Annotated in this window: 93 protein-coding genes and 3 pseudogenes (2 of these 96 running past the window's edge); 56 read left to right on the top strand and 40 right to left on the bottom strand. The window is 61.6% G+C overall.

The window, feature by feature from the left end; translation table 11 throughout:
• Both LMG28727_RS34740 and add read left to right on the top strand, forming a co-directional pair.
• Window positions 1-101, top strand: partial view of a LysR family transcriptional regulator gene (locus LMG28727_RS34740; protein WP_407945828.1) — the end only. It extends 769 nt beyond the left edge of the window; only the last 101 of its 870 coding nucleotides appear in the window; its start codon lies off the left edge, out of view; its stop codon occupies window positions 99-101.
• 147 nt (window positions 102-248) lie between these two features.
• Window positions 249-1,048: pseudogene (add, locus tag LMG28727_RS04645) on the top strand (adenosine deaminase); the annotation flags it as partial.
• Window positions 1,049-1,355: 307 nt separating this feature from the next.
• On the opposite strand, the gene LMG28727_RS04650 reads toward add, so the two are convergent.
• On the bottom strand, window positions 1,356-1,994 hold the full coding sequence (locus LMG28727_RS04650) for a glutathione S-transferase family protein (RefSeq protein WP_201641123.1): 639 nt from the start codon (window positions 1,992-1,994) through the stop codon (window positions 1,356-1,358).
• A gap of 1,178 nt (window positions 1,995-3,172) precedes the next feature.
• Window positions 3,173-4,348: an epoxide hydrolase family protein gene (locus tag LMG28727_RS04655; RefSeq protein WP_201641124.1), complete on the bottom strand. Its 1,176-nt coding sequence runs from the start codon at window positions 4,346-4,348 to the stop codon at window positions 3,173-3,175.
• 264 nt (window positions 4,349-4,612) lie between these two features.
• On the opposite strand from LMG28727_RS04655, the gene LMG28727_RS04660 reads away from it, so the two are divergent.
• The 4 genes and pseudogenes from LMG28727_RS04660 (at window position 4,613) to LMG28727_RS34745 (ending at window position 8,749) form a co-directional block, all read left to right on the top strand.
• Entirely contained in the window at window positions 4,613-6,190 is a 1,578-nt protein-coding gene (locus LMG28727_RS04660) for an MFS transporter (RefSeq protein ID WP_201641125.1), read from the top strand.
• Window positions 6,191-6,334: 144 nt separating this feature from the next.
• Window positions 6,335-6,760 (top strand): annotated as a pseudogene (locus LMG28727_RS04665) (L-histidine N(alpha)-methyltransferase); the annotation flags it as partial.
• 32 nt (window positions 6,761-6,792) lie between these two features.
• The gene (locus LMG28727_RS04670; protein ID WP_201641126.1) at window positions 6,793-7,698 is read left to right on the top strand and encodes a LysR family transcriptional regulator; all 906 of its coding nucleotides are present in this window, start codon (window positions 6,793-6,795) and stop codon (window positions 7,696-7,698) included.
• A 631-nt stretch (window positions 7,699-8,329) separates the two neighbouring features.
• Window positions 8,330-8,749: a DUF3331 domain-containing protein gene (locus tag LMG28727_RS34745; RefSeq protein ID WP_201641127.1), complete on the top strand. Its 420-nt coding sequence runs from the start codon at window positions 8,330-8,332 to the stop codon at window positions 8,747-8,749.
• Between the two features lie 832 nt (window positions 8,750-9,581).
• Here the strand turns inward: LMG28727_RS34745 and LMG28727_RS34015 are convergent.
• The 8 genes and pseudogenes from LMG28727_RS34015 to LMG28727_RS34500 all read right to left on the bottom strand — a co-directional run.
• Window positions 9,582-9,755, bottom strand: a pseudogene (locus LMG28727_RS34015) (porin); the annotation flags it as partial.
• A 59-nt stretch (window positions 9,756-9,814) separates the two neighbouring features.
• Entirely contained in the window at window positions 9,815-11,365 is a 1,551-nt protein-coding gene (locus tag LMG28727_RS04680; protein WP_201641128.1) for an efflux transporter outer membrane subunit, read from the bottom strand.
• A gap of 10 nt (window positions 11,366-11,375) precedes the next feature.
• Window positions 11,376-14,651 (bottom strand): efflux RND transporter permease subunit, encoded by a 3,276-nt coding sequence (locus LMG28727_RS04685; RefSeq protein ID WP_201641129.1) that lies wholly within the window; start codon window positions 14,649-14,651, stop codon window positions 11,376-11,378.
• Between the two features lie 17 nt (window positions 14,652-14,668).
• The gene (locus LMG28727_RS04690; protein ID WP_201641130.1) at window positions 14,669-15,844 is read right to left on the bottom strand and encodes an efflux RND transporter periplasmic adaptor subunit; all 1,176 of its coding nucleotides are present in this window, start codon (window positions 15,842-15,844) and stop codon (window positions 14,669-14,671) included.
• Window positions 15,845-16,035: 191 nt separating this feature from the next.
• A complete protein-coding gene (locus LMG28727_RS04695) occupies window positions 16,036-16,824 on the bottom strand; it encodes an alpha/beta hydrolase (RefSeq protein ID WP_201641131.1) in 789 nt (262 codons plus the stop codon).
• Between the two features lie 172 nt (window positions 16,825-16,996).
• The gene (locus LMG28727_RS04700) at window positions 16,997-18,025 is read right to left on the bottom strand and encodes a LysR family transcriptional regulator (RefSeq protein WP_201641132.1); all 1,029 of its coding nucleotides are present in this window, start codon (window positions 18,023-18,025) and stop codon (window positions 16,997-16,999) included.
• A gap of 51 nt (window positions 18,026-18,076) precedes the next feature.
• Complete coding sequence (locus LMG28727_RS04705) at window positions 18,077-18,763, bottom strand: gamma-glutamylcyclotransferase (RefSeq protein ID WP_201641367.1); 687 nt, start codon at window positions 18,761-18,763, stop codon at window positions 18,077-18,079.
• Window positions 18,764-18,933: 170 nt separating this feature from the next.
• Window positions 18,934-19,524, bottom strand: coding sequence for a DUF3331 domain-containing protein (locus LMG28727_RS34500; RefSeq protein WP_328810166.1), 591 nt, complete (start codon window positions 19,522-19,524; stop codon window positions 18,934-18,936).
• 668 nt (window positions 19,525-20,192) lie between these two features.
• Here LMG28727_RS34500 and LMG28727_RS04715 point away from each other — a divergent pair.
• Together LMG28727_RS04715 and LMG28727_RS04720 are read left to right on the top strand one after the other, a co-directional pair.
• Window positions 20,193-22,022, top strand: coding sequence for an ATP-binding protein (locus LMG28727_RS04715; protein WP_236591626.1), 1,830 nt, complete (start codon window positions 20,193-20,195; stop codon window positions 22,020-22,022).
• 148 nt (window positions 22,023-22,170) lie between these two features.
• Window positions 22,171-22,542 (top strand): response regulator transcription factor, encoded by a 372-nt coding sequence (locus LMG28727_RS04720; RefSeq protein ID WP_201641134.1) that lies wholly within the window; start codon window positions 22,171-22,173, stop codon window positions 22,540-22,542.
• 17 nt (window positions 22,543-22,559) lie between these two features.
• Here LMG28727_RS04720 and LMG28727_RS04725 read toward each other — a convergent pair whose 3' ends face one another.
• Window positions 22,560-23,267, bottom strand: coding sequence for a response regulator transcription factor (locus tag LMG28727_RS04725; protein ID WP_201641135.1), 708 nt, complete (start codon window positions 23,265-23,267; stop codon window positions 22,560-22,562).
• A 251-nt stretch (window positions 23,268-23,518) separates the two neighbouring features.
• Here LMG28727_RS04725 and LMG28727_RS04730 point away from each other — a divergent pair, with 251 nt between their 5' ends.
• From LMG28727_RS04730 to LMG28727_RS04755, 6 genes are all read left to right on the top strand, one after another.
• Complete coding sequence (locus LMG28727_RS04730) at window positions 23,519-24,550, top strand: helix-turn-helix domain-containing protein (RefSeq protein WP_201641136.1); 1,032 nt, start codon at window positions 23,519-23,521, stop codon at window positions 24,548-24,550.
• A 283-nt stretch (window positions 24,551-24,833) separates the two neighbouring features.
• Window positions 24,834-25,349: a gamma-glutamylcyclotransferase family protein gene (locus LMG28727_RS04735; protein WP_268960447.1), complete on the top strand. Its 516-nt coding sequence runs from the start codon at window positions 24,834-24,836 to the stop codon at window positions 25,347-25,349.
• 226 nt (window positions 25,350-25,575) lie between these two features.
• Window positions 25,576-26,430, top strand: coding sequence for a MurR/RpiR family transcriptional regulator (locus LMG28727_RS04740; RefSeq protein WP_201641138.1), 855 nt, complete (start codon window positions 25,576-25,578; stop codon window positions 26,428-26,430).
• 135 nt (window positions 26,431-26,565) lie between these two features.
• The gene (locus LMG28727_RS04745; RefSeq protein ID WP_201641139.1) at window positions 26,566-27,705 is read left to right on the top strand and encodes a C45 family autoproteolytic acyltransferase/hydolase; all 1,140 of its coding nucleotides are present in this window, start codon (window positions 26,566-26,568) and stop codon (window positions 27,703-27,705) included.
• 33 nt (window positions 27,706-27,738) lie between these two features.
• A complete protein-coding gene (locus tag LMG28727_RS04750) occupies window positions 27,739-29,067 on the top strand; it encodes an aspartate aminotransferase family protein (protein WP_201641140.1) in 1,329 nt (442 codons plus the stop codon).
• Between the two features lie 50 nt (window positions 29,068-29,117).
• On the top strand, window positions 29,118-29,672 hold the full coding sequence (locus LMG28727_RS04755; RefSeq protein ID WP_201641141.1) for a carboxymuconolactone decarboxylase family protein: 555 nt from the start codon (window positions 29,118-29,120) through the stop codon (window positions 29,670-29,672).
• A 279-nt stretch (window positions 29,673-29,951) separates the two neighbouring features.
• Here LMG28727_RS04755 and LMG28727_RS04760 read toward each other — a convergent pair whose 3' ends face one another.
• Window positions 29,952-30,260 (bottom strand): DUF4148 domain-containing protein, encoded by a 309-nt coding sequence (locus LMG28727_RS04760; RefSeq protein WP_201641142.1) that lies wholly within the window; start codon window positions 30,258-30,260, stop codon window positions 29,952-29,954.
• 353 nt (window positions 30,261-30,613) lie between these two features.
• Between LMG28727_RS04760 and LMG28727_RS04765 the strand changes: the two genes are divergently transcribed.
• Window positions 30,614-31,039 carry an OsmC family protein gene (locus LMG28727_RS04765; RefSeq protein WP_201641143.1) on the top strand — a complete coding sequence of 142 codons (426 nt, stop codon included), beginning with the start codon at window positions 30,614-30,616 and terminating at the stop codon, window positions 31,037-31,039.
• 145 nt (window positions 31,040-31,184) lie between these two features.
• Here the strand turns inward: LMG28727_RS04765 and LMG28727_RS04770 are convergent, their stop codons facing one another.
• The gene (locus tag LMG28727_RS04770; protein WP_201641144.1) at window positions 31,185-31,958 is read right to left on the bottom strand and encodes an IclR family transcriptional regulator domain-containing protein; all 774 of its coding nucleotides are present in this window, start codon (window positions 31,956-31,958) and stop codon (window positions 31,185-31,187) included.
• Window positions 31,959-32,103: 145 nt separating this feature from the next.
• Between LMG28727_RS04770 and LMG28727_RS04775 the strand changes: the two genes are divergently transcribed.
• The 5 genes from LMG28727_RS04775 (at window position 32,104) to LMG28727_RS04795 (ending at window position 37,763) form a co-directional block, all read left to right on the top strand.
• The gene (locus LMG28727_RS04775; RefSeq protein WP_201641369.1) at window positions 32,104-32,913 is read left to right on the top strand and encodes a shikimate dehydrogenase family protein; all 810 of its coding nucleotides are present in this window, start codon (window positions 32,104-32,106) and stop codon (window positions 32,911-32,913) included.
• A 123-nt stretch (window positions 32,914-33,036) separates the two neighbouring features.
• Window positions 33,037-34,446, top strand: a complete 1,410-nt coding sequence (locus tag LMG28727_RS04780) for an MFS transporter (protein ID WP_201641145.1) — start codon at window positions 33,037-33,039, stop codon at window positions 34,444-34,446.
• 339 nt (window positions 34,447-34,785) lie between these two features.
• Window positions 34,786-35,424: a TetR/AcrR family transcriptional regulator gene (locus LMG28727_RS04785; protein ID WP_201641146.1), complete on the top strand. Its 639-nt coding sequence runs from the start codon at window positions 34,786-34,788 to the stop codon at window positions 35,422-35,424.
• A gap of 30 nt (window positions 35,425-35,454) precedes the next feature.
• A complete protein-coding gene (locus LMG28727_RS04790) occupies window positions 35,455-37,011 on the top strand; it encodes an MFS transporter (protein WP_201641147.1) in 1,557 nt (518 codons plus the stop codon).
• Between the two features lie 479 nt (window positions 37,012-37,490).
• The gene (locus tag LMG28727_RS04795; protein ID WP_201641148.1) at window positions 37,491-37,763 is read left to right on the top strand and encodes a YodC family protein; all 273 of its coding nucleotides are present in this window, start codon (window positions 37,491-37,493) and stop codon (window positions 37,761-37,763) included.
• Between the two features lie 120 nt (window positions 37,764-37,883).
• Here the strand turns inward: LMG28727_RS04795 and LMG28727_RS04800 are convergent, their stop codons facing one another.
• Window positions 37,884-38,195, bottom strand: a complete 312-nt coding sequence (locus tag LMG28727_RS04800) for a superinfection immunity protein (protein WP_201641149.1) — start codon at window positions 38,193-38,195, stop codon at window positions 37,884-37,886.
• 235 nt (window positions 38,196-38,430) lie between these two features.
• Between LMG28727_RS04800 and LMG28727_RS04805 the strand changes: the two genes are divergently transcribed.
• On the top strand, window positions 38,431-39,894 hold the full coding sequence (locus LMG28727_RS04805; protein ID WP_201641150.1) for a M20 family metallopeptidase: 1,464 nt from the start codon (window positions 38,431-38,433) through the stop codon (window positions 39,892-39,894).
• Between the two features lie 56 nt (window positions 39,895-39,950).
• Window positions 39,951-41,054 (top strand): malate/lactate/ureidoglycolate dehydrogenase, encoded by a 1,104-nt coding sequence (locus LMG28727_RS04810; RefSeq protein WP_201641151.1) that lies wholly within the window; start codon window positions 39,951-39,953, stop codon window positions 41,052-41,054.
• A gap of 103 nt (window positions 41,055-41,157) precedes the next feature.
• Here the strand turns inward: LMG28727_RS04810 and pdeR are convergent, their stop codons facing one another.
• Complete coding sequence (pdeR, locus tag LMG28727_RS04815) at window positions 41,158-43,185, bottom strand: cyclic di-GMP phosphodiesterase (protein WP_201641152.1); 2,028 nt, start codon at window positions 43,183-43,185, stop codon at window positions 41,158-41,160.
• 247 nt (window positions 43,186-43,432) lie between these two features.
• Window positions 43,433-48,010 carry a DEAD/DEAH box helicase gene (locus LMG28727_RS04820; protein WP_407945825.1) on the bottom strand — a complete coding sequence of 1,526 codons (4,578 nt, stop codon included), beginning with the start codon at window positions 48,008-48,010 and terminating at the stop codon, window positions 43,433-43,435.
• A gap of 224 nt (window positions 48,011-48,234) precedes the next feature.
• On the opposite strand from LMG28727_RS04820, the gene LMG28727_RS04825 reads away from it, so the two are divergent.
• Window positions 48,235-49,284: an aldo/keto reductase gene (locus tag LMG28727_RS04825; protein WP_201641154.1), complete on the top strand. Its 1,050-nt coding sequence runs from the start codon at window positions 48,235-48,237 to the stop codon at window positions 49,282-49,284.
• A 219-nt stretch (window positions 49,285-49,503) separates the two neighbouring features.
• Here LMG28727_RS04825 and LMG28727_RS04830 read toward each other — a convergent pair whose 3' ends face one another.
• Window positions 49,504-49,869, bottom strand: a complete 366-nt coding sequence (locus LMG28727_RS04830) for a carboxymuconolactone decarboxylase family protein (protein WP_201641155.1) — start codon at window positions 49,867-49,869, stop codon at window positions 49,504-49,506.
• Window positions 49,870-49,986: 117 nt separating this feature from the next.
• On the opposite strand from LMG28727_RS04830, the gene LMG28727_RS04835 reads away from it, so the two are divergent.
• Entirely contained in the window at window positions 49,987-51,048 is a 1,062-nt protein-coding gene (locus tag LMG28727_RS04835) for an AraC family transcriptional regulator (RefSeq protein ID WP_201641156.1), read from the top strand.
• On the opposite strand, the gene LMG28727_RS04840 is transcribed toward LMG28727_RS04835, so the two are convergent.
• The 5 genes from LMG28727_RS04840 to LMG28727_RS04860 all read right to left on the bottom strand — a co-directional run bounded on the left by LMG28727_RS04840 (window position 51,045) and on the right by LMG28727_RS04860 (window position 55,757).
• Window positions 51,045-51,617 (bottom strand): FUSC family protein, encoded by a 573-nt coding sequence (locus tag LMG28727_RS04840; protein WP_201641157.1) that lies wholly within the window; start codon window positions 51,615-51,617, stop codon window positions 51,045-51,047. The two genes, LMG28727_RS04835 and LMG28727_RS04840, sit on opposite strands and share 4 nt — an antisense overlap.
• A 78-nt stretch (window positions 51,618-51,695) precedes the next feature.
• A complete protein-coding gene (locus LMG28727_RS04845) occupies window positions 51,696-53,018 on the bottom strand; it encodes a cation:proton antiporter (RefSeq protein ID WP_201641158.1) in 1,323 nt (440 codons plus the stop codon).
• Window positions 53,019-53,124: 106 nt separating this feature from the next.
• Complete coding sequence (locus LMG28727_RS04850; protein WP_201641159.1) at window positions 53,125-53,535, bottom strand: DUF3175 domain-containing protein; 411 nt, start codon at window positions 53,533-53,535, stop codon at window positions 53,125-53,127.
• A gap of 225 nt (window positions 53,536-53,760) precedes the next feature.
• Window positions 53,761-54,288 carry a PRC-barrel domain-containing protein gene (locus LMG28727_RS04855; protein ID WP_201641160.1) on the bottom strand — a complete coding sequence of 176 codons (528 nt, stop codon included), beginning with the start codon at window positions 54,286-54,288 and terminating at the stop codon, window positions 53,761-53,763.
• A gap of 179 nt (window positions 54,289-54,467) precedes the next feature.
• A complete protein-coding gene (locus tag LMG28727_RS04860; protein WP_201641161.1) occupies window positions 54,468-55,757 on the bottom strand; it encodes a DNA topoisomerase IB in 1,290 nt (429 codons plus the stop codon).
• A gap of 177 nt (window positions 55,758-55,934) precedes the next feature.
• Between LMG28727_RS04860 and LMG28727_RS04865 the strand changes: the two genes are divergently transcribed.
• The 5 genes from LMG28727_RS04865 (at window position 55,935) to LMG28727_RS04885 (ending at window position 58,638) form a co-directional block, all read left to right on the top strand.
• Window positions 55,935-56,276 (top strand): chemotaxis protein, encoded by a 342-nt coding sequence (locus tag LMG28727_RS04865; protein ID WP_201641162.1) that lies wholly within the window; start codon window positions 55,935-55,937, stop codon window positions 56,274-56,276.
• Between the two features lie 125 nt (window positions 56,277-56,401).
• Entirely contained in the window at window positions 56,402-56,953 is a 552-nt protein-coding gene (locus LMG28727_RS04870; protein ID WP_201641163.1) for a type 1 glutamine amidotransferase domain-containing protein, read from the top strand.
• A 93-nt stretch (window positions 56,954-57,046) separates the two neighbouring features.
• Complete coding sequence (locus tag LMG28727_RS04875) at window positions 57,047-57,610, top strand: DUF4142 domain-containing protein (RefSeq protein WP_201641164.1); 564 nt, start codon at window positions 57,047-57,049, stop codon at window positions 57,608-57,610.
• Window positions 57,607-57,954 carry a DUF1488 family protein gene (locus LMG28727_RS04880; RefSeq protein WP_201641165.1) on the top strand — a complete coding sequence of 116 codons (348 nt, stop codon included), beginning with the start codon at window positions 57,607-57,609 and terminating at the stop codon, window positions 57,952-57,954. The genes LMG28727_RS04875 and LMG28727_RS04880 overlap by 4 nt, the downstream gene beginning before the upstream one ends.
• 102 nt (window positions 57,955-58,056) lie before the next feature.
• Window positions 58,057-58,638 (top strand): hypothetical protein, encoded by a 582-nt coding sequence (locus LMG28727_RS04885; protein ID WP_201641166.1) that lies wholly within the window; start codon window positions 58,057-58,059, stop codon window positions 58,636-58,638.
• A 90-nt stretch (window positions 58,639-58,728) separates the two neighbouring features.
• Here LMG28727_RS04885 and LMG28727_RS04890 read toward each other — a convergent pair whose 3' ends face one another.
• On the bottom strand, window positions 58,729-58,980 hold the full coding sequence (locus LMG28727_RS04890; protein WP_201641167.1) for a hypothetical protein: 252 nt from the start codon (window positions 58,978-58,980) through the stop codon (window positions 58,729-58,731).
• Window positions 58,981-59,368: 388 nt separating this feature from the next.
• Here LMG28727_RS04890 and LMG28727_RS04895 point away from each other — a divergent pair, with 388 nt between their 5' ends.
• A complete protein-coding gene (locus tag LMG28727_RS04895; RefSeq protein ID WP_201641168.1) occupies window positions 59,369-59,821 on the top strand; it encodes a PA2169 family four-helix-bundle protein in 453 nt (150 codons plus the stop codon).
• Window positions 59,822-60,112: 291 nt separating this feature from the next.
• On the opposite strand, the gene LMG28727_RS04900 is transcribed toward LMG28727_RS04895, so the two are convergent.
• Complete coding sequence (locus LMG28727_RS04900; RefSeq protein WP_201641169.1) at window positions 60,113-60,451, bottom strand: BON domain-containing protein; 339 nt, start codon at window positions 60,449-60,451, stop codon at window positions 60,113-60,115.
• A 507-nt stretch (window positions 60,452-60,958) separates the two neighbouring features.
• Here LMG28727_RS04900 and LMG28727_RS04905 point away from each other — a divergent pair.
• The 8 genes from LMG28727_RS04905 to LMG28727_RS04940 all read left to right on the top strand — a co-directional run bounded on the left by LMG28727_RS04905 (window position 60,959) and on the right by LMG28727_RS04940 (window position 71,821).
• Entirely contained in the window at window positions 60,959-62,440 is a 1,482-nt protein-coding gene (locus LMG28727_RS04905) for an RNA polymerase factor sigma-54 (RefSeq protein ID WP_201641170.1), read from the top strand.
• A gap of 143 nt (window positions 62,441-62,583) precedes the next feature.
• A complete protein-coding gene (locus tag LMG28727_RS04910; protein ID WP_201641171.1) occupies window positions 62,584-63,786 on the top strand; it encodes a pyridoxal phosphate-dependent aminotransferase in 1,203 nt (400 codons plus the stop codon).
• A gap of 95 nt (window positions 63,787-63,881) precedes the next feature.
• The gene (locus LMG28727_RS04915; RefSeq protein ID WP_201641172.1) at window positions 63,882-64,628 is read left to right on the top strand and encodes a FadR/GntR family transcriptional regulator; all 747 of its coding nucleotides are present in this window, start codon (window positions 63,882-63,884) and stop codon (window positions 64,626-64,628) included.
• 423 nt (window positions 64,629-65,051) lie between these two features.
• On the top strand, window positions 65,052-65,795 hold the full coding sequence (locus LMG28727_RS04920; protein ID WP_201641173.1) for a (Fe-S)-binding protein: 744 nt from the start codon (window positions 65,052-65,054) through the stop codon (window positions 65,793-65,795).
• Window positions 65,792-67,183 (top strand): lactate utilization protein B, encoded by a 1,392-nt coding sequence (locus tag LMG28727_RS04925; protein WP_201641174.1) that lies wholly within the window; start codon window positions 65,792-65,794, stop codon window positions 67,181-67,183. Before LMG28727_RS04920 ends, LMG28727_RS04925 begins: the two co-directional genes overlap by 4 nt.
• Window positions 67,170-67,754, top strand: coding sequence for a LutC/YkgG family protein (locus LMG28727_RS04930; RefSeq protein WP_201641175.1), 585 nt, complete (start codon window positions 67,170-67,172; stop codon window positions 67,752-67,754). Before LMG28727_RS04925 ends, LMG28727_RS04930 begins: the two co-directional genes overlap by 14 nt.
• A 57-nt stretch (window positions 67,755-67,811) precedes the next feature.
• A complete protein-coding gene (locus tag LMG28727_RS04935) occupies window positions 67,812-69,548 on the top strand; it encodes a VRR-NUC domain-containing protein (protein WP_201641176.1) in 1,737 nt (578 codons plus the stop codon).
• The gene (locus LMG28727_RS04940) at window positions 69,545-71,821 is read left to right on the top strand and encodes an ATP-dependent DNA helicase (protein WP_201641177.1); all 2,277 of its coding nucleotides are present in this window, start codon (window positions 69,545-69,547) and stop codon (window positions 71,819-71,821) included. Before LMG28727_RS04935 ends, LMG28727_RS04940 begins: the two co-directional genes overlap by 4 nt.
• Window positions 71,822-71,852: 31 nt before the next feature.
• Here the strand turns inward: LMG28727_RS04940 and LMG28727_RS04945 are convergent, their stop codons facing one another.
• The gene (locus LMG28727_RS04945) at window positions 71,853-74,492 is read right to left on the bottom strand and encodes a mechanosensitive ion channel family protein (protein ID WP_201641178.1); all 2,640 of its coding nucleotides are present in this window, start codon (window positions 74,490-74,492) and stop codon (window positions 71,853-71,855) included.
• 225 nt (window positions 74,493-74,717) lie between these two features.
• Complete coding sequence (locus tag LMG28727_RS04950; RefSeq protein ID WP_201641179.1) at window positions 74,718-75,647, bottom strand: LysR substrate-binding domain-containing protein; 930 nt, start codon at window positions 75,645-75,647, stop codon at window positions 74,718-74,720.
• Window positions 75,648-75,819: 172 nt separating this feature from the next.
• On the opposite strand from LMG28727_RS04950, the gene LMG28727_RS04955 reads away from it, so the two are divergent.
• A complete protein-coding gene (locus LMG28727_RS04955) occupies window positions 75,820-76,008 on the top strand; it encodes a hypothetical protein (RefSeq protein ID WP_201641180.1) in 189 nt (62 codons plus the stop codon).
• 61 nt (window positions 76,009-76,069) lie between these two features.
• On the opposite strand, the gene LMG28727_RS04960 is transcribed toward LMG28727_RS04955, so the two are convergent.
• Entirely contained in the window at window positions 76,070-77,716 is a 1,647-nt protein-coding gene (locus tag LMG28727_RS04960) for an MFS transporter (protein WP_236591606.1), read from the bottom strand.
• A gap of 203 nt (window positions 77,717-77,919) precedes the next feature.
• Window positions 77,920-79,359, bottom strand: coding sequence for a sigma-54-dependent transcriptional regulator (locus LMG28727_RS04965; RefSeq protein ID WP_201641182.1), 1,440 nt, complete (start codon window positions 79,357-79,359; stop codon window positions 77,920-77,922).
• A 1,417-nt stretch (window positions 79,360-80,776) separates the two neighbouring features.
• Between LMG28727_RS04965 and LMG28727_RS04970 the strand changes: the two genes are divergently transcribed.
• The 3 genes from LMG28727_RS04970 (at window position 80,777) to LMG28727_RS04980 (ending at window position 84,058) form a co-directional block, all read left to right on the top strand.
• Window positions 80,777-81,124, top strand: a complete 348-nt coding sequence (locus LMG28727_RS04970) for a hypothetical protein (RefSeq protein WP_236591607.1) — start codon at window positions 80,777-80,779, stop codon at window positions 81,122-81,124.
• 71 nt (window positions 81,125-81,195) lie between these two features.
• Window positions 81,196-82,410: an AAA family ATPase gene (locus tag LMG28727_RS04975; protein WP_201641183.1), complete on the top strand. Its 1,215-nt coding sequence runs from the start codon at window positions 81,196-81,198 to the stop codon at window positions 82,408-82,410.
• A 205-nt stretch (window positions 82,411-82,615) separates the two neighbouring features.
• Window positions 82,616-84,058 (top strand): nicotinate phosphoribosyltransferase, encoded by a 1,443-nt coding sequence (locus LMG28727_RS04980; RefSeq protein WP_201641184.1) that lies wholly within the window; start codon window positions 82,616-82,618, stop codon window positions 84,056-84,058.
• 26 nt (window positions 84,059-84,084) lie between these two features.
• Here LMG28727_RS04980 and LMG28727_RS04985 read toward each other — a convergent pair whose 3' ends face one another.
• From LMG28727_RS04985 to LMG28727_RS04995, 3 genes are all read right to left on the bottom strand, one after another.
• Window positions 84,085-85,926, bottom strand: a complete 1,842-nt coding sequence (locus tag LMG28727_RS04985) for an ATP-binding cassette domain-containing protein (RefSeq protein WP_201641185.1) — start codon at window positions 85,924-85,926, stop codon at window positions 84,085-84,087.
• Window positions 85,927-85,938: 12 nt separating this feature from the next.
• On the bottom strand, window positions 85,939-86,829 hold the full coding sequence (locus LMG28727_RS04990; protein ID WP_201641186.1) for an extracellular solute-binding protein: 891 nt from the start codon (window positions 86,827-86,829) through the stop codon (window positions 85,939-85,941).
• Between the two features lie 114 nt (window positions 86,830-86,943).
• Complete coding sequence (locus tag LMG28727_RS04995; RefSeq protein ID WP_201641187.1) at window positions 86,944-87,870, bottom strand: NHL repeat-containing protein; 927 nt, start codon at window positions 87,868-87,870, stop codon at window positions 86,944-86,946.
• Window positions 87,871-88,080: 210 nt separating this feature from the next.
• Here LMG28727_RS04995 and LMG28727_RS05000 point away from each other — a divergent pair, with 210 nt between their 5' ends.
• The 3 genes from LMG28727_RS05000 to LMG28727_RS05010 all read left to right on the top strand — a co-directional run bounded on the left by LMG28727_RS05000 (window position 88,081) and on the right by LMG28727_RS05010 (window position 89,745).
• Window positions 88,081-88,569, top strand: a complete 489-nt coding sequence (locus LMG28727_RS05000) for a molybdopterin-dependent oxidoreductase (protein ID WP_201641188.1) — start codon at window positions 88,081-88,083, stop codon at window positions 88,567-88,569.
• A 158-nt stretch (window positions 88,570-88,727) separates the two neighbouring features.
• Window positions 88,728-89,294, top strand: coding sequence for a nitrogen fixation protein NifQ (locus LMG28727_RS05005; protein WP_201641371.1), 567 nt, complete (start codon window positions 88,728-88,730; stop codon window positions 89,292-89,294).
• 52 nt (window positions 89,295-89,346) lie between these two features.
• Window positions 89,347-89,745 (top strand): winged helix-turn-helix domain-containing protein, encoded by a 399-nt coding sequence (locus LMG28727_RS05010; RefSeq protein ID WP_236591608.1) that lies wholly within the window; start codon window positions 89,347-89,349, stop codon window positions 89,743-89,745.
• A 64-nt stretch (window positions 89,746-89,809) separates the two neighbouring features.
• Here LMG28727_RS05010 and LMG28727_RS05015 read toward each other — a convergent pair whose 3' ends face one another.
• The 3 genes from LMG28727_RS05015 to LMG28727_RS05025 form a co-directional block, all read right to left on the bottom strand.
• Complete coding sequence (locus LMG28727_RS05015) at window positions 89,810-91,168, bottom strand: DUF2325 domain-containing protein (RefSeq protein WP_201641189.1); 1,359 nt, start codon at window positions 91,166-91,168, stop codon at window positions 89,810-89,812.
• 117 nt (window positions 91,169-91,285) lie between these two features.
• Entirely contained in the window at window positions 91,286-91,948 is a 663-nt protein-coding gene (locus tag LMG28727_RS05020; RefSeq protein WP_201641190.1) for a hypothetical protein, read from the bottom strand.
• Window positions 91,949-92,125: 177 nt separating this feature from the next.
• Window positions 92,126-93,013: a LysR family transcriptional regulator gene (locus LMG28727_RS05025; RefSeq protein ID WP_201641191.1), complete on the bottom strand. Its 888-nt coding sequence runs from the start codon at window positions 93,011-93,013 to the stop codon at window positions 92,126-92,128.
• Window positions 93,014-93,122: 109 nt separating this feature from the next.
• Between LMG28727_RS05025 and LMG28727_RS05030 the strand changes: the two genes are divergently transcribed.
• From LMG28727_RS05030 to LMG28727_RS05040, 3 genes are all read left to right on the top strand, one after another.
• On the top strand, window positions 93,123-94,718 hold the full coding sequence (locus LMG28727_RS05030; protein ID WP_201641192.1) for an MFS transporter: 1,596 nt from the start codon (window positions 93,123-93,125) through the stop codon (window positions 94,716-94,718).
• A gap of 124 nt (window positions 94,719-94,842) precedes the next feature.
• Window positions 94,843-95,322: a nuclear transport factor 2 family protein gene (locus LMG28727_RS05035; RefSeq protein ID WP_201641193.1), complete on the top strand. Its 480-nt coding sequence runs from the start codon at window positions 94,843-94,845 to the stop codon at window positions 95,320-95,322.
• Window positions 95,323-95,412: 90 nt separating this feature from the next.
• Window positions 95,413-96,297, top strand: coding sequence for a 2OG-Fe(II) oxygenase (locus LMG28727_RS05040; protein ID WP_201641194.1), 885 nt, complete (start codon window positions 95,413-95,415; stop codon window positions 96,295-96,297).
• 39 nt (window positions 96,298-96,336) lie between these two features.
• Here LMG28727_RS05040 and LMG28727_RS05045 read toward each other — a convergent pair whose 3' ends face one another.
• The 3 genes from LMG28727_RS05045 to LMG28727_RS05055 form a co-directional block, all read right to left on the bottom strand.
• Window positions 96,337-97,011, bottom strand: a complete 675-nt coding sequence (locus tag LMG28727_RS05045; RefSeq protein WP_201641195.1) for a cation diffusion facilitator family transporter — start codon at window positions 97,009-97,011, stop codon at window positions 96,337-96,339.
• 373 nt (window positions 97,012-97,384) lie between these two features.
• Window positions 97,385-98,824 carry an MFS transporter gene (locus LMG28727_RS05050; protein ID WP_201641196.1) on the bottom strand — a complete coding sequence of 480 codons (1,440 nt, stop codon included), beginning with the start codon at window positions 98,822-98,824 and terminating at the stop codon, window positions 97,385-97,387.
• Between the two features lie 473 nt (window positions 98,825-99,297).
• Entirely contained in the window at window positions 99,298-100,179 is an 882-nt protein-coding gene (locus tag LMG28727_RS05055) for an isocitrate lyase/PEP mutase family protein (protein ID WP_201641197.1), read from the bottom strand.
• A 204-nt stretch (window positions 100,180-100,383) separates the two neighbouring features.
• Here LMG28727_RS05055 and prpR point away from each other — a divergent pair, with 204 nt between their 5' ends.
• The 4 genes from prpR to LMG28727_RS05075 all read left to right on the top strand — a co-directional run bounded on the left by prpR (window position 100,384) and on the right by LMG28727_RS05075 (window position 106,437).
• Entirely contained in the window at window positions 100,384-102,450 is a 2,067-nt protein-coding gene (prpR, locus tag LMG28727_RS05060) for a propionate catabolism operon regulatory protein PrpR (RefSeq protein WP_201641198.1), read from the top strand.
• 101 nt (window positions 102,451-102,551) lie between these two features.
• The gene (gene ahpC, locus LMG28727_RS05065; protein ID WP_201641199.1) at window positions 102,552-103,115 is read left to right on the top strand and encodes an alkyl hydroperoxide reductase subunit C; all 564 of its coding nucleotides are present in this window, start codon (window positions 102,552-102,554) and stop codon (window positions 103,113-103,115) included.
• Between the two features lie 158 nt (window positions 103,116-103,273).
• Window positions 103,274-104,863, top strand: coding sequence for an alkyl hydroperoxide reductase subunit F (gene ahpF / locus LMG28727_RS05070; RefSeq protein WP_201641200.1), 1,590 nt, complete (start codon window positions 103,274-103,276; stop codon window positions 104,861-104,863).
• Window positions 104,864-105,282: 419 nt separating this feature from the next.
• Entirely contained in the window at window positions 105,283-106,437 is a 1,155-nt protein-coding gene (locus LMG28727_RS05075; RefSeq protein WP_201641201.1) for an alkane 1-monooxygenase, read from the top strand.
• A 107-nt stretch (window positions 106,438-106,544) separates the two neighbouring features.
• Here LMG28727_RS05075 and LMG28727_RS05080 read toward each other — a convergent pair whose 3' ends face one another.
• Window positions 106,545-106,958 carry a DoxX family protein gene (locus LMG28727_RS05080; RefSeq protein WP_201641202.1) on the bottom strand — a complete coding sequence of 138 codons (414 nt, stop codon included), beginning with the start codon at window positions 106,956-106,958 and terminating at the stop codon, window positions 106,545-106,547.
• 97 nt (window positions 106,959-107,055) lie between these two features.
• Window positions 107,056-107,781 (bottom strand): pirin family protein, encoded by a 726-nt coding sequence (locus LMG28727_RS05085; protein ID WP_201641203.1) that lies wholly within the window; start codon window positions 107,779-107,781, stop codon window positions 107,056-107,058.
• Between the two features lie 133 nt (window positions 107,782-107,914).
• On the opposite strand from LMG28727_RS05085, the gene LMG28727_RS05090 reads away from it, so the two are divergent.
• The 3 genes from LMG28727_RS05090 (at window position 107,915) to katE (ending at window position 112,363) form a co-directional block, all read left to right on the top strand.
• Window positions 107,915-108,805 (top strand): LysR family transcriptional regulator, encoded by an 891-nt coding sequence (locus tag LMG28727_RS05090; RefSeq protein ID WP_201641204.1) that lies wholly within the window; start codon window positions 107,915-107,917, stop codon window positions 108,803-108,805.
• 378 nt (window positions 108,806-109,183) lie between these two features.
• A complete protein-coding gene (locus LMG28727_RS05095; protein WP_201641205.1) occupies window positions 109,184-110,080 on the top strand; it encodes a MipA/OmpV family protein in 897 nt (298 codons plus the stop codon).
• Between the two features lie 171 nt (window positions 110,081-110,251).
• Window positions 110,252-112,363 carry a catalase HPII gene (katE, locus tag LMG28727_RS05100; RefSeq protein WP_201641206.1) on the top strand — a complete coding sequence of 704 codons (2,112 nt, stop codon included), beginning with the start codon at window positions 110,252-110,254 and terminating at the stop codon, window positions 112,361-112,363.
• Window positions 112,364-112,481: 118 nt separating this feature from the next.
• Here the strand turns inward: katE and treA are convergent, their stop codons facing one another.
• Complete coding sequence (treA, locus tag LMG28727_RS05105; RefSeq protein ID WP_201641207.1) at window positions 112,482-114,293, bottom strand: alpha,alpha-trehalase TreA; 1,812 nt, start codon at window positions 114,291-114,293, stop codon at window positions 112,482-112,484.
• Window positions 114,294-114,589: 296 nt separating this feature from the next.
• On the opposite strand from treA, the gene LMG28727_RS05110 reads away from it, so the two are divergent.
• Window positions 114,590-115,343 carry the beginning of a response regulator gene (locus LMG28727_RS05110; protein WP_201641208.1) on the top strand. It continues 2,822 nt past the right edge of the window, so the window shows 754 of its 3,576 coding nt (coding positions 1-754); it begins with the start codon at window positions 114,590-114,592; its stop codon lies off the right edge, out of view.

Raw genomic sequence — 115,343 nt, forward strand, 5'->3', positions numbered from 1 at the left:
ACTCAGGATGTCTGGCTGACCTATCACAGTGCGGTGCGCGGGAGCGCGCGGGTGAAGGCAGTAACGGACTTCATCGTCGAACTCTTCGAAACGGAAGCTAGTGCGTGACCAATCAAGTCGATAGATGACTGCTCCAGATTTGAAACACGCTGGTTCATTTGTGCTGACGCTTCATCACGGCTTCTTGCGTTACTGTGAGTGCCATCGGGCGAGTTGGAGCCCATCACTCACTTTGCGGGAGAGGCACCTTGGTTGCATCATTGATACAGAAGGCCGTTGGCGCACCTAAAGCCGAACTACACATGCACATCGAAGGCTCATTACAGCCGGAAATGATATTCGCTTTGGCAAATCGCAACGGCCTTAGGTTACCGTTCGACTCCGTTGAGTCGCTTCGGGAAGCTTATGCTTTCGAGAATCTGCAATCGTTTCTGGACTTGTATCACGCCGGGACTCATGTGCTTGTGACAGAGGAAGATTTTTTCGATGTCACCGCTGCCTACGTCGAGCGAGCGATTGCCGATAATGTGTTCATGCCGAAATTTTCTTTGACCCGCAAACGCACCTTGCTCGAGGGGTAACTCTCGAAGTTATGATTGCGGGCATGGAGCGTGCACTGAGCGACGCGGAAGGTCGTGGATTCAGCAGCAGATTGCTGCTCTGTTTTGTGCGCCATCTGCATGAAGATGCTGCCCTCCAAACTCTCGAGAGCGCTTTGCCGTTCTTCGAACGATACTCACATCGCCTTGTTGGCATCGGACTCGATTCTACGGAGCTTGGAATCCCACCGTCAACGTTCGGTCGAGTTTTTGCTCGTGCCCGAAGCGAGGGCTTGCGATGCGTTGCTCACGCGGGAGAAGAGGGACCGCCCGAATACATTGTAGAAGCGCTTGATTCTTTGTGTGTCGAACGCATTGACCACGGTGTAACTAGCGTCAGGGATATGACTCTTGTGAAACGCCTCGTTGACCTCCGTGTTCCGCTGACTGTCTGCCCTCTCTCGAATTTGCGTCTGAAAGGCGTGGCAGACATGAAAGCGCATCCGCTACCGGAACATTGGCGCATCGGCGAGACCTGGACGCATAGAAGACAGCGAGACAGGCGGAGAAATCGCTGACGTGTCCGAATGCCACCGATGAAGTCTGTGCTCACATGGTCAAACCTGAGGTGAGCGCAGGCCCAGCATCATGCTGTCCGGGAATTTCTTTGCCGCGTGGGGAGTCTTCGGCAATACCTTATAGTCCTATCTGACCACGGCAGTGGTGTGTTGCGCCTGCCGACAAAAAACAAACTCCTCGCTGCGGAGCGAGGAGTTCATTGGTCAGAACCAGTCGGCTAATGCCGCCCGGCAGACGTTAAGCGGCCAGTTGTTCCTTGTGCAGCGCGACGAGTTCAGTCTCGTCCTTCAGAGCCTTTTGAACTGCCGGGCGGCCTTCTATACGGGCGATGAAGGCAGCCAGGTTCTTGAGGTGGTCCAGGTTGACGCCCGAACGCTCGTGCCACAGGGTTGCCCACACGTAAGCGTCAGCAACCGTGAATTGCTCGCCCGTGAGGTACGAACGGCCGTCGGACAATTGTTTGTCGAGCACGCCGTACGCCGTGAGCAATTTATTCGTATGGAATTCGATGCCTTCTGGGGTCATCAGCTTGCGCATCAGGGGGATATGCTTCTGCGCGATTTCGGTAGCGATGAAGGTCAGCAACTGGTCCATACGAGCCCGCTCAATCGTACCGTGCTTGGGAATCAGGTTCGCTTCCGGATGCTGGTCTGCGAGGTAGGACGTGATGGTGATGGTTTCGGTCAGGGCTTCCTTTTCGCCGTCCAGCAGCAGCGCCGGCACGTAGAGAAGCGAGTTGACATCGGAGAACCTCGTGCCGTCGGTGGTCGACTTGCCAAACACGTCGAAGTGGACCAGTTCCGGCGTCAGGCCGATTTCGTTAGCGATGGCCTGTGCTGCGAGGGAGCAGGTAGCCTGGGCGATGTAGAGTTTCATTTTGAGCGTCGTCCTACGTAGATGAATGACCGGTTTGGACCGGGTTTCAGGTGGTGCGCCGTGGTGCACCGTTGGGATGAAGTATGGTCAAAATGCGGCTTTCGATAAACAGCGGCTCAAGCGTCAGTCTGTCGAATCACGAGCGACAATCGGGGCGTCCAGTTCCATCCGCGAAAGCTGCGTAGCGACGGCCGCCAGTGAGCAGATGGCGAGCCCGACGCCGCAAAGCAGGAAACCCGCGGACCCAAGCGCAGCTGCAAATACGGCAGCGACAGTCATGCCTGCAAGGACGCCCACGCAGCCTGCACAGACGTGCAGCGCTGTCATGACGTCGGGTGTTTCCGGAGCAAGTGCATGCAATGTCGTCTGGGTAACGAGCATGCCGCTTGTATGCGCGGCACCTCAGCTCAAGACTGCTATCGCGGTTAGCGCGTCAGGGCCATGAGCGAACAGGTAAAGGGCCGCGTAGACGACCGCAAGAGCAATGGGGTGAAAGAGGGCAGTAAGAGCCGGTTGGTTGCGAAGGAGGTGCCCAGTGAGGAGGGCGCCCGCTATGCCCCCCAACACCGAAAAGGACCATCTGCAGCGTGGCAAAGGGAAAGTCGATTGCTGGCTGATCGTGAGAAAGTGCAGCGAGTTACTGAAGACGGAGAACATCGCGGCGTACTGCAGAGCTATCGCTGCCAGAGAGACGCATATGACACCCGTAAGCCGGACTCGGGACCCCTGCGGGGTTACTTCCGCATGAGTCGCGCTTCTGCGGCGATGGCGGAGCATTATCCATACGCCGATGGCCGCCGTGAAATAGGCAGCGACAACGAACCAGACCCGGGGGAGGAAACTTCGTCGAGAGCCAGGTCGCCATTGGCAGTCCGAGTACAAGACCAAACAATGCGCTTCTCGCTGCAAAGATTCGTTGCCATGGCGAACCACCCGGCCTGTCGTTCGCCGTAGCGCTGTAAGCGGCGCCTGCCAGAAACACGGGATGGAGAAGCGCGGGGTGAAGCGAGAGCGAGAAGCTTGGCGAGCCAAAGACTGTGCCGAATGCGGGGTTGATTGCACAAAGGCAACTGCAAGGTGCGTCGAGCGACGTGAAGAAAAAAACATGGCACCTGAGACTCCAGGTGCCATTGGTGCTCTAACGCTGGCTGGCAAATGCCGGCCAGACGCACGGTGAATCAGTTCGGCGTGGGCGCCAGAACATGGACTTCAGCTTGCGATTCGCGCACTTTGGAGAAAGCTGCCCGGACTTCCGCCGCGAAGATTTCCGGTTGTTCAAAGGCGGCAAAGTGGCCGCCCGTAGCCGCACGGTTCCAGTAGAACATATTGCTGAACGTGCGCTCGGCCCATTCCTTCGGTGGCGTGTAGATTTCGCCGGGGAACACGCTGACAGCAACCGGGATGTCGACGGCTACCGCAGCGAAGGTCAGACCAGGATGTTCCGCGTACATACGTGCAGAGGAAGCGCCGCTGTTCGTCAACCAGTACAACGTAATGTTGTCGAGCATCTGGTCGTAGGAGAACACGTCTTCCGGGACGCCCTTGCTATCGCTCCACGCGCCGAGCTTCTCGTAAATCCATGCTGCGAGGCCGACGGGCGAATCGGCCAGCGAATAGCCAATCGTTTGGGGCCGCGTCGTCTGGAGGTGGTGATAGTACGAACCATCATTCGCGAATCGCAGACATTGGTCGATTGCAATTTGTTCTTCCGGTGTCGGTACTTCCGGGAACTGGGCCGGAGCGACGAACGGCAAGTTGACGTGAATCGCGCGCAGCCCTTCAAGCTTGATGCGGCCCATCTCGGTAGTGATGACGCTGCCCCAATCGCCGCCTTGTGCGACATATTCGTTGTAGCCCAAGCCCTTCATGATGGTGTCCCACGCGCGCCCGATGCGATTGCGTTCCCATCCCTTTGCCGTCGGCTTGTCGCTAAAACCGTAACCGGGAATCGAGGGCAGCACGACATGGAACGCGTCTTCAGCTTTGCCGCCGTGCGCGGTGGGGTCGACGAGCAGGTCAATGACGTCGAGGAATTCGACGATGGAACCTGGCCAGCCGTGAGTCAGAACAACCGGCAGCGCATTCTCGTGCTTCGAGCGGATGTGCAGAAAGTGGATACCAAGCCCGTCGACTTCGGCCTTGAACTGGGGATAGCCGTTGATGCGAGCTTCGACGCGGCGCCAGTCGTACTGGGTGCGCCAGTATTCGACGAGTTTCTGAACTGGGTCCAGCTGCGCGCCTTGGGATTGGTCGTCCACGGTCTCGCGCTCAGGAAAGCGGGTGGCATCCAGACGCTTTTTCAGGTCATCAAGTTCGGCCTGCGGGATGTCAATACGAAACGGGGTGATGTGCATCTTTGTATCTGCCTGGTGAGAGTCGTGAAGGTAACGTCATCGTAGGCAATCGGATGATTTTGAAAAAGCCGTCTCGGGGAGACGCAGTGTCGCTTCGGGGGAGACAGTCCGGAGGACGTGATTGTCGCTTCAGGAGAGACGCTCTAACCACCGTTGCGGTGTTTATCTTCGCAACGGTGTTCTGCAGAATGACGCCGTTTGACGGGCTCATTGCGTATGAGTGCGTCGCTCCGCTTCGCAACCCATTACCCAAAAGGTCTGCCGATGAAAACCTCGATGTCGCAGGGACAAGACAGTAACAAACTGCTAATTCTTGCAGCCGTCTGTCTGTCCGCGCTAGTTTTGCCACTTGCCTTTTCAGGGGGCGCTGTCGCTACGCCGGCAATCGGGCGGGACTTGGGCGGCAGCCCCGCCATGCTGACCTGGGTCACCAACGCGTTCATGCTGAGCTTCGGCAGCCTGCTGATGGCCGCCGGTGCGCTGGCCGACCAGTTTGGCCGCAAGCGGCTCTTCGTCCTCGGTCTAGGCGGCTTCATCATTACATCGTTCGCCATGAGCTTTGCACCGTCGGTGCTGTGGCTCGATATTCTGCGTGGTGTCCAGGGCATCGCGGCTGCGGCGTCGCTCTCTAGCGGCGGCGCATCGCTTGCGCAGGAGTTTGATGGTCACGCCCGCACGCGGGCGTTCAGTATGCTTGGCACGAGTTTCGGCATCGGTCTTGCCTTTGGCCCGCTGATGGCCGGCGTCCTCATCGAGCACTTCGGCTGGCGTTCGATTTTTCAGGTTATCGCCGCCATCGGCATCATCGCATTCGTCTTCGGTGTGCCGCGTATGCGCGAGACGCGCGACTCAGGAGCAACAGGTCTCGACTATCCGGGTACTGTGACCTTCACGGCAACCCTCGCTCTCTTTACGTTCGGGGTGATTCAGGCGCCGGAAAGCGGTTGGGGTAGCCCGCTCGTCGTCACGCTTCTCGCAGCGTCGGCATTCTTTCTTGCCGCGTTCATTCTCGTCGAAATGCGCGTCAATCGTCCGATGCTGGAACTGAGCCTGTTCAGATACCCGCGCTTCGTCGGCGTGCAGATTCTGCCTGTCGGCACCTGCTACTGCTACATCGTGCTTATCGTGATGCTGCCGCTGCGCTTTATCGGCGCCGAAGGTCTGAGCGAAATCGACGCCGGCATGCTGATGATTGCGCTCTCCGCACCCATGCTCGTCGTGCCGATGCTGGTCGCTTCGTTCACGCGCTGGATGTCTGCTGGCGTGCTCTCGGGTATCGGTTTCCTGATTGCTGCCGCCGGTCTCTACTGGTTGAGCCTTGTCGACTTTAGTGGTCCGAAGGCTGAACTCATCATGCCGATGCTGGTGATAGGCATTGGTGCAGGTATGCCATGGGGTCTGATGGACGGCTTGTCGGTCAGCGTGGTGCCGAAGGAGCGGGCAGGTATGGCTTCGGGTATCTTCAGCACGACCCGCGTTGCAGGTGAAGGTATCGCTCTCGCAATCGCGACTGCAGTTCTTGGGGCGCTGGCGCATAGCAGTCTTTCCCAGCTCATTCCTGACAATGGCGGTGACATCTCCGCTCGTGTCGCAGAGGCCGCGCAACGAGTGACCGCCGGTGACATGGTGCATGCCGCATCGACTCTGCCGGAAGTCACCCGGCATGCGTTGTCGTCGAGCTACGCGGACGCATTCACGAGCCTTTTGCATGTGCTGATTGTTATCACGCTTCTGTCGGCGCTCGCGACGTTCGCGTTCCTGAGCAAGACGCCCGCACAGGATGACGAACAAGGTGCGAAATCTGACGAGAAGAGTGAGGTCAAAGAGGCCGTCGGCGCATAAGGTTTGAGTTTGCTCACTGCAGTGGGCTGCGCGGATGCGGCGGCCCCTTGGCGAAACAGCTGAGGCTGCTCCGGGTGAATTGGTCAGGACAGGCGAAGTGATGACTGACAGGCACACAACAAGTTTCTTTATTTCGGATGGCACATTTTGCATCAGGCCTACAAGGACAGCGAAGGGGTAACCGCGGCATTCAACGTCAATCTTCTTGTGCGTGCGAATACAGAGCCGCGGGCGGACTTTGACCTCGCCGGCTTCATGCATAAGGCGTTCTATAACGAGCCCATGCTGCGCATCGAGATGCACCTGGTGAGCCTGCGCCGGCAGACTGTCCGGGTCGCCGGATACGACTTCCGATTCGATGAAGGCGAGACCATCCACACGGAGAATTCGCAAAAGTTCACCATTAAGGGTTTCCAGAAGAGTGCGGCAGCCGCCGGGTTCAGGCCCGGTCCGGTCTGGACGAATGATGCGGGCCTGTTTAGCGTTCACTGGCTGGAAAGCCCGAGCGCCATGCCTGCGCCGCGGGACTGCACAGCGGCGCGCAGGCTGCAAGCGCCTGATACAGTCTGATTTTCCCACCTTGAGTAACCGGGGGCTAAGAGATGAGCGAGCGGGTAGATGCACCCATCAATGAGATAGCGGTGTTTGTGGCGGTTGCTCAAACCGGCAGCTTCACACGTGCAGCTGAAGAAATCGGTAGCAGCAAGTCCAATGTGGGTAAGGCGGTCCAGCGCCTTGAGGCCCGACTCGGCTCACAGCTGTTTCAGCGCACGACCCGCGCGGTCCGGCTGACCGAGGACGGCGAAACGTATCTCCTTGCGGCGCAGGAGGCCCTCGATGGTCTTCGAGAAGCGGAGCAGCAGCTCGCCTCGAGGCGCGCTGAGCCCGCTGGGCGGGTCAAGATTGACCTGCCAGCAGGCTTTGGACGACTGCTGCTGCCGAGCTTCATCCAGCTTCGGGAAAAGTATCCCAAGCTCACGGTGGAGATGGCCCTGACTGACCGGATGTCGGACCCGGTCGGCGAGGGGTGGGACGTTGTTGTTCGCATTGGCGCATTGCCGGACGACAGTGAATTTACCGTGCGCAAGCTCTGCGACCTGAGGCTAGGTCTGTACGCATCGCCTGAGTATCTCGCGCGCCGGGGAGACGTAAAGACGCTCACAGAGCTGACTGACCACGACGCTATAGTTTTCCGTGGCCCAACGGGTCGGCTACGTTCGTGGACAGTGAGAGAAAACGATACGGCGCGGGAAATTGTGCCGCATCCTGTGCTCGTACTTGCAGACGGGCAGGCGCTCGTTGATGCGGCGGTGGCGGGTTTCGGCATTACGCAGATTCACGACCGTGTCGCGCTTCCGCATGTGCGTGCTGGTCGCCTTGTACACCTGCTGCCGGAGGCAGATGTCAACGGGCCGCCCGTGCATGCCATCATCTCGCTTGGGCAGAAGATGACCGCCAAGACCCGGGCGGTGGTCAATCACCTTGCCGAGACTCTGCAGAACGAATAACGAACAGGCATACGTTGGGTGCCCGGCTGCGATGCCGGGCAGGCTTGACCCGGCTCGTGGAAGCCCCGGCGGTTTAATGGGTGCGTCCGTGCAGCTGATTTCATCAGTGCTCGCGCGACACGAAGCCCGTGGCTGCACGCGGCAAATCAATGACGCATTCCAGTCGAAATGGTCAGACAGGATGCTACTCCGCGAATTCTTGACGCTGACGCCCGATACACCCTCGCTTTCAGTTGCTCCAGTGAAGTGGGCATCAATGGAACAGTATTGTTCTGGGCCGTTAATCCTACGAACACTAAAGAATGCAAAATAACAAATTATATTTTCGCCGATTTAGAACAATCCATATCCGCGACTTCACCTTGCACGGCCGCTAATTCCGACTGTCGCTTTCCAGGCTACACAGTAACCACTCCATCGAGCTTTATCTGAAGTCTGAAAGGTTTCAGAATGCGAGCATTGGTTGGGTCGAAAAATGCACGAAGTTGGGCAGCGTTGCGCGCTGGACAACAGTTGCAATCAATAAAGCTTTTCTACCGGTATGCGGTGGCTTTGCGCAGATGACGCTGTCAGGTGTTGCGGCGCGCACAAGAGAGAACGCAAGGGTAGTGGCGTGTTTCAGGAGCAGGCAATGCGTTTTCTCAAAAACAACAGGGACCCGTGGGGCCACCTGCTTGGCGAGCTCAGGGTTTCTTCAAAGGGCCTTAAACGGGATACAACCCGCGGGCTTTCCGCAACACAAGTCATACTCAAGGCGCGGACGATTTATACGCCGCCGCCAGAACTTGTTGTGAGCATTGTGGAGCGCACGGGGCCGACCTCGGCGACCGTAACCTGGAATGAACCGAGTTGCAGGTATGGCTACCAGACTTGGCGGGCCGCAATATCTCGCTTGTCCGGCGTCTGCGTCATCAGTGGAAAAGTTATTCGACGGGGAGACCTGGTATTTAAGCCTCAGGGGAGACTGGTTCCTCTGAACGCACACGCGATGATTCTTCAATCAGTAGTCGACATACTTGCGCCCCTTCTTGAAGAAGACGAGTCCCCGTAAGTTGGTACAAGGCATTAAGCAGGCTCTCCAAGGATTGTTCGATGACGACAAGAAATCAATTCGGAAAACCAATCTTTATCTGAAGCGACAGTCTGGCTAATCTTGGTTTGCGCCGGTGGCGGGAAGCCTCCAGCAGCCAAATGAAGGGGTCTTTGCCATGACCAATGCTTTCACTCATCAAACTGGCGATTCAATGGGTTCGCGACTTCTGCGCGTTTCGCTCGCGCTGATTCTGCCCAGCGCCGCCAGTGATGCTCTCGTGGAGGGCAGCGGAGGCATTGGTCGCGCAGGGACCTACCCTTCTTGAACAGGCGGCTCTCGATAAGTACAGCTTTGTGCGTGACGGATACATGCAGCGACGTGCATATCTGTTGAACGAGGGTAAAGCTCTGCCTTCATACGAAGAGCCCGCCGAGAGCGCCAGCGATTTGGCTGTTCAGGCGCAGCCTGGTGGGGAAGCCGCGGCTGCTTCGAAGTAGAGATGAGGGATTGGACCGATGAACGGCGCTATAACCCGCAGCGAAGGCCAGGTTGCAATGTCTGGGTTTGACGTTGCAACGCTGGTCGACTGCGCAATCTGTGGGTCGCCGGACGTTTCAGTGGTCGGCGACGAAGAAGCTAGGGCGAAGTTTGAGTTTGTCAGGGATGGAAGCACGGATAGCACAAGGCTTGCGACCCTGGCTCTGGTAGTCTCGTGTGCCGAGTGCGGCGTAACCTACGGGCTGCAATCCTGATTCGATTTGATGGGCGAAAAAAGCGCGAATTCGGCAGTCCTCGCGCTTTTTTCTGTTTCTGCTCGTCGGACCAGAAACGCTGATCCGACTTTGGAGTTTAGAACTTGCGTGCCGCTCGCGTGCTGATAGGCCGCCATCGCGTAGAAGTCAGTGCGCTTGGACAGCCCCTAGTCGGCGCCGAGCGAAGCCTGGTGATAGCTCGCTGATGTGTCGCCGCTCGCCTTCATGTACGTCTAGCCTGTACCCACGAGCAACGCGGGCGTGAGTTGGTACGCAGGCTATTGTCGTAGTTGTCGACGGGCTGCGTAAAGCTCAACTCACGACTGCTCCGTTACTTCTGTGCGACTGCTGTTTGCACCGGGGCTGTGGTCCCAACCTGTCCAATGGCCGGCTGGACAGGTTGGGGGACCACGTCACCCCAGCCGCCGCCAAGCGCGCGAATCAGGTTGACTGTGGAGGCAGCCTGCACGCCTTGCAATTGCACCGCTGAGCGGCGGGCCTGCAGGACGGTGCGCTCCGCATCGATGACGTCGAGATAGTTCACCGCGCCCTCGGTGTATTGCGAGCGGGAGAGGTCTGCTGCACGTTGTGATGCCGTGACGGCTTCGTTCTGCGTCTTCGTCTGGTCTTCCAGGATGCGCATGTCCGACAGGTTGTCTTCGACCTCCCGGAACGCCACGAGCACCTGCTGCCGATAGTTCGCGACATCCTCCTCGTAGACGGCGCGCGCATTCGCAAGGTTGCCTTTGCGACGTCCACCGTCAAAAATCGGGATGTTCAGCGCCGTCCCTGCAAGAGGTCCGAGCAAGAAAGCGCGGCTGCTCCATTTGAAGAGGTCACCAATCGTCGCCGATTCGAAGCCGCCTGTACCTGTGATGGTGAGCGAAGGAAAGAACGCCGCCTTCGCGATACCGATACGCGAGTTCGCCGCGGCCATCGAACGCTCTGCAGCCGCGATGTCCGGCCGACGCTCGAGCAGCGAAGAGGGCAGTCCCGGCGGCACGCGCAGGTTGACCGGCGCAATCGGGTCCGCGACCATAGAGAACTCGGCCGGCGCCTTGCCGAGTAATACCGCGAGGCTGTGCTCAGATGCGGCTCGAAGACGCTGCACAGTCATTGCATCCGACTGCGCAGTGGCCAGTTCGGCCTTCGCCCTCGAGAGGTCGAGTTCAGTGATTTCGCCTTCCGAATAGCGGCGCTGTACCAGATTCAGGGCCTGCTGTCTGAGGTCGACAGCGTTCTTGAACACCTCGGATTCGGCGTCGAGTTCACGCAGTGCGAAGTAGTTCTGGGCGACGTCTGCCTGCAGGGCAAGCATCACCGAGCGAAACAATGCTTCGCTGCGCTGCGTGTCGGCGCGCGCCGCGTCGACTGTCGACGCAACACGACCAAAAAGGTCGACTTCATACGATGCGCTGGCCTGAGCGCGCCAGAAGGTCTGCTGCGGTACATTCGTGCCATCCGACTCAAAGAGGGAAGCGGCTGAGACCCGCTGCCTCGTCGGACCGAAGCCCGCGTCGAGCGACGGGAACAGACCTGCGCGCGCGGCCTGGTTCATCGCCCGTGCTTCCTTCACACGGGCTGCTGCCGCTTTGAGGTTCTGGTTCGCATCCAACGCCTGCTGTTCGAGTTCGTTCAGCTTCGCGTCCTCGAACACGGTCCACCATTCACCGCGTGCGACGTCTTCGGACGGTTGCGCCGTCTTCCATGTGCCGGTTTCTTCCGATGACAACGGCTGCTGCGGCGCCTCTTTGAAAGTTGCGGTCGTGGGCGTCGATGGCACCTCGTACTTGGGTGCCAGCGAGCAGCCGGCCAGAATCAGCAGGGCGCTCATCAGCAGCGAGCCGGCAAAACCCTTCTTCGTTAAAAAAATTCCTTTCATGACGGTCTCCTTATTCCTGAAGGGCTGGTTCCGGTACTTTCGCACCGGGAGCGGTTAAACCGCCTGCGGAGCCACCTTTGCCACCGTTGCTGTCGCGCTCGCCATCGTGGCTGTGCGGACCATGAACGTGCGGATGCTTACCATGTTTGTCCGTGAGCTGTTTGCCGCCAGAGAGTTTGCGGAGAATTACATAGAACACAGGGGTGAGAATCAGACCAAACAGCGTTACTCCCAGCATCCCGAAGAAGACGGCGATACCCATTGCGCGACGCATTTCTGAACCTGCTCCAGTGGAGATAACCAGCGGAATCACACCCATGATGAACGCGATGGAGGTCATCAGAATCGGACGCAAACGCAGACGGCAGGCTTCAATCGCGGCCTGAACAATCGTGCGGCCCTGAATTTCCAGCTCACGTGCGAACTCCACAATGAGAATCGCGTTTTTCGCCGACAACCCCACCAGCACCATCAGACCAATCTGGGTGAAGATGTTGTTGTCACCCCGGGTGAGCCACACGCCGAAGAGCGCGGACAGAATGCTCATTGGCACAATCAGCAGAATCGCCAGTGGCAGCGTCAAGCTTTCATACATGGCGGCCAGCACGAGGAACACCAGTAGGACACTGATAGGGAACACCCAGAAGGCTGCGTTGCCCGTCAGAATCTGTTGATATGTCAGGTCGGTCCATTCGAACTTGATGCCGTGCGGCAAAGTTTCAGCCGCGATGCGTTCGACAGCGGCCATTGCCTGGCCGGACGAATATCCCGGCGCCGGTCCACCATTGATATCCGCCGCGAGAAAGCCGTTGTAGCGAATAACCGTCTCCGGACCGAACGTCGGCGTCACCTTGATGAGCGACGACAGCGGGACCATCTCACCCGATGCATTGCGGGTCTTGAGTTGGAGAATGCTTTCAGCCGAGGTGCGGAACGGAGCATCAGCCTGCGCACGAACCTGATAGACACGACCGAACTTGTTGAAATCGTTCACGTACAGCGAGCCCAGGTAAATCTGCATCGTGTCGAACACGTCAGTCACGGAGACGCCCAGTTGCTTGGCTTTCTCGCGGTCCAGTTCAACGTTCAGTTGCGGGACGTTAATCTGATAGCTTGAGAAAGACGGGCCGAGTTCGGGCGCTTTTGCTGCAGCCGCGAGGAACGATTGAACCGCCTTGTTCAGCGCTTCGTAACCCAGTGCGCCACGGTCTTCAATCTGCAGCTTGAACCCGCCGATAGTACCCAGACCCGACACCGGAGGGGGTGGAAAGGGCGCAATCATTGCGTCCTTGATGCCCGCATATTCCTTGTTCAGATTTCCGACAATTGCCGTTGCCGATTCATCCCTGGTGCGATGTTTCGACGGGCTCATCACAGGGAACACCAGGCCGCTGCTCGATGAATTCATCAGGCCGGTAACGTTCAAGCCCGGGAATTCCGGCGAGTGCACGACACCCGGCTGCTTGCGGGCAATGATGCCCATCTCATGAACGACTTTCTCTGTCCGGTCGAGCGATGCACCCGGAGGCAACTGCAGAATGCTAACGAGGTAGTCCTTGTCCTGACCCGGCACAAAGCCGCCGGGCACAATCTTGCCGAACAGGAACGTGCCGCCCAGCAGGACTCCATAGACGACCATCATCGCGGCCTTGCGATTGATGATGCCGCCGACACCCTTACCGTACGCTTCCGAGCCACGATGGAACACCTTGTTGAACACGTTGAAGAACGGTCCCAGAATGCGGTCCATGATTCGGGTGAGCCAGTCCTTGGGCGCGTGATGGTCTTTCAGCAGCAGCGCTGAAAGCGCGGGCGACAGTGTGAGCGAGTTGAACGCCGAGATGACGGTCGAAATCGCAATCGTCATCGCGAACTGCTTGTAGAACTGACCGGTCAGGCCCGACATGAATGCCAGCGGCACGAACACGGCTACGAGAGTCAGCGCAATGGCGACAATCGGTCCACTAACCTCCCGCATCGCTTCGTACGAAGCCTCAAGTGGCGTCAGGCCCGCAGCGATGTTTCGCTCGACGTTCTCCACCACCACAATCGCATCGTCGACCACGATCCCGATGGCCAGAACCATGCCGAATAGAGACAAAGCATTAATGGTGAAGCCGAATGCCAGCATCAACGAGAACGTACCCACAATCGACACGGGCACTGCCAGCAATGGAATCAGAGAGGCTCGCCAGGTCTGCAGGAAGACGATAACAACGATAACGACAAGAACGATAGCTTCAAAGAGAGTGTGGACAACCGCGTCGATACTTTCCCGGACGAATTGCGTCGGGTCGTAGACAATCTTCGCTTCGACACCTTCGGGCATGTCTTTCTGCAACTCTGCCGTGATTCGACGAACATCGGTCGAAATCTGAAGTGAGTTGGCATTGGGCTGCTGGAAGATGATGAGTTGCACGCCCGGCTTGCCGTCGAGGCTTGCGCGCAGAGCATATTCCGCTGCGCCCATCTCCACGCGAGCCACATCGCTCAGATGCGTCACAGCGCCGTCCGACGATGTCTTCAGGATGATGTTGCGGAACTCTTCCTCGGTCTTCAGCCGGCCCTGTGCGTTCACGCTCAATTGCATCGGCACGTTCGTCGTCATCGGAGCGCCGCCGACGATACCGGCCGCAACCTGAACGTTCTGCTCGCGAATCGCCTTCACGACGTCGGTTGCCGTCAGGTTCTGACGGGCCACCTTCGTCGGGTCGAGCCACACGCGCATGGAGTAGTCGCCAGCACCCCACATTGCAACTTCGCCAACGCCCGGGACCTGTGCAAGCCGGTCCTTGACGTTGATAAGGGCGTAGTTGCGCAGATATGTGAGGTCATACCGTCCGTTCGGCGACACGAGGTTCACACCCATCGTCAGAGTAGGCGACGACTTGACGGTGGTGACCCCCAGGCGCTGTACGTCCTCGGGAAGACGCGGCATGGCTTGGGAAACCCGGTTCTGCACGAGTTGCTGTGCCTTATCGGGGTCCGTGCCGAGCTTGAACGTCACTGTCGTCGTCATCGCGCCATCGCTATTAGCCTGCGACTGCATGTACAGCATGTTCTCGACGCCGTTAATCTGCTCCTCGATTGGAGAGGCGACAGTTTCAGCAATGACCTTGGGATTCGCGCCCGGATACTGTGCGCGAACTACAACCGACGGCGGCACAACTTCCGGGTATTCGGCCGTTGGCAATTTTGTTAGCGCGATGAAACCCGCTAGCACAATCACCACCGACAGAACGGCCGCGAAGATTGGCCTGTCGATGAAAAATTTTGAGATGTTCATGGTGACCTTCTCACGTGTTACGCAGCGGATTTGGCGGCGTCGGCCATGTTGACCATGTGCGGGCTGACGGTGTCGCTTGGCTTGGCGTGCATCATGCCGTTGACGACGACCCGCTCACCATCCTTGAGCCCTGAGGTCACGACGCGAAGGTTGTCGTGCAGACCGCCCAGTTGGACTTCCCGGTAGACGACCTTGTTCGCCCGGTCGACAACCAGCACAAACTTCTTAGCCTGGTCGGTGCCGACGGCCGCATCGTCAATCAGAATGGCCGGATGGGGCTCACCGCCGCCAACTTTGACGCGGGCGTAGAGACCCGGAACAAGTGCGCCGTCTGCGTTGTCGATGGTCGCGCGCACGCGGATCGTGCCGGACGATGTGTCGAGCCGGTTATCAACTGACGTAACCGCACCTTTGCGCGAGTACCCGTCTTCATTCGCAAGGCCCAGCGACACCGGCACCTTCGAATTCCGGTCGCGGCCCAGGTATTGCAGATACGTCTGTTCGTCGACATCGAACGACGCGTAAATCGGCGACACCGAGACCAGCGTCGTGAGCAAAGGCGCGCTCGCACCAATCGAAACGACATTGCCCACGGTCAGTTCAGCACGCGATACGCGGCCCGTTACCGGGGCTGTAATGCTGGTGTATCCGAGATTGACCTGTGCGGCTTCCAGAGCCGCCTCAGCGGCCTTTACACCCGCAGCAGCCTCGCGAGAAGCATTCTGCTTTTCGTCGTAGTCACGCTTCGCGATTGCGTTGTCGGCGAGCAGGCGGTCAGCACGAGCTGCATCGGTCGCCGTGTAAATCGCGCGCGCTTTTGCTGCCGCAACCTGGGCCGCGGCGCGGTCAACTTCAGCCTGATAAGGGCGAGCGTCAATCGTGAAAAGTGGGTCGCCTTTTTTCACCAGCGCGCCGTCCTTGAAGTGGACGGCAACAATGGTGCCAGCGACGAGCGGGCGGACGTCGACGTGGTCAATGGCTTCGAGGCGGCCCGAATAGCGTTGCCAATCCGTGATGGTCTGCGAGAGGACAACCGCGACGTCAACTTCGGTGGCCGGTGGCGGCGCGTCAGCGGCCCGAGCTGCACTCACCGGACCCGAGGTGGTCCCGTGGGTGAAGCCAATGCCTGCAACTGCGCCGACAACTGCCAGCGCACCGAGCGCGGCAGTGAGTCGTTTACGATTGATAAGCATGAGTAGTAATCCTGATAGATTAAAGACGGTCTGTAAAAACGTGACAGGTTTGGATTTCAGTTCAGCGCCGTCTTTGCCTTACACCAATCATTGGGTGTACAGCGTTGACGGAAGTATGGACTCCGTGTTTCTTGTTATAAAGTATCGAACAGTGGTTTCTTTGTATTCAGAGAAGCGACAATTCCGCCCGGTCAATCAGATGCGAGCCGCTTGCGCAGAAACTCGACTACATCGTTGAGTGCCGGTGTGTGCGAGATAAGTTCGCCATGGCAGACGCCGGCATGGCGAGTCATCTCAACCGGCACGCCCGCCGTAATAAGTTCTCTTGCATAGGTCTCGCCGTCGGCGCGCACGAGGTCCTGCTCTGCGGTCGCTATCAGCGTCGGAGGCAACGTGCCCAGGCGCCGTGATTCGAGTGGCGCAGCGTAGGGATGAATGCGCTGAGCTGCGAGTGGAAGATACGCCCGGTATGACCGCGCGCAATCTTCGGGCGCAAGGTCGCTCTTTCTCGAGCGGTTTCCATCTATCAGTCGGGTCATGCTCGGGTCAAGCATTGGTGCAAGTAGCGCCTGCGCCGACAGGCGACGCACGCCACGGTCGCGCGCGATGGCGGCAAGTCCCGCTGCGATGTTGCCTCCGGCGTCATGTCCGACCGCGGCAATCCGGTTCGAGTCCACACGAAACTCTCGAGCGTTTTTAACCGCCCACTCGAGAGCTAGATGGGCGTCCTCAGTTGCGGCTGGAAAAGGAAATTCCGGGGCGAGCGAATAACCCACGGCAATGACCCATGCCGGAACTCTTGCCGCAATGAGTGAAGCCGGCTTGCTGGCTTCACTCAGCGAACCCTTGACGAAGCCGCCGCCATGGAAATACAGCACGATTGGCGCACCGCTGTGAGCGGACGGATTGAAGCTACGCAACGTGATGTTCTGTGCGTGTCCTGCAATCGCGATGTCCCTAATGTCCAGCTTTGCTTTCATTGAAGTGTCTGCGCGATGCGCCAAAAGTAAAGGAGGTTCAAGCAGCAGGAATTCTGCATACGTCGGGCTGCGGGATAAACATCTCACTTCCGATAAGACAATTCGTTCGTAGCGAATTGTGCTGTCATAGAACGGGCGCCATATGGCATCGCTCCCGTCTTGGGCGGTCCGCCTAGATAGGCGCCAAATCCCTGCGGCGCGCACCCAGGGCACGCGCTGACTCCAGCACGCGGCCGGCGGCGCTAGACGACTGGCGATGCTTGACGTATTGGGCGATACCGGACGGGAGAACGTTGTCGGCGCGAAGCAATTGACAGTTCTCAAACAGTTCGGCAACCCATTCAACGAACACGCGAACCTGCGGGGACAAGTGACGGTTCTGTGGATATACCGCCGAAATCGGAAACGGGCTGGGGCGCCATTTGCCGAGTACTTCGACCAGCGCGCCCGATTCCATATGGGGCATCGCAAGAAAGTGAGGCACCTGAACGAGTCCGAGGCCTCGTAATCCGCACTGAAGGTAGGCATCGCCATCGTTGGCGGCGAGTTTAGAGCGCATCCGGACCTCGATCGGCTCGCCGTCAACGACGAAGTCCATCTCTACAATGCGGCCATTCCGACTGGAGAAATAGTTGACGGCCGTGTGTGTCTCAAGCTCTTCGAGTGACGACGGTTTGCCGTTGCGGGCAATGTATTCGGGGCTTGCGACAGTGACAAACTCCGACACGCCGACACGTCGCGCAATCAGTGTGGAGTCTTGCATCGGGCCGATACGGATGGCACAGTCGACGCTATCCTGAATCAGGTCGACAGGCCTGTCTCCGACGCCAAGCATGAGGTCGATATCCGGATATCGCGAGTGAAAGTCGTCCAGCGCGGGGACGACCACGAGCCGTCCGATAGAACCCGGCATGTCAACTTTCAGTTTTCCTCGCGGAGCTGATGCCCGTGAAAACGAGCTTTCGGAATCCTCGACTTCCGCGAGGATGCGCGAACAGCGCTCATAGTAAGCGGCTCCGTCCGGAGTAAGGCTGATGCGGCGAGTCGTGCGATTGAGCAGGCGCACCTTCAGGTAGGCCTCAAGAGCCTGAATAATGGTCGTCACCGACGAACGCGTCATGTGCAGGGAGTCGGCCGCGCCGGAGAAGCTGTTGGTGTCGACTACCCGTGTGAAGACCTGCATCGCTTGAAGTTTGTCCATGATTCTCACTTAAGGCAATTACGGTGAGCGACTCGTGGTGAGCCGCTGCACTCATTCGGAGGCGCCGGGTACATCGCAGCAGGCGCGTCGCGACAGGCGCTCAATCTCTCGCGCGAGCTCTTCGATATAGGAGTCCTGCAACCTGCACTCGAACAGAGCCTCATGCAGTTTCAGCAGGTACTCGGTATTGCTTCCAAACTTTCCCGTTGCTGTGGCGATGAGTGGCGCAACGGTTGCCACACGGGAATCTGGCTCAAACTGCTCGCGGCTCTCATCTGCAACAAACGCGAGAGCATGCGTTTTGGTGCCATCGTCCAAAGTTATGGACGCCCACGTTGGGCGGTACGAACCCAGCACCATCTCCCGAATCCAGATGAGCTGGAGCTCATCGTTCAGCGTCAGGGCCGGCAACTTCAGCGCTACGCCGTTCGTGTGGCCACCCTCGCGCAGTGCGAGCATGCGTCCCGGACGGTCGGGGCTACCGCGACCTGCAACCATGCGCAGACAAAAGCTTCGGTGCCAGCCGTGCAACGTTGCCGTTTGCCGTTTCTCAAACTCCACCATCGGGTTCCACATCAGTGAGCCGTAGGCGAAAATCCAGCTGTTAGCCGCATCAGGCGGCCGCGCCTGAAGGGTCTCTGTGAGGGAACTGAGGATTCTCTCCAGGGTCCACTGGTTCGGCAGCGTCTCGAAATGTTCAAGGTACGCCCCTGAGCTAATCGCCTCTCTTGTCAACATCGCCATCGCCCCGTCAGGTTCCAAGTTGATGGGGCATTGCACGACGGCGCTGGTAGACGCCGCAGAAAACATGTCCCCACGTTTGGCGACAGTATGACGGTGGCGTAATACCAGATAAACACTCCTACGGGAGACGCTTTGGCCACTCAGAAGCGACAATCGGACGCCGTTCAGCCGTCGCGAACCGGTGCGAGCGCTGACGTGAGAATCATCGCGTCACTATTCGCAGGAGGCGCACTGCCACGTGTCTGAGGGCGATGCACAGCGTCGCCCTTTCTGATGTGTGCGCCTGACAGCGCGCATCTCCCCGAGCGACGGGCGAGGCCGGGGGTCCAGACCTGTTCTTCGTAATTGCACGAGGTCGGATCGTGCCAGGAAAGGCATACGCGAGAGTTGGCCATGTGCTCCAGAACCGTCAGGTTGAAGGTTTTCATCTGGGAGTCGCCCGCTGCGCGCTGCGACGGTGGGTATCGATACTCCGGCTGGGTAAACGGATTGACAGAGTCGTCCGGCGGCTCGGAAAACCGCTGGAGAGCGGCGAGCGTTCGTAGCCAGGGGTCCGTCTCAGGAACGGAAATATCGGCGGGACGGCGCCGGCCGACCCGACCGCGCCCATGTGATAGTCCGATGAGCGCTGCTTCGGACTGCGAGGGGGAACCCGAAGATTGGCGAAGCGAAGGCTGGTGACGCGGGGAATCTGGTTTGTCGGAGTCAGCCGGTGATTCCGCCAGCCGAGGAAGCGCTTGAGTGTTCAACATCATTTCCTCTCATCAAGAGTTAATGCCGTTATCGAACAACCAACATGGTTAAGTGAACCTACTGAAGACAGACCTGCCGGAAGTCCACCGTCCGTCTATAGACGTTTCTGTGAAGCCAACTGACAAACGTGTATTCGACGTAGGCATTGGCGCCGATAAATATCCAGTTATGCAGAGTGTGTGACACGGCTAGTTCCTTGAAGCTGTCATGCGTCGATTAAAGGGAGAAGGCCAGGCACGGCAGCTAGCATCAAATGACCGTCTGCTTGCCTTATCGCGGTCAGCGACGGAAGGATGGTTGTGAGGTGCTACGAGAATCCGTATTGCCATCAGTCGCGCGCCATCGCGATGACTGAAGAGTAGGTACGACAGGAGGAGGAATCCATTCTACGGTGGGGTATGACACTGCCGCGAAGGCGTAAGGGGGATATACAGCCGTATAACGCACTCTCTTGAAATAACCTAAGCGCCGGTGGTTATTTCGAGGGGAAACGAGTAGCCAAACCTGCACCGCATTTATACGTTTGTATATGATGGAGTCTGTACGCGTTGCATCAGAAAGTCCTTTCCTTTCAACGGAGTAAAGATGGGGGAGGCGTCGAAACGGGGCTTGCGCGGGTCGTCGGGCGAGAGGCCAGCGGCACGCCACGGGAGGGGACGTGGGCGGCAAGATGGGTTCGTCGGACAGGAACAGTCAGTGGAGCTACCTAGTGCGGTTATGGGTTGGCGGCAGCGTTGCCCTTTGCGCCATGGCTTGGCTTTGCCTGACCCTTCACCTCAGAATAGCCACCGCTGGCTTCTGCATGCTGATTGTCATCGTGCTGCTGTCTTTGCTGGACAGTTTCATTTCGTCTGCAATTTTCTCGGTTGTGGGCGGCCTGCTGCTCAACGTCTACTTCACACCACCCATTTTTAGCCTTGCAATCGATAAGCCGCAGGACATTGTGCCAATCGCGGCCTTTTTTATCACGTCGATTGCTATTACCTCGCTCGTTCGACGTATCAGGACATCCGAGCGTTTGCAGCGGGAACAAGCGAGACTGCTGGACCTAACTCACGATACTGTCTTCGTACGTGACGAGCAGGACGTGATTACGTACTGGAATCACGCGGCGGAGGCGCTCTACGGATGGAGCAAGGAGGAAGCCGTCGGTAAGGTCGTCGACAACCTTCTCAAAACCGTTTTTCTCGTGCCGCGGGAAGAAATACAACGGGTACTGTCACGTGATGGGTACTGGGAAGGCGACCTTGTGCATATCAAACGCGATGGTTCCGCAGCGATTGTGGCGAGCCGCTGGACGCTCCAGCACGACAGCCGGGGCGAGCCCTGCGCAACCCTGGAGACGAACAACGATATAACGCAGCGCAGGCAGGCCGAAGAACTCGTCAGGAAAAGTCAGGCGCAGTACCTTGCCGAAGCGCAGCAACTTAGCCATACGGGAAGCTTTGGCTGGAACATCGCCACAGGCGAGCTTTTCTGGTCTGAGGAAGCGCACCGGATTTTTGAGTCCGACCCCAACCGTGTGCCAACCCTTGATACTGTGCGTGAGCGGCTTCATCCGGAGGACGTCCATATTTTCGAGCGCATGCTTTCGGAGGCGAGCGGCACGGCGGATGACTTTGACATCGAGCATCGGCTGCTTTTCCCGGACGGCCGGGTAAAGCATCTGCACGTTGTGGCGCATGCTTCCGACGCGGTGGGCGGCAGGCGTCAGTTCATTGGTGCGGTGATGGACGTGACTGGCGCCCGGGAGACTGAGACGCAACTTCGACAGACGCAGAGTGAACTCGCTCGTGCCAGTCGTGTCTCGGCGCTCGGCGAGCTTAGCGCCTCAATTGCCCATGAAGTTGGACAGCCGCTTGCGGCCATCATCACAAGCGGCGAAGCCTGTCTGCGCTGGTTGCACCGCTATCCGCCGAACATGGAGGAAGTTGAAGGCTGTGTGACCGAGATGACTACTGAGGGAGCTCGGGCAGCCGAAATCGTCCAGCGGGTGAGGAGACTGATGAAGGGTGCACCGCCCGAACACGCGCCCGTGGCGGTCAACGAACTGGTCGACGAAGTAGTTGCGCTCACAAAGGGCGAGATGGAGAGCCACTGCTGCTGTCTCGTGCTGCACCTCGCGTCTGACACGCCGGTTGTGTCGGGTGACCGCGTGCAACTCCAGCAAGTGCTCATCAATATCATCATCAACGGGTTGCAGTCGATGGCCACAGTACCGGGCAAGCATTGGCTGACGGTGAGTTCCTCGACCGACGGTGACAACAACGTTGTACTTGCTGTCCGAGACAGCGGCCCGGGCATCAGTGCCGCAAATCTCCCACGACTCTTCGATGCATTCTTCACCACCCGTACCACCGGCATGGGCATGGGACTCGCAATTTGCAACTCGATTATCGAGGCGCATGGCGGTCAGATTCTGGCCTCCAACAACACCGAGGGCGGTGCGACTTTCAGCGTTATTCTGCCCACGGCTCAGGCGTCTATCGCCACAGCCTGACTGAAGACGAGCGGATGTTGTCGGGTACAACCCGCTTATACAATCGTATCATCGCGCCGGTCGCGTCCGTAAGGTAGTCTCTAAGTTACAAGACTACGGGTGTCCGACACCCGCGTTATTCACTGGGAGAGACGTAGGGGCCGCGATTTTGCAAACAACTCCTGTTGTATCCATTGTCGACGACGACCAGGGAGTGCGTCGTGCGCTTGGGAGCCTTGTGCGCTCACTTGGCTGGGAGGCGCGCCTCTTTGAGTCAGCAGAGGCGTTCCTGGCGTCCGGGGAGGCTGCTGTTTCGGCGTGCCTGATTTCGGACATCCGGATGTCTGGCATGTCTGGAGTGGAAATGCATGAACGCCTCGTTGCCCAAGGCGCGGCGCCGGCAACCATCTTTATCAGCGCGTATCCGACGCCGGCTTTGCAGGCGAGAGCGACTGGGAATGGCGCTCTCGTCCTTCTTCAGAAGCCCTATCAGCCATCCGCGATAATGCACTGGCTATCTGTCGCAATCGGCTCACCATAGGCGTCGGTACGAAGCTGCTATTGCCTGGTTCCACTCGTTCCAGACGAGGGGCGCACCTCGTGTGGTTCAATGCCGAGCGCCTCTGCTTTGCGGACAAGGTCCGGTAAAGAGCGCGATTTGAGCTTGCGCATCACCTGACCCCGGTGAACCTTGACTGTGATTTCGCTCACGCTCATTTCCGAAGCAATCTGTTTGTTAAGCAGGCCGGCCAGGAGGAACGGTACTACCTCTCTCTCGCGAGGTGAGAGAGTCTCATAGGACGCCCGTAGCTCGGCCAACGCAAGTTCAGATTGAAGTCGTGTAGCGTCGCGGGCCAACGCCTGACCGATGGCGTCGAGCATGTCCTGGTCGCGAAATGGCTTGGCAAAGAAGTCCATCGCGCCGGCTTTCATCGCCTTGACGGTCATCTCGATGTCACCATGTCCGGTCATGAATACGACGGGAATCCGCAGTCCACTTTGTAAAATTTCCTTCTGGAAGGTCAGACCGTTTTTGTTGCGAAGTCGGACATCAAGGATGAGACAGCTCGGCACTGGAGGGCGCGGGTGCTGAAGGAATTCCTCCGGAGAGGAGAATGTCTCAACATGCATGTCGACCGAACGCATCAGCGTCGCCAGTGCGCGACGTACTGGCGCTTCATCGTCGACGACGTAGACAACGGCGTCGTGCCAATCAGCGGTGCTGGAAGATTTCACGGATGGTTGAAGAACAAGTCCATTGGACATCTGGCCACACTCCAACGGGGATTCGTTTAGCGCTTGGTGGCGTCCTTTTGCGTTAGTTATTCTTCGCGTTCAAGCGAGTAAAGTATAGAACGACAACACCGTCGCTTGTATCCTGCGCCGTTCTTGCATTACAAATTAATTACACAATTGCTGCGGTGTGCGCTGTAAGGCGAGGATTGTTAGTCCTGCGACAATGACGGTCGGTGGTCCGCGGCGGACACGGACTCCTCTCTTATTTTTGGGAGGCTGCAATGGCAAAGCAGCGCGGAACGACGGCTTCTTCGGAATCCGGTTTGAAGCAGTCGGGTCCAGCGGTCAGGGCCGGCGATGCTCCGGTATCAGTCAGCGTTGATGGCGCTGTGCGCCTCGCGACTTCGAGTGTCATGACCAACACCTATGCCCGGGAGTTTGCTCACTTGTTCAACGTGGACACGGCACACACGCTAACCACAACAAGTCTGAAGACGGCACAGCTTACCGCCACTCATATGTATTCGTCCGTGCATGGGCTAGGGAAGAGCACCCCAATGCCCACGGAAGATGCATATATCCTCTCGTTGCAATTGCGACACTCGGGCGGGGCAGAGCTTTGGAAGCGAGGACGACGAGTCCCGACAGAGCCGTATGCTCCGGGTTCGATAATGTTGGGTCATCTGTCCAACGAGCCGGTAGCGAACCTGCCGGACCCCTTTGAGTGCGTTCTTTTTCATATTCCGCGCCCAGCCTTTGACGAACTCTGCGGGCTATCCGCTTTGCCGCCAGTAGGGGAGCTGGATGACGTCGACCGGGCAATTGACCCCGTCTTACACCATCTGGGTTTGGCTCTCGTCCCCGCGATGGCAGACCCGCAGCTTGCCGGCAGTCTCTTCTTTGACCATGTCGCGCATGCCATGTACGAACGGCTTGCCATTGCGTACGGACGCTTTCGGGGGGCGTTGCCTCCGCGCTGCCGGGTGCTCTCGAAGACGCAGGAGCGCATAGCAAAGGATTTGCTCGTAGCGGACCTGCTGGTTGAGCCACCTTTGAGTGAAATTGCAATCGCGTGCGGGCTGTCGGTACGGCAGTTCGTTGACGCATTTCGAAGCACAACCGGGATGCCGCCATTCCGGTGGTTGCGCGCCTACCGGATAGAACGCGCCAAGGAACTGCTTCGTCGCACTTCATTTTCGCTTGCAGAAATCGGAGATGCATGCGGGTTCTCAGACCAGAGCCATTTCACGCGGACGTTCGCGGCGGCAACAGGGACTACGCCCGGTGACTGGCGCCGTGCGTGTGGTGCATAGGGTCGCCAATTGCACCCGACTGCGGAGCAAGTTCGAGGCAATTATGTTCTTCGAGCTCAGCCGTTTTCGTGCTGCTGCTTGTACTCAAGCGGCCGCACGTGTCGAATACCTCGCTTGGCCACTGCTGCACTGAACGTGGGCAGACGTGGGCAAACGGTCTCGGATGGCGGCGTTTGCCGCACACGGCGAACGCCCTGGTTGTCATCACGCATCGTGACCTACGTTTATATATTTCCGGGCAGCCTCCAGAGAGGCTCGTGAGTCTCGCGGCTAGCGAAGGAAATTGCAGACATGCTCCGCAGACAACCAATTTTTCTATTTCGCCTATGGCTCCAACATGTCGACCCGACGCATCGTCGCTAGGCTGCCTTCCGCGAAAACCATTGCTACCGGCTTTATGATTGGCTACAAGCTCGTGTTCGACAAGGTTAGCAAAGACGGCTCTGGCAAGTGCGACTGTGAGCACACGGGAAGCGTTGGCGACCGGGTCTACGGCGTCATTTTCGTAGTGTTGTGCAGTGAACGGGCTGCGTTCGATAGATTCGAAGGAGTAGGAACCGGCTACAAGCCTTCGGCTGTACGAGTCGATACGGATGCCGGCGAAATGAGCGCGCTGACGTACGTCGCTACGAACAGGCAGTCCGGCCTGCCGCCATACGCTTGGTACAAGCAGCACGTGTTGGTCGGCGCACACGAAGCGAACTTGCCCGAAGACTACGTGCGAAAAATCGAAGCTGCCATCGCCATCAACGACCCCGACTTGACTCGAACCGGGAAAGACAATAGCGCATCACGTTAGATGCGACGTGAAGCATCAGCCGCTATCCCTTCCGGCTACCGGACGTCGCATGTGGCAGTCGGACTTCAGGGCAACATTGTTTGCGAAAAAATCTCCGGGACACCCTATTTGCGACAGACCAGAAATCGTTTGCGAACTACCAGCTTTTTTCACCCACTGTTGACCACCCCAGACCCGGTGGTAACATTTGTTGTCATCATTATCGCCGGCTCGGCCGGACTATCGCATGCCAGACAGTTTTGACCAGCTTGCCGCCCTGATCCGGGCGCGCTTTTCCGAACTGAGTCCGCAGTTCCAGATGGGAGCCGGTTTTCTGCTCGATCATCCCGACGAGGTCGCGGTCTCGTCCATGCGCAAGGTGGCCGAGCGCGCGCAGGTGCAACCGGCTTCGCTCGTGCGCCTGTCGCAGCAACTGGGTTTTCCCGGCTGGAACGAATTGCGCAATCTGTTCGTCGCGCGGGTGCGTACGCGCCCCGAACCGCTGACCAGTCGAGCCCGTTCACTCGTTAAATCGAAAGATGCGCTGGCGAACGACCTGCTCGTCGCGCAACAACATAATCTCGATGTGACTGCCGCGCACAACGGTCGTGTGATCGTGGAAGCGGCGCGTCTGTTGCGGCGCGCTCCTCATGTGCACGTGGCCGGCTTCCGGTCGTGTTACGCGGTGGCGTTTGGCCTGGTATACGGTTACCGGCTGTTTCGTTCGTCCGTGTCGCTGTTGAACGGCGAGGCCGGCACGCTTGAAATGCAACTGCGCACAGTCGAGCGAGATAGCGCAACAATTGTTGTCAGTTTCGCACCGTATTCGGTCGAGGCGGCGCGTGTCGCCGAAGCGGCGCTGGAAAAAGGCAGCAAGCTGATTGCGATCACCGACAGCGCGGTTTCCCCGATCGCGCTGAACGCCGACAAGGTGCTGATTTTTTCGCACGAGAGCCCGTCGTTTTTTCCGTCGCTGGTGGCGGCGACCGCGATTGCCGAATCGCTGGTCGCGCATCTGCTTGCGCTCGAAGGCGCAGGCGCGGTCGAGCAACTGGCTATCGCCGAACAGTCGTTGCATGCAAAGGGCGCATACGTGCCTTGAGTCTTTCCCTATGACAAGAGTGAACGGCGCTGCTGTCAGGCAGCGCCGTCATCATCTGGATCTTTGCTGTCCGGTTTGACAACAAATGTTGTTTTGACATATAAATATGTATCGATTGTTGATTGGATGCGATTCATGACGTCGAAGCATGCATTGAAGCTTTTTCAGGTGGGCGGGGAGCCATATGAGATCGGCTACCGGCTCGGCGAAATCGCGCGGCCGGTATTTGCCGATTACATGGAGCAAAGCGGCGCATGGCGCGCAGTGCGGCGCTGGCGCGGCGATCCGTTCGTGCAGAAGCTGCGCGACGCGGCTCAGGCGCACTTTCCCGCGCTGCTGACCGAACTCGACGGGCTGGCGGCAGGGCTCGAGTGGTCGGCGGAGGATGTGTTTTTGTGGAACTGCCGGGGCGAGTTGATCCACAACGCGCCAGACGGCTGCACGACACTGGCGGCAAGCGAAGCCGCAACGGAATCCGCAGCGGGCTTTATCGCGCACAACGAAGACGGCGATCCCTTTCTGCGCGAGCGCTGCGCAATGGTCGAGGTCCAGCCGGCCGGCAAGCCCGGCTTCGTGAGTTTCTATTACCCCGGTTCGTTGCCGGGTCATACCTTCGCGGCGAATCGCGCGGGGATCGCACAGGCGATCAACAACCTGCGTATCCGCACGCCGCGAGTCGGCGTGCCCCGAATGATCGCCGCGCGCGCCGTGCTCGACGCAGCATCGCTCGACGAAGCGCTGCAAATCCTGCGCACTGTGCCGTCGGCGAGTGGTTTTCATCACACGTTGGGTTGCGCGGGCGACGCGCGTTTATTCAGCGTCGAAGCCAGCGCGCAGCGATGTTCGGTGCAAAGCGTAGCGCGGCTTTCCGGCCACGCGAATCACATGATCCATGCTGGCTGCGAAGCGGAAGCGCAAATCATCACGGATTCATCGCGTGACCGGCAACAGCGCGTCGACGCGCTGTTGCGTACCCACGCCACGCCGTTGAAAGCCACCGCGTTGCTCGACGTGCTGCATGATCGCGCGCCCTCGGGCTTGCCGGTCTATCGCGACGACCCGCTCGATCCCGACGACGAAAACACGCTGGCCACCGCGCTCTTCGAGATCGGCAGCGCGGGGGTAGCGATGAAAGTTTACCGGCAACAGCAATGCGCGTTCGATACCTTCATTGCCCGCCCGGTGTCTGGCTCTGACGACTCTGACGACTCTGACGACTCTGACGGCTCTGACGGCTCTGACGGTTCCGACGGCTCTGACCTGACCAGCGCCTGATCACACCGGCGCAACCACAAGGAATTGCACACCATGTCCACCGTTTTTCATCGTTCGCCGAAGCAGAAACTGCCGGTCGCCGTGGCGGGCGACGGCATCGAAATCATCGATTCCACCGGCAAGCGTTACCTCGACGCATCCGGCGGCGCGGCCGTCTCCTGTCTCGGTCACAGCAACCAGCGCGTGATCGACGCGATCAAACGCCAGGCTCAACAGCTGCCTTACGCGCATACGTCGTTTTTCACCACGGAACCCGCTGAGGAACTCGCTGACCATCTGATATCGAGGGCGCCGAAGGGGCTTGAACACGTGTACTTCGTGTCGGGCGGCTCGGAGGCAATCGAGGCCGCGTTGAAACTCGCCCGTCAGTATTTCGTCGAGACCGGCGAAACGCAGCGTCGGCACTTTATCGCGCGTCGTCAGAGCTATCACGGCAACACGCTGGGGGCGCTGGCGATTGGCGGCAACGCATGGCGTCGCGAGCCGTTCCTGCCGATCCTGATCGAAGCGCATCACGTGAGCCCGTGTTATGCGTACCGTGAACAACACGCCGACGAAACCGAAGAGGCGTTCGCGCAGCGCCTTGCCGATGAACTCGAGCAGAAGATTCTCGAACTCGGCGCGGACACCGTGGCGGCGTTTGTCGCGGAAACGGTGGTGGGCGCGACAGCCGGTGCAGTACCGCCGGTGCGCGAGTATTTCCGCAAGATCCGCGCGGTGTGCGACCGCTATGGCGTGCTGCTGATTCTCGACGAAATCATGTCGGGCATGGGCCGCACCGGCTACCTGTTCGCGTGCCAAGAAGACGGTGTATCGGCGGATATCCTGACCATCGCGAAGGGGCTCGGCGCGGGTTATCAGCCGATTGGCGCGACGCTGGTGAGTGACCGGATCTATCAGGCGATCGTCGGCGGATCGGGCTTTTTTCAGCATGGCCACACGTACATTGGCCACGCGACTGCCTGCGCGGCGGCGCTTGAAGTGCAGCGCGTGATCGATGAAGACAAGTTGCTGCCGAACGTGCAGGCGCGCGGCGAACAGTTGCGCGGCCGGTTGCGCGAGCACTATGCGCGGCATCCGCATATCGGCGATGTACGCGGGCGCGGGTTGTTCGTCGGCGTGGAACTGGTCAAGGACCGTGCTAGCAAAACCCCGTTCGACGCGAGTCTGAAACTCCATGCGGCAATTCGCCGTGAGGCGTTCGCACGTGGGTTGATGGTGTATCCGATGGGCGGAACCGTAGACGGCAAGGTTGGCGATCATGTGCTGCTGGCACCGCCGTTCATCTGCACCGCGCGCGATATCGACGAGATTGTCAGCCGGCTGGCAGATGCAATAAGCGGCGCGCTGGCCGCGGTTTAAGCAACTCGATCTATTCCGTCACTTCGTTTCTCACGAGCCCGAGCACGATCATGACCGAACGTTTGCCTCACTTCGACCCGACCACCGCCACGCCCGAACAGAAGGCCGTGCTGGATGAAATTCTGTCCGGCCCACGCGGCAATCTGAACGGGCCGTTTCTCGGCTGGATTCATAGTCCGGAACTCGCGCAGCAGGCGCAGCGTCTTGGCGCATTTTGCCGTTATCGGACGGGGCTGCCGTTGCGCCTGTCTGAACTGGCGATTCTGGTCACGGCGGCACGCTGGCAGGCCCAGGCGGAGTGGTACATCCACTATCCGATTGCGCTCGATGCCGGCGTCACTGAGGCGGATGCCGAAGCGATCCGTCTGGGGCGTCGCCCCGTGTTCGCGGCAGCCGACGACGCGCTGATCTACGACTTTGCGAGCGAACTCTATGACACGAGGCGCGTGTCGGACGCAACGTATGCGAAAGCGGTCGAGCGTTTTGGGCATCAGGTGGTGATCAATCTGGTGGGCCTGCTCGGCTACTACGCGCTGGTGGCGATGACGTTGAATGTGTTCGATATGCGGGCAGTGGGGCAGGTGAGTCTGCCGTTTGCTGAATGACGGGCAGCGCGGACGCTTTATCGCGTGCTGCTTCTGAATCGCGTCTTTTTTACAGCGACGCTGTCGCATTTTCTCGCCAAGTCGGGCCGAGCCAGGCCACTCGGCTTTACGCGAATACGCAATAAAAACGCCCCGGTTGCAAATTCCACAACCAGGGCGTTGCAAGGCGTTGCGTTGACATCCCCCGCTTTCACTTGCCTCAACCGATTCCACTGTGACCTGGCGGGCGGGCTAACGCATCACCACTGCGTGGCCGCTTGGTGGCCGCTTAGTGGCGGCTTAGTGACCGCGATAAATCGACAGATCACGTTGCTGCACGGCGGCCGGCGCGCCAGCGTCCGACGAACCTGCGCTCACCCCACCCACGTCTTCCGAACCCTGTACCGACGCGACCACGGCTGTGCCACGTTGCGGCACCGTCTTCGGGTATTCCGTATCGTTCTGATACAGGAGGCCCGCTTTTTGCGCGGTGACAATTTCGGCGCGCACTTGTGCGCGGGTGAGCGGCACGTTGGCCTGCTGGGCGAACGAGATCGCCGGAACGATCAAAGCGGATGCGACGACAACGGCAGAAATAAGCGATTTCATGATGACCTACACATTTCAATTGTTAATAAGATCGGTGTGAATCACGTCTCCCGATCGGTTGAAAAGAGTCTATTTCTTGTAAGGTAAGTAATAAAGCAACTTTCATCGGAATAATTGTTGCAACTTTTGAATTAATTGATGGGAGCGACTTTGATGCCGGGCGTTTGGCGTATCGTCACGACGCCGGCACAGGGAAGCGCTTATGATGAAGTTCGGTCCACGCCCGCACCTGCTGCACTGCGCTGGAACTTCCGACCGATGCCTGAACCGCAAAACCTCCGGGGCGTGGCTGTTGCGGCGGCATCAGATTCAGTCGTGGCGCATGTGAAGCAGGGCATCAACAGGAGAAAGCGATGAAGCGCAAGGCATCAGCAGTCTGGCAAGGCGGCCTGCAAGACGGCAAGGGCTCGATTTCCACCGACAGCGGCGTCCTCAAGGAGACCCAGTACTCGTTTTCGACCCGCTTTGCGGACGGCATCGGCACCAATCCGGAAGAGCTGATTGCGGCTGCGCATGCGGGCTGTTTCTCGATGGCGTTGTCGGCGGAACTGGGCAAGGCCGGCATCACGCCTGAGCGTATCGGCACCACCGCAACCGTGACGCTCGACAAGGACGGCGGCGGTTTTTCGATTACCGCCGTGCATCTCGACGTAGCAGTGAAGATTCCGGGCGGCGACAAGGCCGCTTTCGACAAGGCGACGGCGGACGCGAAAGCAGGTTGCCCGGTGTCGAAGGTGCTGAACGCGACGATTACGCTGGATGCGAAACTCGAAACGTAACGCGCGCTCACCCAGATTGACGAACGGTCGATGAAGCTGGCGACGGAATTCATTCCGTCGCCAGTTTTTTTAGCAGTAGCGGTAGCGGTCGAGTTCGTCTTCGAGCGGCGTCGGCCAGTAGTCAAGCGCCGGTGGCGAAGCGCTGTCAGATATCGATGATCGGCCGAAGCAAAGCCTGCCCTTCATACAGATATCGCAGATACCGCTCGCGAATATCCGCCTGCGTCATCGACGACACCTGCATCGTGATGGTCAGGCTTGCCCGCATTTCGCCGAGCCGGTTGGTCAGCGGCACGCCGAGAATTCGCATGCCGACCTCGTATTCCTGGTCCAGCTCCGCATAGCCCTGTGCGCGGACCTGGGCGATCACCGCCTTGATGTCGTCGATCGACGTGCGGGTGAAGGGTGTCAGCGCTTGCAGATCGACTCGCGTCAGATACGCATTGAGTTCGTCGTCCGGCATCGACGCCAGCCACAGCCGGCCGCTGCCGGTGCAGTACATGGGCAGCCGGAACCCCTGACGGATCGACAACGACGATACGTTTGCCACCCGGCTACGGACGATATGCACGACTTCGTCACCGTCGCGCACGGCGACCGACACGTGTTCGCGTGTTTCGGTCGCCACCTTCTCCACGATCGGCCGCAGCATTCTTGGCAACCGGGCCGAATCGACATACGCCTGTCCGAGGCGCAACGTCTTCGCCGTCAGCCAGTAGTGCCGGCCATCGGTTTGCGCGTAACCGTCGTGGACCAGCGTCAAAAGAAAGCGCCGGGCGGCGCTCTTCGTCAAGCCTGCCAGTTGCGCTGCGTCGGGCACGCTCAGGCGGGGTGTTTCGTCGGTGAAGAGCTGGATCAGCGCCAACCCTTTCTGCAGCCCGACGATCAGATCGCGTTCGTGGATCAGCGGCGTTTTCATCGCTCGTGACTCTTAAAGCATAGAAATGATGCGATTATCGCATCGTACAACCGTTTATCGGGCCATTTTCCTGTTTGAGGCGTTGTTCTTGGGCGATCGTGGTCGCATCATCAGTGCTTACTTACAACGACATCCGGTGCAATTCATGATCAGCGGCTCGACCGAACTATTGGCTATCGTGGGATCTCCGATCGCACAGGTGAAATCGCCGCACAACTTCAACGCGTGGTTCGAACGGCACGGCAAGGACGCGTCGATGATCCCCGTCGACCTTGATGCGCGGTCGGTCGGTCCGTTCATCGAGGCGATGCGCGCATGGCGCAACCTGCGCGGCTGCGTCGTCACCGTGCCGTACAAGCAGGACATGGCCGCTCGAGTCGATGTGCTCAGCGACCGGGCGCGGGCGCTCGGCTGCGTGAACGTGATTCGCCGCGAAGTGGACGGCACCCTGATTGGCGATATGGTCGACGGCGATGGCTTTATCAACGCTGCACGCGCCCACGGCTTCGACCCGGCAGGCGCGCGTGCGCTCGTGATCGGCGCTGGTGGCGTGGGCAGCGCGATTGCGTGGTCCCTTTGTGAGCATGGCGCAAAGTCGATCACGTTGACGGATCTGGACACCTCGCGAACACGGCGGTTACGCACGTTGCTCGGGGCGCATTTTCCGGCCGTCGATACCGGCACGGATTTCGAGTCGCTGGCGTCGTTCGATCTGGTCGTCAACGCGTCGCCGGTCGGCATGGCCGGCAACGAAACCTTGCCGCTGCCGCGCGACCTGATGGCGACGCTGCGCGCGGACATCCTTGTCGCGGACGTCGTCACGTCGCCTGACGTCACGCGTTTTCTCGACGTTGCGCGTGATGCAGGCTGCCGGATTCAGACCGGTGCCGAAATGGCGTTGGCGCAGTTCGGCAATCTCGGTGCGTTCATGAAGATGACGCCACTGGACGCCTGAGCGTCGGCGCCGCGTCGCATTGCCTCGTGCACATGCTCGCGGGATATCAGAAAGAGGTGGCATGTCGCTGCACATCGGCGACAACCATCGCAGTACGACAAAACCAATCAGGAGACACAAATAATGCAGGCTCATAACCCAATACCCAATCCGTCGGCGCAGCAGACGCGGCGCGCGACAGCCAGCGGCTGGATCGGCTCGGCGCTCGAATACTACGATTTCTTCATCTACGCGCAGGCCGCGGCGATGGTGTTCCCGCAGCTATTCTTTCCGGCGGGCAACCCGAAACTCGCGATTGTCGCGTCGCTCGCGACTTATGGCGTCGGCTATGTCGCGCGACCGATCGGCGGTTTCGTGCTGGGCCGGCGCGGCGACACGCACGGTCGCAAGCATCTGCTCCTGCTGTGCATGTTCCTGATGGGTATCTCGACATTCGCGGTCGGACTGCTGCCGACTTACCATCAGGTCGGCGTTCTTGCGCCGATCGCGCTCGTCCTGCTGCGCCTCGTCCAGGGCTTCGCGGTGGCGGGAGAAATCTCCGGGGCCAGTTCGATGATTCTCGAACAGGCTCCGTTCGGCCAACGCGGCTTTTACGCAAGCTTCGCGTTGCAGGGCACGCAGGCCGGGCAGATCTTTGCCGCAGCCATCTTCATGCCGCTCGCCTATTACATGCCGGCTGATCAGTTCGCGGCATGGGGCTGGCGCATTCCGTTCCTGCTGAGTGCACTCGTGCTCGCAGCCGGTTTCGTGATCCGCCGCAAGGTGTCGGAATCGCCGGCGTTCATCCAGGAGGACGCGAACGGCGCGGTGCCTGCGTCGCCGATCGCTGTCGCGCTGCGCGAAAACTGGCGCGATATCGTGCGCATCGCGATTATGGCGCTCGCTGCCGTCATCGCGATGGTCGCAACGATTTTCGGCGCGGCGTACGCGGTGCAGCCGTCGTATGGCATCGGCTTTCACGCGAATACCTATCTCGTGATCCCGCTCGTCGGCAACCTCGTCGCCGTGCTCGTGATTCCGTTTGTCGGCAAGCTGTCCGATCGAATCGGGCGACGCATTCCCGTGGTGGTCGGCTCGCTCGGCGCGGGCTTGCTGTCGTACGTGTACCTGTATGCAATCGCCTCGAAAAACGCACCCGTTGCGATCGTCACGTCGGTGCTGATGTGGGGGGTGATTTATCAAGGCTTCAATGCGGTGTTTCCGAGTTTCATGCCAGAGTTGTTCCCGACCCGCACGCGAGTGTCGGCCATGTCGATCGGACAGAACATCGGGATGGCGTTGACGGCGCTGCTGCCGTCGCTGTTCGCGGCGATGGCGCCGCCCGGAACGAAAGACATCCCGTTTGTGATCGGCACGGCGACGCTCGTGATTTCTGGCTTCGCGGCGCTGGCTGCGTGGACTGCGCGGGAAACTTATCGGACGCCGCTTGACGAACTCGGCGCGCCAACCCGGTCATCGGGTGTGCCGTCGACGCGTGCAGCGGTAGGTGGCGAGGCTGCCGAGCGCGCGGCTGCTGTTACCCGGTCACGCTGACGGAGGCGATGATTGCCAACCCGCATGCGCAGCCATAGCGGGATCGGCGCATGAGAAGAGGGCATGGCGCCGGGTCTCGCGCGGCCATGCTTCATCGGGCGATGTTGCTTGAGACGTGTAGAGCGGTAAGGCCGGCTATGTTCGCGGGTGTTGATGCGCGAACGGGAGCCGGCCTTTTCTTTTAGCAGAGGCGTCCCGGCGGTACGCGCCCACGAAGGGCGCGTGACATCCCGCTGCTACGGCGGTGGCGTGGCCGGGGGAGTCAGTTGAATGCTCCACTGACCTCCGCACGAAAACCGCTCCTTGATTTATTGAACGGATAGTCATAATATCCGACACATGAAGCAATCCGGCAATCCGAAGCAATCCATCAAAAAAGCGGGTGAAGTGTGCTCCCGGGGGCGCCCGCGCGAGTTCGATACCAATACCGTATTGACCAGCGCGAGCCAGGTGTTCTGGAGCCACGGCTACCACGCCACGTCGATCGACGACCTGTGCAAGGCCACCGGCCTCCTGCGCGGCAGTCTGTATGGCGTGTTCGGCGACAAGCACGGCATCATGCTGGCCGCGCTGGATCACTATGCCGAAGGCTCGGTTGCGCGGCTTGCCGAACGATTGAACGCGCCGGTACCGGCGGAGGAATCGCTGCGTAACGCGCTGCTGCATTACGCGCGAGTCGCATGCGCGTTGACCGGCGAGCGGAGCTGTTTCATCACGAATACCACGCTGGAAATGCAGCCTGACGACGAAGAACTGCGCACGCGCGTCGCGGCCATTCAACGCCGTATGGCGACGTTGCTCGCGGCATCCGTGATCCGCGGGCAGGCGAGCGGCGCATTCAATTCGACGCTCGACGAAAAAGCCGTCGGCAATTTCCTGCTGTGCGTGATGCAAGGTTTGCGTGTGTTGGGGCGGGTTGCCCATCAGGAAGACGCGTTAATCGGAATAGTCGACGTCGCCATGCGCGCGCTCGTCTAATTTTTTTGTCGAATTTTTGAACGGTCGGTCATGAAAGACGAAGCTCTGAAGTCCGCTGCGGCGGCATTCGTTGGACCCGGCGGCGCATCGGCGGCGGTGGCGACCTGTCCGGGCGCGGTGGCTGCCGGCGCTGCGCGGTCGGCAGAAAAGCTCGCCGACAAAAGCGTGCCTCGCTTCGAGCGGCAAGGGCTGGCGCTTGCGGTGCTGTTCGTCGGCGCATTTCTGGCGCCGCTCGACTATTTCATCGTCAACCTTGCACTGCCTTCGATTCACACCGGCCTGAACGCAACGAACGCGCAGTTGCAACTGGTGGTGTCGGCGTACGCATCGGCTTACGCAGTGCTGCTGATCACGGGCGGGCGTCTCGGCGATCTGTTCGGCCGCCGCCGCATGTTCATGACCGGCATGGCGGCATTCGTGGTGGCGTCGGCGCTCTGCGGCTTTGCGACCAGCGGGCACATGCTGGTGATTTCGCGGATCGTGCAGGGCATCGCGGCAGCGGTGATGGCGCCGCAGGTGCTGGCGACCATCCGCGCGGTGGTGCCGCTGCATCAGCAAACCAGGGTAATGAGCCTGTATGGCTTCGTGTTCGGGTTGTCGTCGATCGTCGGTCAACTCGGCGGCGGCGCGCTGATTACCTACCATCCGTTCGGGCTCGACTGGCGGATTATTTTCCTGATCAACATCCCGATTGGCATTGCGGCGTTTATCGGCACGTGGAAATTCGTGCCGGAGAACCAGCCCGCTACACGCACGGGCGTGGACCTAAAGGGTGTGGCGTTGCTGTCCGCCGTGCTGCTGCTCGTCATCTACCCGATGACGCATGGCCGCGAAGCCGGCTGGCCGGCGTGGACCTTCGCGATGTTCGCACTCGCGGTGCCCGTGTTCGTGCTGTTCATGGCGACCGAACGCCGCGTCGAGCGAAGCGGAGGGCATCCGCTGGTGGATCTGCGCCTGTTTCGTAACCGGGCGTTCGCGTTAGGCCTCGTGCTCGCGTTCCTGTTTTACTGCAACAGTGCGTTTTTCCTGACCTATGGGATTTTCCTGCAAACTGGTCTGCACTGGTCGCCGCTTGCTTCCGGTATCGCCATCATGCCGTTCGCACTTGGCTTCGTGGTGGGACCGCTCGCGTCGCCAGCGGTGGTCAGGCGAATCGGCAGTCACGTGCTGACGCTGGGCTTCTCGATGATGACGGTCGGCTTCACCGTGACCGGTTGGGCCGCCACGCAATCCGCATCGCCTGACCTGCTGTTCTACTGCGGGCTGGTGTGCGCCGGTGTCGGCCATGGCTTGCTGCTGCCGTCGATCATGCGCATCGTCCTGCTGGAAGTCGCGCCCGAAAAAGCGGGGTTGGCCTCGGGCGTGGTGTCGTCGACCTTGCAGATCGGTTCGGCGTTCGGCACGGCGGCGATTAGCGGCGCATTCTTCGGCGCGATTGGCGGCAGCGCGGCACCGGCTGCCTATGCCCATGGGTTTCAGATCAGTCTCGCTATCAATGCGGCGTTGATGTTTATATGTATTGGTTTGAGCGTACTACTGGTGCGGCATCAGCAATCCATGTTGCATCGCGCCACGCAACCTGTTTGAAAAATAACCGTACGGTAATCGTTTTCATTGGTTGCATTGCGGCAAATATTATGTGGCTTAAACAAAAGCATAATTAAGCGCGCTGCATTTACCGATGACTTGCCTGTTCATAGGTAAGTTTGATTTTGACGTGCAACGGAATAAAATCTGCCGCTTTCAACGGGTTTAGATATGAAGAAAGCGCTTGCATTTTCTACCTGAACCGACAAATCGCTTGCAGCAGGTTTTACGATCGTGCGGTGCCGCACGGAATGGCGTCTGGCCGCGTGTTTAGGGATTTTCCTGGTTTCAGCCGAAACGCGCGTTGTCACCATGCCTATTCCCGTGCATCTGAAAACGGTATCAATAAAAAGCACTTGCCGTGAATAAATTCAATTGTTAATCTTGGCAAACTTTTAGAATTTTCCTTCAGTAGGGCTAAAGTCGAGAAACCCGGCGCAATGACTTAATAAAGCTCAACGGTTCCGTAGGGGATAAATATGCTGACCGCTACCATTGACGCATTCGAGACACCGCCAGCCGCGAGCTTCAACGTCGGCGACGTCGTTACGTTGAAGGAAGGAGGCCCGCGCATGACCGTGACATACGCAGGTCCGGTCGCGCTGAATCCCGGTAACTGGTTGATATGCGAGTGGTTCGACGAACAGGGCGAATTGCGCCGCGAAATGTTCGCGCCCGCCAACGTCCGTGCCGAGCCTCGCTCGATTCCGGCCGGCTCGGTACTGTGGAACCGTGTAAGCCGGGCCGCGTAACAACTGGTCCATCAGGCAGGCTGGCTCGATAATCTGCGTGACCCAATCTTTTGTCCTGGCCGGCCGGTCACTCGGCCGGCTTTTTTTTGCGCGTATTTTTCCGCGCGCGCGACAACTCAATCAATTCTCCGGACGATCCCGGGTTGCCGCGCGTCGTTGCACGCGCGCCATCAGCGCGGATGAAAAAGCACGCATCCGCACGATTTTGCGTGTCTGCACGATCTCGCCCGCGACGTTCTTCGGCGGGTTGGGTTGCAACGACCAATACAGCGCAAGCATCCAGCCGAACACCGTCCAGCCGAGACACGCGTTAAACAGCGCGAGCGTCAGCACGTCATGCCGTTTGCGACGGTCGCCGAGAATGGCGGGCAGAAAATACAGCGCAAGCGCCAGCACGGCGGCAATAGCCTGAACGATAACGTTGCCGCCCATGAAGCCGCTCCATATGTTTGAGAGATCCTCGGATTGTCGCGCGAAAGGGTTCGATTTGCGCGGTTTTGATGCGGGCGTGGCCATGCGTTGACGACCACGGCGCGTCAACCGGACCTGCCGCTCAACGCGACCGGCCCGATTCCGCTACCCGGAACAGGCGGCAGGGGGTTCAGCCATTCCCGCATCCGGACTATCATGATCGTTTCGACTGACCAGATCCTCCACGGACGCCATCATGATCTCCGACGATACGACCCAGCAGGCCCAGCGCATCAACCCCGACAAGCTACGCGAATTCGTAGACCGCAAATGGAACGACGAAATCGTGCCCGCACTGACGGACTACATCGCGGTGCCGGCCAAGAGTCCGGCATTCGATCCCGAGTGGGTCAAGCATGGCTACTTGGAACGCGTGATCACCGATGCCGCGCAGTGGGCCGAACAGCAAGCCGTACGCGGTCTGAAGCTCGAGGTCATCCGCTTGCCGGGCCGTACGCCGGTCATCTTCTTTGAAACGCCCGCCACGCGGTCGGGCAGCGACGAAACCATCGTGCTGTACGGTCACCTCGACAAACAACCTGAATTCGACGGCTGGCGCAACGACCTGGGGCCGTGGACGCCGAAGCTCGAAAACGACAAGCTGTACGGCCGTGGCGGCGCCGACGACGGCTACGCGATCTATGCCAGCATCACCGCACTCGCCGCGCTCGACGCGCAAGGGGTCGAGCGTCCGCGCTGCGTCGGTCTGATCGAAACCTGCGAGGAATCCGGCAGTTACGATCTGCTGCCGTACGTCGATGCGTTGCGTGAACGGCTCGGCAACGTCGGCCTCGTCGTGTGCCTCGATTCGGGCGCGGGCAACTACGATCAGTTGTGGCTCACCACGTCGCTGCGCGGACTCGTCGCCGGCGATCTCGAAGTCCATGTGCTCGACGAAGGCATTCACTCGGGCGGTTACGGCGGCATTGCGCCGTCGAGCTTCCGCATCATGCGTCAACTGTTCGATCGTCTGGAAGACGCCGCGAACGGCACGCTGCTGCCGAAGGGTTTTCATTGTCCGATCCCGGCCGACCGTCTGCGTGAAGCGGAAGCCACCGCGCAGATTCTCGGCGACGACGTCTGGAAGAAACTGCCGTGGGCGTGCGGTCAGGATGGCCGTCAGGTGTTGCCCACCACGACCGACCCCAGAGAGGCGCTGCTCAATTCGACGTGGCGTCCGTCGTTGTCGGTGACCGGCGCGGCGGGTTTGCCCGCGCTCGCCGACGCCGGCAACGTGCTGCGTCCGCGCACCGCGTTCAAGCTGTCGCTGCGTCTGCCGCCGACGATCGAAGCAGACAAGGCCGTCGCCGAACTGAAGACGTTGCTCGAAGTCGATCCGCCGTACAACGCGAAGGTCACGTTCAAGCCGGACGCGGGCGCCGCAAGCGGCTGGAGCGCGCCCGATCTCGCGCCGTGGCTCGCGACTGCGCTCAACGACGCGTCGCGTCGGCACTATGGCGCCGACGTCGCCTACATGGGCCAGGGCGGCACGATCCCGTTGATGAACGTGTTGAAGGCTGGCTTCCCGAAATCGCAATTCATGGTGTGCGGGGTGCTCGGGCCGAAGTCGAATGCACACGGGCCGAACGAGTTCCTGCATGTGCCGTACGGCAAGAAGCTGACGGCAGCGGTGGCCGAGGTGATTGCAGCCGCGCCTTGAGCGGCTGATCGCCGTCGACTTCCCCGTCAATCTGAATGCCAACTTCAACGCGCTGAATGACCGACCACCAGACTGCTCTACCCGTCACGCCCCGGATTCCGGCCGATCAACTGCACGCCTATATCAAGGCGATCTGGGAAAAAGCGGGCAGCACGCCGCGCGAAGCGGCGCTGGTCGCGGATCATCTGGTGGCGGCGAACCTCACCGGCCACGATTCGCATGGCGTGGGCATGACCCCACGCTATGTCGCGTCGCTGGCCGACGGCGAACTGAAGTTGAATCTGCACGCCGAGGTGGTGAAAGACGCGGGCGCGGTGCTGAGCGTCGAAGGCGGCAAGGGCTTCGGCCAGGTGGTGGCGTTCGAGGCGATGGAACAGGGCATTGAGCGCGCCAAACGCCTGGGTATCTGCGCGGTCGGCCTGCGCGGTGCGCATCATATCGGGCGTATCGGGCATTGGGCCGAACAGTGCGCGCGTGCGGGTCTCGTGTCGTTTCACTTCGTCAACGTGGCGGGCGATCCGCTGGTTGCGCCGTTCGGCGGCGTCGACCGGCGCATCGGCACCAATCCGTTTTGCGCGGCCTATCCGCGGCCGGGCAAGCCGCCGCTCGTGCTCGACTTTGCGACCAGCACGGTCGCGTACGGCAAGACCCGCGTTGCGTACAACCAGGGCAAGGAGGTGCCGCCCGGTGCGCTGATCGATCACGAAGGCGTGCCGACGCGCGATCCGAAAGTCATGCAGGAAGCGCCATTCGGTGCGCTGACACCGTTTGGCGGTCACAAGGGATTTGGTCTGGCCGCGATGTGCGAGATTTTTGCCGGCGCGCTGTCGGGCGGCTTCACGACCCACGCGGACACGTTGGGCACGACCAACGCGATCATCAACTGCATGTTGTCGGTGATCGTCGACCCGGCCGCGTTCGACGCCCCCGACGCTCAAGCCGAGGCCGACGCATTTATCGACTGGGTCAAGGCATCACCGCACGCGGCGGGCGTCCCGCACATCTACGAACCCGGCGAACCCGAACGCATCACGCGCGCGCAACGCGAAGCGGAAGGCGTTCCAATCGATCCGGCGACGTGGGCGCAGATCCGTGAAGCAGCGCTGGCGGTTGGGATGAGCGACGAGGAGACCGCGCGCTGGTCCGCTCACTGGCGGTGAGAGAGCAGCGAGCGCATAGAACAACGGCGCCGATTTTTGCCGCGCCGCTCTGCGTTCAATCAGGTCGAACGGGGCACGACACGAAGCGCAGAAGCCCGCAACCTCACGCAATCAGCCTGAGCTTCTGCCGATCCTTCAACCACCGCTCGAATTCGGCAGCGGGCATTGCCTGGCCGTACAAAAAGCCCTGCACATAGTCGACGCCCAGGCCCTTCATGAACAGTTCTTCCGACTCGGTCTCGATGCCCTCGGCGACCACCTTGAAATCGAGTTCCTGCGCGACCGCGACCATTGAACGCACCAGCGCCTGAGCCTTGGTGTCGGCGTTGATCGAGCGCACGAAACTGCGGTCGAGCTTGATGATGTCGAGCGGAATGCGGCCCAGTTGTGACAGCGACGAATAGCCGGTGCCGAAGTCGTCCAGATGCACCTGGGCGCCGAGTTGCCGGAACTGCTTGATCAGATCGATTGCAGCGGCTTCGTCTTCAATCAGGCAGCTTTCGGTAAGTTCCACGTCGACCAGACACGGGTCGAGGTTCGCGCGCTGCAGCGCCTCGGTGAAATGCTGGACCACGGCGGTGTCGGCCAGTTGCCGCGCCGACACGTTGATCGCGATACGCAGGTTGTAGCCGTCCGCTTTCCATTGAGCCGCCTGTTTGGCCGCCGTTTCCATGACCCAGCGGCCCAGCACGCCGATCAGCCCGGACTCCTCTGCATAACGGATGAATTCCGTCGGCATGATCTGTCCGCGCTCCGGCGAGTTCCAGCGCACCAGCGCTTCCGCACCTTGCACCACACCGGTAGCGAGCGACAGCTTGGGCTGGTAGTGCAGCGTCAGTTGGCCTTCGTCGAGGCCGCGCCGCAGATTCGTGTCGAGCCACATGTATTCGGCGACGCGCCGGTTCATGTCCGGCGAGAACACCCGATGGGTGCGCTTGCCTTCGTCTTTGGCCGCGTACATCGCGGTGTCGGCGGAACGGATCAGCGATTCGAGGTTGTCGCCGTGTTCCGGGTAGCGCGCAATGCCCATCGAGCAGCCGGTGTAGACCTCGACCAGTCCGACCGCAAACGGCGTGCGCATGCGTTCGAGAATGCGTTGCGCGGTGTCTTCGAGGCCGTGCGCGGTGCCTTTCGCCGCGAGCACGATGAACTCGTCGCCACCGAGCCGTGCGAGCGTATCGCCTTCATTCAGACAGGTGCCGATTGCGTACGACACGTCGCGGATCAGATGGTCGCCAAACACGTGACCGTAGTGATCGTTGACCTTCTTGAAGTTGTCGAGATCGAGGAACAGCACGCCGACCGCTTCGTCCGGCGCGGCCTGGTCGATCGCGGCGCGGATCTTGTCCTGAATCGCGTTGCGGTTGATGAGACCGGTGAGCGCGTCGGTATTGGCCAGCTCGGTGAGCCGTTCCTGCGCGAGCCGTTGTTCGGTGATGTCCGTGCCCGAGCAGATCATGAACCGGTCATCGACGCCGTTGCCACTCTGCACGAATGTATTGTGAAAGACGAACAGGCGTTCACCGTGCACTGTTTTAATGCGCCGCTCGACTTCGAACGACACGCCGCGATCGAAAAAACCGTTGATGTCCTGGCCGATGCCCGCACCGTCTGCCTCGTTCGCATTGCCTGCACCGTCTGCGCACCGCATGAACAACGCTGACACATCGCGGCCAATGATGTTCTCTTCGCTGACGCCCGTGAGCTTTTCGGCGAGCCGGTTAAAGCGCTGTATACGACCGTGCCGGTCGACGATCGCCACGATGGAATTGACTTCGGAGACGACCTGTTCCGCGAACGCAAGACTGTTGAGCAGACTGCGCGCGACAGACTCGGTGTCGTCATCAGCGGACGCAGTGCCTGCCCAGCTATTGCGGTCCAGCTTCTTGCCGACGAGATGCAGACGCAGCGGTGCGCCGTCGAGTTGCACGTCGACGACGAGGTGTGACGTGGTGCCGGTAAGAAGCCGGATTTGTGAGGCTTGCTGAGGATCGAGCGCAAGGGCGACGTGAGCCGACTCACCGCCCGAGGGCGTGAGTTCCAGCGCGTTGCTGTCGATTGACAGACGCCAGCATGGGCTGCTCGTGCCGAGCCGCGCGCGAAGCACCGACTCGTGTTGGTCGTCGTTCATTAGATCCCCGGGCGATGTTTGCCGGTATGGGCCGTAGAAGCGGCAGGTGGCAAACATTCTTCATCATACTTAAGACAACCCCATTGTAGCGAAGCGACGGCTTTCGGGCTTATAAACATTAACGGTCGCGCGCCTTCGAGCTTTAATGTTTTTTCGGGTGGCGACCGTGTTTTTATCGGGTTGCATCAAGTTGCGCCGCGCCGCCGCGTGGCGTCTCCATCAGCAGCTACTTTTAAGGGCAAGCTCCTTAAAATCTGCGCGTGAGCAAGCCACGCGCCCGCTCCCGATCCACGGGGTTCTTTTCCACGGAAGCGTCGAACCAGAATCTGCTTGCCACCAGCGTTGCAACGACTACGCCATCACGGTATAGAAGCCGGTTTCCCGCCACCGCAGGCACCCGCTCACCGACCAGCAGGGTCCCCGCAAGATTCAACGGATCGGTGCCGGCCACGCACACAAACGCACCATCGTTCGCGTGACGACGCACCTCGCGCAACACGGGAATCGCCTCCGGCAGCGCAAACTGCTCGCCGGCGAGGCCGTTCACAAAGCGTCCGCCGCGAATCACGCCGCGTGCTTCGAGCCGCTGAAACACGCGCAGCAGATCGCGCCAGGGCGGCAGCCATTCAGCTTCGCGTTCGAGCAGACGCCAGAACACGACGCCATAACGGCGCAGCAACGTCATGGCGACGTGTTCCAGTACCTCGGGCGGCAATTGTCGACGGGCTTGCGGCGCGGGCGCCGTTTCGGGCACGACGGCCGCACGCCGGCTCACGAGCGCCCAGCGTCCGGCGTCGTCCATTCCGCCGATCAGCGCGCTCGATCGGCTGCGTCGACGGCTGGAAAAAGCGTTGCGTTTGGCCGCCGGTTTCAGCAGTGCGCGTAAGCCCGCGAAGCTGTCGGAATTGGCGAGGCCGGCGGCGACCAGTTCGCCCAGCGCATTTTCCAGTTCCATCCGCAGCACGTGGACTTCGCCCAGCAATTCGTCGAAAAACATCGCGCCGTGTTGCAATAAAGCGTCATACACGCTCTGCGCAAGCGCCGATAACTGCAATGGACTGGACGGTTCTAGCAACGCACCCCATGCGCGCACCTGCGCACGCGGCAGCAGCACGATTGGGGTACTGCGGATCGGGCCCGCAGTGCCCCGTGCGCGCTCGGTCAACCGGGTCCAGACAATCTTGCCGGCGCGGCATAATTCGTCAAGCGAATCATTCAGATACGCTTTGACGCGCGCCGGCAGGATGTCGTCTTCCCAGGCGCCGGCTGCGGCCTGAAAGCCTTCCAGCTGATCCAGCACCGCAGCCAGCGCGTCGCGCCCTTCGCTGCGTGTGTCCGGCGTCAGATGCTGCCACTCGAACAGGAAGCGCATGAAATCGTGGCGCTCAACCGGCTCGATCTCGCGTCGCAGGCGTTTCACCGTATAGCGATGGATACGGGCGAGCAGGTGGCGTTCGCACCATTCTTCGTCGACGGCTTGCGGCGTGAAGCGGCCGCGCATCACGTAGCCTTCCGCTTCGAGGCCGAGCAGCGCCTGTTCGACCCGTTCGGTGGACTGTTTCAGCGGTCCGGCGATGGCGTCGACCGTGAGCGGGCCGAAGCCGGTGAGCCGCGCGCGGAGGACGTCGAGCAGAGCGGCGTCGGCGTTCCAGGTGTCGGTGTAGCCTTTGGGCGCGGCGAGTGGCGGCGTGAAGCGGGCGTCCGGATAGAGCGTCTGGAAGCAGGTGACGCGTTCGACGGGGAGCCACAACGTGGCGTCGTCGGCAATTTGCTGGCGGGTTGCACGGCCCGTTTCTGCCAGCGATGCCAGCCAGCCCGCCCAGCCTTCGTGACGTCCCGCTTCCGTCTCGGTGATGCACGCGAGGCCGGTCAACGCCTCGTGCATCTCGTCGGTGTTGCGCGCCTGCGGCCATGCCTCGTCGCGCACGCTTTCGATCGCATCCGCGTCGAGCGCGCCGAGATCGTCGGCGGTCGACGGATCGGTCCAGCGGCGGTTCAGCACGGCTTGCGTGCGGCGCTCCTCGATCGGCGCGTCGTCCAGATAAGCGTACGGCTTCGCGTTGAGGATCTCGGCGGCAAGCGGCGAAGGCGCCGGCAAATCGCGTGCGACCAGCCGAACCTCGTGCCGCTCGATACGGCGCAGCAGCGCGAGCCATTGCTCGGTGTCCATCGCTTCGTGCAGGCAGTCGTCCACGGTCTGATCGACTAACGGATGACGCGGCAGCTCACGCTCGCCGACCACGTTCTCCAGACACGCGGCCTGCTCGGGAAAGACGCTCGTGAGCAGGTCCTCGCTGCGCATGCGCTGCAATTGCGGTGCCGTTTTGCGGCCGCCGGTGTAACGCGGCAGGCCGAGCGCGGTGGTCGCATTCCAGCGCCAGCGCACGCCGAACAGCGGCGCGTCCAGCACCGCCTGAATCAGCAGATGTTCGGCGGTGTTCGAGTGCAGATAGCGCCACACCTCGTCGAGAACGAACGAGTGGCTGCCGGTTAGCGACAGCACGATCGCGTCTTCGGTGGCGGCGGCCTGCAGTTCGAAGTTGAAGGTCCGGCAGAAGCGCTTGCGCAAGGCAAGGCCCCACGCGCGGTTCACGCGACTGCCGAACGGCGCGTGAATGACGAGTTGGGTGCCGCCCGATTCGTCGAAGAAGCGCTCCATCACCAGCGTGTCCTGCGTCGGCAGGACACTTAGCGCGGCGCGCGCCCGGGCGAGGTAATCGACGATCTGGCGCGCGGCGGCTTCGTCGAGATTGAGGTTGGCGGTCAGCCAGCTGATCGCGTAGTCGATGTGCGGCGCGGTGGCGGCAGCGGGCACGGCCATCGTTGTCGCGTTGTTGGCCTTCGCCGCCGGTCTGGTCTTTTTCCGCGTCGCGTTGGCCTGGGCCCCGGCGGCAGCCGTACTTGCGCCGTGAGTCCCATCCCCGTTCGATACCGCCAGTTCGGGCCCGTCGAGCAGACGCCCGATCTGCTGCCGCAAGCGCGCCACGCCAATCGACAATTCGTCGCTTCGTCCCGGCGCTTCGCCGAGCCAGAACGGAATGTTGGGCGGCTGCCCTTGCGCGTCCTCGACCCGCACGTGTCCACTTTCGATCCGCAAAATCCGGTATGACGCGTTGCCAAGCTGAAACACATCGCCGGCCAGGCTCTCGACGGCGAAGTCTTCGTTGACGGTGCCGATATTGATCGCCTGCGGTTCCAGCACCACGGCGTAATCGGCGTTTTCGGGGATCGTGCCGCCCGACGTGACGGCAACCAGCTTGCCGCCCCGCCGGCCGCGCAGCGTGCCGCTCACCACGTCGCGATGCACATACGCGCCCCGCGGACCGTTGCGGCTCGAGTAGCCTTCGGCGAGCATGCGCAGCACGGCGTCGTATTGATCGCGCTCCAGCTCCGCGTAAGGCGCGGCGCGGCGGATCAGCGCGAATAACGCATCTTCGTGCCACTCGGCACTCGATACTTCCGCGACGATCTGCTGAGCCAGCACATCGAGCGGCGCACGCGGAATCCGCAGTGCGTCGAGTTCGCCGCGCCGCACGCAATCGAGCAGCGCCGCGCATTCGATCAGATCGTCGCGCGACACCGGAAACAGCCGGCCTTTAGGCATCCCGCCGACCTGGTGGCCCGAACGCCCGACACGCTGTAAAAACGGCGCGATCGCGCGCGGCGAGCCCATCTGGCAGACCAGATCGACGTCGCCGATATCGATACCGAGTTCCAGCGAAGCCGTCGCGATCAGAACCCGTAACTCGCCGCGTTTGAGCCGCTGTTCGGCGTCGAACCGATGCTCCTTGGCCAGGCTGCCGTGATGTGCAGCGACCACCTCCTTGCCGAGCCGTTCGGTCAGATGACGCGCGGCGCGTTCGGCCATCCGCCGCGTGTTGACGAAGATCAGCGTGGTCCGATGCAGCGCGACGAGTTCGGCGAGGCGGTCGTACACGCGCTCCCACACTTCGTTGGGCATGACGGCTTCGAGCGGCACGGGTGGAATTTCCAGCGCGAGGTCGCGCTCGCGGATGTGTCCGACGTCGACGATCGCGCAATCGGCGGGAGTGCCGCTTTCGATACTCGCTCCGCCCACCAGAAAACGCGCGACCGCGCTCACCGGTTTTTGCGTCGCCGACAGGCCAATGCGTGGCAAACGGCGCTGGCACAGCGCATCGAGGCGCTCCAGACTGAGCGTGAGGTGGCTGCCGCGTTTGCTGCCGGCGAGCGCGTGAATTTCATCGACGATCACCGTGCGCACCGTCGACAGCATGCGCCGGCCCGAATCCGAGCCGAGTAATACATACAGCGATTCAGGCGTGGTCACCAGAATGTGCGGCGCGCGCTTTTTCAGCGCGTTGCGCTCCTGCTGCGTGGTGTCGCCGGTGCGAACGGCCGTGCGGATGTCGAGCGGCGGCAGTCCGCGCGCGTCGAGTTCAGCGGCGATGCCTTGCAGCGGAACCTGCAGGTTCAGACGGATGTCGTTCGATAACGCTTTCAGCGGCGATACGTAGACGACCAGCGTTTCGTCCGGCAACGCGCCGTTATTCGCGAGGCCTTGCTGGACCAGATCGTCGAGCGCGGAGAGGAAGGCGGTGAGCGTCTTGCCTGAGCCGGTGGGGGCCGCCACCAGCGTGGAGCGGCCCTGGCGGATGGGCGGCCAGGCGGCGACCTGCGCGTCGGTTGGCGCGGGAAACGTCTTCATGAACCAGCCCGCGACGGCCGGATGAAAACCGTCGAGCGCGCGCCTGGCCTCGCGCTCCGCCGGGACGGCCGAAACGGCGCCTGGGGTAGCGTCTGACGGGGCGGTGCCGGCAGCGGGGGGCGTGGTAACCGAACTCATGCTCGCGTAGATGGGGGCGCCGCGCGCCATATCCAGAGGGCGACGGCACCCGGGTCATTGGAAGACGAAGACTCAGTCTGGCAGGTTTTTCAGCACCGTGCCGAAGCTGAACATCGGCTTACAGCGCAGATTTTCACAGACCTGGCGGCCCCGCTGCCGGATCGTCTCAATTGCAGTACGCTCTACGGCTCACCCCTTCACGAATTCACGATGGAGTCCCGACGATGCGATACAACCAGTTAGGCCGTACCGGTGTGTTTGTTTCAGAACTTTGTCTGGGCACGATGACCTTCGGCGGTGGCGACGGCATCTGGAAGCAGATTGGCGATTTGCAGCAGAACGACGCCGAGCGGCTGGTCGGCCGCGCGCTCGACGCAGGCATCAATTTCATCGATACCGCCGACGTCTACGCGGGGGGCCTGTCCGAACAGATCACGGGCCAGGCGCTGAAGAACCTCAAGGTGCCGCGCGACCAGGTCGTGGTGGCGACCAAGGTATTTGGCCAGACCGGCGAATTTCCGAACGCGCGGGGCGCATCGCGCTATCACATCCTCGACGGCATCAAGGCGAGTCTGAAGCGGCTGCAACTCGATCACGTCGACCTGTATCAGATTCACGGTTTCGATCCGGCTACGCCGATCGAAGAAACCGTGCGCGCGCTCGACACCCTGGTGCAGCATGGCCATGTACGTTATGTCGGCGTGTCGAACTGGGCCGCGTGGCAGATCGTGAAAGCGCTCGGTATTTCGGAGCGCCTCGGGCTTGCGCGCTTTGAAACATTGCAGGCGTATTACACGCTCGCGGGACGCGATCTCGAACGCGAACTCGTGCCGATGATGCACAGCGAAGGTCTCGGTTTGATGGTGTGGAGTCCGTTGGCGGGCGGCTTGCTGAGCGGCAAATATGGGCGCGAGCAACAGGGCGAGGCGGGTAGCCGGCGGACGAATTTCGATTTTCCGCCGGTCGATCGTGAGCGCGCGTATAGCTGCATCGACGTCATGCGCGGGATTGCGGAGGCGAAAAAAGTATCCGTCGCGCAGATCGCACTGGCCTGGTTGCTGCATCAGCGTGTGGTGAGTTCAGTGATCGTCGGCGCAAAGAAAATCGAGCAACTCGATGACAATATTGCGGCCACCGCCGTGACGCTCTCATCGGATGACCTCGCGAAGCTCGATCAGGTGAGTACGCTGCCTGCGGAATATCCTGGCTGGATGCTGGAGCGGCAGGGCGACGGGCGTCGCAAGCAGCTTGATGAAAGGCGTAGCGGCGGGTGATTGTGGAGGAATGCTGACGGGGCGCGGGGGCGTTGACTTTGACGACTTCGACGTGTGAGTCGGGCACGTTTTTATACAGCGTCAACTGCACGCCGCGTGACACGCATTTCGTGTCAACGCGGCGTACAGTGGATCACCGCCGCCCTCAACAGCTCACGCATAGCGACGCTTGCGCGCCAGCCGTTATTCGTCGATGACTCGGCGCTTCGTCCTTAGACCTCAGGCCGTCTCAGCGCGCTTGGCCGCGTCAGCCGTATAAGCGGCCACCGCATCGATCGTACGTGCCGAGTACACCATCGTCGCACCGGCGTTCATCGCGACGGCCACGCCCAGCGCTTCGGCGATTTCTTCACGGGTTGCGCCGTGCTTCAGCGCTTCGGCTGTATGGACGGTAATACAACCGTCACAACGCAGGCTCACGGCGACGGCGAGTGAAATCAGCTCGCGGGTTTTGGCGCCGAGCAGGTCGGCTTTCTGGCCGGCGCTCGACATCGTCTGATAAGCCTTCACGGTGTCCGGCGACAGCCTGGCAATCTCGCCGATACGGCCGAACAGTGCTTTGCGGTAATCGATCCAGTTCAACATGGCAGTGCTCCTTGGTCTGCTGCGCGTCAGCGGGTGCCGGCGTCGTGAGACAAAGTATTGCGCTGTGACGCGATATCCTGAATACTCAAATCGCTCAACTTTTAGCGCGATCGTCTCATGGACACGCTTAGCCGATTGCTCGATCTAGCCCGCCCGCAAGCCAGTCTCGATTTGCGCTGCCTGCTGACGGGCCCGTTCGATATCGATCATGCGCCGATGGAGGCGGGCATCGCGCCGTTTCATCTGGTGCTGGGCGGCGCGTGCGTGGTCGAGGCGGCCAGTGGTGCGCAGGTGCGGCTTCAAGCGGGCGATTTCATGCTGTTCCCGCGTGGCGCCGCACACCGGATGCGCGATGCGCAGCGCGCAGGGAGCGGCGCGCCGTTGTTGCTAAGTCACGACGGGATGTTGCCTCTGCGTCGCAATGACGGTGTGAACGGTACGGAAAAACGCTCAGCCGAGAGCCATGCGGGTGGACGTACCGCCGCCGGTCCCGAAGCAAGCCAGCGACGCCGTCACGGGGAGAGCCGTGGCAACGGCGCAAATGAACCCCACGGCAACAACGTCGAGGTCGATCTCCTCTGCGGCCGTTTCGTCTACGCGCCGGGTCCCTCGGCGCTATTGCTCAACGCGCTGCCCGACCCATTTCATGTGTCGCTGGGCGGCGAGCAAACGCTAGGCGCATTGCAAACGCTAATTGCGCTGATGCGCACCGAAGCACAAGAGCGCCAACCCGGCGCGCTCGCCATCGTCACTGCATTGAGCCACGCGTTATTCGCGATGGCGTTGCGCGTACACGGCGAGCAGAATGCGGCCACTTCCGGCGTGATTGCGCTGCTGGCCGACCCGCGCCTGGGCGCATCGGTCCAGGGGATGCTGAGCGCTCCCGAGCGGGCATGGACCATCGCCGAACTAGGTGCACTCGCCGCGATGTCACGGGCGACCTACGCGCGTCATTTCAACGAGCGCGCAGGCGTCACGGTGATGGACTTCCTCACGCAGATCCGCATGACGATTGCGTGCGACCTGCTGCGCCGCACGCAACGCAGCGCGGCGGAGATCGGGGAAGCGGTGGGCTATCAATCGGAGGCCGCATTCGGCAAGGCGTTTGCGCAGAGCGTCGGCGTCACGCCGGGGCGTTACCGGCGTCGCCCGCAGGAAGATGAAGCGCCGGCCGGCTAGCGCTGGTCGGCGGGTTTGCCAAACCAGCGTTGCTCGATGCGCGACATGACGTAGGCCACCAGCAGCGCGCAGACCGTGCCGATCGTCACTTCGCCGAGCCGCAGCAGCGCTTTGTCCCATGCGGGGCCCATGCCCGGCACCAGCAGCATGATGGTCGCCGTGATGCCGCCCAGACGCGCCGCGCTGCCGACGTTCAGGATCCAGCAGATCACGATGGCGATTCCAACCGTCGCGGCATAAGCCGCGAAATGTCCGCCGCCGACCAGCGTGCCCGCAAGGCCGCAGATACCGCCAACCATTGCACCGATGAATTGATCGCGCGACAGGTTGCGGGTGTCGATATAGCTATGCTGGCTGACCGCAATGGCTGTGATCGCCGCCCAGAAAGCCTGCTCGGTATGCAGCGCACGGCCAATCCCGAACGCGAGGCTCGCTCCCGCGACGGCCTGCACCGCCATGAATCCACCTTCGATCAGGCGCTCGCCGAGCGGCAGGGCCTTCAGGAATGCAAACAGCGAATTGGCAGCGCTTGCCCGTGCGGTGCGGGTTGAATCGTCGGAGGGTGTCATCGAAAGGAAGGGGCCTTATTGCAGCACGAAGGTGCCGTATTCTAGCGAGTTCAATTGCCGGCTGAGATCCAGTGCAGCTCACGGAGGTTCGTCGTCACGCGGCTTTCGGTACCAGTTCATCAACGGGGTCGCCGACACGCCGTGAATGACAACCGACGCGGTAATGACCGCGAGCGTGAGCGGCATCAGCGGCATGACGTCCGCTGCCGCGCCGTGTTCGAGCGCGTATGCGAGATAGTAAAACGAGCCAATGCCGCGGATGCCGAACCAGCTCATCAGCCGCCGCTGCGTCGCCGTCGCGCTCGATCCGAGCAACGCCAGTTCCACCGACACCGGCCGCACGATCACGAACAGCGCCACCGTCAGCGTGATGCTTTGCCACGTGAAAAGCGGCGCCTGCAAGGTAGCGAGTACATTGCCGACCATCGCCATCACCGCGACTTCCGCGATGCTTTCGAGTTCGATCGTGAAGCCGAGAACCGATTCGGCCACATACGCGTGGGCTTTGCTCGGATTAGCGGCGGTCGCCTCCACGTCTTCGGAATCCACGGTACCGAGCACCTTGCGCGGCGACGCACCGCCACTCGCGCGGTGTTCGACGCGCCGCATCGCCACCCCCGCTGCGAATACCGCTAAAAAGCCATACGTATGGGCGATTTGCGCTGCGCCGAATGACAGTTCGATCAAACCCAGCGCAAAAAACCCTTCAAGGCCGAGCGCCTGTGCATGCCGCATGCGTAGCCACGCGACCGAGTGGGTGGTGGCCCAGCCCAGCGCGCCGCCAATCGCGATGGCGCCCACTACGCCCCATACCATGCTCGCCGCGAGTTGCAGATTCAGCAGTTCGGCAGCGAGCGCGGGCGGTGCGGCGCATAGCGCGAGGCCCAGCAGCGCGAAGGGCAAGGCGATGCCGTCGTTCAAGCCGCCTTCGCCGGAAAGCGCAAAGCGCAGCAGGTCATGATCGCCGGGATTGTGTACCTGGACATCGTGAGCGAGCACCGGGTCGGTCGGAGCGAGGATCGACGCGAGCAATAACGACGGTCCCCAGCCGAGCTTCAGCACATACACGCCGAATAGTGTCAGCAGCGGGATGGTTGCCAGCATCGCAAGGAAGCCGAGACGCAGCGGCACGGTCCACAGCCTTTCCAATACGCCGAGGCGCAGACGCAGGCCGATGGCGAACAGCGAGACCAGTAGCGCAACTTCGGTAATCATCCGCAGCAGATGCGCGTCGCCGACCATATCGAGGCGCAGCAGATCGACACCGGGCAGTCCCAGCCCGTAGCCAATCGCCAGATAAAACATCGCGGCGCTAATAGGCAGGCGCCGCAGAGTCGTCGCCGCGAGGCCCATGAAAACGAGCACGGCGCCGACGATCAGAAACCACAATGTTTCGCGCATGAGCTTCCGGTGAGGACCGGCATGCGCGTAATCGCTGCCGGCCGGTTGTAAAGAGCGCCATCGCGAACCCTCTGGCGCATACTCGAACGCCGGGTCGGGGGTTCGCTCAGGGCGCGCGTCCGAATGCTTCGCGTAGCTTGCGCTTGGCCTGTTGCAATGTGTTGCGGCGGGCCTTGGGCAGATTCCTGCCTGCGCGATTGATATAGAAGTTCAGCATCGACATGGCGGATTGATACGGCGTGCCTTTACGGCGACGGCTATGAGTGGATGAGCGCTTCAGCGATTCGGCGATCGATTCCGCGCTGCCGGTTTTAAAAATATCATGCTCGAGGTCCATCGCGTCGCTCGTCTCCATCACATGATGAGACCATTTGCGCGAGCTGTGCGAGGTGCGTTGTTTAGCCGCTTTCGCACGATGCGCAGCACGCGCCTGAGCATGCCGTTGACGGGGCGGCCGGCCGGCCTTACGTCCCGCTGTGGGATGGCTGGATTTGCGGGTGGATTTTCTGGGCGCCATGGTTTCGCCTCCTTGATCGGGTTTCGTCTGGATGATCGCTTTGATCCAGCGGAGCCGCCTTTTGCGTGCGCGTGACGATGCCTGTAAAAAACGCGCGAGCTGACGCACGATACGAAACGCGCCGGCTGCCGCATTGGCGGCATGCCGGCGCATCGGGGCGGTACGGTTGACTACACCTTCACGCGGTCAAACTGGCTGCGTGAACGCGCCCGCAAAAGGCGACGCTTACAGCTTCAACCCGCCCGCTTCGGGGGCGTCCGACGAACCCGCCGGAATGTCGCCGACCCCCACGTCGTCCCGCAGATCGTAGCGGTCACGGCCCCAATACGGCTCGCTCCCATAGTACTGATGGACGGAAGTCGCCCATGTCTGATCGGCCATCGACGGCCAGTGGTCCTTGTCGAATCCCGGGGCGTTTTTCACGCGTTCAGCGGTCATGTTCAGCACGAAGCACTTTCTCTGCGTATCGAGCGTCAATGCGTGCCACGGAATCGCCATCAGCTTGTCGCCAATGCCGAGAAAGCCGCCGCTCGACAACACCGCGTACGCGATACGGCCCGCGCCGACATCGAGCATGATGTCCTTGACCTTGCCAATGTCCTCGCCGTCGCTGCTAATCACCTTGTCGCCATCGAGGGTGGCCGCTGCCATCACGTCCGGGCCCGGACCTTCGGCGGTCTCGCTGCCCTTGCCGACGATACGGGCGCCCTGATTCTGGCCGATGCCACTTTGCGTCTGTGTCTGGTTCAGCATGATGTGACTCCTCTACGGATGAATGTATCCAAGGTTCAGCAACCGGCGTGCCTTGCCTGGGTGAGGACCCGTATCAGGTGAGAGCACAAAGAGAGGGCCGCTCTGACACTCGCCTATAACCGCATATAAAGCGCCCTGTGCGTCGTCAATTGCAACGCTTGCCTGTAAAGTGAAAAAGCTCAATGAGCGGCCCGAGTCATTTCACTCGAGTCGCGACCCGTACGTCGTGCTGTTTTCACGCCGGGCCTTGCGTCATCATTTTTCTTCGCGGCCTTGTTGCGCACCTCGCGCGACTTCTTCAACAAACTGGTCAGGGAGCCGTCAATGCTATCGGCCACCGCGGAATCCCGCAGCTTGCGTCCCTTCGCGCCTGCCTGTCGTGCCAGTTTCGCCGCCCGTTTTTCCGCATGCGCGAGCAGCGCCGCGAACGCCACTTCGTCGACCCGGAGCCCGCGTCGCGATTGTCCAGGCGGCAAGCTTTGCAGCTCATCGGCTTCAAACGCGCTGATCACGGCGGGATGAATGTAGCAACGCCGACACACGGCCGGTGTGTTGCGCAGCAATGCGGCAACGTCCTTCACCGTCGCAACGATATGGTGACGCGCCTGCGCCGCATCGCTGCAAATCAGCCGCCGCAGTGCCGCTAGCGCGTAGACACTGCCGGCCCATGTGCGGTAGTCCTTGGCGGTGAAATCCGCGTCGCTCGCACGGCGCAGATAATCGTTGATATCTGCCGAGCCCACCGTATGGCGGGTGCCGTCGTCGTCGAGATACTGGAACAGGTCATGCCCCGGCAACTCCGCGCAGCGGCGCACGATGCGTCTGATACGCGGGTTTTCTACCGTGACGTCGTGTTCAATTCCGCTCTTGCCACGAAACCTGAAGCGCAACTGACCGGCTTCGATCTTCACATGCTTCTTGCGCAGCGTCGTCAATCCGTATGACTGATTGTCGCGCGCATATTCGACACTGCCGATCCGGATCAACGTCGTGTCGAGCAATTGCACGATCGCGGCAATCACCTTGTCGCAGGGCATGCCCGGCAGCTTCAGATCACGAGCGACCCGTGCGCGGATTCTCGGCAGCGCGCGGCCGAATTCGGCCATGCGCTCGTATTTGGTCGCATCGCGTGTTTCTCGCCAACGTGGGTGGTAGCGATACTGTTTGCGTCCGCGTGCATCCCTTCCCGTCGCCTGAATATGGCCGCGCGGGTCGGCGCAAATCCACACATCTTCATAAGCCGGTGGAATGGCGAGCGCGTTGATGCGCTTGATGTCGTCTTCGTCGTCAATGCGCTTGCCGGCTTTATCGAAGTAGACGAAGCCGTCTTTTTCGCGTTTGCGCGTGTAGCCGGGTCGGGTGTCGTCCGCGTGACGCAGACCTGGCGGCATCGCGGCGATCTCGGGTTGGGTTGCGCTCTCGTCAGAACGATCCGCACGGCGTTGCGTTGTACTGGTTGTGGTAGCCATCGTCGCAAGTAGAGAAATTTCAGGCACCAGGCGCGCGAGGCGCCGACCCTCAGGTCTTAAGCAAAGGCAATGCCCAGCGTCAATCGCTGCCAGGGCCGTGATCATGATGCGCTGACCCTGGCGGCGGAACGGTCCTTGCGCAGACAACCGTGTGACCCACGAACCTAGGAGAGAGCCATGAGCAGTACGCTAAATCCCGATGAAGAGCCGCAACAGGTAGTGAAGGAAACAGCGGGTACGACCGGTGTACTCGGTCCGGGCGATTCATCCGATAGCGGTAGCGATGTCGCGGGTGCAAAGCGTCATGAGTTCGATGTGGACTCGGAACTGGATAACCACGCGCTCGAAACCGGCGACAGCGAACTCGGCAGTGACACCGACCGTGCAGGCACCGGAGAGCGCGCAGCCGCAGACGGCGATTCGACGCTGACCGAGAACGGCGATATCGAGCCCGACCGGATCATTGATCCGCTGAATCAGGCTGAAGATGAAATAGACGACGATCCGGACACCGTTTAGAGGTGCTGGGCCGTTGTCGATCATGTGGGCACGTCTTTTGCGTGCTTATCAATTAATGAAGGAGCGGAGCCGCGCAATGTGCTGCAGTGGCTTCACTTCCGGCACCAGCATGAAGGAGAAGATACATGTCCAGCACGCTGAATGGTTACAAGGTGGCAGTACTTGCGGTAGACGGATTTGAACAGGCGGAACTGATTGAGCCGCAACGCGCGCTCGCTGAGGCGGGCGCAACGGTACACGTCATTTCAGCGAAGCCCGGCAAGATCCAGGGTTTTAAACATGTCGACAAAGGCGATGCCGTCAACGTCGATTCGACTTTCGACCAAGCCAGACCGGACGATTACGACGCGGTCGTATTGCCTGGCGGCGTGGTGAATGGCGATGCTATTCGTTTGCTGCCCCAGGCGCAGGCCTTCGTGAAAGCGGCGAATGACGCGAAAAAGCCGATTGCGGTGATTTGTCATGGCGCTTGGCTGCCGGTGTCGGCGGGCATCATCAAGGGACGCACGGTGACGAGTTGGCCGAGCCTGCAAGACGATATTCGTAATGCAGGCGGTACGTGGGTGGATAAAGAAGTCGTTGAGGATGGCAATCTGATCAGCAGCCGCAAACCCGACGATCTTCCCGCTTTTAACAGGACGCTAATCGCGCAATTGTCGAAGCGCAACGCGGCGTAAGCAAGGAAGGTGAGCGACGCGTAGAAGGAACCACTTCATGCGCGTCGTCAATCAACTTCGCTTTGGGTCAATCGTCGAACAGGGAGAAAGTGCATGAAATTCCGGTATTCCCTACAAGTCATGGTCGTCGCGCTCGGCTTGAGCGCTGTATCGATCAACGCGGTCCATGCGCAGGCCAGCGATGCGCCGGCGAGCGATGCACCGGTGAGCGGCAGCAAATTGTCGCCCGCAGATCAGCAGTTTGTGCAGACGGCCTCCCAGTCCGACGCGACCGAAATCGCCGCCAGCAAGGTTGCATTGAAAAATTCGCAAGACCCGCATGTGCGAAAGTTCGCGCAGCAGATGATTACCGACCATACGAAGCTCGCGCATGGAATGGCCGCGCTGGTGTCGAAGAAAGGCTTTTCTACGACACCCACGGCGGACTCCGCATTAGTCGGCAAATTGCAGACGCTGAAGGGTAAGGAATTCGATCAGGCGTATGTGGAGCAGGTGGGGGTAGAGGCGCATCAGCGGGCGGTGGATCTCTTCACGCAGCAGAGCCAAAGCGGCACCGATCCGCAATTGAAGGCAGCGGCCGCTCATGCATTGCCGACCATCAAGCATCACCTGGAGATGGCGGAGCAACTCGCCGGCGCGATGAAGGGTTCGTCATGAACGCGATCATCATGCCGCGACCGGCTTATGAGGATTCCCTTATGCAGATCAATTTTCCGGATGACAAACCGGCCTTTGACGGCGCGAATCTGACCGTGCGCTTCATGGCGCGCGTAGAAGGCGAGGCGGTGGTCTGCGCGATCACCGCCGAAGCGCTGGAAGATCATTTTGGCGCTGAATCCGCGCTGGAAACCGCATTGATGACCGCGTTCGACAAAGGCCGCCAACGTATCCGTTCAGTCTGCGCGGAAGCGCTCGACCAGAACAACGGCGAAGGCGTCGTGTTGCATAGCGGACTGTTCCGGGTGGAAGGCATGGAACCCGATCGCGGTGCAACGGCGTAGTGCGCGACGCGTGCCGATTTCCGGCCGCACGTCGGTGAGGTGCTGTGTGGGCAGAAGCCGGCGCGATCCGTGAACGCTATTTCTACGATGCAAGGAGGCGTCATGTCACTCATCGTCGCAGCACGATTTACCACTTTTCCGACCGCCGAAGAAGCGGCGCAAAAGCTCTTCAATGCAGGTTTCGTCGAAGAAGACGTCACGCTGTTTTTCGTCAATCCGCGTGGTCAGCACGCGCGCTATCCAATCGGCGGCGACACCGATACTGATCCCGCCGCGAAAGATGCGCCGAAGGGCGCCGGTTTGGGCGTCACGATCGGCGCAGTGGCAGGCGCGGTGGTGGGCGTCGGCATCTTCGCGGCGTTTTCTGCGCCATTGATCGTTTCGCTGATTGCGGCCGGTGTGGGTGCGTATGTCGGCTCGCTGGTCGGCGCGATGTCGCTGACGCGTCAAAAGGGAAAAACCGGCCACGGGTCGCCCCTTCACGAAGAAACGCGCGATTCCGGCGTGCTGGTCGCCGTGCACGTTTCGCCGGACAACCAGTTCGATGCGGCCCGTGTGTTGCGCGAAGCCGGGGGCGTTGCGATTGAACGGGCGAGTGGCCGTTGGCAGCAAGGGCGGTGGGCCGATTTCGATCCGCTGAAAACGCCGGTGCCAATTAATGAGTTTGTGGAGAAGCGCGCGTGATCCGAATGCTTTAAACGACGTGCATCAATAAAATGGCCCGACTGATGTCGGGCCATTTTTGCATGTGCTCAGCGAGTGCTATTTCAGGCTTCACACCCAGAGTTTCAAAGCGCTGCGGAGGTGTTGCGTTGCGCGATCCTCGCCTCCAGAAGCGGCTCCACGCGTTGGCTCGCATGCCGCGAACACCAGCCCGTGATGGGTCGTTTCGCACGACAACTGGGCCGCTTGCGGAGGCGCGGCCGGCGCTTCGGCGACCTGCATATGTTCGCGAATCTGCATCACAGTCGCTGACGTGATGATCGCAACAGCGGCGAGAAATTCCGCGCTTCTGATCTTCTTCATGGTGACTCTCCCTGTCGTTGTTGCCTGCCCGTTGTTTTCAATTGATTGGCACGTTTTGCAGTCCGTGAACGCATGCAGAGCGTGATTCGGGGCGAGCTTGTTAAGCAACCGTCGTGCCATCGATGGAACGGCTGGCACACGTGGATTGGCGGGTAACGAGAGCTATCGTCATGAGAAACATTTACGCGCGCTGGCAAGAATGCCAGGGTGGCCGCGTGCAGCGCGCGACGGCGCGAATGCGTTCAAGGCCAGGCACGACACATGCGGATACTTCTATGAACCCCGTTGCCTGATGGCCGCGTGCGATGCAAGTGCAGTAACGCAATTACCCAAGTGCACGCAGTGGCCGGCAGTGGATTCCAAGATCATCGAAACCTGGAGGTATTGAATGGCTACGAACGTTGTTTCCGTGCTGAATGATCTGGTCGAAACGTCGAAGGATGGCGAAAAGGGCTTTCGCAAGGCTGCCGAAGATGCGCACGACGCGCAGCTGAAAACGCTATTTCTATCGCGAGCCGAAGACTGCACTCGGGGCGCGCGCGAGTTGCAGGATGCCGTGCAAACGCTCGGCGGCAAGCCTGAGACCGGCGGCAGCGTGAGTGGCGCGCTGCATCGCGGCTGGGTCGACGTGAAGTCGGCTGTGACGGATCGCAGCGATCACGAAATTCTCGCCGAATGTGAAAAGGGTGAGGACGTCGCGAAGAAGCGTTATCACGACGCGCTCGAAAAGGATTTGCCGGTGGACGTCCGCGCGATTGTCGAAAGACAGTATCAGGGCGTTCTGCAGAATCACGACAGGGTGCGTGATCTGCGCGATCAATATGCGGCGACCCGGCGTTAAGCGTTTCGGATTCAGGTAACAACTGAAGTCGGCAGATAAGGCTGGCGCCCGTGAGGGCGCCAGCCTTTTTGCGTAGGTCGCGTAAGTCTCCAAGGTCTCGTAGATCTCGTAGCGCCCGCAGGTCTCGCGAAACCTCCAAGGTGTGAAGAGTATCCCGCTGCTATCGCGCTATACGCGGCCCAAAAAAAGAGCGGTCCGCATTCGCGAACCGCTCTTTTTCTCCCTGAAGCCTGACGCCTGAAAAAACGCCGGCGACAATCGCCGGCGCTCTTCAGGTGCGATCGCCCGATCTTATTCGGCTGCGACCTTCAGATGGTTCTTCACGCTCGACACACCCTTCACGTCCTTCACGACTTCTTCGGCAGCCGACTTGTCGTCAGCCGACGGCACCGAACCCGTGAGCCACACCACGCCCTGGCGGGTCTTGACGTGGATGTGCGTCGATTTCACGTTCTTTGCGGCCAGCAGGTCGGCCTTGGCCTTGGTGGTGATCGTGCCGTCGTCGACGTGCTCGCCAATGGTTTCCGACGACGACGACGGAGCGGCCGTCGTGGTTTGCGCGGTGGCGTTCAGTGCAAATGCGACACAAGCGATGCTACCTGCAGTCTTCAGAAGTTGGATCGTTTTCATAGTTTCTCCTTCGGGTGTTGATAAAAATTGGCGGTCTTGTTGCCTGCGGTCGATCGCGGTAACTGAATGCCGCCGATGACTCGCGTGGGGTCGTCGCCGCTACGGTACCGTCGGGGCCCGCTATCGACACCGGGCGACGGTCTGTGCACGCATTGCGCTACCTGGCGCCTGGCGTGCAAAGACTGACGTCCGTCCACATAGAGCTGATTCGCAAGGGCTGTGCCCGGGTCAGCGATCGTCCGGCGCCGACGCGAAAAAGCCGTTACGGCACAGACATTTACGCTGACGAATTACGTGACGGGCACACGCGGTATTCGGCAAAGGGGGCGGACCGGCAAAGGCCCGGAAATTGCCGGGTGCTTGTAAAAAAGGGCGCGCGGCGTCTGCGCAATTGACGGGCCTGCAACGGCAAACCCCAGAAAAAACAGCATGTTGCGCGAGCTGGTACGACAGTTGCTTTATTGACGTCACTCATCAATTTCCAGCTACTAACGGGACCTCACTACAATGCCTTCAATTGAACTACGCACAAGGCAGTCTCTTGCACTCACGCCGCGTCTGCAGCAATCGGTGCGTCTGTTGCAGTTGTCGTCTCTGGAGTTTCAGCAGGAGTTGCGTACCGCGCTCGACACCAATCCATTCCTTGAGTACGACTCGACGGATACAGAAGATGTTGCGCTCGCCACGGCATCGTCAGGCGATGAGGCTGGTGCAATGCCTGCGACGGACGCCGTCGCCACCGCCGAGCCGGACTCGATCGTGGCGGAAACGGCAAGCAACGATTCGCTGGAAAGTTCCAGCCAGGATGACATGCCGGGCGACTTCTCCGGCGATTACGGTAGCCGTAGTTCAAGCCGCCAGAACGGCGATTCGGACAGCAGCGATCCCGCCGAGTGGGCCCGCTCGCAACCGACCTTGCGCGAGCAGTTGCATGATTCGTTGCGCCTGTACCGACTCGATGACCGCGACCGCGCGGTGGCGCGCTTCATTATCGAAGCGCTCGACGATGACGGTTATCTGCGCCAGGAACTCTCCGATCTCGCGGATAGCGTCGATCTCGAACCCGAATTGACCGAAGAAGAATTGCTGGTCGCGCTGCGCCTCGTGCAGTCGCTCGACCGGCCGGGGCTTGGTGCCCGTTCGCTGTCCGAGTGTCTGTCGCTGCAGGTCAATGCACTGCCTGACGATACGCCGGGGCGCGACGTCGCACGGCAGATCGTCGACAACCATCTGGAACGCCTCGCGCGCCGCGAACAGGCCGAGTTGCAAAAGCAGATTGGGTGTAGCGCCGAGGAATTGCGCGTCGCCTGCGCGCTCGTGCGCAAGCTCGACCCGAAGCCCGGCAACTGTTATGGCCGCAGCGAAGATAACTATGTGGTGCCGGACGTCATCGTGCGTCAGGTGCGTAACAAGTGGGTCGTGGCGATCAATCCGGCGGTGCAGCCGCGCGCGCGCATCCACCGCATGTATGCAGAGCTATTCGCGCAGTCGGCAGGTGCAAGCCGCTCGCCGCTCGCGCAGCAACTGCAGGAAGCACGCTGGCTGATCCGCAATGCGCAGCAGCGTTTCGACACGATTCAACGGGTGGCGGAATGCATCGTCGCGCATCAGAAGGCGTTTTTCCAGTATGGCGAAATCGCACTCAAGCCGATGGTGCTGCGCGATGTCGCCGACGAACTCGGCCTGCATGAATCAACCATTTCGCGTGCCACCGGCAACAAATATATGGCCACGCCGCGCGGGATTTTCGAATTCAAACATTTCTTCCCGCGCGAACTCGGCACGGAAAGCGGCGGCACCTGTTCGGCTGCGGCAGTGCGCGCGTTGCTCAAGGAAATGATCGCTGCGGAAAACACTCGCGACCCGCTGTCGGATGTGTCGCTGGCGAAGATGCTCGCGGATCAGGGCGTGCTGGTCGCACGGCGCACGGTCGCTAAGTACCGGCATCTGATGAAGGTACCGCCCGCGGAATTGCGTCGGCAGGTTTAAGTTTAAGGACGCCCGAGCCCCTCGATGAGGGGCGGCGCTGAGGGGCCACGCGAGGCAATCCGCTCGCGTGGCCCTTTTTCGTATCTGGACGTTTCGTGCGCGCGCCTTTACATTGGCGGGTCAAATCGAAACGGATGAATCCAATGAAGTACTCGAGTCTGGTCGAGCGCCTGCAAGGCAGGCGCACGTCGGCGTGGGAAATCCATCGGGTCGCGCAGCAGGCGGCGGCCGAGGGCGAAGACGTCATCGTATTGAGCGTGGGCGATCCCGACTTCGCCACGCCGGCACCGATCGTCGAGCGCGCAATCGACGCTTTACGCAGCGGCGATACGCACTACAGCGCCGTGTCCGGGCGCGAACCCCTGCGTGCTGCCATCGCCGGCGAGCATAGGCGGATGACCGGCTGCGACGTGAGCGCCGCCAATGTGATCCTGACCGCGGGCGCGCAGAACGGCGTGTTCGCCACGTCGCTCTGTCTGCTGGAAGCGGGCGACGAAGTGATCGTTCCCGAGCCGATGTACCTGACTTACGAAGCCTGCATCCGTGCGGCGGGTGCGACGCTCGTGCCGGTGCCGGTCGATCCGGCGCGGGCTTTTCACGTCGATTGCGACGCGCTGGAGGCCGCGATTACCTGTCGCACCCGAGCCATTTTCTTCGCGACGCCCTGCAATCCGACGGGCGTGGTGATGCAGCGCGCGGACCTCGAGCGCATCGCGCGGCTCGCGTGTCAGCATGATTTGTGGGTGCTGTCCGATGAGGTCTACGCAGAACTCACGTTCGAGCGCGACCACGTGAGCATCGCGTCGCTGCCCGGGATGGCGGAGCGCACGGTGACCCTCGGCAGTCTGTCGAAGTCGCATGCGATGGCGGGTTGGCGCGTAGGTTGGGCCATCGGGCCGGCCGGGTTGATCGAGCACATGGGGCGGCTCGCGCTGGCGATGCTCTACGGTCTGCCCGGGTTTATTCAACAGGCAGCGCTGACGGCGGTACAGAATCAGGCGGCGATTGCCGCGGAAATGCGCGAGATCTACCGGCGTCGGCGCGATGTGGTGTTCGAGCGCCTGCATCGCGTGCGTGGCTTGCGTTGCTTATTGCCGGAAGCGGGCATGTTCATGATGGTCGACGTCAGCGGCACGGGGCTCGATACCGTGGACTTCACATGGCAGCTGTTTCGCGCGCAGCGTGTATCGGTGCTCGACGCCAGCGCGTTTGGCGAGACGGCGAACGGATTTGTGCGGCTGGGCTTCGTGGTCGATGAAACACGCCTGATCGAAGCCTGCGAGCGGATCGCCGCGTTTGTAGAGAGGCTGAAGGGTAATGAGGGCGCGTCCAGCCCAACGGTATAATTCACGCACATTAAGGGCAGTCGAACAACGCGGCTCTCACGCCGTGGGTCCGTTGCCCGCTCACGCATCTTCTATTGTCTTGCCGCCTGCTGCCCATGCCTTTTCAGCCGATCCAGTCCTTTACACGCAAACGGCTTTCCGACGTCGTGTCCGACCAGATCAAGCAACTGATCTCGGAGGGCACGCTGATGCCCGGCGACCGCTTGCCGGCCGAACGCGATCTGGCGACGCAACTGGGCGTATCGCGGCCTTCGCTGCGAGAAGCGCTGATCCGGCTCGAAGCGGACGGCTATATCGAAACGTCGGGGCGAGGCGGCTTCACGGTGGTCGACATGACCGCGGCGATTATTTCCAGGCCGCTCGCCGAACTGCTGTTGCAGAATCCGCGGACCAGTGCCGATATTCTGGAATTGCGCCAGGGGCTCGAATCGATTTCGACGGTGTACGCGGCGCAGCGCGCCACTACCGCCGACCTCAAAAAGATCACCCGGGCGTTCGACGCATTGAAGGCTGGCTCCCAATCGCGGGATCGGGTGAATCTTGCGGAACTGGATGCGGCGTTTCACCTGGCCATTGCCGATTCAACCCATAACGTCGCGCTCGCGCATGTGATGCATGGCATTCATACGCTGATTCGCGAAGGCATGCGGCAGTACCATCGGCTGATCGATTACGACGATGCGATGGAAAAGCAGCTGATGAGCCAGCACCAGGCTATTTACGACGCAGTCATCGCGCGCGACGCGCAAAAGGCGCGCAAGGCCGCCGAGCGACATCTCGCGTATGTGCGCGAGATGTATAAAGACGATGCCGCCAAGCCGTCGGCGAGTGAAGTTTCCTGACCGTTTTTCTGGTCGCCGGCTGTTCGACTTACCTGTCTGTGATGCCTGACGCAGGCGCGCGCTTGAACGCGAACGCTGCAACGCATTAGACGCCGTGCCGCCCGACCGCATAGTGCGCATCCCACCCTGTCTTTGCGCGCCGCGCCGCACATCGTTTCACCCGATCCCCCAATTGACACCCATCGCCGATTTCCCTATATTCCGTTGGTCAGACCAACCATACCAGTCTTACTGGTCGATCAAGCCCATACCACCCCCGGCGAGGAAGCCTCCGTTGTTGCTAGTGCCTATCGCATTGTCAGAAGTGGCGGCATACCGGGTTCGGGTGTCGTTCGCGGTGTCCTGCCATCATCCTCGCGCACCCGTCAGATTCCGCAGTAGAGTAGGCATGTCGCAGCCTGCTGTCTTTCTTTCAAAGAGCTTATGAAAGTCGCCCTGTTTATCCCGTGCTTCATCGACGCGTTCTATCCCGAAGTCGGGATCGCGACGCTCGAATTGCTCGAACGTTTCGGCATCGAAGTCGACTATCCGCAGCAGCAAACCTGCTGCGGCCAGCCGATGGCCAACAGCGGCGCGCATGCTGAAGCCGCCGGTGCGGAGCGCGTGTTTGCGCGCAACTTCGCCGGCTATGACTACATCGTCGGGCCGTCGGCCAGTTGCATTCATCATGTGCGCGAGCACTTGACCGCGCTGGAACAGACCGACGAAGTGAAGCAGGTCCGTGCAAGCGCGTACGAGCTGGTCGAGTTCCTGCATGACGTGGTCGGCGCGCGTGAATTTCCGTGGGCCGAGTTTCCACATCGTGTCGGCTTGCACAACAGTTGTAGCGCGCTGCGTCATCTGAAGGAAGCATCGGTGTCGGAGATTGCCGGAGCGCCGTTTTCGAAGCCACGTACCTTGCTCGAAGGCGTGAAGGGCATTGAGTTCGTCAAACCGGCGCGCCCCGACGAATGCTGCGGATTCGGCGGTACCTTCTCGGTCACCGAAGAGCCGGTGTCGGTGCGCATGGGGCAGGACAAGGTGCGCGATCATCTGAATGCGGGCGCCGAATACATCGTGTCGGGCGACATGTCGTGCCTGATGCACCAGCAAGGCTGCGCTGAACGGATGAAGGCCGACGCACGCTTCATTCATATCGCACAGGTTCTCAACGGAGCACGCGTATGAACCGGATCGATCATGCGAAGGCGGCCGGTGCTTTTATCAGCAAGACGGAGCACGTCGCATTTCACGACAAACGTCTATGGGATTTGCGCGAGAAACGCGACGCGCAGGCACATGGCATCGCCGAATGGGAAACGCTGCGCGAACTGGCATCGGGTATCAAGGAACACACGCTGTCGCATCTGGCCGACTATCTCGAACAGTTTGCAACGGCGGCTGAAGCCAACGGTGTGGTCGTGCATTGGGCGGCCACTGCCGAAGAGCACAACGCGCTGGTGCACAAGATCATGTCGGAGCGGGGCATGACCACGCTCGTCAAAAGCAAGTCGATGCTCACCGACGAATGCAAAATGCGCGAATACCTCGAACCGCGCGGCATTACGGTGATGGAAACCGACCTCGGCGAGCGCATCCAGCAGCTCGATCATCAGGACCCCAGTCATATGGTGGTGCCCGCCGTGCATAAATTACGCGCGGACGTGGCCGAGCTTTTCGGCCGCACCATTGGCACCGATCCGAACAATAGCGATATCCACTATCTCGCGGAAAGCCAGCGGATGAACACCCGCCCTTACTTCGTGCGCGAGAAAACAGCCGGCATGACGGGCTGCAATTTCGCGGTGGCGGAGACCGGCACGGTCGTGGTCTGCACTAACGAAGGCAATGCCGATCTGTCGGCGAACGTGCCGCCGTTGCACATCGCGTCGATCGGCATCGAAAAGCTGATTCCGAAGGTGTCGGACCTCGGCGTATTCATCCGCATGCTGTCGCGCAGTGCGCTCGGCTCGCCGATTACGCAGTACACGTCGCATTTTCGTGCGCCGCGTCCGGGCACCAAAATGCATTACATCCTCGTCGATCATGGCCGTTCCGAGCGGCTCGCCATGGAAGACTTCTGGTACTCGCTCAAATGCATTCGCTGCGGCGCCTGCATGAATACGTGTCCGGTGTATCGGCGCAGCGGCGGCTTGTCATATGGCGGCACGTATTCCGGACCGATCGGCGCCATCATCAACCCGACGTTCGATCTGAAGCGATATAGCGCATTGCCGTTTGCGTCGACACTCAATGGCAGTTGCACGAACGTGTGTCCGGTGAAGATCAACATTCACGAGCAGATTTACAAATGGCGCACGGTGATTGCCGAGCAGCACGAAGTGCCGTTCGTGAAGCAGGAAGTGCTGAAGATGGCGGGGCGCCTGCTGGCGAGCCCAACCTTGTATCGTGCGACGGTTTCTTCAATGGGCAGTGCGTTGCGGCGCTTGCCCAATTTCGTGCTGTATAACCCGCTGAATATCTGGGGCAGGCAGCGCGAACTTCCCGAGGCGCCGAAGCAGACCTTCCATGCCTGGTACAAACAGAATCGTGGAGGCGGCGATGACAACGCGTGACGCCTTTCTGGCAAAAGTACGGCAGGCACAACCGCCCGCGCGGCCGCGTCCCGATGTGCCGCTTTTCAATCCGGCAGGCGGCGATCTGCGTGGGCGCTTTACGACCGCGTTGCAGGCGATGGGGGGCACCTGTGTCGACGCTGCGGCGGCGGCCGACGTGAGCGCGATGATTCGCGAGCGCTTCGGCGACGCCGCCTCGATTGCATCGGCTACCGCTGAAGTGCAGGGCACCCGCACGCTCACCGCGGATACGGAACCCGCTTCATTGCAGGACGTCGATGTCGGCGTGGTGCGCGCCCGCTTTGGCGTTGCCGAGACAGGTTCTGTGTGGTTCAGCGAGCGCGAGTACGTGGTCAATGCGTTGGGCTATATCGTGCAGCATCTGGTTGTGCTGCTCGATCCGGCGCAGTTGATCGACGGCTTGCAGGATGTCTACCGGCGCGATGATTTCCGCGCTGCGCGTTATGCAGCGCTTGTCACGGGTCCGTCGGCCACGGCGGATATCGAAGGCGTACTGATTCGCGGCGCGCAAGGCGTGCGTTCGCTGACCGTAGTCTGGCTGCCAGACTAGCGGTGCCACGGACTTTGCTATCATCACTGTATAAACATACAGGGTTCGCAAAAGTCCGTGGCAACAGATGCTCGAGCAGATTTTCCGTCTGACATCCCTTACTACCTGCTGAATTTCGAGCGCGCGCTGGCGTGGCTCGCCGCTCGTTACGACGACTTGCTCGACGCGCACGAGCACGCTTTTTTGCGCGCTTTCGCGGCGTTGCCACAAGCGTCGCGGGCGCTGCTGGTGCGCATGCTGATGCGCAAAGGCACGTTGTTCCGAGCGAGCCGGCTTGTCTATGACGAGATCGGCTGTCCATTGCAGGCGGCGGCTCCGATGGCCGCGCTCGGCTGGATCGACGCCGAGCCGCACCTCACGCTCGACGATCTGTTCGCGCTCACCACGCGGCCCCAGTTACTGGACATGTTTGCCGACGCCATCGCGTCGATCCCGGGCGCGAAAGCGTTGCGCAAACCGGATCTGCTGGAAACGCTGCGCCCGTTTTATCCCGACGACAACGAACGGCAACGCCCGCTTTCGGCATGGCACACGCAAACAACCGATTGCGTTCTTCACGTCGTCGTCGCGCCGCTCTGCGAGCGTCTACGTTTGATGTTCTTCGGCAATTTGCAGCAGGACTGGTCGGAGTTCGTGCTCGCGGACCTCGGCGTGTTCCAGTACGAGAAAGTCGCATTTGCACCGTCGTCGCGGGCTTTTCAGCAGCGCGCGGACGTCGACGTATATCTCGCGTTGCACGCCTGCCGCGAAGCGCTCGAATGGCTCCCCGCCGATTCCGGTCACGCGCGCGAGGATCTGATCGCGACCATCCGCACGCTGGAAACCGCCAATCCGTGGCTCGAAACGCGTCGCGCGAAGCTGCTGTTTCGGATTGGCTACGATTGCGAGCGCCGGCACAACTGGCCTGCTGCACTGGCGATTTACGAAGACTGCGCATGGCCCGGCGCGCGGCATCGGCGTATGCGCGTGCTTGAACGCAGCGAGCGTTTCGACGAAGCTTTGGTACTGGCTTCGCAAGCTGCCGCCGCGCCGGAAAGCGAAGAAGAAGCGCAGCGTATCGCGCGAATGTTGCCGCGGTTGCAGCGCAAACGCGGTGAACCGATCAGGCGGACACCGGCCGCGCGTCCGGTCGAACGCAGCACGCTGGTACTGCCAAAGCCTGAATTGCCGCAGTCGGTCGAGTACGTCGCGCGCGATCATTTGAGCAGCGACGTCGCGCCCGTGCATTACGTCGAAAACGCGCTGATCAATTCGCTATTCGGTTTGCTGTGCTGGGAGCCGGTTTTTGCGGCGCTGCCTGGCGCATTTTTTCATCCGTTCCAGCGTGGCCCGGCCGATCTGCACGCGCCGGATTTTCATGCGCGCCGCGCGGAGCAATTCGCCGCCTGTCTTGCGCAACTCGACAGCGGTGTTTATCGCGAAACGATTCAGCGGCATTGGCATGGCAAGGCCGGCTTGCAATCGCCATTCGTATTCTGGGGGCTGCTGACGCCGGAACTCGTCGCGCTCGCGCTCGACTGTCTGCCGGCCGCGCATCTGAAACTATGGTTCGAGCGGCTGCTGCGCGATATTCGGGGCAACCGTTCGGGCTTGCCCGATCTGATCCGCTTCTGGCCAACTGAACGTCGTTACGAATTGATCGAAGTGAAGGGGCCCGGTGATCGCCTGCAGGACAATCAGATTCGCTGGCTAGCGTATTGTGCGCAACATCACATGCCCGTGCGTGTGCTCGACATCCGCTGGGCCGGGGAGGAGGAGCTCGCCGGGACCGAACTCAGCGGGGTCAGCGCATGAACTACGTGGTGGCGGTACGTGCGCTTTGCGAGTTCACCGCGAGGCGCGGCGATCTGGACCTGCGCTTCACTCCCGCGCCGACGTCGCTCGAAGGCATGGCGGGTCATCTGACGGTCGCCGGTCGTCGCACCAGCAGCTATGAAACGGAAATCGCGCTGACCGGTACCCATCGCAACCTGACCGTGCGCGGCCGCGCCGACGGTTACGATCCGCGGGCTCGCCGGCTCGAAGAGATCAAGACGTTCCGTGGCGATCTCGCGCGGATGCCCGCCAATCACCGCACGCTGCATTGGGCGCAGGCGCTGGTCTATGGCCACTTGCTGTGCCGGGCGCGCGGCCTGGCCGGACTGGACGTCGCACTCGTGTACTTCGATATCGGCAGTCAGAAGGAAACGGTACTGACGCAAACGCACACCGCGCGCGAACTGGAGATTTTCTTCGTCGAGCAGTGTGAAAGTTTTCTCGATTGGGCCGTCCAGGAAGACGCGCATCGAATAGCTCGCAATGCCGCGCTCGCGGCGTTGCAGTTTCCGCACGGGCAATTTCGCAGCGGCCAGCGAGAACTCGCGGTCTCGGTATATCGCGCGGCGCGAGACGGTAAACCGCTAATGGCGCAGGCGCCTACCGGCATCGGCAAAACACTGGCGACGATTTTTCCGTTGCTCAAAGCCTGTGCTGCGGATCAGATCGAGCGGGTTTTTTTCCTGACCGCCAAAACGCCAGGCCGTGCGCTTGCACTCGACGCCATCGAAACGCTGCACCGAAGCGCCGCGTCATCGTCGGGGCGATTGCCTTTGAGAACGCTTGAACTGGTCGCGCGCGACAAGGCCTGCGAGCATCCCGACAAAGCGTGCAATGGCGATTCCTGTCCGCTCGCGCGGGGCTTCTACGACCGTCTCGACGCGGCTCGCGCCACGGCGCTAGACAGCCCACGCCTCGATCGTGCGGCCGTGCGCGAAGCGGCCTTGTCGCACGAAATCTGTCCGTACTATCTGGCGCAGGAACTGGCCCGCTGGGCGGACGTGGTAGTCGGCGACTACAACTACTATTACGACGGCAGCGCCATGCTGTACGCGCTGACGCAGATCAACCAGTGGCGCGTCGGCGTGCTGGTGGACGAAGCGCACAACCTGCTCGACCGCGCACGGCACATGTACACCGCGTCGCTCGATCAGGCGGCGTTCCGCGCTGCGCGCAAGAACGCGCCCACTACGTTGCGGCGGCCGCTTGAACGCCTGCAACGTGAATGGAGCGCGCTCAAACGCGCGCAGACCGACACATATCAGGTGTACGACGATGTGCCGGAAAAGCTGCTTCAGGCCGCGCAGAATCTGATCGGCGCGGTCACCGATCAGCTTGCCGACGCGCCGCTTTCCATCGACGCAACCTCACTGCGGTTTTTCTTCGACGCGATGCATTTCGTGACGCTGGCCGAGCAGTTCGGCGAACACTCGATTTTCGACATCACGCTCAGCGCCGACCGCTACGCGCCGCGCGACAAAACCAGCGCCACGCTGTGCGTGCGCAACGTGATTCCCGCGCCGTTCCTCGCGCCCCGTTATGCCGCGGCCCATACCACGGTGATGTTTTCCGGCACGCTCAACCCCTATCATTTCTATCGCGATACGCTGGGCTTGCCGGACCATACGCAATGGCTCGACGTCGAAGGGCCGTTTCGCGCGGAGCAACTGGAAGTGCGGGTGGCGGCCAATGTGTCGACCCGTTGGCGCGATCGCGAGCGCTCGCTGGCGCCGATCGTCGATCTGATCGCGACGCAGTATGCAAGTCAACCCGGCAACTACCTGGGGTTCCTGAGCAGCTTCGATTATCTGCAACAGGTGGTCGAATTGATGCGCGAACGGCATCCCGCTCTGCCGGTGTGGGCCCAGCAGCCGGGCATGGACGAAGCCGCGCGCGACGCATTTCTCGCCCGTTTCCGGACCATGAATCAGGGCGTCGGGTTCGCGGTGCTCGGCGGTGCGTTTTCGGAAGGCGTCGATCTGGTCGGGCAACAGTTGATCGGCGCGTTTATCGCCACGCTCGGCTTGCCGCAGATGAACGACGTCAATGAACAGATGCGCCGCACGATGGACGCGAAGTTTGGCAGCGGGTACGACTATATGTACCTGTACCCGGGTTTGCGGAAGGTGGTGCAGGCGGCGGGGCGCGTGATTCGCACCGAGCAGGACCGCGGCGTGGTGCATCTGATCGACGACCGGTACCGGCGGCCCGAGGTGCGGCGGTTGTTGCCGAGCTGGTGGGTGGTGCGGTAGGTTTGCGCCCAGCGCACCACGTGTCGTCACATCACTTGTGTGGCGACGGCGTTCCGGGGTTCGATGGCGTTCCCGGGCCGCCAGCCGGTTGCGGATCAACCGGAATCTGATCTTCGACCGGCGCGTCGCCGTCGTGATCGTCATCTTTTGGCGCGGCATCCGCAGGCGGCGCCGTGCGCGCAGCGTGATCCTTCAACCCGGCCGCGGGCGTTTCGCTTTCGTCGATCCGCGCGGGCACGCTCTCCGGATCCCACGTCAGCAAATGGCGCTGCGGATTCGCAATTTCGATCCCAAGCTCGCTGAACCGGTCGAGAATGCGCCGGTTGAATTCGCGTTGCACCCCCCAGCGGGTCGTATCGCGGCACTGGATCTGACCGGCCAGCGTGACCGCCGAGCCGTCCACGCCATCGACGCCCCAGAACGAGAAGTCCGACAGGATGCCGTCCTTGAACTTGTCGTCCTCGCGCAGCGATGCACCGATCTCCTTCAGCGTATTGATCGCCAGATCGACGTCCTGGCCAAACACGATATTGACGCGGACGGCGGCATTGCCCAGTCCACGATTCGTGTTGTTCACCGTCGATACAGAACTGAACGGCACCGTGAACAGCGAACCATCACTGCCGCGCAGGCGCACCGTGCGGATCGACAGATATTCGACGGTGCCTGACACGCCCGCGAGCGTGACCCAGTCGCCGACCTGCATCGCGTTTTCCATCAACAGGAAAATGCCGGTGATGAAATCCTGCACGAGTTTCTGCGAGCCGAAGCCGAGCGCGACACCGAAAATGCTTGCGCCCGCCAGCAGCGGCCCGATGTTCACGCCGAGTTCGCTGAGACCGGTCAGCACGACCACCAGTGCAATCACGCAGAAGAGCGCGCTGCGCAGCATGGGCAGCAGCGTACGCAGACGCGCGGCGCGGACCAGATCGCCGCTGGTGGTCCAGCGGTCGAGCCGCCGTTCGACGGACACATTGACGGCTTCCCACACGATCAGCGCGATGACCGCCGCGACGCCGATGGTGGCCAGCGCCGACGCAAGCCGATGTCCAACGGTGCCCGAGCGGAACAGGCTGGCCACGTCGACGCCCCACACCTGCAGCAGTCCAAGCACGGTTGCAAGGACGATCAGCCAGCTGATCACGCGGCGCAACAGCGGGTAGTAGCGGTAAGCGTGCTGATGCACGAGCGATTGCTGCGATTCGTCCTGCACGTGAAAGAGCCGGGCCAGCGCACCGAACACGACGATCGACACGACTCGCGCGCCGACGATGATCGCCAGCGACAGGCCGCCGACATGCATCAGCGTGTGATAGCCGTTCTGCACGTCGAACGCCCAGACGACCCAGAGCGCCATCACGATTGCCACTGCGAACCACGCCCATGCATCGGCGAGCGCGTTGCCGAGCATCTGCAGCGACTCGTGCGCGGACAGGCGACGGCGGATCAGTTCGCCGACTGGCTTCGCGCATTGCAGGATCAGGATCGACAGCATGATGTGGCCGGCCAGCGTGACCACTTTCAGCAGCGCCAGATGCGCGGCGGCGTTCAGGCCGAGTGCCTGTGCGACTTCCGCGAGCGCCACACCGGCGCCCACCACCGCAACGATCCGCACGATCCAGCGATGCACGAAGATTGCCCAGGCGTCGCTCATGCCAAGCAGGCGCAGACGGGGCGCCGTAGGCTGCAGGAAGAAACCGAAGCCGATCACGATCACGCGCGACAACACATAGATGTCGATCAGCGAATCCAGCGCACGGTCTTGCGCCGTGCCATCGTCGGTGAAAATCGACATCAGCGCGCTGGCCGCGCCGACGAATACGACGAGCGGCAGGAGCCGCAACACGGTGATGAACAACGCGCGCGGCAGACGCTGAAGGAGCGTCCAGTGATGCTTGGCGTTCTGCTTGCCCTGGGCTTCGACGACCTGGCCATTAGCGGCGGTGCCGTGCGTCTCGGCTGGCGCAGCCGGGGACACCGGCAGCGCCGGTGCCGCGTTCGGCGCGTCGGCGGATGGCTGCACGACGTCGACAGGCAGGTCGGCGCGCGCGGCTTCGTCCAGTTCGTTGCGCTCCCGACGCGCAGCCAGCGCGAGGTACGCACGGCGCAACAACCGCCGCGCGAGCCACTCGAGCACGAACGCCGGTATCAGCGCGGCCAGCAACGAGCCCACCACGCGCAGCAGCGTAGCGCGCGCGTCCGGATTGGTCGCTTGCCAGTTCCACCATGCGTGCACCGAGGTGACGTCGAGCAACGCGGCCGCGGAGCCGCGCAGCGACTTACCGAACCGGATCGCGAGGTGCGCGCCCTGGCGGGCCAGTTGCGACGCGAGTCCGTTGGACTTGAAGGCGTCGGGAACAATCGCGGCGACGCCACTGGCCGGTGCGGTGGCGGGCGCCGACGCAGCGGCCGGCGCGGAGGCAGGCGGCGCGCTCAACGCGCCGGCGGCGGCGATGGCCTGCAAGGTATCGCTGACTTGCGCGCGGCGTTTCGGGTCGTTCAGGACGGAGAGGGCGTCGCGAGCCTGATCGGGGGTCAGGCTGACAGCGTGTCCGGAAGCGGGGGCGGCGGGCGCCGCTTTGGCCGCCGTGGTGGCGGCACCGGCGGCATCGGCAGATGAAGCGCCGATGACGAATAGAAGGAGTAACCAGACGTGAAGTAGTTTGCGCATAGGGTGTAAAGCGGGGTACCAGGTGCAGATGATTGTGCCGAAATGCGAGGAGTGCTTCGGCGGCGTGACCATGAACCGACACGGGTCAGGTTGGACAAGTTCCTCGAACGGCGACGGTGGCGGCGTCGAGGAACTGCGAGTCTGAAAAAACAGGCGTCAAAGCTAACGATAGACCACCTTTGGCGTCAGCTTCCGGCCCACTCCGGGTAGCACAAAGCTTGCCCGTCACGGCGAAGCTGGGGCTGAAGCAGCTACCTCGCCCGGGGTGTCGGCCGCTATGCGCAGAAATTCACGCGTGGAGGCCGAGCGGTCGAACGCGCGGGTCGCGATGACTATTTCGGTGAAACAGTTTGCCATGTCGAGCGGTTTGAACACCGCGCCGTCGACAGCAAAGCGGGCAAGATTGCGCGGCACGAGGCCAAAGCCAAGCCCGGCAGCGGCGAGCGCTATCACGCTCACCGAGTCGGCCACTCGCAGCACGCGGCGCGGCTCGAAGCCGGCTTCGCGGCACAACTCCAGCGCGCGGTGGCCGATGCCAATGCCAGCGGGGTCGTCGACGATCACGAGCCGTTCGCGCGTTAGGTCGCGCAGCGTCAGCGCGCGCTCTTTCGTTGCCGCACAGGCCGGGTGATCGCGCGGTAGCACGACGTCGAGCGGGGTGCGCGAAAACGGCGAGATACGGATTGCGGGCGGTGCCATGCCAGCGGGTGAGCGCAAGAAGGCGACGTCGATCCGTTCCTCGCCGAGCGCGCTCAGCTGCTCCTGCACGCCGATGCCGATCAGTTCCAGTTCGACGTCGGGCCGCGCCAGCGAAAAACGCTTGAGCAGCGCGGGCAATTCCGGCTCGAGCATCGCCGAATGGGCGTACGCGATGCACAACTTGCCGAGTTCGCCCCGGCTGGCACAACGGCCCGCCAGCACGGCCGTCGACGCATTGTCGAGGGCGATTTTAGCGTGTTCGAGAAAGACCGCGCCTGCTTCGGTCAATTCGATACCGCGCCGGACCCGGCGAAACACCTTGAATTCCAGCGATGCCTCAAGCGCCTTGATCTGCTGCGTCACGGCCGGCTGGGCGATGCCCAGCCGTTCAGCGGTATGGCCGAGATGAAGCTCTTCAGCGGCAATCACGAAGGTGCGGAAATGGCGGAAATCCATGAATTGAGGACGGCGGTAAGCCGCAGCCGCGTTATGAAATAAGTTTATCTTATCAAACAGGCTGGTTTACCCTGCTTTGTTCTTAATGCTGAGGCGCGTCAAATTCGGGCCTCGGTTGAACGAACGCACTTCAACGCACGTATCGACAACCCCGATCACATGGGGCTCTTTGATGGACGCAAACGCCCAAGTTGAACAGCTTCTCCCGGCCACCGACGCGGCAAACGCCGAAGTCAACGACCTGCGCTCCGCGCTGGCGCGGCTGGCGGGCGGTCCCGGCCAGCTTCACGAAACCGGTCGCGAAGTCGACCCGCACGCCGAACTGGCGGGCGTCTACAAGCGGATCGGCGCGGGAGAGTGAGATTGAAACTGAAGCTGAAGCTGAAGCCGTACTGTGAAACGAAGACGATCGGTGTCGCACGTTAAGGCTTGCGTCGCGGCTGGATGGTAAGCAGCGCCAAGCCGGCGCCTGCCAGTGCGCACATTGCCGAGACCAGCGCGACCGCGCGTAGCGCGGCGCCGAGCGACTCGGCCTGCGCCTGCTTAAGTTCGACTTCGGTCCCGTTTTGCGCCGATGCGGTTCCCGATCGCGCGGGGTGTGTCCCCGTGCCGGTTGCCGCAAGGCCGACTGCCGCGCGCTGCGCTTGCGGGATATGCAGCGCATCGAGCCGCGCGTCGAGCGCCGCATCGTGCGACCACACGAATACGATTCCCAGCACGGCAATCGCCAGCAAACCGGCGACCCGCGCGACTGCGTTGTTGATGCCCGACGCCACGCCGGTGCGTGCGATGGACACCGAGGCCATCACCGTGGTCGTCAATGGCGCGACCGTGATCGTCATGCCGAGCCCCAGCACGACCAGCGCCGGAAAAAAGCCGCGCCAGTAATCGCCCCGGACCCAGGGCAGCGCGAACATCGCGAAACCGGCGGCCGCGATGACCGGGCCGACGGCTAGCAACGCCCGCGCGCCATAGCGGCTCGTCAGGCCGCCCGTGAAACGCGACAGCAGCCCGATTATCACCGGCACCGGCAATAACGCGGCGCCCGCCTGAGTCGCGCTATAGCCATAAGCACGGATCAACGTGAACGGCAGAAAAAACAGCGCCCCGCCAAGGCCGAAATAGATCAGCAGCGTAACCAGATTCGCGCCGGCGAAGTCGCGTGAGCGGAACACGTCGAGCGGCATCATCGGATCGCGGGTCTTCGCTTCGAGTATCACGAAGGCGATCAATACGGCAATTCCGCCGGCCATCGACGCCAGCACCCAGCGGTCGTTGAAGCCGCGCGTCGAGGCGATGGTTAAACCGTAGGTGAGTGCTCCGAGCCCGGCTGCCGCAGTGGCCGCACCGGGCCAGTCGAGCTTGAGCGGTTGATTCGCATGATGCCCGGCGTCGTCATCCTGCCGGCTATCTTGCCGACTATCCGGCACGGCCATGATCGCCAGCGCGACGGTGGCGCAAGCAATCGGTACGTTCAGAAAGAAGATCGCGCGCCATGAAAACGCGTCCACGAGCCAGCCGCCTGCGACCGGTCCCAGCGCCGACGTGATTGCGCCGACGCCTGCCCATGTGCCGATTGCCTGGCCTCGCTCCTTGTCGTCGAACACCGAGCCGATGATGGCCAGGCTGCTCGGCACCAGCAGCGCCGCGCCGACGCCTTGCACCGCCCGCGCCACGATCAACGCGCCCACGCCCGGCGCCAGACCGCAAGCCACCGACGCGAGCGTAAACAGCACGATCCCGGCGATAAACACGCTGCGCCGCCCGAGCTTGTCGCCGAGCGAGCCGCCCACCAGCACCAGCGAGCCGAGGAACAGCAGGTAAGCATCGACGATCCACTGAATTGCTGCGACGCTCGCGCCCAGTTCGCTCTGAATGGACGGCAACGCGACGTTGACGACGGAGCCGTCGATAAACGCCATGCTGGAGCCCAGGATCGTCGCGGCTAGCGCGAGCTTTTTACGTCGACACGGATGGGTGAAGCTGAGCGGCTGCGCGCGGATGACCAGCGCGTCGCAGGGGCTGGCCTGAGCGGGCAGCGTGGAGGAGGGGCGGAGCGGGGAGTTCACGACGTGCTGATCGGCCAAGTCCACTCCGCTGCGGCTGAAGGGCCTTCAGGATAGCAACGCTGACGCCTGTGTGCAGATGCGCCGGCTTGAGGAGCGAGACGGTCTGCGTGACGCCGGCCGAACGGCGTTGCGTTGCGCTGAGTTGCGTTGCCGGGGATCCCAGTCGGGACTGGTGTGCCCCCCCGCTCAGCCATGCTCGTCAATCACACCATCGAGGGCGTCTGCCGCTCTGCCTCGTCGTCGGAATCCGCGCCACCGCTGCCGTTCGACGTACGGCTAGCCGGCGCCGGCTCCTGATGCAAGCGGTTCGCGTGCATCAGCCGATACAGCGTCGCGCGCGAAATACCCAACTCCGCCGCCGCCTCGGACAGCTTGTAGCCGTGCCGCTGCAACGCGTTCTCGATCGCGTCTTTCTCGGCCTTGCTGCGGATTTCCGCCAGCGTCACGGCGGGACCGTGGTCCGTCTCCGGCAAGCCGAGGTCGCTCGCGGTAATGAAGCGGCCTTCGCTCATCACCACCGCGCGCCGCACGCAATTGATCAGCTCGCGCACGTTGCCCGGCCACGGATAGTTCGACATCGCGACAATCGCGTCGCTCGACAACCCGCGCAGTTTGCGCGCGCCGTCCTGGCGGTACATGCTGAGCGCATAGTTGGCGAGCAGCTTGATGTCGCCGCCGCGTTCGCGCAACGGCGGCTCGACCAGACGCAGCACGCACAGCCGGTGATACAGGTCGGAGCGGAAGCGGCCGTCTTCGACCGCTTTGTCCAGATCGACGTGGGTCGCCGAAATCACCCGCACATCGACCTTGATCGGCCCGTTGCCGCCTAGCCGCTCGATCGTGCCTTCCTGCAGAAAGCGCAGCAGCACCGCCTGGCATTCGTGCGGCATATCGCCGATTTCATCGAGAAAGAGGGTGCCTTCATGGGCGCTTTCGATCCGGCCAATCTTGCGTTGCAGTGCGCCGGTAAAAGCGCCGCGTTCATGGCCGAACAGTTCGGCTTGCAGCAGGCTCGGCGGAATCGCCGCGCAATTGATCGCGACGAACGTGCGGCCGGCGCGAGGCGAGCGCTCGTGAATCGCGCGGGCGGTCAGTTCCTTGCCGGTGCCCGATTCACCGGCGACGAACACCGGCGCGTCGGTTGCGCTGCATTTGTCGATGCGCCGGTAGAGTTGTTGCATCGCTTCGCACTGGCCGACCATCCCATGCCGCCCAAGCGACGGCTCCGGCGTAACAGGGGCCTGGCGCAAACTCGACAGCCCATGCGCATGACCGAGCGCGAACACGAGCCGGTCGTTCAGCCAGGGCCGGGTCACGAAGTCGAAGCAGTAATCGAGAATGAAACGGCTGACCAGTTCGTTTTCCGCCTGGCCCGGCGCGATCTGCGCGACCCAGTTGGTTTCGACCCGACGCATGCACGAGGCCAGCGCGGACAGGTGTTGCGACGTGCACTCAGCAGGCAGTTCGACGAGGCCGACTTTGATATTGCCACGCTCCAGCATGCGTTCGGCGATCGCCGTGCTTTTTGCATGCACGGCTTGCCACCCGGAGCCCGCCAGAAAGTCGGCAAGTTTCTGATCGGGCGAGTTCGACACGTACAGAACCGAGCGTTCCGTGTCGACAGGCGTGCAAGTCGTAGTCATGTTACCCCCGGGTTCTATGCTGCTCTCAGGACTGCTGTTCGACGGCTGGACAGACCGGCAGGCAACGCCGGGCTACGGCTAACCAGATGGCCAGTGAAACGGGCCCGATCCACCTGCATGGATTCGGGCCTGACTTGCGCCACGGTGTTCAGGCTTTGCGGCCGCAGCCGCTTTTGAAGACGCGGCCGGTTCACGATAGCAGCAATGCGGAGGCTTGAAGCACGCCACGCGAAGCGCGACCTGCTACATCACGGACATTTAGCGGAAGAGCGTTCATGACTGAAACCGCCAGCGTATTTCGTCCCCGAATCACGGCAATCGTTTCTGCCTCGATGGCCTGATAAATAGGCTCTTATTGGCATATCGCCTAAAGATAAGCGAAAGCGCCCTGGAGCGCCATACAAACAGACTAAATCCGGCTGTGATTCGTGCGTAATGATACGGATGTGCACCGTTTAAAATTATTTCGTCAAGCCCTGCTGTGCTGGGTGCCCCACATAGTTTCGCATTTCATTTGCGTTTATCGCGGGACAAATCTGAGCGCGGCGCGACACAAAAATAATCTTCGTCATTCAACGTGTCTCAAGCTTGAGACACGTTGGGCACGCCGCTGCAAGCGCCGCTCCAACTGTGCGGGTACCGGCATATTTGACCGGACCGGCACGCAAACCACGGCCAGCGGGCCGGTGGGTGCGCGCGTGGGTCGCGCGCACCCACGTTAATGTTGCCGGACCGTGTGATTCGACGGCTTGATCACGTCTCACGAACGAATCATTGAACTATGCGAATCGACTGATTTAATAGGGCGGCGCAGCAAATATCCCGCAGCCAAAGGGTTTGGCGGTACATGGCATAGCCGTTGCAATAAGAGATTCGCAGCGGATGCATTAGCCGACCGGTCCACAGCACGGGGTAGTACGGGGGAAAAATACCGGCGGCGACATCAGGATTCGATGCGTGAAATCAGGCGCACGAAAATCCGGTAGACATTCGCGGGATGTCGTAAGCACGGCCGGGGAAAGCCAATGTGTCTTGCGAGTAAGCGGCGGGGCCACTCAAAAAAAGAGCATCGAATAAAACGGCGCGGACGAACGGTAAGCAGTGTCGATCAGCCGCGACCAGACGAGGTTAAGCGTTAATCGCCATTGTTCCGTCATCTGACGGCGGGTACGAAGTGAATAGCGATAGCGCGCAATAACGACAGGCGCCGCCCGCGCAGTGGCGGGCGACGCGCCGGACGGGGAATGCACAGCGCACGGATCAGGACCGGCCGGCGCGAAGAAGCGGGGAGAACCAGGCCACAACCTCCATAGAGAGGTGCAAGTACGAGGTGAACTGGGAGCCGTGTCCGTGGATTCACACGGGCACGGCCGCCTGGACATGGCCCGCAGCGCCGGGACTCATCTTTGGGGGTGTCATGAACCGAACGAACCGAACGAACCGAACAAACAGGACGAACAAGGCAACCGGAGAGGCCGGCAAGCTGGCCGCGTCGGTGCGGCTGGACCAGCAGGCTGCGCCAGGTGCCACACGCGCAAGCGGAGTCGCCTACCGTCGCCGCATCACCGCGTCGTCGCAGTTATTTGCCACGCCGCCGGTGGATCTGACGACGCTGGTCATCGCGCAGGAAATCAAACGCAAGGCGCAGGCAGAACTGCAGCGCGAAGTGTTGCGCGACACGGTTTATCAATACGACATGCCGGTCTCACGGGAACGCAACGACGAACGCAATGGATGGAACACCCCAGCTGAGTCCGATCAATAACCAATCTGAACGCCGGCGGCAGCCGGCGTGGCCTCGCCAACCGGGCGGCCTCAGCCCGGCGGAGACCTGACATGATCGCCATTTTCCTGATTTCCGCGAGCATCGAACACGCACAGCTCATCGTCGCGCGTCTTGAGGAAAGCGGCGTCCGTTACAGGTTGCGCACGGCTTATGGCAGCGCGCAGCAAATGCGCGCGCATGCCCGCGCCATCAAAAGCGCCGATCTGCTGATTGTCGATGACGATCAGCTGAATGCGCGTGAACTGGACGGCGTCGAGGAAGCGCTGGCCTGTTCGCCGTCGCTGCATTGCGTGCTGGTGACGCAGTCGCCGTCCACTGCGCTGCTGGGCGCGGCGATGCGGGTCGGCGTGCGGCACGTATTGAGCTGGCCGCTCGACTCGCAAGCAATCTGCGCCGCGATGACCCAGATCGAAGCCAGGAAAAATGCGCCGGAGCGCCGCGCGGGCCGGGTCGTGTCGCTGGCGTCTAGCAAGGGGGGCAGCGGCACCACGCTGATCGCCGTCAATCTGGCCTGCTCGCTCGCCGCGCAGCGCGAGCGTCGCGTGCTGCTGATCGATCTGAGCCAACAGTTCGGCGATGCCAGTCTGCTGATGGCCGACAAGCCGCCGCCCGCCACACTCGTCGACCTGTGCTCGAAAGTCGAGCGGATCGACGCCGCGCTGTTCGACTCCTGCGTGATGCACGTGCTGCCGAATCTCGACGTGCTGGCAGGCGCGGGCGATCCGCTGAAGGCCGCCGAACTGCTGCCCGCGCAGTTCGAGCGCATTCTGACGCTGGCGCGCGATCGCTATGACGCGGTGCTGATCGATGTTGGACAGAGTCTGAATCCGCTGACCATCCTCGCGCTCGATCAAAGCGACGCGATCTGCATGGTCGTGCGGCAAAACCTGCTTTACCTGCACGGCGGCCGGCGCATGCTCGATATCTTCCGCGAGCTGGGTTATCCGGCGAGCAAGGTTCGGGTGGTGGTCAACCAGTACGACAAGAATGCGCAGATCAATCTGCAGACACTCGAAAAAACGCTCGGCGCGAAGGTTGCACACCAGCTTCCGCGCGATGACCGGCAGGTCAACGAAGCGCTGAGCCGGGGCGTGCCGCTCGTGACGTCGGCGCGCGATAGTGCGCTGGCGCAAGGTATCCGTCTGCTCGGCGAGATGCTGTGGCCGGTGGTGGTCGAACGCCGGAAAGGCAGCATGCTGAGCCGGTTACTGGCGACATGGCCGAATTTGCCGCCGCAATTGAAGCCGGGGTTTGAAGCGGGTTGAGGTGGGCTTTATCGCGGCAGTCGAGCGGCGCTTATCCGCAAAGATCCGCGGCGCATCGTACCTGTGCTTATCGGCACTTGGTGCGGCACCACATGCGGAATCGGGTGCGGCTCCGGGTCATTCCGGGCGTATTTTGACGGTGTATGTTAAAAAGCCTGACCGCCCGATCAAGCCGAGAGAGACTCACGTGAGCGCAGCACCGTCCATGCAGACCGCCATCAGCGGTCTTAACGACATTGCGTCGATCCTGTCCAATCCCATTCTCAACACGGATTCGTACAAGGCTTCGCACTATCTGCAATATCCGCCAGAAGCGTCGGCGATGTTTTCGTACATCGAATCGCGGGGCGGCCGCTACGACCGTACGCTGTTCTTCGGCCTGCAAATGCTGATCAAGGAATATCTGTGCAGGCCGATCACGGCGGCCATGATCGATCAGGCCCACGCGTTTTTCAGCGCGCATGGCGAGCCGTTCAATGAAGCGGGCTGGCGTCACATCGTCGAACAATACGGCGGCTATTTGCCAGTGCGGATTCGCGCGGTGCCGGAAGGCTCGGTTGTGCCCACGCACAACGTGCTGGTCACCGTCGAATGCGACGATCCGCAAGTGTTCTGGCTCGCGTCGTATCTGGAGACCATGTTGTTGCGCGTGTGGTATCCCATCACCGTCGCGACGCAAAGCTGGCATTTGCGCGGCACCATCCGCAGCTATCTGCAGAAAAGCAGCGACGATCTCACGCAACTGCCGTTCAAGCTGCATGACTTCGGCGCGCGCGGGGTGTCGAGCGCGGAGTCGGCGGCGATCGGCGGCGCGGCGCATCTGGTCAGCTTCATGGGCTCCGATACGGTGCTCGGCGTGGCAGCGGCGAATCATTACTACAACGATCCCATGGCGGCGTTTTCCGTACCTGCCGCCGAACACAGCACGATCACGTCGTGGGGCCGCGAACGCGAAACCGACGCGTTTCGCAACATGATCGCGCGCTTCGGCAAGCCGGGCGCCATCGTCTCCGTGGTGTCCGATTCGTACGACCTGTTCGCGGCGCTAAAGGTATGGGGCACGGAGTTGAAGCAGGCCGTGATCGACTCCGGCGGCACGCTGGTAATCCGGCCTGATTCGGGCGATCCGTTGACCATCGTGTTGCAGACGCTGCGGGAACTTGACGCGTCGTTTGGTTCCGTGGTCAACGGCAAGGGGCGCCGCGTGCTCAACCATGTGCGTGTGATTCAGGGCGACGGCGTGAATCCCGACTCGATCGAAGCGATTCTTGCTGCGATGGATGAAGCCGGTTTCGCGGCCGATAACATCGTGTTCGGGATGGGCGGTGCGCTGTTGCAGCAGATCAATCGCGATACCCAGCGCTTCGCGATGAAGTGTTCGGCGATCCGCCTCGGCGACGAATGGCACGACGTGCGTAAGGACCCGGTCACGGACACCGGCAAGCGCTCGATGAAAGGCCGTTTGACGCTGCTGCAACATCGCCGCACGGGCGAGTATCGGACCACGACGCTGCCGGTTGTGTGGGACGAGAACACGGCTGAGGCGGATTGGGAAGAAGCGCTGGTAACCGTATTCGATTCCGGCAAGTTACTGATCGACGTGTCGCTGGCCGAGATCAGAAGCCGCGCGCATGCGGGCGAAGCCTGACCGGTTTCGCCGGCTTCACCGGGCGTTCACGCGGCCCATACCGTCACGCCCGCCGGATCGATATCGATCCGGCACGGCGTGCCCTCGCGCAGACGGCCGTCTTCGCTGGCAATGTCAAACCGTACCCCGGCGATATTCACACGGACATAGCGCTCGCCGCGCCGCAACTCGACTGAATCGATATGGCCTGCGTGAGCGCCGTTGGGGGCGATCAGAAGCGCACGCGACGACGCACGCCACATCACCTTCTGTCCTTCAGCTAGCGCAGGTCCGCTTTCCCGGGTGCCGATCGTCAGGCCTCGGGCGATTTCCACCTGCCCGTGCGCCCGCATCGAGCCTTCGCCCACGTTGTGCAAGCCGAGCAGCGCCGCGGCTCGCATCGAAGCCGGCCGTTCGAAGACCGCATCGATCGCACCGGCTTGTAACACGCGGCCTTGCTCGACCACGAGTACCTCGTCGGCCAGCAGCGCGGCTTCATCGGGATCGTGTGTGACGATAATCGTCACCGCTGAAATCTCGCGTTGCAACGCCCGCAGCGATTGCTGCAATAGACGTCGCCGTGGCGTGTCCAGTGCGGCAAACGGTTCGTCGAACAGCAGCAGTTCGCTATGGCGTGTCAGCGCACGCGCTAACGCAACCCGTTGCCGCTGACCGAACGACAACTGATGCGGCAAACGCGCGACAAGCTGCGAGAGACCCAGGTGATCGAGCCAGTAACGCGCGCTGGCAGGATCGGCATCGACGGGAAATGCCAGTTGCCGCGCGACGTTCATATGCGGAAACAGGCCGTAGTCTTGCGGCATATAACCAATCTGACGACGCTCGGGCGGCAGTGTCTGCAACTCGGTTGCGCCCAGCCGCACGTGGCTCGTTTCGTTCGATTCGAGTCCCGCGATCAGCCGCAGCGCCAGCGATTTGCCCGAGCCCGACGGCCCGATGATCGCCAGGCGCCGCGTCGCGGGTGTCCAGCCGAGGTCGAGGTCGAATGCGCCTAACTGGCGGCGTAAATGGAATGAGAGCCGAAGATCGTTGGCGTCGCCACGGCTGGCAGTAAGCTCTGCGGTATGCGCCGGTTCGAGCGCATCGTCGCCGTTTTCGGTCTGCTCGGCCGAGTTTGGTTGCCGAAGGCTGTAGATCGACAGCGCCGCGCACACAATGGCAATCGCGAGCGTGGGCAGCAGCAGCGGCATCATCGCTGGCAGCCCCTGGCCGCCGAATACCACGTACGTATAAACCGGCAACGAATAGGGGTGGTACGCAACCATCACCGTCGCGCCGAATTCGCCGAACGCACGCAGCCAGGCGAGTGCAAGTCCGGCGCGAATCGCGGGCCATGCAACCGGCAGCATCACGCGAAAGAAGCGGCTGTTCGCGTGATGACCCAGTGTGGCGGCGACATCGTCGAGAACGGGATCGACCGCGGCGAACGCCGATTTGGCCGCGATGATCAGAAACGGCGCAGCCACGAACACTTCCGCCAGCACGATGCCCGCGAATGAATCTGTCAACATGCCGCCGGTGAACCGCCCAATCCAGCTATACGGTCCCAGCAGAAACAGCAGCAGTACCCCGCTGGTCAGTGGCGGCAGCGCGAGCGGCAACTGCACGATGAAGCCGAGCAGCGCCATCCTGCGCGAGTTCGAGCGCGCCAGAAAATAGCCGAGCGGCACGCCACCCAGCAGGATCACGAACGACGCCACCGTCGCGCTCGCCGCCGACACACCCACCGCCGACCATGTCGCGCGCCAGTCGACATTCGCCCAGTCTGCGCTGCCGAGTTGCGGCACGCTCGCGATAAACGGAGCGCACAGGTAGACAGCGAGGAGCGCCGCCAGCCACAGCAGCGGACGCGCAGCGGCGCGTTTCACCAGCGGGTTGCGTTATTGGTTGGCGGCGTCGATCACGGCTTGCACCGAAGGCGGAATCGCCTGCACGCTGCCGGTGACGGTCGGCTTGACGACGTCCACGCCATGTTGCCTGAGCAGCGCGCGACCTTGCTCGCTCAACAGGAAGTCGACAAAGCTGACCGCGCCGGTGCGGTTCGGCGCGTCGTTGAGAATCGTCAGCGTATAGCTGGCTTTGGCCTGCAATTCGGGTGCGGGGTGAATCGCGGGAATCTTCAGGTCCGAGGTTTCCGTCGAGTAGAAGAAGCCTGCGTCGAGCTGGCCGGATTGCAGACGGCCAACCAGGGTTTCCTCAGGCAGTACCTGGTCGGGATTTTCCGGTGCGCCGAGCGTCTTCTCGACCAGATCCGGCTGATGGTAAAGGTCGGCTGCCTTCGTCACCATTTCAACGGTGAATGCGCCCTTCGGATCGAGCTTCGGATCGGTCCGGCCGATCCGGATGCCCGGTTCCTGCAATACCTGATCCCAGCGCTTGCTCTTGAATTGCGACGCGAATTTGCTCTGCGGGTTATAGCCGATCATCAACGGCGACTCGGCAAAATTCACATACCACGTGACGTGGTCGCCGTTCGCCTGGCCCATCAGGCTGGCGTTGACCTTCGGGCTTGCGCTGATGAACACGTCGCCGCGCCGCAGCTTGCCCTTGATCTCGTTGGCGATCTTGTTCGAACCCGCCGCATAGCCGCGGAACTGCTGGCCGGTGGCTTTCTCGAATGCGGGGCCGATGCTGCGCTCCATCAGGTTGACGAGCGAGCCGGCATACAACACGTTGACCGTGTTGTCCTGCGCGAAAGCGGGCGCGGCTGTCACGACACAGCTGACAGCCAGGACAGGCGCGACGAGAGAAGCGAGCAGCTTGCGAATCATTCGATAACCCCGATACGTTATAGAGAGCGCTATATTACGACGCCATTGCGTCGTGTTGTGTGGTGATGTGGCACAGCGTGCACATGCGCAGTTCGCAGGCAGTGACGTGCGTGGTTATCTGAGTGGCAGGATGTGCAGATAACTGGTACTGCCGTTGTGACTCGCGCGATCGATTGCATATAGCTTGCCGCGCAGCATGTCGACGGCGATGCCGCGCGCGTTTTGCAAGTTGTTGGCGAGCACGGTGATGGTGCCGTCCGGCGCGATGCGGCACAGGCCCGTGGCGTTGCATTTCGTATAGAGCGCGCCGTCCGGTGCGACGGCCAGCAGGTCAGGGCCGTTGATCTGCACGAACACCGTGCGCAGCGTGACCGGCTGCGATGCGCCGAGCAACCTGTTCAAGCTTGCCTCGACGATGTTGTTGTTCGCCTCGTCCGACACATAGACCGTGTCGCCGGATATGGCGATGCCGACCGGTTTGCCGAGGCCCGTCAGCAGGTCACGTTCCGTTGCGGTATGGGTGGCCGGATCGTAGGTGATCAGGCTCAGCGCGCCTTGTGGCGGATTGTTGCCGTTCTTGATGAACCATGTCGACAGCAGATGGTGCGAGCCGATCGAGATCAGACCGAGGCGGCGTCGCGATGGATCGGGGCCGCTGAATGCCACGACCTGATCCGCGCCGATGATGCCGAACACGGCGCCCGCCGTGCCGAAGCCGAAGCGCGCAACCATCAGCGCGCCGTCGTCGGTGAAGCTCAACTGGCTGAGGCTGGCCGGCTGGCCCGCCACCGTCGGCACGCTGGCGTAGTGCGCGAACGTGTGCGCATCGGACGACGACAGCACGCTGCTGGTCTGATCGTCGGTGATGAAGACGGCGCCGTCCAGTGGGCGCACTGCGACGCCATTCGCCGATGCACTGACGGCCACGCGTTGCGGCGCAACCGCAGGCTTGTTATGGGCGCAACCGGCGAGCGCGGCGATCAGGCCGCAGCTGACGAGCGCGAGGCGGGCAGTGCGTTGCAGCGAGGCTGAGAGGCGCATGTGATCTTCTCCTGAACGGCGCTGGCCGGATGCTCACGAATACTACTGCTGTCAGCAATAAAACCGTTTCCGGTCCATGCGCCGATATGCGCGGCGATATATTGCGTATCGGCGCCGATGCGTACCGGTGCCGCCAGCGCAGCGTAATATACACACGGGTATAGCGAATGAACAGGCCGCGCTGCGCGTCGATGCTGGAGATAACCGACTATGGATACTGTGAATGTGATTGCCGCGCCCGCCGTCGATGGTGCGCTTGTCCTGAGCGGGCGGTTCCAGCGGCCGTTATCGATTGGCCTCGATCAACTGCGTCGCTACGACAGTCACATCGCGACGCCTTTCGATCTGCGTTGCTACACGACCAACCGGTTTATCCGCAGTGTGGAGCCCTATCGCGGGGTGCGGCTGACTACGCTGATCGAAGAAGCGGGTCTGCCGAACGAGATTCCGGGCGAGTTCAAGCGGACGGTGTTCGTTGCCGTTGGACACGATGGTTATGTCGTGACGTTCTCGTGGCACGAACTCTTCAATACGCCGGTCGGCGAGAACGTGCTGGTCGCTTATGAGTGCGGTGGCCGCGCGCTGGATGCGCAGGACGGCGCGCCGATTCTGTTTTCCGGTGCGGACATTCTGCCCGCGCCTCGCCACGTCAAGCGGCTTGCGCGGATCGAAGCGCAGGTGCTGGCGCCGCTGGGTTAGCTGAGTAGGCAGGCGCGGGCGTAATATAGGCCGCTGTTCATTGCCGTGTCGTGGTCATGTCTGACGATCCGCTTTCATTCGAATCCACAGTAAGTGCTGCGACGTTTGCCGGGGCCGGCCCGCTCGCGTTGCCGAGCGATTCGCAGGCTGCTGCGTGTATGCAGAAATGGCTAGCCATTGCCGCCGACACGACCTCTGTCGACACGCAACTGTTCGCCAAACTGCTTGCCGCGCGCGACGTGCGCCACGAACTTGCGCTGCTGGGTCTGCAACGACGCGAGTGGAATGCGTTGTGGTCCCGGCATTTTGCATCTTCAACCGCGCCAGGATCAGCCGACGCGAAACGCATCGACGAAGCTACGCTCATCCCCGGTCTTGTCGCCCACGAACACGCCGACTTCGTGCGCACGCTTCATGCGCTGTTGCTCAGCCACGCAAGCCCTGAAGTCAACGCCCACGACGCGTACGACCTCGCTACCATCATCGCCCATGCGTGCCTGCGCCCCGACCATTTGTGGCGCGACCTTGGCCTCGCCGGTCGCGACGAAGTCACGTGGATGTTGACGCGTTACTTCCCGACACTCGTCGCGCGGAATGTCGCGAACCTTCGCTGGAAGAAATTCCTCGCCGGACAACGCGCGCTTTCGTTGGGCTTAACGCCCGGTCCCGCGCCTGGTTGTCCGGGCTGCGAAGACTACGGTTTCTGCTTCCCATCGCCGCGCTAGACGCCGTTTGGCCAGGATGGCAGCGCGAGGCCGTTCGTGTATGCTTTCGCGCATGGCTGACACCCCCAAAACCAAACCTGCACCAGCGTCGAAATCCCGCAAGGCGCGTCCCGAAGTGCGCTTCAGAATGCGTATCCGCAGCGGCGGCGCGGTCGCGCTCGGACCGGGCAAAGTCGACCTGCTCGAAGCCGTGCGCGAACATGGTTCGATCTCGGCAGCGGCCCGCAGCCTCGACATGTCTTATCGTCGCGCATGGTTGCTGATCGACGAGTTGAACCGCTCGCTCAAATCGCCGGCCACGCATTCGGAGCAGGGTGGTCAAAGCGGCGGTGGCTGCACGCTCACGCCGGTGGGTGAAAGCATCATTCGGCTCTATCGCGATGTCGAAGAAGAAGCGCAGCGAAGTTGCGCGAAGCAGATCGCGGAGCTGACTCGCATGATCCGTTCGTGAGTAGATCTTTTGCCTTGAATGCTGCAGGCGCGCGTCACCGCGTAGCTTGCTGCGTGCGCCCGTGTCAGCTATGCCGCAAGCAGAATGCCGAAGGCGGCGCATTGCCGAGTTGAGCGAGATGCTCGGGATGCAGCCGCGCCATCAATTCGATGAAACTCGCGACGCTGGCAGTGCGTAACGGGTGATAGTCGATCTGATGACGCTCGCAGACCCGCTTGAGCGTATTCATCGAATCATGATCGATGCAGTCCACCGGGAACACCACGATATCCGCGCCCGGCAGCGCGGCGGCAAGCAGCCCTTTACGATCTTCGACGCCGCCATCGTGCACCAGCAGATCGCCGCCGGCGGCTTCCACCAGACGCTTGAGCGCGGCGTTCGAGCCGGGCCTGCCGCCCACATAGACAATCCGCTTGCCATGCACACTATCGAGGCTCGCCCGGCGCATGCTGGTGCCGCTCGCGGCATCGGCAGTATCGACGGTGGCGCGTTCCAGTGCGTCGCATTCGCTCTGCACCAGCTTGAGCAGCGCCAGCGCCTGATCGTGGCTCTTGCGTAGCGCGAGTGCCGCTTCCTGTTCCTGAAGCGTGCGCTGTTCGGCAGCTTCGCGGCGGCTCGTATGCAACGCTATCCGCTGATCGGCATCCTCCAGGCGCTCGCGCAGACGCTGCAGTTCGACTTCGGAATCGCGGGCATCGGCGGGAAGCTGGCGAGCTGTCTGCGCGCTGAGTCGTGCGATCTGTTCGTGGAGCGCGACGATCGTCGCATCGCGCTGCGTGCTGAGTTCCTGCAGACGGCTTTGTTGCCGTTCCACTTTTTCTTTCAGCGCGGCGTTTTCTTCTTCCAGTGCAACCAGCCTGCGAATATCCGCGCGATTGGCGGCGCCCACCAGATGCGACAGCATGTGCAATTCGCCGAACGCTTTCTGACGAACCGGCATGGTCGCGAACGGATGCGTCATCAATGCCCAGTAAGCCGGTGGGATGTCGCCGTTTTTTAGCGCTTCGTCCCAGAGCTTGAGGAGATCGACATCATCGGCGGCTTTGTCGAAGCGGCGGATCGCGCCCGCGTAGTGCTCGTCGAGCAACTTGTGCAGCGCTTTGGCGCCCGCGCCACCTTCAATCGCCAGTTCGACCGCGGAGTGATGAATCTCCAGATCGCTTGCATCGCGGCGATCGAGTCCGGTGAATCTGGGGACCAGCTTGCGCAATTCGTGCGTGCTCAGACAGGTGCCGATGATCGAACAATGCAGATGGCCGTCGAGTTCGGACAGGCGCGCGCGTCGGCGGGTGTGGGTCGCCAGCGATACCCTGGCGGGCGTGCAACAGGGATCAGCGGCTGCGCTCATGCCGGTGCCGGCAAGCTCGTCGCCGGACAGGTTCAGACGCGACGGCTGGGCGAGACGAAACGGGGGCGTGTTCATGAAGACCTCGAATCCGGTTCGGCATCGGACGGATTGAATTGGGTGAGCGCATCGCCGGTATATTTCAGCGGATATAACGGGCGGCAAAAAAAAGCGCTCATAAGCGGCTATTTCGAGTCAGTCCGGCACGCGCGCAAGCTCGGGCTCGGCGCGCACTTTGCGCGGCTTCGCACTGGCACTGGCACTGGCGTGGGCTTGGGCGGAGGCGCCTGGCGGCATGGTTGCCCCGTTCGCGACGGCTGCCGACACGCGCCGTCGGGCGAGCGTGCGTTGACCGGCGAGCGCTGCGGCATCGGCGCCGGTCGCCCGTGCGTGCTGTTCCAGCACGTGCCCGACACACAGGCCGACAAAGGCGGCGTCGAGCCGTTCGAGTTCCGTTACCACTTTGCGTAACGCGGCCACGTCGTTGCTGGATGCGTCGGAGAAAATCGCGTCGCGCAATTGTTCGGCGGGGCGTGCGTCTTCGATGGTGGCCTTCAGGTCGCGCAAACGGACGAACGACGCCGCTCTCGCCTGGTCGGCGAGGATCGACAGCAACTGGTTCAGCGAATGCGAGCCGGACGTGCCGACCGACGCGAAATTCAACTGATCGTCGGTCAGCATCAGCACGAAACGCTGCACGCTGCCGTACAGACGCCGGTACGCGTCGACCACATCGCGGATCGATTCGGCCCGGCCACGCTCGGACGTCGATTTCACGGCGACGATGGTCGACGAAATCTCGTCGGCGACGTGCTGGCCGCGTCTGACGGGATCGGATAAAGGGGCTCGACTACGCACTGCTAATGGCTCCTGCTGTCTGTTTTGCTTCGTCGCATAACCTGGGAAGCCTTTAAACACGGGCTTCTCCAGTGCCGCGAAGGCTACCGTGATATTCGACAGGATATAACGAAAGACGCCCCGCGTGTTGAACCCAGACGCCGCTTGTCACTGTGACGAAAGGGCGGCGACGGAGGTTTATTCCAGCGTTTCAGGGCGCCGGGCGAAGTCGAGAAATGCGTTGACGGCCGGTGCGCGCTCGTACTTCCGGAATGCGATCGCGATCTCCGACGGAATCGGCTGACCGGCAATCGTCCGGTAGACGACTCCCGGCAACGCGAGGCAGTCGGCGAGCGTATGCGGGACGACGGCCACGTAGCCGCCGAGCGACACGCAGGCGAGCACCGCCGCGAGCGTGCCGGGGCGTGGACCGAGCCGGGCGGAAAAGCGCCCGCGACGCGCGAGTTCGAACATGCCGGCTTCCTGTTCCGGCAGCACGAAACACTGGTCGCGCAGTTGCACGGGCCGGATAGCCGCAGACGCGGCCAGCGGGGAGTCGGCGGGTAAGGCAAGGACGAACCGGTCGCGATGGACGGTGCTGGCCTGAATGCCGTCGTCGAGCGTCATGGGCGGGCGTACGTAGGCCGCGTCGAGCAGGCCGTCGCGCAGCATGGCGGCGACGCTGTCCATCGGCACTTCGCGAATCGACATGTCAACGCCAGGGTGGGTGGCGCGGAATCCGCCCACGGCGCGCTGCAATACGCCCGCATAAGCCGCCGACGCCACGTACCCCACCTCGACCCGGCCCAGTTCGCCGCGCTCGGCTTGCAACGCGCGCTCTTCGCCTCGAGCCAGATGGTCGAGCGCGACGAGCGCCTCGGCGAGATAGGCGCTGCCCGCCGCGCTCAGTGCCACCGAACGCTTCGTGCGATGGAACAGCCGCACGCCGAGCAGCCTCTCGGCTTCCTGGATCAGCTTGGTGAGCGACGGCGCGGCGATGCCGAGTTCGTCGGCGGCACGCGAGAAATGAAGCTGCCGCGCGACGCAAACGAAGGCATGAATATGACGGAGTTCGAGTTGCCGCATGGTTTTCAGTATTGCCGAAAAAGCTAATTATTCTGTGATTCTATGTCAATGACTGGAAATACACGCTTCGATACCATTGGCTCACTTCGATCCATTTCCGGCCGCTCGCATGTCCAATCCTTCAGTTCCTCGCTCATCGTCTTCGGAAAACAACCCAGCGTTCGTGCTCGCCACCGCGTCGGCCACCTGCGCGCTGATCGTGCTGGATACCAATGTGGTAGCGGTCTCGCTGCCGTCTATTGCCCGCTCGTTTCACGCCAGTTTCGCCGACGTCGAATGGGTGGTCAGCGCGTACATGGTCGCGTTCGCTGCCTGCCTGCTGCCGGCCGGCGCGCTGGCCGATCGTGTCGGCCGCAAGCGGATGCTGCTGATCGGCCTCGCCGTATTTTTTCTGGCGTCGCTCGGCTGCGGGATGGCGCCGTCGGCGCTAGCGCTGAACGTGGCGCGGGCGGTGAAGGGTGTCGGCGCGGCGATGTTGCTGACAGCGGCGCTTGCGGTGATCGCGAATAGTTTTAGCGAGGGACCCGCCCGGGTGCGCGCGTGGGCCGTCTGGGGCATGTGCATGGGACTCGCGACCACGGTGGCGCCGCTGATTGGCGGCGTCATCACGCAATGGCTCGGCTGGCGCTGGATCTTTCTGCTCAACCTACCCGTCTGCGCGGTGCTCGCGTGCTGTGCGTCGCGTGCGCTTCGGGAGTCGCGCAACCCCGCGCCGGGGCCGCTCGACGGCGCCGGCAGTCTGCTGTTCGGACTCGCGCTAGCGCTGGGCATCTGGGCGCTGATCGAAGTGCCCACGGACGGCATCGCAAGCTGGCCCACGTGTGCGAGGCTCGTCGCGTGCGTGCTTCTGTTCGGCACGTTCATCCACGTGCAGCGGACCCGCGGACATGCAATGGTCGATCTGGCGTTGTTCCGGCAACCGCGCTTTGTTGCCGCCGTGCTGGCGATGTTCGGCTACGCGGCTTGCGCCCAGGTAATGATGACGTTCCTGCCGCTGTATTTGCAGAACGCGTTCGGGTTGTCGGCGGTGGCGGCGGGTGTCGGCATGCTGCCGTTCGCGCTGGCGATGGTGATTGGGCCTTACATCGGCGCAGCGTTGGGAAAGCGGGTTCCACCGATCACGTTGCTATCCGCCGGTCTGCTCATCATCGCGCTCGGCAATCTGCTGACGGCGCTGGCCTCGGCGGCATCGACGGGATGGCTGGCAACCGGCAGCGAGCGCTATGCATGCGTCGCGCTCGGCATGATCGTGACGGGCCTGGGTGCGGGGATTCTGAACGGCGACACGCAGAAGGCGATCATGGCTTGCGTGCCGTCCCAGCGAACCGGCATGGCGTCCGGCATCAGTACGACGACCCGTTTCACGGCCATCGTCACATCCGTCGGGGTGCTGGGCGCGGTGCTCGCGGCGCGCGCGCATGCCGTGTTTATTGCGGCCGCGCCGATGACGTCCGACGTCAAAGCCGCGCTCGACGCCGGTTTCATGTCGCGCGTTCTGGCCGGCGACACCGCGCAGGCCACCGCGCATCTGCCGGCCGGCGCGCGGGCCGCGCTCACGTCGGCGGCTCAGCTGAGCTTTGCCGGTGGCTTCGCGGCCGCATTGTGCGTGGCGGGGTTGGTGGCCGCGTCGGTCGCGATGGGGGTGTGGCTGCTCGGCGGCAGGCGCGAGACTGTACGCACGCAGCCGATGGTGTCGAACGGATAGCGAATCGACGTGCCCTTGACGATCGTTTTCCGATATCGTGTGCTGCAAGCTCGCCGTAAAATGCGGGCGAACGCTTTTTCGAGCCGCGGCCCGCGGCTCTCTGGTAACGCACCACACGACAACAATGAGCCATCCGAACACCGAACTGATCGAACGTTTCTACACCGCCTTCCAGCGACGCGACGCGCAAACCATGGTCGCCTGCTATGCCGACGACGTCGTTTTCAGCGATCCCGCTTTCGGCGAACTACGCGGCGACGAAGCGCGCGACATGTGGCGCCTGCTGGTTGAGCGTGCGCAGGACTTCTCGCTGACGTTCGACAGCGTTGAAGCCGACGACCAGACGGGCCGCGCGCATTGGGTGGCCAGCTATCTGTTCAGCCAGACAGGCCGCTCGGTCATCAACCGGATCGACGCGCGCTTTGTGTTTCGCGACGGTCTGATCGTCGAGCACCGCGATAGCTTCAGCTTGTATCAATGGCTGCGCCAGGCAATGGGTATCAGAGGGGCACTGCTCGGCTGGTCGCCGCTCGTGCATCGCGCGATCCGGGCGCAGGCACGCAGGGGGCTCGCGCTTTATCGTCAGCGTGAGGGGCGTGATTGACGCTGGTGCGTCACGCGGCGCGCCGCGTCGCACCTGGTATGATTCAGACGGTTGAATCCTTGTTCTTCAGGCAGACCAGCGAGGAGTGCCATGCCAGTAGTCGATGCCGCGTGGGAAGCGTGGCTGAGCAGCAACGTGACGCGCGGCTGCAGTCCTGAGTCGATGATCGAGGCAATGGTGGGCGCCGGGTTCGCCGCCCATGCCGCCAGTGCGGCGGTCAACCAGGCGTTTGGCCGGGCGCCGGCGGAGGTCGCCGCGACCAGCGGCGCCACGGCGGCCGCAACCGAGGCCGTGCTCGCCAGGGCTGCACCGCAAACCTATCAATACGACGACGCGCCGGTGGCGCGTGGCAATGTGATCCGTGCGGATGATCGCGATGTGCGCGTGCTGATGCGCTGCGAACGGCCGCAGGTAATCGTGTTTGCCGATGTGTTGTCGGCGCAGGAGTGCGACGAGATGATCGAGCGTTCGCGGCATCGGCTGAAACGCTCTACCACGGTCAATCCCGCCACGGGCAAGGAGGACGTGATACGCAACCGGACCAGCGAAGGTATCTGGTATCAGCGTGGCGAAGACCCGTTCATCGAGAAGCTCGACCGGCGTATTGCGAGCCTGATGAACTGGCCGGTTGAAAACGGCGAAGGGCTGCAGATTCTTCACTACGGCACCACCGGCGAGTACCGCCCGCATTTCGATTACTTTCCACCCGATCAACCGGGCAGTGCCGTTCATACCGCGCAAGGCGGTCAGCGGGTGGCGACGCTCGTCATCTATCTGAACGATGTCCCCGATGGCGGCGAAACGATTTTTCCTGAAGCGGGTATGTCGGTCGCGGCGAGCAAGGGCGGGGCGGTGTACTTCCGCTACATGAACGGTCAGCGTCAACTCGATCCGTTGACCTTGCATGGCGGTGCGCCCGTGCTGGGCGGCGACAAGTGGATCATGACGAAGTGGATGCGCGAGCGTGCTTACTGAGGTAGTGGCCGACGCGCACGCCGCGGCGTTTTTTCTGCGTTAGTCGGCTGCCTGACCGGCGGCTGCATTGCCGGTGGAAGAGCCCGTGAACCACTGCTTCAATGCGCTGCGGCCCGTTGTATATCCCATTCTCATGATCATCAGGCCGATGGCTGCGCCAGCAATCTGATCGAGCATCGGCAGACCCGCCAGGCTGCCTGCGAGGCCCAACGTGGCGACCAATGCCGACACGGCATCAACGCGCGCATGCAACGCGCTCGCCATCAGCAGCGATGAACCGGTGCGACGGCTTTCGGCACGCAGATAGCGGAACAGTGCTTCCTTGGTGACCATGACGAAGCCGCTCACGGCAAGCGCGCCGACATGCATCGCGGTGCTGCCGGTCAACGCCGATGTTTGCGACACGCTATTCCACAGCATTTCTGTTGCGGTGACGATCAGTACCGCCGCGATGAACAGCGACGCGAGCGACTGCTCGACGCTGTTATCGGCACTGTGCGCGGGATGTGCGTTGCGCCCGTTGCGGGTCTTCGCACTCAGGTGCTTTGCGCTGAAGTACAGCACGATCAGCACGACGGCGTCGGCGGCCAGATCGCTGAGTGTGTGAATGCCGTCCGCGAACAGGCCATCCGAATTGGCAGTGAGGCCGAGCGCGATTTGCATCGATGAGAGAAACGCGTTGAGCAGCGCGCTGGCGGAGGCGGCCTTAAACAAGGTGGCCGCCGCTCAGAGCTGCACGGCGTTCGCGGCTGTCGCACTCGATAGACTGTGGCATGGGTTGGGACGGTTTCTGTTTGTCGCAGCAAGTTACCTGCCGAAAGTTGCAGTCCGATGACAACGCCGGGATCGTCATGATTGGCGCGCAGCGAAGAAGCGCCCGTGGGGGCGCTCGCAGTGCGCGGGTGACCTTGCCGGTCGACGAGGGGTCCAGGCAGATGAGCTGCCTAGGTGCGGGGGGGGCGCGTCTCTTCTTATTCTTCTAACGCGCTTTTGTCGTGTTTGCTGCTTACGTCATCTTGCAGGTGCCGGGTCGTTCCTGCGAGCGAAACGGCTAACCCATCCCAATGCCGGGATGGGCCATATCGCCTTAACCTTTCGCCGGACCCTCGTTGCTGCGCGAGCCGCCGCCAATACTCTGGCCGGCATCGCGCGAAAGACCCCGATAGCCGAGCACCGACACCAGCGTCAGCACCCCTGCAAACAGAAACGCGAGGCGGAAGTCGTCGAGCGTGAAAACGCGGCCCGTGGTCTCGCCATTGAAGAACGCCGCCGCGCGCAGCGACACGGCGCCGAACGCGATGCCAAGACCGATCGTCATCTGCGCCGCTGCGCTCCACAACGTGCTGGCAGCACTCATTTGCGGTTGCGCGACATCGGCATAGGCGAGCGTGGCGAGCGTCGAGAATTGCATCGAGCGAGCTACCCCGTACACGAACACGACGATCAGCACGAGCGCGAGCGGCACGTTCGGCGTCAGCAGTCCGCACGCGATGATGAAGATGCCCGCCACCGTGACGTCGATGATCGACACCGTCCGGAAACCGTAACGCCGCAGGATACGGGTGGTCAGCGCCTTCATGCCGAGATTGCCGAGCGCGCTCGCGAGCAGCAGCAAACCGGAGCGGAACGCGGACAGGCCAAAGCCGAGCTGAAACAACAGCGGCATCAGATAGGGCACTGCGCCAATCCCAATGCGCGTCAACGATCCCGTGACAACCGTCACGGAGAAGGTCGGAATCTTCAGCGTCGACACGTCGATCAACGGATACGGATGACGCTTCGCATGCTGGAACATGACCACGCCCAGCAGCAAACCCGCGACGATCACCGCCGCGGCGAGCCACGGATTGGTGCCGGGCTGGCTGGCCAGTTCGGCGCCGTACAGAATCGCCGTCAGCGACGTGCCGCTGAGCAGCAGGCCGACCACGTCGAGCGGTTTGCGTTCGGTGCCGCGCAGATTCGGCACCAGCGCGAGCGCAATAGCCATGGCCGCGAGGCCGAACGGCACATTCAGCAGGAAGATCCAGCGCCACGACCCATAGGTCGTGATGAAGCCGCCTACCGGCGGTCCGACGACCGGCGCGGCAATCGCCGGCCAGGTGATGGTCGAGATAGCCTGCATCATCTTGCTTTTCTCGGTGCTGCGGACCACGATCAGGCGGCCCACCGGCACCATCATCGCGCCGCCGATGCCTTGTAGCAGCCGCGCGGCGGTGAATTCGACCACGTTCTGCGACAGCCCGCACAACACCGACGCCGCCGTGAACACACCGATCGCGCTGAAGAACACCGTGCGCGAGCCGCAGCGGTCGGCGACCCAGCCGCTGGCGGGGATGAAAATCGCCAGCGCCAGCATGTATGCCGTCATGCCGAGGCTCAGGCTGTTAGGACCGACGCCGAACGAATGCGCCATCTGGGGCAACGCGGTGGCGATCACCGTGGTGTCGAGATACTCCATGAAGAAGGTGGCGGCGACGATATACGGCAACCAGCCGATGTGCGCATTGCGGCTGCTGCTGGCGGTCATTGCGCGGCCCCCGCTGCACGATGGGGGAGGGTTTGGACGCGGTGAGCGCGTCGGCGGCTTGCGCGCGATGGAGTGAACTTCATGATTCTGGCGACTACCTTTCGATGGCGTGTTTCCGGCGTCCGGCAGGGCGGACGTGCGACAGGATTGCAGTTTGAATGAAAGCGACGGCGATAGTCGCGCGCGAGGCGTGGGTCGCTCGACGGCGCGTCGCCAGCCCTGAATCGTAACGCAATAAATCGCGCCATACCGGGCAGGCGGGCATGCGGAGGGGACGGTGGGGCGATGCGCGCATGAAGCGGGAGCGCGTTCAGCGTGGATGTGGATGTGGATTGTCCCGAACCTGGCGAAGCTGGGTTAGCCAGGTCGGGGCATGGGTCACGTCGTGGGATCGACTCGCGTCAACGCGCGGCGCACGGCGGCGCCGCGTAGCATCGTCGTGCGGGGAACACGATCTTTGCTTTCCCTGCCCTTCAGTCCTTTGCCGCGTATTCGCGATCCAGCCGGTCATACAGCGGCTTGTTGACCAGTCGCTGACGTTCGCTGAACGGCGCAACCAGCGTCGCGTCTTCATCGAGCCGTCCGTTACCCTGCAATGAACCGAGCGCCCGCTGCATGCCGAGCACGGCGCCTTGCAGCGCCGCGTTCGCGTACAGCACGATCCCGTAGCCGAGTTTTGCGAGCGCTTCGCGCGATTGCACCGGCGTCTTGCCACCAATCACGATGTTGATCAACTGCGGCGTGTCGAACAGCGACGGCAGACGTTCGATATCGGCGAGCGATTCCGTCGCTTCGATAAACAGAATGTCCGCGCCGGCTTCGATAAAACGGTGGCCGCGCTCGATCGCGTCTTCAATGCCATGAACGGCCGCCGAGTCGGTGCGCGCCATGATCTGCAGATTGCCGTCTTCGCGCGCATCCACGGCCGCGCGGATCTTGCCGACCATCTCGCTCGTGCTGACGACTTCCTTGCCGGAAAAGTGGCCGCATTTCTTCGGCATGATCTGATCTTCGAACTGGATCACGTCGGCGCCGCTGCGCTCCAGCACGCGCACCGTGCGGCGCACGTTCAGCGCGTTGCCGAAACCGGTGTCGGCGTCGACGATCAGCGGCAGTTCGACCGCGTCGCGAATCCGCTCGGTGTGTTCGGCGACTTCGGCGAGTCCGATGAAGCCCAGATCGGGCAGACCGAGCGACATGTTGGTGACGCCCGCGCCCGTGATGTAGATCGCTTCGAAGCCGGCTTCTTCGATCACGCGCGCGCTCATCGCGTTGAAGGCGCCGGGCACCAGCAGGCCCTGACGTTGGTTGACTTTGGCGCGGAACGCGGCGCGACGGGCTGCGGATGTGGTCATGATGTGTCTCCAGTACAGGTGGTCGATGATAGAAACCTGAGCCGTATTTTGCAGGAAGCGTGCCATTCGGCGGCGTTTGGGATGTTTCCTTTGATAATCAGCGGGTTGACGCGGATTCACGGGGCTCGGGCGTTCATGGCAGAATACGCAAAGTGTTCCGTGAAACGTTTCATGGAACGTTTCAGGTCCAGAGGGAGCGCCGCAGTGTCCACATTTTCTCCATCCCTTGCGACTCTCGATTCTGGCCGCCCCGGGGTTGCTCTGGTCAGTATCAGCCGCCTCGAGTCGCTTTGCGCGGCGGTTGCGCCACGATACGCCGAGCACGCCAGATTTTTCTCGGTGCGGGAAGGTTACGGCGCGGCGGTGACGGCCTTGCAGGCCTACGTCGACGCGGGCGCAGTCGACGTCGTGCTGGCCGCCGGCTCGAACGGCGCGTATTTGCGCGACAACCTTAGCGTGCCAGTCGTGATGGTCAAGGTGAACGGTTTCGACGTGCTCAGCGCGATTACCCGCGCCACCTCCACGTGGCCCGGTGCGCGGATCGGCCTGCTGCTGCATGAAACGGTTTCGCACGAACTCGCGGATCTGAGTCCGTGGCTGAACATCAGCCTGAAACAGCACGCTTATCGCTCTGTCGACGAAGTCCGGCTAGCCGTCGACCAGCTCGCCGCCGAAGGTTGCAGCGTCATCATCGGTCCCGGCATGGCCTGCGATTTCGCGCAGCAGGCCGGCATGGAAAGCGTGTTTCTGTACTCGCTCGGCGCAGTCGAAGAAGCGTTCGAGCGCTCGGTCGAACTGGCGCGCGTGAGTCGTCAGAAGGAATCGAAGCGGGTGCGGCTGAATACGATCGTCGCGCATCTACGTGACGGCGTCGCGGCGTTCGACGCAGCGGGCCAGCTCGAAGCCGTCAATCCAGCAATGCTCGAACTGCTGGGTTTGAGCGCGTCGGCGTCGGCCCCAGCAGATCGTGAGCAGCATGTGGCGTCCCAGGTAGCCCGCGCGGTCGGCCCGCTGCTGCGCGAAAGCGAAGCGTTCGCGCACGACCCGGCCGGAGACGAGCGCATCGAACAGATCGGCGGACGCGCGCTGATCGTCAACTGCACGCCGATCATCGAGCAGGGCGTCCGTTCGGGCTCCGTGGTGACCGTGCAAGACGCACAGGTTGCGCAGCGGATCGACCGGTCGCTGCGCACCAGCCAGCGGCCGAAACATCTGGTCGCGCGGCATCGGCTGGACGATCTGATCGGCGCGTCCGCGGCGCTCGAACGGGTGCGCCGGCTGGCGCGAGCCGGCGCGGCGCATGACGCCACCGTGCTGCTGACCGGCGCAAGCGGCACCGGTAAGGAACTGGTCGCGCAGGGCATCCACAACGCGAGTCGGCGGCGCGGCAATCCGTTCGTCGCGTTCAATTGCGCGGCGTTGCCCGAAGGGTTGATCGAAAGCGAACTGTTCGGCCACGAGGAGGGCGCGTTCACAGGCGCGCGCCGTGGCGGCAAGCCAGGCCTCTTCGAGATGGCCCACACCGGCACCATTTTTCTCGATGAGATCGGCGAAATGCCGGCGGCATTGCAAAGCCGGCTGTTGCGCGTCTTGCAGGAGCGCGAGGTGATGAAACTCGGCTCAGGGCGTGCCACACCGGTCGATGTGCGGGTGATCGCCGCCACCCATCGGGACTTGCACGCGCTGGTCGGGGAAGGCGCGTTTCGCGCGGATTTGTATTTTCGTCTGAATCTGCTTCAGATAGAATTGCCGCCGCTGCGCGAACGGCGCGACGATATTGCGCCACTGGCGCGGCACTTGTTAAGCCGGAGCGCGCTCCAATATGGTCTGGCAGATACAGCGCTCAGCCAGGTGTTGAGCTTCCTCGCGCCGCTTTTCGAGCACTACGCGTGGCCCGGCAACGTTCGGGAGCTGGAAAATCTGCTGGCGCGAGCTGCGATTTATCTGGGCAACGACGGCGATAGCGGCACTGACCCGGCGGCTCGAAACTCGCCCCGGGCACAGGACTGGCAGGCCGTGTTCCCCGAGTTTGGACGCATGACGCAGACACCGCACCATGCGAAACCGGCACTGAGCGGCTTACGTTCCGTAACCGGTGCAGAGCCGGTCCGCACCGCCGCTCCGACGCGTGACGAGGTGCTGCAGGCCCTCGAACAAACCGGCGGAAACCGCGCTGCGGCAAGCCGGGCATTGGGTATCGGCAGGACGACGCTGTGGCGGCTGCTGAAAGATCAGGACCCGCGCGATAGGCAGCAGGCTCGAAGCAAATAGTGTCAGACTATCGCTATCATTAAAACAATCCGCTTTACCTATTAAGCGTCGTCTGACATACTGACTCCACTTTCCAACCACTCCGAAAGAGGACTCAGCAAATGCCGATCATCAATAGTCAAGTCAAACCGTTCAAGGCACAGGCTTATCACAACGGCGATTTCGTGACCGTCACTGAAGAAAGCCTGAAGGGCAAGTGGTCGGTTTTGGTTTTCTATCCGGCTGACTTCACGTTTGTTTGCCCGACCGAACTGGGTGACCTGGCCGATCGTTACGCCGAATTCCAGAAGCTCGGCGTTGAAATCTACAGCGTGTCGACCGATACGCACTTCACGCACAAGGCATGGCACGACACGTCGGACACGATCCAGAAGATCAAGTACCCGATGGTTGCTGACCCGACGCTGGCCATCTCGCGCGCTTTCGACGTGCTGATCGAAGAAGAAGGTCTGGCACTGCGCGGCACGTTCGTGATCAACCCGGAAGGCGAGATCAAGCTGTCGGAAGTGCACGACAACGGTATCGGCCGTGACGCAGGCGAACTGCTGCGCAAGGTGCAGGCTGCTCAATACGTCGCAGCGCACCCGGGTGAAGTTTGCCCCGCCAAGTGGACGCCGGGCGCAGACACGCTGACGCCGTCGCTGGACCTGATCGGCAAGATCTAAGGTCTCACGACCCACAGCAGTGAGCGCCTAACAGCGCACCAGCATCACCGTGCGAATCGCCTGAAGCGGTGATTCGCGCGTCCCCGGGCTGCACCGGTCCTATCCGGACTGCGTGCGGCGCCGGGAACCCAACACCCACGTCACGGAATCGAAACGCCATGCTTGACGCTAATCTCAAGACTCAGTTGAAAACGTACCTCGAAAAGGTTAGTAACCCTATCGAGATCGTCGCCTCGCTCGACGACAGCGCGAAATCGCAAGAACTGCTGGCATTGCTGAACGATATCGCGACGTTGTCGGAACGTGTCACCGTAGTCGAACGTCGTGGCGACAGCGAACGCAAACCGTCGTTTTCGATCAGCCAGCCTGGCAAAGACACGGGCATCCGCTTCGCGGGTATTCCGATGGGGCATGAATTCACGTCGCTCGTCCTCGCGCTGTTGCAGGTCGGCGGCCATCCGGTCAAGCTCGACGATGCGGTGATCGAACAGATCCGCAATCTCGACGGCGACTATCAATTCGAAACGTATTTTTCGCTGTCATGCCAGAACTGCCCGGAAGTCGTCCAGGCACTGAACGTGATGGCGCTGATCAACCCGCGCATCCGCCACGTGGCGATCGACGGCGCATTGTTCCAGAACGAAGTCGAAGCGCGTCAGATCATGGCGGTACCGACAATGTTCATGAACGGCGAAGTGTTCGGCCAGGGACGCAGCGGTGTGAAAGAAATTCTCGCCAAACTCGACACCAACGCCGGTGCGCGTGCTGCGAAGGAACTGGAAAAGAAGCCGGTGTTCGACACGCTGATCGTCGGCGGCGGTCCTGCGGGCGCGGCTGCGGCGATTTACTCGGCGCGTAAGGGCATCGCGACGGGTGTCGTCGCAGAACGCTTTGGCGGGCAGGTGCTCGACACGCTGGCAATCGAAAACTTTGTGTCGGTCACGGAAACCGAAGGGCCGAAGTTCGCGACGGCGCTCGAACAGCACGTGAAGACGTACGAAGTCGACATCATGGACGTGCAGCGCGCCGAAGCGCTGATTCCGGGCCGTATCAACGAAGTACGACTCGCGAATGGCGCGGTGCTGAAGGCGAAGACGATCATTCTGGCGACCGGTGCGCGCTGGCGCGAGATCAACGTGCCGGGCGAGCGCGAGTATCGCAACCATGGCGTCGCGTACTGCCCGCACTGCGATGGCCCGCTGTTCAAGGGCAAGCGCGTGGCGGTGATCGGCGGCGGCAATTCGGGTGTCGAAGCGGCCATCGACCTCGCAGGCATCGTCCGTGAAGTGACGCTGTTCGAATTCGGCGCCACGCTGCGTGCCGACGAAGTGTTGCAACGCAAGCTGCGCAGCCTGGCGAACGTGACCATCGTCACGCAGGCTCAGACCACTGAAATTACCGGCGACGGCAAGAAGGTCAATGGTCTGGTCTATAAGGACCTGCGTTCGGGTGAAGTGAAGACGCTCGAACTGGAAGGCGTGTTCGTGCAGATCGGCCTCGTGCCGAATACTGAATGGCTCAAAGGCACGGTCGAGTTGTCGAAGCACGGCGAGATCGTCGTCGATGCACGCGGCGCGACGTCGGTGCCGGGCGTGTTCGCTGCCGGCGACGTGACCACGGTTCCGTTCAAGCAGATCGTGATCGCGGTCGGTGAAGGCGCGAAGGCATCGCTGTCCGCGTTCGATCACCTGATCCGTAACAGCGAAGAAGTGGAAGCGGTCAGCGAGGCGGAAGCAGAAGCCGTCTGATTCGGGTACTCAGTCGTGCAGTAGTCCAGTTGTTGTGCGTGTCGAACGGCGGCCTTAGGGTCGCCGTTTTTATTTGCGCTGCGGTCGCTGTCGGAAGGCAGATTCGCGATAACGCAGGCTTTATGCCCGGAAACTGCGATCCGTATTGCGTATGCACACGTAGTTTGCGCTGCAACACGCCGTCCAACGGCCGTTTCATTCATCCGCTCGAACCGCGTGCTCGTTACGCGGTCGACGAAGCCATTGTTTGGAGACTTCCTCCTGGCCGGATTTCTTGGCTATCTCACGCTCAGACCATATAAATCTGGGAGTCGGGAAACGTGCTGACGATGAGCGCATCGACGCGCAAAGCAGCACACGAACGCACGCAAACGCACTCAAACGCGCGGATACCGGCGATAAAAAACAGGAGCGAGACAATGGCAACACCGGACACGGCCATCGCGCGATGGACCGACAGCAAGCGCTATCTGTGGCTGCTCGGCGCGCTCACGATCACTTTGCCGTTGCACGCCGCGTGGCTGGCGTTGTCGACAGGCTGGCACGTCTTCTGGTGGTTCGGGCCGATTTTCGTCTTCACGATCATTCCGGTCGCCGACTATGTGATCGGCGACGACGCCAGCAACCCACCCGAGGCTGTCGTCCCCATACTCGAAAAAGAGCGCTATTACCGTCGCATCGTCTATCTCGCGACGTTCGCCGAATACGTGTCGTTCGCCGGCGCGTTATGGATCGTCGCGACTCATACGCTAACGTGGTTCGACTACCTCGGCTTCGCGCTATCGCTCGGCGCGGCAACGGGCGTGTCGATCAACACCGCGCACGAACTGGGCCACAAGACCGACCGTTTCGAGCGATGGCTAGCGAAAATCACGTTGGCGCCGGTCGCGTATGGCCATTTCTTCGTCGAACATAACCGCGGTCATCATGTGCGCGTTGCGACCGCAGCAGATCCCGCCAGCGCGCGTTATGGCGAATCGTTCTGGGCATTTCTTCCGCGTACGGTATCGGGCAGCATTGCCTCCGCATGGCGGCTCGAACAGCATCGGCTCGAACGTCTGGGCAAATCGCCATGGACATGGCGCAATGAAGTGCTGCACGCATGGGCGATGACGGTGGTGCTGTGGGCCGCGATGATCGCCTTATTCGGTATGAAGGTGTTGCCGTTTCTGCTGATTCAGGCAGCGTATGGCGCGTCTCTGCTCGAAGTGGTCAACTATCTGGAACACTATGGCCTCGGTCGCAAGCAACTCGCGACTGGCCGCTATGAGCGCTGTCAGTCGCAGCATTCTTGGAACAGCAATCGCGTCGTGACCAATCTGTTTCTGTACCAGTTGCAGCGGCATGCCGATCATCATGCGAATCCGACACGCTCATTTCAGGCCTTGCGCCACTTCGACGACGCGCCGCAATTGCCATCCGGCTACGCGACGATGATCATGCTCGCGTATGTTCCGCCGCTGTGGTTTTGCGTGATGAATCCACGGGTCGTTGCGCATTATCACGGGAATATGGCGCAGTCGAATATCCGGCCGGCGATTCGCGAGCGGGTGTTGGCGGAGTTTGCTGCGTAGCGTTTAGCACGCAACGGGCTCGCGCAGCAAAGCTCATGCGCAACGAAAAGCCGCACAGCGTTCTGAGCGCCGTGCGGCTTTTCTGATTGAAGCAACCGGACAGATGCTTAACGCCGGTCGATCGAATACTTGCCTGCGCCCGTCACGCACAACAACAGCAATCCGCCGATCACACTAATGTTCTTGTAGAAATGAATCATGTTGTCGTATTGCACCGCGCCGGTCATGTTCCAGTAGTGATGACCGATGAACGCGGTGCCCAACGTATAAACCGCCAGCAGCAGCGCCAGCGGGCGCGTGAAAAAGCCCACCAGCAGTGCGATGCCGACCACGAACTCCATCACCACGGCAATGATCGCCGACACCTCAGGCACGGGCGCACCGGTTGACGTCATATATGCGACGGTGCCGGAAAAACCGGTGAGCTTCGACCAGCCGAACATCACGAACAGCACCATCAGCAGGACTCGGGCGACGAGAATGACAGCGTCCTTCTGATTCTCAAATAACGTATAGCGCATGATTTTTATCTACCATTCGAGAAGGACGTGGCTCGCCACAGACGGCATGACGAGTCCACGTTTAAAGCAGCACGGCATTTAACGGCTATTCAGCCACTCAAGCCCACATCGCCGAGGTTTCGATATTGCGCAGATCGAACACCAGCACTTCCGCGTCATGACCTTGCGCGAAGCTCAGCGCTTCTTCACCACGCACACGTGCGCCATCACCTTCGCCAAGCTCCACTCCGTTGACGGTGACCTTGCCGCGCGCCACATGAACATACGCATAACGGTCGCTGGCCAGCTCGAGCCGCGCTGTTTCAGCGCCGTCGAACAGCCCCGCATACACCCGCGCATCCTGCTGCACTACCAGCGAATCGTTCGCGCCATCCGGTGACATCACGAGACGCAGCGCACCACGCTTCTGATCCGCACCGAAGTGACGCTGCTGATAACGCGGCGTCGTGCCCATCTTGCCGGGCGCGATCCAGATCTGCATGAAGTGCACGGGCTCGGTCTTCGAATGGTTGTATTCGCTGTGCGCGACGCCGGTTCCCGCGCTCATCAGCTGGATGTCGCCCGGCACGATTACCGAGCCCGTACCCATCGTGTCCTTATGTTCGAGCGCGCCTTCCAGCACGTACGAGAAGATTTCCATGTCGCGGTGCGGGTGCTTGCCGAAGCCCTGTGCCGGTGCGACGCGGTCGTCGTTGATCACCAGCAGGTCGGAGAAGCCGTTCTGCTTCGGATCGTGATAGCTCGCAAAGGAAAACGTGTGACGCGAGCTAAGCCAGCCATGTTCGGCGCGGCCACGTTGGTTGGCGTGTCTGATTTCGAGCATCTTGTTCTCTCCTTGGGTTGTGCGATCCGGGCAGTGGTTTGTCCGCGATCCATGAATGACAGTGTAGGTCAATCCAGATGGTTATAATCGGCGCTAAAATGGAAACACTGTCGTAATGGAGTGGACAATAAAAATGCAACTCGAAGACATGCGGATTTTCGTCGCGACGGTCGACGCGCGTAACTTCACCGCCGCGGCCAGCCGGCTTTCGCTGTCGAAGCAGTTCGTCAGCCGCCGCGTGATGGCGCTGGAAGAGGCGCTGGGCGTGCAGTTGCTGATCCGCAATACGCGCAAGCTGGCAGTGACCGAACTCGGGCAGGAGTTTTACGAGCGCGCGCGGCGCATCCTCGGTGAAGTCGAGGACGCCGAGCAGGCCATGTCGTTGCGGCGCGCCGGGCCACGCGGGCTGTTGCGCGTGAGTGCGCCGATGTCGTTCGGCATGATGCATCTGTCGCCGCTGGTGGCGATGTTTCTGCGCGAGAACGGCGACGTGCGCTTCGACATGGAGTTGAGCGACCGTACCGTCGACGTGGTCGGAGAAGGCTTCGACATGGCGATCCGGATCGGCGTGTTGCCGGATTCCACGCTGGTCGCGCAGAAACTGGTCGATGTGCGGATGGTCGCGTGTTGCAGCCCAGGTTATGCGAGGCGTCGCGGCAAGCCCGCTGTGCCAGCGGAGCTGGAACGTCATTCGTGTCTGCTGTATGGACATGGCGGGGCCATCAGTTGGGATTTTGTTGTCGACGGGGTGATGAAGGGGGTTGAAGTGCACGGGCCGTTACGCGCGAACAATGGCGATCTGATCCGCGATGCGGCGGTGGCTGGTCTGGGGATCGTTCGGCTTCCCGATTTCATCGTCGCCGATGCGCTCGGCAGTGGGCAACTGGTGCCGGTACTCGAAGACTTTCTGCCCGACGCGACCAGCGTCTACGCGGTTTATCCGCAGCACAGGCAGAGCTCGGTGACGATTCGGGCCTTTGTCGAGTTTTTGCGCACCCAGTTGAGGAAGAAGTTCTCGGGGTGATCTTTTTTGCTGGTGCAGAGTGACGGCGGGGAGCCTCGGGGCGAGCGATCCCTGTCGTGCGCACCGTATGCCGCTCTGAATTCGGCCCGTCAGAAGCCTGCTCCGGCGGTCGGCTGAGGTTTCCTTCAAATGCCTTGGCGCAAATTTTGCACATACGCACCCGTCGGCAAATCTTTCGCATGAATCTGTTCATACAAAAGTCCTGTCTGGTGGAACCAGGCCATGATGAACGACCTTTTCTACCGGATAACGCATGTCGATGGTTGAAAAAATTACATGCCTTACATTGCAGCGAGTCGAGTTCCCGGCTTTTGAACCGTGACGAACCTCGGCGCGTGAATCTAACCCTTTCGCGATAGGCGAGATCGGAGGCTTCTGGTGTTGAACAGCCGTAGAAAGCGGGGCGGCAAGCTTCGCAATAAACAAACAAGCATCGCGGCAACGTCTCTGGTTGCTGTGACCTTCGGGAGCATCGCCTTTTTACCCGGTTCGGCTTCGGCTCAAACCCCTTCGCCATTAGGCGAGTGGCAGTACTCGGTTGGCATCCCTTTGCAGAAGATGTGGCAGCCGACCATTCCGGACTGGCAGGTACGCCTTGGCGCAGCCAGTTCGTTCCAGCCGCGTTTCGAAGGCTCGGACCGTTATCACATCGTGGCGGGTCCCAGCATCGACGTGCGCTACAAGGACCTGTTTTTCCTGTCGAGTGGCGAAGGCTTCGGGGTCAACTTCGCGCAGGGCCAGAACTGGCGCGCGAGTCTCGCCGCCGTCTACGATCTGGGGCGGCGCGCGCACGACGATCCTCAGGAACTGAACGGACTCGGCAATATCAATGCAGCACCGGGTCTCAAACTCGCGGCCGAATACGTTGTTTCGAAGGACTTCCCGCTGGTGCTGCGCGCCGACGTCAGGCGTTATTTCGGCGGTTCGAATGGCTGGATTGGTGACCTCGGCGCTTATATGCCCATGCCGGGAAGCACGAAGCAGTTCTTCTGGTTCGCGGGTCCGAATGTTTCACTCGCCGATTCCAACTATATGAACAGCTGGTTTGGCGTCAATCAGACTCAGGCGGCGCATTCGCAGTATCAGCAATATCACGCGAGCGCGGGGTTCAAATCAGTCGGCTTCGGGATTAGCGCGGTGTGGCTGTTCAACAAGCACTGGTTTGCCACCGCGGACGGTGCATTCGAACAACTGGTGGGCAGTGCGGGAAACAGTCCCATTACGCGCAGCAAAGCAACGGGCGTGGCGGATATTTCCGTCAACTACCGCTTCTGATGTGAAGCGCTTCACACCGGACAGAAGAGCAACGCACAGGTCGTTGCTCTTCTGTCCGCTCCCGTATCAGCACCGCGCTATGCGTACGCGCGGGAACATCGCTTGCTCACTTCTTGCTGCGCGTCAGACCGGTCTTTCAACGGCGCGCCAGAACACAAGGAGTCGATCCCCATGGCAGGTAAACCGAATTCGCAGAAGCCCGCGGCGAAGACCGCGCAGGCGACTGATCTTAAATCGAAAGATCTGGAAAAGTTTCGCGTCAAGCCCGACGGTGAAGCACTAAGAACCAATCAGGGCGTCAAGATTTCCGACAATCAGAACACGTTGCGCGCGGGTCCGCGCGGGCCGTCGCTGCTTGAAGATTTCATCATGCGTGAAAAGATCACGCACTTCGACCACGAACGTATTCCGGAGCGCATCGTGCACGCGCGCGGGTCGGCGGCGCATGGCGTGTTTCAGGTCTATGAATCGATGAGCGAATACACGAAGGCGGCGTTTTTGCAGGACCCGTCTGTGCAGACGCCCGTGTATGTCCGCTTTTCCACCGTGCAAGGACCGCGCGGTTCCGCCGATACGGTGCGCGACGTGCGGGGCTTCGCGGTGAAGTTCTACACGCAGGAGGGTAATTACGATCTGGTCGGCAACAACATGCCGGTGTTTTTCATTCAGGACGCGATCAAGTTTCCCGACTTCGTGCACGCGGTGAAACCCGAGGCGCCAAACGAAATGCCGACTGGCGGTTCTGCGCACGACACGTTCTGGGACTTCGTGTCGCTCGTGCCCGAGTCCGCGCATATGGTGTTGTGGACCATGTCCGATCGCGCCATTCCGCGCAGTTTGCGCACGATGGAAGGCTTCGGCATTCACACGTTCCGCTTCGTCAATGCGCAAGGTAAGGGGCGCTTCGTTAAATTCCACTGGCGGCCGGTTCTGGGTTCGTATTCGTTGCTGTGGGACGAAGCGCAAAAGCTCGCAGGCAAAGACCCGGATTTTCATCGACGCGATTTGTGGGAGTCGATTGAACGGGGAGACTTCCCCGAATTCGAACTCGGCGTGCAGATTGTCGAAGAAGAAGACGAACACAAGTTCGACTTCGACCTGCTCGACCCGACCAAGCTGATTCCGGAAGAACTCGTGCCGGTGAAGATCGTGGGCAAGATGACGCTCAATCGCAATCCGGACAACTTCTTTGCCGAGACCGAACAGGTTGCATTCCATCCCGGCCACGTCGTGCCGGGGATCGATTTTTCAAATGATCCGCTGCTGCAAGGCCGCTTGTTCTCGTACACGGATACGCAGATCAGCCGTCTCGGCGGGCCGAATTTTCACGAGATTCCGATTAACCGGCCAGTATGCCCGTATGTCAACAATCAGCGCGATGCGATGCATCGGCAGACGATCCATGTTGGGCAGGCATCGTATGAGCCGAATTCGGTGAGTGGCGGCTGGCCGAAGGAAACCGATCCGGCGCCAGCGGACGGCGGCTTTGAAAGTTATCAGGAGCGGGTGGAAGGCACGAAGATTCGCGTGCGCAGCGAATCGTTCGCGGATCATTTTTCGCAGGCCGCGCTGTTTTATAACAGCATGTCGCAACCCGAGAAGGACCACATCGCAGCGGCGTATCAGTTCGAACTCGGCAAGGTGACGAAACCGGAGATTCGGGCCCGCGTGGTGAACGAGATTCTTGCCAATTTCGATGCTGGGTTAGCCGCGACGGTGGCCGAAGGATTGGGTTTGCCCGCACCGAAGAAAGGCACCGCCAAACTGGCGGGTCCGAAAGAGTCGCCAGCGCTTAGCCTGCTCAATCGTGTGCAGCCTGGCATCAAGACCTGCAAGATTGCGTTGCTGGCCGCACCCGGTTCAGATGGCGCGTCGATCACGAAGCTTCAGCAGGCGCTGCAAGGCGAGGGGGCGGCGCCGATGCTGATTGCGCCGACGTTGGCCGCGATCGACGGCATTGCGCCGGACGCGACGATTGCCGGTCTGCCTTCCATCATGTTCGACGCGGTCATCGTGGTGGGCGGCGACGCCGGTGCGAAGGTGCTCGCCCAATCAGGCGATGCGCGGCATTTCGTACTGGAGGCGTTCAAGCATCTGAAAGCGATCGCGGCGCTTGGCGCGGGGCGCGACGTGCTGACAGCCGCGCACCTTCCGGGCAATGCCGATGGGGTGGTGACCGGTGACGACAAGCAGGCGGCCGATGTGCTCAAGGCCTTCATCAAGGTGGCCGAACAGCACCGTGTGTGGTCGCGTGCGGCGCAGGCGGAATCGGTGCCCGCATAAAAAGTCCGCGTAATTCACAGCGCGTTGACGTCGACGTAAAACTGGCCGGTGCAGCGCAGACCGGCCAGTTTTTTTATGCAACAGCGAGAGTCACAACCCAACCGCGAACCGAACCCGCTTACGGCGCCACCCGTGTTCCATGCAGCCTATGCGTGTTCTTCGATGCAGCCGCCGCCGAAGCCGCCGCCGACGACACCCCCGCCGGCCCCTCGGGAATATCGCTGGGACGCGCGGACTGCGCCGTTTGCGGATACATCACGAGCAGCGAGCGCAGCACACCGTTAGTCCAGCCGAAACCATCCTGTAACGGATATTCGCCGCCTCCCGCCGACACCCCCGGCGCCGCCGCATCGACATCGTATTTTTCGACCAGCTTGCCCGTGTGCTGGTAGTAATCGACATTGGTCCTGATCCAGCGCGTCGCGATGGTCCGCGCGAGTGCCGCCTCGCTATAACGACGCAAACCCAGCACCGCCAGATATTGCAACGGTGCCCAACCATTCGGCGCGTCCCATTGCTGACCGCTATTCACTTGGGTAGTCGCCAGTCCGCCCGGGCGCAGCAGTTCGCGTTGCACAGTCGCGGCGACAGCCTTCGCCTGCTGACGGCTGGCGACGCCGGTATAGAGCGGGTACACCGTCGCCGCCGTCAGCCGGTGCGTCAATGTGTGGTGTACGAAGTCGTAGTCGCCGAACGCCTGTAATTGCGGATCCCACAGCACGCGACGAATCGCATCGGCGCGCGTGGCGGCGCGTTGCTCCATATTCTCCGCGCGCGTGACGTCGCCGCGCAGGCGGTAGGCTTTGGCCAGCGTGTGTTCCAGGTCGACCAGCAGGCTATTCAGATCGACCGGCACGAGCGAGGTCACATCCACGGTTGCCAGCGTCTTGCCGTCGGCAAACCAGCGCGAGCTGAAATCCCACCCCGTTTCGCCACCCGCGCGCAGATTTCGCCACAGATCCGCGGAATCGCGCTGGGGTGTTTGCTGCGCGGTCAGCACATCTTCACGATAGGACTCGTCGCGCGGCGTCGCGCGCTCATCCCAGTAGCGGTTAAATAACGTTCCGTCCGACAGGCGCACGACGTGACGGCTCGCATGCCCCGCAGGCAGGCCTTCGCTGCCGTTCATCCAGTACGCGTATTCGCGTTGCAACTCGGGCAGATACTGCGCATAGACGGCGTCGCCGTCTTTCTCCGCGACGAGGCGCACCATCTGCGCAAAGAACGGCGGTTGCGAGCGGCTCAGATAGTAAGTGCGGTTGCCGTTCGGAATATGGCCATAACGGTCGATCAAGGTCGCAAAGTTCTTCAATTCGTCGACCACCAACGCATGCTGCCCGCTCTGTTCGAGGCCGAGCATGATGAAGTACGAATCCCAGTAATAGATTTCGTCGAAACGGTCGCCCGGCACGATATACGGATACGGCAGGGGGAGGAGCGACGACCACGGGCTCGCGGTCGCATCCGGTTCGCGACGAAGGACGTTCCATAACGTGTCGATATGATCGACGACGTTCTGATTCGGATCGGACACATACGCTTTTGCGGTGCGCGCCGGCAACGTGAAGTTCTTCTTCACGAAGTCGGCGAGACTGAAGCCGGGTTGCTGCTTCGCGTCGTCGTAAGCGGCGGCGATTTGCGCGGGCGGCGATAGCGGCACCATGTCCGCGAAGGTCTTACTGTCGGGGTACAGATGAGCAAGCTGCACGTCGCGATAGAGCGCCGGGTATTGCTCGGACGGCGGCACGGCCACGACCGGCGAGGCCTGGGTGGGCGGCTCGACATGCACAGCGACGGTCGTGATGCCGCCAGCAGCCGGCGTGTGAGAGGTCGGGACCGCTGTGGCCAGCGAAACATGCCACGCGAAGGTGGCGGCGAGGGCGCTGCGCACCAGCGCGCGGCAGAGGCGGGGCAGGTCTTGGGAAGGCATCGGCTACCGGAGGAGAGTGGAAGGCGCTAACAGTCAAAACGGGTCCAACGACCGAACGCGTCAGCAGTGGGAAATGCGTTCGTCACATGATTGACCGGCCTGCGTCGCGCAAAGTTGCCTGTGTCTTACATATATCGGCAACCGCCCGCCCAGCAAGCCTAACCGCGTCCGCTGGCATCTCAAAAACAAACCTCATCCTGTATGATGACGGCCCAGAGAGAGCGACAAAAAAACCTCGCACAAAATCCGAAAAATATTCCGAATCGATTCGATTCGCCATGCCGAAGACAGAAAAAATGACCGCATCCCAAGCCGTCGACCAGAATCGTTTTCGCAGCATCATCCGCCGCAACATTGCATTGCCTCTAGGTGTCGGGCTCGTCACGATGGCGGTGTTCGTCGGGCTGATTGCGTATCTCGTGTCGACGATGAACTGGGCCGAGCATTCCGAGCGCGTGATCGGCCAGGCCAATGAAATGCTGCGTCTCGCGGTCGATCGCGAATCGTCGATGCGCGGTTTTCTGATCACGGGCGACGAGAGTTTTCTCGCGCCCTATGAAACCGGCGGTCCCAAGTTCAAGGCGCAGATCGAAACGCTGCAGGAGATGGTCTCCGACAATCCGCCGCAAGTCGAAAGGCTCAAGCAGATCCAGGCAATCCAGCAACGCTGGAGCCGTTACGCCGAAGACATGATCGATGCGCGCCGGCGCAATCAGAACTTCGAAGCGGCGGTGTCGAGCGGGCGCGGCAAGATCGAATTCGACGAGACGCGCCGCGAATTCGACGATTTTCTCGATGTCGAACTGCATTTGCGGCAGGACCGCTCCGAAGCCACGCGCCGGGTCACGACCACGCTGGTGAGCGTGTTCCTGCTGTTCAGCCTCGTGGTGAGCGCGCTGCTCGCGTGGATGGGCCGTCGCGAACTGCTGAGCCTGTCTTCGACCTACGACGGCGTATTGCGCCAGCAGTCCGAACAGACAGAAGTGTTGCAGGCACAGGTGTGGCTGCGCTCGGGGCAACGCCTGCTGGCGGAGAAGGTGGTCGGCCAGG

It is taken from the genome of Paraburkholderia metrosideri (genome assembly GCF_904848625.1).
Lineage (GTDB): Bacteria > Pseudomonadota > Gammaproteobacteria > Burkholderiales > Burkholderiaceae > Paraburkholderia > Paraburkholderia metrosideri.

Bases quoted from the DNA above. Each gene is read 5' to 3' on its own strand.
- LMG28727_RS04875 (WP_201641164.1), top strand. From the start codon at position 57,047: ATGAAATTCCGGTATTCCCTACAAGTCATGGTCGTCGCGCTCGGCTTG.
- LMG28727_RS04755 (WP_201641141.1), top strand. From the start codon at position 29,118: ATGACCGAACGTTTGCCTCACTTCGACCCGACCACCGCCACGCCCGAA.
- LMG28727_RS04740 (WP_201641138.1), top strand. From the start codon at position 25,576: ATGCCAGACAGTTTTGACCAGCTTGCCGCCCTGATCCGGGCGCGCTTT.
- LMG28727_RS05085 (WP_201641203.1), bottom strand. From the start codon at position 107,781: ATGCTCGAAATCAGACACGCCAACCAACGTGGCCGCGCCGAACATGGC.
- pdeR (WP_201641152.1), bottom strand. From the start codon at position 43,185: ATGAACGACGACCAACACGAGTCGGTGCTTCGCGCGCGGCTCGGCACG.
- LMG28727_RS04865 (WP_201641162.1), top strand. From the start codon at position 55,935: ATGAGCAGTACGCTAAATCCCGATGAAGAGCCGCAACAGGTAGTGAAG.
- LMG28727_RS04680 (WP_201641128.1), bottom strand. From the start codon at position 11,365: ATGAAAGGAATTTTTTTAACGAAGAAGGGTTTTGCCGGCTCGCTGCTG.
- LMG28727_RS04850 (WP_201641159.1), bottom strand. From the start codon at position 53,535: ATGGCGCCCAGAAAATCCACCCGCAAATCCAGCCATCCCACAGCGGGA.
- LMG28727_RS05015 (WP_201641189.1), bottom strand. From the start codon at position 91,168: ATGAACACGCCCCCGTTTCGTCTCGCCCAGCCGTCGCGTCTGAACCTG.
- LMG28727_RS04795 (WP_201641148.1), top strand. From the start codon at position 37,491: ATGCTGACCGCTACCATTGACGCATTCGAGACACCGCCAGCCGCGAGC.
- LMG28727_RS05040 (WP_201641194.1), top strand. From the start codon at position 95,413: ATGCCAGTAGTCGATGCCGCGTGGGAAGCGTGGCTGAGCAGCAACGTG.
- LMG28727_RS04765 (WP_201641143.1), top strand. From the start codon at position 30,614: ATGAAGCGCAAGGCATCAGCAGTCTGGCAAGGCGGCCTGCAAGACGGC.
- LMG28727_RS04655 (WP_201641124.1), bottom strand. From the start codon at position 4,348: ATGCACATCACCCCGTTTCGTATTGACATCCCGCAGGCCGAACTTGAT.
- LMG28727_RS04965 (WP_201641182.1), bottom strand. From the start codon at position 79,359: ATGACTACGACTTGCACGCCTGTCGACACGGAACGCTCGGTTCTGTAC.
- LMG28727_RS04885 (WP_201641166.1), top strand. From the start codon at position 58,057: ATGTCACTCATCGTCGCAGCACGATTTACCACTTTTCCGACCGCCGAA.
- LMG28727_RS04880 (WP_201641165.1), top strand. From the start codon at position 57,607: ATGAACGCGATCATCATGCCGCGACCGGCTTATGAGGATTCCCTTATG.
- LMG28727_RS04900 (WP_201641169.1), bottom strand. From the start codon at position 60,451: ATGAAAACGATCCAACTTCTGAAGACTGCAGGTAGCATCGCTTGTGTC.
- LMG28727_RS05075 (WP_201641201.1), top strand. From the start codon at position 105,283: ATGGCAACACCGGACACGGCCATCGCGCGATGGACCGACAGCAAGCGC.
- ahpF (WP_201641200.1), top strand. From the start codon at position 103,274: ATGCTTGACGCTAATCTCAAGACTCAGTTGAAAACGTACCTCGAAAAG.
- LMG28727_RS05080 (WP_201641202.1), bottom strand. From the start codon at position 106,958: ATGCGCTATACGTTATTTGAGAATCAGAAGGACGCTGTCATTCTCGTC.
- LMG28727_RS04800 (WP_201641149.1), bottom strand. From the start codon at position 38,195: ATGGGCGGCAACGTTATCGTTCAGGCTATTGCCGCCGTGCTGGCGCTT.
- LMG28727_RS04690 (WP_201641130.1), bottom strand. From the start codon at position 15,844: ATGCTTATCAATCGTAAACGACTCACTGCCGCGCTCGGTGCGCTGGCA.
- LMG28727_RS05025 (WP_201641191.1), bottom strand. From the start codon at position 93,013: ATGCGGCAACTCGAACTCCGTCATATTCATGCCTTCGTTTGCGTCGCG.
- LMG28727_RS04810 (WP_201641151.1), top strand. From the start codon at position 39,951: ATGACCGACCACCAGACTGCTCTACCCGTCACGCCCCGGATTCCGGCC.
- LMG28727_RS34500 (WP_328810166.1), bottom strand. From the start codon at position 19,524: ATGATGTTGAACACTCAAGCGCTTCCTCGGCTGGCGGAATCACCGGCT.
- LMG28727_RS04980 (WP_201641184.1), top strand. From the start codon at position 82,616: ATGCAGACCGCCATCAGCGGTCTTAACGACATTGCGTCGATCCTGTCC.
- LMG28727_RS04715 (WP_236591626.1), top strand. From the start codon at position 20,193: ATGGGTTCGTCGGACAGGAACAGTCAGTGGAGCTACCTAGTGCGGTTA.
- LMG28727_RS04840 (WP_201641157.1), bottom strand. From the start codon at position 51,617: ATGACACCCTCCGACGATTCAACCCGCACCGCACGGGCAAGCGCTGCC.
- LMG28727_RS04790 (WP_201641147.1), top strand. From the start codon at position 35,455: ATGAAAGACGAAGCTCTGAAGTCCGCTGCGGCGGCATTCGTTGGACCC.
- LMG28727_RS04925 (WP_201641174.1), top strand. From the start codon at position 65,792: ATGAACCGGATCGATCATGCGAAGGCGGCCGGTGCTTTTATCAGCAAG.
- LMG28727_RS04950 (WP_201641179.1), bottom strand. From the start codon at position 75,647: ATGGATTTCCGCCATTTCCGCACCTTCGTGATTGCCGCTGAAGAGCTT.
- LMG28727_RS04660 (WP_201641125.1), top strand. From the start codon at position 4,613: ATGAAAACCTCGATGTCGCAGGGACAAGACAGTAACAAACTGCTAATT.
- ahpC (WP_201641199.1), top strand. From the start codon at position 102,552: ATGCCGATCATCAATAGTCAAGTCAAACCGTTCAAGGCACAGGCTTAT.
- LMG28727_RS04955 (WP_201641180.1), top strand. From the start codon at position 75,820: ATGGACGCAAACGCCCAAGTTGAACAGCTTCTCCCGGCCACCGACGCG.
- LMG28727_RS04725 (WP_201641135.1), bottom strand. From the start codon at position 23,267: ATGTCCAATGGACTTGTTCTTCAACCATCCGTGAAATCTTCCAGCACC.
- LMG28727_RS04855 (WP_201641160.1), bottom strand. From the start codon at position 54,288: ATGCTGAACCAGACACAGACGCAAAGTGGCATCGGCCAGAATCAGGGC.
- LMG28727_RS04975 (WP_201641183.1), top strand. From the start codon at position 81,196: ATGATCGCCATTTTCCTGATTTCCGCGAGCATCGAACACGCACAGCTC.
- LMG28727_RS05090 (WP_201641204.1), top strand. From the start codon at position 107,915: ATGCAACTCGAAGACATGCGGATTTTCGTCGCGACGGTCGACGCGCGT.
- LMG28727_RS04745 (WP_201641139.1), top strand. From the start codon at position 26,566: ATGACGTCGAAGCATGCATTGAAGCTTTTTCAGGTGGGCGGGGAGCCA.
- LMG28727_RS04945 (WP_201641178.1), bottom strand. From the start codon at position 74,492: ATGCGCAAACTACTTCACGTCTGGTTACTCCTTCTATTCGTCATCGGC.
- LMG28727_RS05050 (WP_201641196.1), bottom strand. From the start codon at position 98,824: ATGACCGCCAGCAGCAGCCGCAATGCGCACATCGGCTGGTTGCCGTAT.
- LMG28727_RS04910 (WP_201641171.1), top strand. From the start codon at position 62,584: ATGAAGTACTCGAGTCTGGTCGAGCGCCTGCAAGGCAGGCGCACGTCG.
- LMG28727_RS04905 (WP_201641170.1), top strand. From the start codon at position 60,959: ATGCCTTCAATTGAACTACGCACAAGGCAGTCTCTTGCACTCACGCCG.
- LMG28727_RS04700 (WP_201641132.1), bottom strand. From the start codon at position 18,025: ATGGACAAACTTCAAGCGATGCAGGTCTTCACACGGGTAGTCGACACC.
- LMG28727_RS04760 (WP_201641142.1), bottom strand. From the start codon at position 30,260: ATGAAATCGCTTATTTCTGCCGTTGTCGTCGCATCCGCTTTGATCGTT.
- treA (WP_201641207.1), bottom strand. From the start codon at position 114,293: ATGCCTTCCCAAGACCTGCCCCGCCTCTGCCGCGCGCTGGTGCGCAGC.
- LMG28727_RS04770 (WP_201641144.1), bottom strand. From the start codon at position 31,958: ATGAAAACGCCGCTGATCCACGAACGCGATCTGATCGTCGGGCTGCAG.
- LMG28727_RS05010 (WP_236591608.1), top strand. From the start codon at position 89,347: ATGGCTGACACCCCCAAAACCAAACCTGCACCAGCGTCGAAATCCCGC.
- LMG28727_RS04820 (WP_407945825.1), bottom strand. From the start codon at position 48,010: ATGAGTTCGGTTACCACGCCCCCCGCTGCCGGCACCGCCCCGTCAGAC.
- LMG28727_RS04825 (WP_201641154.1), top strand. From the start codon at position 48,235: ATGCGATACAACCAGTTAGGCCGTACCGGTGTGTTTGTTTCAGAACTT.
- LMG28727_RS04785 (WP_201641146.1), top strand. From the start codon at position 34,786: ATGAAGCAATCCGGCAATCCGAAGCAATCCATCAAAAAAGCGGGTGAA.
- LMG28727_RS04835 (WP_201641156.1), top strand. From the start codon at position 49,987: ATGGACACGCTTAGCCGATTGCTCGATCTAGCCCGCCCGCAAGCCAGT.
- LMG28727_RS04780 (WP_201641145.1), top strand. From the start codon at position 33,037: ATGCAGGCTCATAACCCAATACCCAATCCGTCGGCGCAGCAGACGCGG.
- LMG28727_RS04940 (WP_201641177.1), top strand. From the start codon at position 69,545: ATGAACTACGTGGTGGCGGTACGTGCGCTTTGCGAGTTCACCGCGAGG.
- LMG28727_RS04650 (WP_201641123.1), bottom strand. From the start codon at position 1,994: ATGAAACTCTACATCGCCCAGGCTACCTGCTCCCTCGCAGCACAGGCC.
- LMG28727_RS04705 (WP_201641367.1), bottom strand. From the start codon at position 18,763: ATGTTGACAAGAGAGGCGATTAGCTCAGGGGCGTACCTTGAACATTTC.
- LMG28727_RS04805 (WP_201641150.1), top strand. From the start codon at position 38,431: ATGATCTCCGACGATACGACCCAGCAGGCCCAGCGCATCAACCCCGAC.
- LMG28727_RS05030 (WP_201641192.1), top strand. From the start codon at position 93,123: ATGTCCAATCCTTCAGTTCCTCGCTCATCGTCTTCGGAAAACAACCCA.
- LMG28727_RS04895 (WP_201641168.1), top strand. From the start codon at position 59,369: ATGGCTACGAACGTTGTTTCCGTGCTGAATGATCTGGTCGAAACGTCG.
- LMG28727_RS04890 (WP_201641167.1), bottom strand. From the start codon at position 58,980: ATGAAGAAGATCAGAAGCGCGGAATTTCTCGCCGCTGTTGCGATCATC.
- LMG28727_RS04695 (WP_201641131.1), bottom strand. From the start codon at position 16,824: ATGAAAGCAAAGCTGGACATTAGGGACATCGCGATTGCAGGACACGCA.
- LMG28727_RS04970 (WP_236591607.1), top strand. From the start codon at position 80,777: ATGAACCGAACGAACCGAACGAACCGAACAAACAGGACGAACAAGGCA.
- LMG28727_RS04670 (WP_201641126.1), top strand. From the start codon at position 6,793: ATGAGCGAGCGGGTAGATGCACCCATCAATGAGATAGCGGTGTTTGTG.
- LMG28727_RS04730 (WP_201641136.1), top strand. From the start codon at position 23,519: ATGGCAAAGCAGCGCGGAACGACGGCTTCTTCGGAATCCGGTTTGAAG.
- LMG28727_RS05000 (WP_201641188.1), top strand. From the start codon at position 88,081: ATGGATACTGTGAATGTGATTGCCGCGCCCGCCGTCGATGGTGCGCTT.
- LMG28727_RS04775 (WP_201641369.1), top strand. From the start codon at position 32,104: ATGATCAGCGGCTCGACCGAACTATTGGCTATCGTGGGATCTCCGATC.
- LMG28727_RS04685 (WP_201641129.1), bottom strand. From the start codon at position 14,651: ATGAACATCTCAAAATTTTTCATCGACAGGCCAATCTTCGCGGCCGTT.
- LMG28727_RS34745 (WP_201641127.1), top strand. From the start codon at position 8,330: ATGCGTTTTCTCAAAAACAACAGGGACCCGTGGGGCCACCTGCTTGGC.
- LMG28727_RS04750 (WP_201641140.1), top strand. From the start codon at position 27,739: ATGTCCACCGTTTTTCATCGTTCGCCGAAGCAGAAACTGCCGGTCGCC.
- LMG28727_RS04870 (WP_201641163.1), top strand. From the start codon at position 56,402: ATGTCCAGCACGCTGAATGGTTACAAGGTGGCAGTACTTGCGGTAGAC.
- LMG28727_RS04990 (WP_201641186.1), bottom strand. From the start codon at position 86,829: ATGATTCGCAAGCTGCTCGCTTCTCTCGTCGCGCCTGTCCTGGCTGTC.
- LMG28727_RS04830 (WP_201641155.1), bottom strand. From the start codon at position 49,869: ATGTTGAACTGGATCGATTACCGCAAAGCACTGTTCGGCCGTATCGGC.
- LMG28727_RS05055 (WP_201641197.1), bottom strand. From the start codon at position 100,179: ATGACCACATCCGCAGCCCGTCGCGCCGCGTTCCGCGCCAAAGTCAAC.
- LMG28727_RS04860 (WP_201641161.1), bottom strand. From the start codon at position 55,757: ATGGCTACCACAACCAGTACAACGCAACGCCGTGCGGATCGTTCTGAC.
- LMG28727_RS04920 (WP_201641173.1), top strand. From the start codon at position 65,052: ATGAAAGTCGCCCTGTTTATCCCGTGCTTCATCGACGCGTTCTATCCC.
- LMG28727_RS05035 (WP_201641193.1), top strand. From the start codon at position 94,843: ATGAGCCATCCGAACACCGAACTGATCGAACGTTTCTACACCGCCTTC.
- LMG28727_RS04995 (WP_201641187.1), bottom strand. From the start codon at position 87,870: ATGCGCCTCTCAGCCTCGCTGCAACGCACTGCCCGCCTCGCGCTCGTC.
- katE (WP_201641206.1), top strand. From the start codon at position 110,252: ATGGCAGGTAAACCGAATTCGCAGAAGCCCGCGGCGAAGACCGCGCAG.
- LMG28727_RS04915 (WP_201641172.1), top strand. From the start codon at position 63,882: ATGCCTTTTCAGCCGATCCAGTCCTTTACACGCAAACGGCTTTCCGAC.
- LMG28727_RS04845 (WP_201641158.1), bottom strand. From the start codon at position 53,018: ATGCGCGAAACATTGTGGTTTCTGATCGTCGGCGCCGTGCTCGTTTTC.
- LMG28727_RS05005 (WP_201641371.1), top strand. From the start codon at position 88,728: ATGCAGAAATGGCTAGCCATTGCCGCCGACACGACCTCTGTCGACACG.
- LMG28727_RS04930 (WP_201641175.1), top strand. From the start codon at position 67,170: ATGACAACGCGTGACGCCTTTCTGGCAAAAGTACGGCAGGCACAACCG.